This is a genomic window from Fodinibius saliphilus, from assembly GCF_005869845.1.
Lineage (GTDB): Bacteria > Bacteroidota > Rhodothermia > Balneolales > Balneolaceae > Fodinibius > Fodinibius saliphilus.
This window is the reverse complement of record NZ_VAWF01000001.1, coordinates 1-115,343: the sequence shown is the minus strand read 5'-3', so window position 1 is coordinate 115,343 and position 115,343 is coordinate 1. Positions and strand designations below refer to the sequence as shown.

At 40.6% G+C, this 115,343-nt stretch carries 108 protein-coding genes (1 of these 108 running past the window's edge); 70 read left to right on the top strand and 38 right to left on the bottom strand.

The genetic code is table 11. The annotated features are described in order from the left end of the window. The 6 genes from FCN14_RS00525 to FCN14_RS00500 form a co-directional block, all read left to right on the top strand. A protein-coding gene (locus tag FCN14_RS00525; protein ID WP_138429137.1) for an acyl-CoA carboxylase biotin carboxyl carrier protein subunit crosses the window boundary here: on the top strand, window positions 1-72 show its final stretch. 438 nt of this gene lie to the left of the window's left edge; only the last 72 of its 510 coding nucleotides appear in the window; the start codon falls outside the window, past its left edge; its stop codon occupies window positions 70-72. After that, a complete protein-coding gene (gene murA, locus FCN14_RS00520) occupies window positions 65-1,336 on the top strand; it encodes a UDP-N-acetylglucosamine 1-carboxyvinyltransferase (protein ID WP_138429136.1) in 1,272 nt (423 codons plus the stop codon). Before FCN14_RS00525 ends, murA begins: the two co-directional genes overlap by 8 nt. Before the next feature lie 535 nt (window positions 1,337-1,871). Continuing rightward, window positions 1,872-3,605 carry an Rne/Rng family ribonuclease gene (locus tag FCN14_RS00515; RefSeq protein ID WP_138429135.1) on the top strand — a complete coding sequence of 578 codons (1,734 nt, stop codon included), beginning with the start codon at window positions 1,872-1,874 and terminating at the stop codon, window positions 3,603-3,605. A gap of 58 nt (window positions 3,606-3,663) precedes the next feature. Beyond that, window positions 3,664-4,212: an ATP-dependent protease subunit HslV gene (gene hslV / locus FCN14_RS00510; protein WP_138429134.1), complete on the top strand. Its 549-nt coding sequence runs from the start codon at window positions 3,664-3,666 to the stop codon at window positions 4,210-4,212. Beyond that, window positions 4,212-5,642, top strand: a complete 1,431-nt coding sequence (hslU, locus tag FCN14_RS00505) for an ATP-dependent protease ATPase subunit HslU (RefSeq protein ID WP_138429133.1) — start codon at window positions 4,212-4,214, stop codon at window positions 5,640-5,642. Before hslV ends, hslU begins: the two co-directional genes overlap by 1 nt. Window positions 5,643-5,776: 134 nt before the next feature. Continuing rightward, window positions 5,777-7,669: a S41 family peptidase gene (locus FCN14_RS00500; protein WP_138429132.1), complete on the top strand. Its 1,893-nt coding sequence runs from the start codon at window positions 5,777-5,779 to the stop codon at window positions 7,667-7,669. Window positions 7,670-7,723: 54 nt separating this feature from the next. Here FCN14_RS00500 and FCN14_RS00495 read toward each other — a convergent pair whose 3' ends face one another. The 3 genes from FCN14_RS00495 to FCN14_RS00485 are packed head-to-tail and all read right to left on the bottom strand — an operon-like array spanning window position 7,724 to window position 9,860. Then, window positions 7,724-8,416, bottom strand: coding sequence for an RsmE family RNA methyltransferase (locus FCN14_RS00495; RefSeq protein ID WP_138429131.1), 693 nt, complete (start codon window positions 8,414-8,416; stop codon window positions 7,724-7,726). Between the two features lie 11 nt (window positions 8,417-8,427). Then, complete coding sequence (locus FCN14_RS00490; RefSeq protein WP_138429130.1) at window positions 8,428-8,640, bottom strand: hypothetical protein; 213 nt, start codon at window positions 8,638-8,640, stop codon at window positions 8,428-8,430. Between the two features lie 8 nt (window positions 8,641-8,648). Next, window positions 8,649-9,860: a 2'-deoxycytidine 5'-triphosphate deaminase gene (locus tag FCN14_RS00485; protein ID WP_138429129.1), complete on the bottom strand. Its 1,212-nt coding sequence runs from the start codon at window positions 9,858-9,860 to the stop codon at window positions 8,649-8,651. A 299-nt stretch (window positions 9,861-10,159) separates the two neighbouring features. Between FCN14_RS00485 and FCN14_RS00480 the strand changes: the two genes are divergently transcribed. Beyond that, entirely contained in the window at window positions 10,160-10,780 is a 621-nt protein-coding gene (locus FCN14_RS00480) for a Dph6-related ATP pyrophosphatase (protein WP_138429128.1), read from the top strand. Here FCN14_RS00480 and FCN14_RS00475 read toward each other — a convergent pair. Beyond that, on the bottom strand, window positions 10,773-12,848 hold the full coding sequence (locus FCN14_RS00475) for a peptidylprolyl isomerase (RefSeq protein WP_138429127.1): 2,076 nt from the start codon (window positions 12,846-12,848) through the stop codon (window positions 10,773-10,775). The genes FCN14_RS00480 and FCN14_RS00475 overlap by 8 nt on opposite strands. 23 nt (window positions 12,849-12,871) lie before the next feature. Continuing rightward, window positions 12,872-13,078, bottom strand: coding sequence for a hypothetical protein (locus FCN14_RS00470; protein WP_138429126.1), 207 nt, complete (start codon window positions 13,076-13,078; stop codon window positions 12,872-12,874). Window positions 13,079-13,233: 155 nt separating this feature from the next. Here FCN14_RS00470 and rplU point away from each other — a divergent pair, with 155 nt between their 5' ends. From rplU to FCN14_RS00450, 4 genes are all read left to right on the top strand, one after another. After that, a complete protein-coding gene (rplU, locus tag FCN14_RS00465; protein ID WP_138429125.1) occupies window positions 13,234-13,746 on the top strand; it encodes a 50S ribosomal protein L21 in 513 nt (170 codons plus the stop codon). Window positions 13,747-13,766: 20 nt separating this feature from the next. Further along, window positions 13,767-14,024 carry a 50S ribosomal protein L27 gene (rpmA, locus tag FCN14_RS00460; protein WP_138429124.1) on the top strand — a complete coding sequence of 86 codons (258 nt, stop codon included), beginning with the start codon at window positions 13,767-13,769 and terminating at the stop codon, window positions 14,022-14,024. 70 nt (window positions 14,025-14,094) lie between these two features. Beyond that, a complete protein-coding gene (locus FCN14_RS00455; RefSeq protein ID WP_138429123.1) occupies window positions 14,095-14,754 on the top strand; it encodes a fumarylacetoacetate hydrolase family protein in 660 nt (219 codons plus the stop codon). A gap of 3 nt (window positions 14,755-14,757) precedes the next feature. Beyond that, entirely contained in the window at window positions 14,758-16,689 is a 1,932-nt protein-coding gene (locus tag FCN14_RS00450) for a M23 family metallopeptidase (protein WP_138429122.1), read from the top strand. A 54-nt stretch (window positions 16,690-16,743) separates the two neighbouring features. On the opposite strand, the gene FCN14_RS00445 is transcribed toward FCN14_RS00450, so the two are convergent. Both FCN14_RS00445 and FCN14_RS00440 read right to left on the bottom strand, forming a co-directional pair. Next, window positions 16,744-17,121 (bottom strand): RidA family protein, encoded by a 378-nt coding sequence (locus tag FCN14_RS00445; RefSeq protein WP_138429121.1) that lies wholly within the window; start codon window positions 17,119-17,121, stop codon window positions 16,744-16,746. Continuing rightward, the gene (locus tag FCN14_RS00440) at window positions 17,118-17,837 is read right to left on the bottom strand and encodes an alpha/beta fold hydrolase (RefSeq protein WP_281280649.1); all 720 of its coding nucleotides are present in this window, start codon (window positions 17,835-17,837) and stop codon (window positions 17,118-17,120) included. Before FCN14_RS00440 ends, FCN14_RS00445 begins: the two co-directional genes overlap by 4 nt. 222 nt (window positions 17,838-18,059) lie before the next feature. Between FCN14_RS00440 and FCN14_RS00435 the strand changes: the two genes are divergently transcribed. From FCN14_RS00435 to FCN14_RS00375, 13 genes are all read left to right on the top strand, one after another. Then, window positions 18,060-19,409, top strand: a complete 1,350-nt coding sequence (locus FCN14_RS00435; RefSeq protein ID WP_138429119.1) for a tetratricopeptide repeat protein — start codon at window positions 18,060-18,062, stop codon at window positions 19,407-19,409. A 30-nt stretch (window positions 19,410-19,439) separates the two neighbouring features. Next, a complete protein-coding gene (locus FCN14_RS00430) occupies window positions 19,440-20,651 on the top strand; it encodes a tetratricopeptide repeat protein (RefSeq protein WP_138429118.1) in 1,212 nt (403 codons plus the stop codon). Between the two features lie 12 nt (window positions 20,652-20,663). After that, complete coding sequence (locus FCN14_RS00425; RefSeq protein ID WP_138429117.1) at window positions 20,664-21,803, top strand: cystathionine gamma-synthase; 1,140 nt, start codon at window positions 20,664-20,666, stop codon at window positions 21,801-21,803. 44 nt (window positions 21,804-21,847) lie between these two features. Continuing rightward, window positions 21,848-23,029 carry an acetyl-CoA C-acyltransferase gene (locus FCN14_RS00420; protein ID WP_138429116.1) on the top strand — a complete coding sequence of 394 codons (1,182 nt, stop codon included), beginning with the start codon at window positions 21,848-21,850 and terminating at the stop codon, window positions 23,027-23,029. 181 nt (window positions 23,030-23,210) lie between these two features. Further along, window positions 23,211-24,317: a type IX secretion system outer membrane channel protein PorV gene (porV, locus tag FCN14_RS00415; RefSeq protein WP_138429115.1), complete on the top strand. Its 1,107-nt coding sequence runs from the start codon at window positions 23,211-23,213 to the stop codon at window positions 24,315-24,317. A 27-nt stretch (window positions 24,318-24,344) separates the two neighbouring features. Beyond that, a complete protein-coding gene (locus tag FCN14_RS00410) occupies window positions 24,345-27,521 on the top strand; it encodes a T9SS-dependent M6-like inactivated metalloprotease (protein ID WP_138429114.1) in 3,177 nt (1,058 codons plus the stop codon). A gap of 72 nt (window positions 27,522-27,593) precedes the next feature. Continuing rightward, the gene (locus FCN14_RS00405) at window positions 27,594-30,890 is read left to right on the top strand and encodes a hypothetical protein (protein ID WP_246043068.1); all 3,297 of its coding nucleotides are present in this window, start codon (window positions 27,594-27,596) and stop codon (window positions 30,888-30,890) included. Next, window positions 30,871-31,788, top strand: a complete 918-nt coding sequence (locus FCN14_RS00400; protein WP_171032753.1) for a hypothetical protein — start codon at window positions 30,871-30,873, stop codon at window positions 31,786-31,788. Before FCN14_RS00405 ends, FCN14_RS00400 begins: the two co-directional genes overlap by 20 nt. 30 nt (window positions 31,789-31,818) lie before the next feature. Further along, window positions 31,819-32,643: a PASTA domain-containing protein gene (locus tag FCN14_RS00395; RefSeq protein ID WP_246043067.1), complete on the top strand. Its 825-nt coding sequence runs from the start codon at window positions 31,819-31,821 to the stop codon at window positions 32,641-32,643. Between the two features lie 7 nt (window positions 32,644-32,650). Beyond that, complete coding sequence (gene rpe, locus FCN14_RS00390) at window positions 32,651-33,337, top strand: ribulose-phosphate 3-epimerase (protein ID WP_138429111.1); 687 nt, start codon at window positions 32,651-32,653, stop codon at window positions 33,335-33,337. A gap of 163 nt (window positions 33,338-33,500) precedes the next feature. Then, window positions 33,501-34,478, top strand: a complete 978-nt coding sequence (locus tag FCN14_RS00385; protein WP_138429110.1) for a PhoH family protein — start codon at window positions 33,501-33,503, stop codon at window positions 34,476-34,478. A gap of 64 nt (window positions 34,479-34,542) precedes the next feature. Further along, window positions 34,543-35,334 (top strand): MBL fold metallo-hydrolase, encoded by a 792-nt coding sequence (locus tag FCN14_RS00380; RefSeq protein ID WP_138429109.1) that lies wholly within the window; start codon window positions 34,543-34,545, stop codon window positions 35,332-35,334. 2 nt (window positions 35,335-35,336) lie between these two features. After that, the gene (locus tag FCN14_RS00375; RefSeq protein ID WP_138429108.1) at window positions 35,337-36,125 is read left to right on the top strand and encodes a purine-nucleoside phosphorylase; all 789 of its coding nucleotides are present in this window, start codon (window positions 35,337-35,339) and stop codon (window positions 36,123-36,125) included. Window positions 36,126-36,144: 19 nt separating this feature from the next. Here the strand turns inward: FCN14_RS00375 and FCN14_RS00370 are convergent, their stop codons facing one another. Continuing rightward, window positions 36,145-37,635, bottom strand: coding sequence for an FAD-binding domain-containing protein (locus FCN14_RS00370; RefSeq protein ID WP_138429107.1), 1,491 nt, complete (start codon window positions 37,633-37,635; stop codon window positions 36,145-36,147). Between the two features lie 39 nt (window positions 37,636-37,674). Next, window positions 37,675-39,243 (bottom strand): cryptochrome/photolyase family protein, encoded by a 1,569-nt coding sequence (locus FCN14_RS00365; RefSeq protein ID WP_138429106.1) that lies wholly within the window; start codon window positions 39,241-39,243, stop codon window positions 37,675-37,677. A gap of 78 nt (window positions 39,244-39,321) precedes the next feature. On the opposite strand from FCN14_RS00365, the gene FCN14_RS00360 reads away from it, so the two are divergent. The 8 genes from FCN14_RS00360 (at window position 39,322) to FCN14_RS00325 (ending at window position 44,434) form a co-directional block, all read left to right on the top strand. Further along, the gene (locus FCN14_RS00360; RefSeq protein ID WP_138429105.1) at window positions 39,322-39,807 is read left to right on the top strand and encodes a TIGR00725 family protein; all 486 of its coding nucleotides are present in this window, start codon (window positions 39,322-39,324) and stop codon (window positions 39,805-39,807) included. Between the two features lie 72 nt (window positions 39,808-39,879). Next, a complete protein-coding gene (locus FCN14_RS00355) occupies window positions 39,880-40,089 on the top strand; it encodes a hypothetical protein (protein WP_138429104.1) in 210 nt (69 codons plus the stop codon). After that, complete coding sequence (locus tag FCN14_RS00350; RefSeq protein WP_138429103.1) at window positions 40,086-40,373, top strand: hypothetical protein; 288 nt, start codon at window positions 40,086-40,088, stop codon at window positions 40,371-40,373. Before FCN14_RS00355 ends, FCN14_RS00350 begins: the two co-directional genes overlap by 4 nt. Window positions 40,374-40,378: 5 nt before the next feature. Next, the gene (locus FCN14_RS00345) at window positions 40,379-40,762 is read left to right on the top strand and encodes a BlaI/MecI/CopY family transcriptional regulator (protein WP_138429102.1); all 384 of its coding nucleotides are present in this window, start codon (window positions 40,379-40,381) and stop codon (window positions 40,760-40,762) included. Further along, window positions 40,759-42,405, top strand: coding sequence for a M56 family metallopeptidase (locus FCN14_RS00340; RefSeq protein WP_138429101.1), 1,647 nt, complete (start codon window positions 40,759-40,761; stop codon window positions 42,403-42,405). Before FCN14_RS00345 ends, FCN14_RS00340 begins: the two co-directional genes overlap by 4 nt. Before the next feature lie 168 nt (window positions 42,406-42,573). Continuing rightward, a complete protein-coding gene (locus FCN14_RS00335; RefSeq protein ID WP_171032752.1) occupies window positions 42,574-43,260 on the top strand; it encodes a CDP-alcohol phosphatidyltransferase family protein in 687 nt (228 codons plus the stop codon). 52 nt (window positions 43,261-43,312) lie between these two features. Continuing rightward, window positions 43,313-43,495: a PspC domain-containing protein gene (locus FCN14_RS00330; RefSeq protein ID WP_138429099.1), complete on the top strand. Its 183-nt coding sequence runs from the start codon at window positions 43,313-43,315 to the stop codon at window positions 43,493-43,495. A gap of 84 nt (window positions 43,496-43,579) precedes the next feature. Next, complete coding sequence (locus tag FCN14_RS00325; protein WP_138429098.1) at window positions 43,580-44,434, top strand: Gfo/Idh/MocA family oxidoreductase; 855 nt, start codon at window positions 43,580-43,582, stop codon at window positions 44,432-44,434. Here the strand turns inward: FCN14_RS00325 and FCN14_RS00320 are convergent. The 4 genes from FCN14_RS00320 to FCN14_RS00305 are packed head-to-tail and all read right to left on the bottom strand — an operon-like array spanning window position 44,431 to window position 50,807. Further along, entirely contained in the window at window positions 44,431-45,294 is an 864-nt protein-coding gene (locus FCN14_RS00320; protein ID WP_138429097.1) for an SDR family oxidoreductase, read from the bottom strand. The genes FCN14_RS00325 and FCN14_RS00320 overlap by 4 nt on opposite strands. A gap of 51 nt (window positions 45,295-45,345) precedes the next feature. Further along, window positions 45,346-46,527 (bottom strand): acetyl-CoA C-acyltransferase, encoded by a 1,182-nt coding sequence (locus tag FCN14_RS00315; protein WP_138429096.1) that lies wholly within the window; start codon window positions 46,525-46,527, stop codon window positions 45,346-45,348. Between the two features lie 59 nt (window positions 46,528-46,586). Then, window positions 46,587-48,959 (bottom strand): 3-hydroxyacyl-CoA dehydrogenase/enoyl-CoA hydratase family protein, encoded by a 2,373-nt coding sequence (locus tag FCN14_RS00310; RefSeq protein ID WP_138429095.1) that lies wholly within the window; start codon window positions 48,957-48,959, stop codon window positions 46,587-46,589. Between the two features lie 48 nt (window positions 48,960-49,007). Further along, on the bottom strand, window positions 49,008-50,807 hold the full coding sequence (locus FCN14_RS00305) for an AMP-dependent synthetase/ligase (protein WP_138429094.1): 1,800 nt from the start codon (window positions 50,805-50,807) through the stop codon (window positions 49,008-49,010). Between the two features lie 211 nt (window positions 50,808-51,018). Between FCN14_RS00305 and FCN14_RS00300 the strand changes: the two genes are divergently transcribed. Then, complete coding sequence (locus FCN14_RS00300; protein ID WP_434084070.1) at window positions 51,019-51,384, top strand: hotdog fold thioesterase; 366 nt, start codon at window positions 51,019-51,021, stop codon at window positions 51,382-51,384. A gap of 64 nt (window positions 51,385-51,448) precedes the next feature. On the opposite strand, the gene FCN14_RS00295 is transcribed toward FCN14_RS00300, so the two are convergent. Both FCN14_RS00295 and FCN14_RS00290 read right to left on the bottom strand, forming a co-directional pair. Continuing rightward, window positions 51,449-52,165, bottom strand: a complete 717-nt coding sequence (locus FCN14_RS00295) for a hypothetical protein (RefSeq protein WP_138429092.1) — start codon at window positions 52,163-52,165, stop codon at window positions 51,449-51,451. Window positions 52,166-52,297: 132 nt separating this feature from the next. After that, on the bottom strand, window positions 52,298-53,956 hold the full coding sequence (locus FCN14_RS00290) for a class I adenylate-forming enzyme family protein (RefSeq protein ID WP_138429091.1): 1,659 nt from the start codon (window positions 53,954-53,956) through the stop codon (window positions 52,298-52,300). Window positions 53,957-54,100: 144 nt separating this feature from the next. Here FCN14_RS00290 and FCN14_RS00285 point away from each other — a divergent pair, with 144 nt between their 5' ends. The 3 genes from FCN14_RS00285 to FCN14_RS00275 are packed head-to-tail and all read left to right on the top strand — an operon-like array spanning window position 54,101 to window position 57,479. Then, complete coding sequence (locus FCN14_RS00285) at window positions 54,101-54,904, top strand: protein-L-isoaspartate(D-aspartate) O-methyltransferase (protein ID WP_138429090.1); 804 nt, start codon at window positions 54,101-54,103, stop codon at window positions 54,902-54,904. A 49-nt stretch (window positions 54,905-54,953) separates the two neighbouring features. Then, on the top strand, window positions 54,954-55,772 hold the full coding sequence (locus tag FCN14_RS00280) for a hypothetical protein (protein ID WP_138429089.1): 819 nt from the start codon (window positions 54,954-54,956) through the stop codon (window positions 55,770-55,772). Between the two features lie 33 nt (window positions 55,773-55,805). Then, a complete protein-coding gene (locus tag FCN14_RS00275) occupies window positions 55,806-57,479 on the top strand; it encodes a S8 family peptidase (protein ID WP_138429088.1) in 1,674 nt (557 codons plus the stop codon). A 189-nt stretch (window positions 57,480-57,668) separates the two neighbouring features. Here the strand turns inward: FCN14_RS00275 and FCN14_RS00270 are convergent, their stop codons facing one another. The 5 genes from FCN14_RS00270 to hppD all read right to left on the bottom strand — a co-directional run bounded on the left by FCN14_RS00270 (window position 57,669) and on the right by hppD (window position 62,743). Continuing rightward, entirely contained in the window at window positions 57,669-58,487 is an 819-nt protein-coding gene (locus FCN14_RS00270) for a class I SAM-dependent methyltransferase (RefSeq protein ID WP_138429087.1), read from the bottom strand. A gap of 45 nt (window positions 58,488-58,532) precedes the next feature. Beyond that, complete coding sequence (locus FCN14_RS00265; RefSeq protein ID WP_138429086.1) at window positions 58,533-59,231, bottom strand: class I SAM-dependent methyltransferase; 699 nt, start codon at window positions 59,229-59,231, stop codon at window positions 58,533-58,535. Further along, window positions 59,228-59,758 (bottom strand): OsmC family protein, encoded by a 531-nt coding sequence (locus FCN14_RS00260; RefSeq protein WP_138429085.1) that lies wholly within the window; start codon window positions 59,756-59,758, stop codon window positions 59,228-59,230. Before FCN14_RS00260 ends, FCN14_RS00265 begins: the two co-directional genes overlap by 4 nt. A gap of 549 nt (window positions 59,759-60,307) precedes the next feature. Next, a complete protein-coding gene (locus FCN14_RS00255; RefSeq protein WP_138429084.1) occupies window positions 60,308-61,495 on the bottom strand; it encodes a homogentisate 1,2-dioxygenase in 1,188 nt (395 codons plus the stop codon). Window positions 61,496-61,594: 99 nt separating this feature from the next. After that, on the bottom strand, window positions 61,595-62,743 hold the full coding sequence (hppD, locus tag FCN14_RS00250; protein WP_138429083.1) for a 4-hydroxyphenylpyruvate dioxygenase: 1,149 nt from the start codon (window positions 62,741-62,743) through the stop codon (window positions 61,595-61,597). Window positions 62,744-62,945: 202 nt separating this feature from the next. Here hppD and paaA point away from each other — a divergent pair, with 202 nt between their 5' ends. From paaA to FCN14_RS00145, 21 genes are all read left to right on the top strand, one after another. Beyond that, on the top strand, window positions 62,946-63,890 hold the full coding sequence (gene paaA / locus FCN14_RS00245) for a 1,2-phenylacetyl-CoA epoxidase subunit PaaA (protein ID WP_138429082.1): 945 nt from the start codon (window positions 62,946-62,948) through the stop codon (window positions 63,888-63,890). A 98-nt stretch (window positions 63,891-63,988) separates the two neighbouring features. Beyond that, entirely contained in the window at window positions 63,989-64,303 is a 315-nt protein-coding gene (paaB, locus tag FCN14_RS00240; protein WP_138429081.1) for a 1,2-phenylacetyl-CoA epoxidase subunit PaaB, read from the top strand. Continuing rightward, on the top strand, window positions 64,300-65,085 hold the full coding sequence (gene paaC, locus FCN14_RS00235; RefSeq protein ID WP_138429080.1) for a 1,2-phenylacetyl-CoA epoxidase subunit PaaC: 786 nt from the start codon (window positions 64,300-64,302) through the stop codon (window positions 65,083-65,085). The genes paaB and paaC overlap by 4 nt, the downstream gene beginning before the upstream one ends. A gap of 6 nt (window positions 65,086-65,091) precedes the next feature. Further along, window positions 65,092-65,604 (top strand): 1,2-phenylacetyl-CoA epoxidase subunit PaaD, encoded by a 513-nt coding sequence (gene paaD, locus FCN14_RS00230; protein ID WP_138429079.1) that lies wholly within the window; start codon window positions 65,092-65,094, stop codon window positions 65,602-65,604. A gap of 68 nt (window positions 65,605-65,672) precedes the next feature. Further along, complete coding sequence (locus FCN14_RS00225; protein ID WP_138429078.1) at window positions 65,673-66,455, top strand: enoyl-CoA hydratase-related protein; 783 nt, start codon at window positions 65,673-65,675, stop codon at window positions 66,453-66,455. 311 nt (window positions 66,456-66,766) lie between these two features. Further along, window positions 66,767-67,939 carry a 3-hydroxyacyl-CoA dehydrogenase NAD-binding domain-containing protein gene (locus FCN14_RS00220; protein WP_246043065.1) on the top strand — a complete coding sequence of 391 codons (1,173 nt, stop codon included), beginning with the start codon at window positions 66,767-66,769 and terminating at the stop codon, window positions 67,937-67,939. A gap of 74 nt (window positions 67,940-68,013) precedes the next feature. Next, entirely contained in the window at window positions 68,014-68,442 is a 429-nt protein-coding gene (gene paaI, locus FCN14_RS00215) for a hydroxyphenylacetyl-CoA thioesterase PaaI (RefSeq protein ID WP_138429077.1), read from the top strand. A 44-nt stretch (window positions 68,443-68,486) separates the two neighbouring features. Beyond that, the gene (gene pcaF / locus FCN14_RS00210) at window positions 68,487-69,692 is read left to right on the top strand and encodes a 3-oxoadipyl-CoA thiolase (RefSeq protein ID WP_138429076.1); all 1,206 of its coding nucleotides are present in this window, start codon (window positions 68,487-68,489) and stop codon (window positions 69,690-69,692) included. A 52-nt stretch (window positions 69,693-69,744) separates the two neighbouring features. Further along, window positions 69,745-70,185, top strand: coding sequence for a four helix bundle protein (locus FCN14_RS00205; RefSeq protein WP_138429075.1), 441 nt, complete (start codon window positions 69,745-69,747; stop codon window positions 70,183-70,185). 21 nt (window positions 70,186-70,206) lie between these two features. Further along, complete coding sequence (locus FCN14_RS00200; protein WP_138429074.1) at window positions 70,207-70,797, top strand: acyltransferase; 591 nt, start codon at window positions 70,207-70,209, stop codon at window positions 70,795-70,797. A 343-nt stretch (window positions 70,798-71,140) separates the two neighbouring features. Continuing rightward, the gene (locus FCN14_RS00195) at window positions 71,141-71,665 is read left to right on the top strand and encodes a hypothetical protein (protein ID WP_138429073.1); all 525 of its coding nucleotides are present in this window, start codon (window positions 71,141-71,143) and stop codon (window positions 71,663-71,665) included. 48 nt (window positions 71,666-71,713) lie between these two features. Beyond that, a complete protein-coding gene (locus FCN14_RS00190; RefSeq protein WP_138429072.1) occupies window positions 71,714-72,091 on the top strand; it encodes a hypothetical protein in 378 nt (125 codons plus the stop codon). Between the two features lie 169 nt (window positions 72,092-72,260). Beyond that, on the top strand, window positions 72,261-73,130 hold the full coding sequence (locus FCN14_RS00185) for a DUF6615 family protein (protein WP_350354169.1): 870 nt from the start codon (window positions 72,261-72,263) through the stop codon (window positions 73,128-73,130). Between the two features lie 172 nt (window positions 73,131-73,302). Continuing rightward, window positions 73,303-73,971, top strand: coding sequence for a hypothetical protein (locus FCN14_RS00180; RefSeq protein WP_138429070.1), 669 nt, complete (start codon window positions 73,303-73,305; stop codon window positions 73,969-73,971). Window positions 73,972-74,129: 158 nt separating this feature from the next. Next, window positions 74,130-74,930, top strand: a complete 801-nt coding sequence (locus tag FCN14_RS00175; RefSeq protein WP_138429069.1) for a DUF5677 domain-containing protein — start codon at window positions 74,130-74,132, stop codon at window positions 74,928-74,930. Between the two features lie 159 nt (window positions 74,931-75,089). Continuing rightward, entirely contained in the window at window positions 75,090-75,620 is a 531-nt protein-coding gene (locus FCN14_RS00170) for a heavy metal-binding domain-containing protein (RefSeq protein ID WP_212747535.1), read from the top strand. A gap of 179 nt (window positions 75,621-75,799) precedes the next feature. Beyond that, window positions 75,800-76,255 (top strand): YybH family protein, encoded by a 456-nt coding sequence (locus FCN14_RS00165; protein WP_171032751.1) that lies wholly within the window; start codon window positions 75,800-75,802, stop codon window positions 76,253-76,255. A 60-nt stretch (window positions 76,256-76,315) separates the two neighbouring features. After that, on the top strand, window positions 76,316-76,792 hold the full coding sequence (locus tag FCN14_RS00160) for a YybH family protein (protein WP_212747534.1): 477 nt from the start codon (window positions 76,316-76,318) through the stop codon (window positions 76,790-76,792). Window positions 76,793-76,827: 35 nt separating this feature from the next. Beyond that, complete coding sequence (locus FCN14_RS00155; RefSeq protein ID WP_138429066.1) at window positions 76,828-77,409, top strand: Crp/Fnr family transcriptional regulator; 582 nt, start codon at window positions 76,828-76,830, stop codon at window positions 77,407-77,409. A gap of 67 nt (window positions 77,410-77,476) precedes the next feature. Beyond that, window positions 77,477-78,214, top strand: a complete 738-nt coding sequence (locus FCN14_RS00150) for an SDR family oxidoreductase (RefSeq protein WP_138429065.1) — start codon at window positions 77,477-77,479, stop codon at window positions 78,212-78,214. Window positions 78,215-78,218: 4 nt separating this feature from the next. Further along, on the top strand, window positions 78,219-79,373 hold the full coding sequence (locus tag FCN14_RS00145) for a methyltransferase family protein (protein WP_138429064.1): 1,155 nt from the start codon (window positions 78,219-78,221) through the stop codon (window positions 79,371-79,373). A gap of 324 nt (window positions 79,374-79,697) precedes the next feature. On the opposite strand, the gene FCN14_RS00140 is transcribed toward FCN14_RS00145, so the two are convergent. Further along, the gene (locus FCN14_RS00140) at window positions 79,698-80,060 is read right to left on the bottom strand and encodes a hypothetical protein (RefSeq protein ID WP_138429063.1); all 363 of its coding nucleotides are present in this window, start codon (window positions 80,058-80,060) and stop codon (window positions 79,698-79,700) included. Window positions 80,061-80,267: 207 nt separating this feature from the next. Between FCN14_RS00140 and FCN14_RS00135 the strand changes: the two genes are divergently transcribed. Beyond that, on the top strand, window positions 80,268-80,639 hold the full coding sequence (locus FCN14_RS00135; protein WP_138429062.1) for a hypothetical protein: 372 nt from the start codon (window positions 80,268-80,270) through the stop codon (window positions 80,637-80,639). Between the two features lie 138 nt (window positions 80,640-80,777). Here the strand turns inward: FCN14_RS00135 and FCN14_RS00130 are convergent, their stop codons facing one another. After that, the gene (locus tag FCN14_RS00130) at window positions 80,778-81,008 is read right to left on the bottom strand and encodes a hypothetical protein (RefSeq protein WP_138429061.1); all 231 of its coding nucleotides are present in this window, start codon (window positions 81,006-81,008) and stop codon (window positions 80,778-80,780) included. Window positions 81,009-81,202: 194 nt separating this feature from the next. Beyond that, a complete protein-coding gene (locus FCN14_RS00125; RefSeq protein ID WP_138429060.1) occupies window positions 81,203-82,030 on the bottom strand; it encodes a hypothetical protein in 828 nt (275 codons plus the stop codon). Between the two features lie 366 nt (window positions 82,031-82,396). Here FCN14_RS00125 and FCN14_RS00120 point away from each other — a divergent pair, with 366 nt between their 5' ends. The 5 genes from FCN14_RS00120 to FCN14_RS00100 all read left to right on the top strand — a co-directional run bounded on the left by FCN14_RS00120 (window position 82,397) and on the right by FCN14_RS00100 (window position 87,521). Further along, on the top strand, window positions 82,397-83,077 hold the full coding sequence (locus FCN14_RS00120; protein WP_138429059.1) for a hypothetical protein: 681 nt from the start codon (window positions 82,397-82,399) through the stop codon (window positions 83,075-83,077). Between the two features lie 302 nt (window positions 83,078-83,379). Continuing rightward, on the top strand, window positions 83,380-83,724 hold the full coding sequence (locus FCN14_RS00115) for a DUF6122 family protein (RefSeq protein WP_138429058.1): 345 nt from the start codon (window positions 83,380-83,382) through the stop codon (window positions 83,722-83,724). A 119-nt stretch (window positions 83,725-83,843) separates the two neighbouring features. Next, window positions 83,844-85,172, top strand: a complete 1,329-nt coding sequence (locus tag FCN14_RS00110; RefSeq protein WP_138429057.1) for a carbohydrate porin — start codon at window positions 83,844-83,846, stop codon at window positions 85,170-85,172. A gap of 413 nt (window positions 85,173-85,585) precedes the next feature. Continuing rightward, window positions 85,586-86,200: a hypothetical protein gene (locus FCN14_RS00105; RefSeq protein ID WP_138429056.1), complete on the top strand. Its 615-nt coding sequence runs from the start codon at window positions 85,586-85,588 to the stop codon at window positions 86,198-86,200. Window positions 86,201-86,864: 664 nt separating this feature from the next. Next, window positions 86,865-87,521 (top strand): hypothetical protein, encoded by a 657-nt coding sequence (locus tag FCN14_RS00100; RefSeq protein WP_138429055.1) that lies wholly within the window; start codon window positions 86,865-86,867, stop codon window positions 87,519-87,521. A gap of 69 nt (window positions 87,522-87,590) precedes the next feature. On the opposite strand, the gene FCN14_RS00095 is transcribed toward FCN14_RS00100, so the two are convergent. From FCN14_RS00095 to FCN14_RS00090, 3 genes are all read right to left on the bottom strand, one after another. Beyond that, entirely contained in the window at window positions 87,591-87,752 is a 162-nt protein-coding gene (locus FCN14_RS00095) for a DUF1328 domain-containing protein (RefSeq protein WP_138429054.1), read from the bottom strand. A 709-nt stretch (window positions 87,753-88,461) separates the two neighbouring features. Further along, a complete protein-coding gene (locus tag FCN14_RS15640; protein ID WP_171032750.1) occupies window positions 88,462-88,701 on the bottom strand; it encodes a hypothetical protein in 240 nt (79 codons plus the stop codon). Between the two features lie 13 nt (window positions 88,702-88,714). Beyond that, window positions 88,715-89,311 carry an NHL repeat-containing protein gene (locus tag FCN14_RS00090; RefSeq protein WP_138429053.1) on the bottom strand — a complete coding sequence of 199 codons (597 nt, stop codon included), beginning with the start codon at window positions 89,309-89,311 and terminating at the stop codon, window positions 88,715-88,717. A gap of 765 nt (window positions 89,312-90,076) precedes the next feature. Here FCN14_RS00090 and FCN14_RS00085 point away from each other — a divergent pair. After that, window positions 90,077-90,589: an SRPBCC family protein gene (locus FCN14_RS00085; protein ID WP_138429052.1), complete on the top strand. Its 513-nt coding sequence runs from the start codon at window positions 90,077-90,079 to the stop codon at window positions 90,587-90,589. Between the two features lie 895 nt (window positions 90,590-91,484). Beyond that, window positions 91,485-92,033 (top strand): hypothetical protein, encoded by a 549-nt coding sequence (locus FCN14_RS00080; RefSeq protein WP_138429051.1) that lies wholly within the window; start codon window positions 91,485-91,487, stop codon window positions 92,031-92,033. Between the two features lie 484 nt (window positions 92,034-92,517). Here the strand turns inward: FCN14_RS00080 and FCN14_RS15635 are convergent, their stop codons facing one another. The 3 genes from FCN14_RS15635 to FCN14_RS00070 form a co-directional block, all read right to left on the bottom strand. Then, entirely contained in the window at window positions 92,518-92,787 is a 270-nt protein-coding gene (locus FCN14_RS15635) for a hypothetical protein (protein ID WP_171032748.1), read from the bottom strand. 149 nt (window positions 92,788-92,936) lie between these two features. Further along, on the bottom strand, window positions 92,937-93,407 hold the full coding sequence (locus FCN14_RS00075) for an aminoacyl-tRNA deacylase (protein WP_138429050.1): 471 nt from the start codon (window positions 93,405-93,407) through the stop codon (window positions 92,937-92,939). Window positions 93,408-93,551: 144 nt separating this feature from the next. Further along, window positions 93,552-94,583 (bottom strand): VWA domain-containing protein, encoded by a 1,032-nt coding sequence (locus FCN14_RS00070; RefSeq protein WP_171032747.1) that lies wholly within the window; start codon window positions 94,581-94,583, stop codon window positions 93,552-93,554. A gap of 214 nt (window positions 94,584-94,797) precedes the next feature. On the opposite strand from FCN14_RS00070, the gene paaZ reads away from it, so the two are divergent. From paaZ to FCN14_RS00055, 3 genes are all read left to right on the top strand, one after another. Beyond that, the gene (gene paaZ / locus FCN14_RS00065; protein WP_138429048.1) at window positions 94,798-96,849 is read left to right on the top strand and encodes a phenylacetic acid degradation bifunctional protein PaaZ; all 2,052 of its coding nucleotides are present in this window, start codon (window positions 94,798-94,800) and stop codon (window positions 96,847-96,849) included. 178 nt (window positions 96,850-97,027) lie between these two features. Continuing rightward, complete coding sequence (locus tag FCN14_RS00060) at window positions 97,028-97,789, top strand: enoyl-CoA hydratase/isomerase family protein (RefSeq protein WP_138429047.1); 762 nt, start codon at window positions 97,028-97,030, stop codon at window positions 97,787-97,789. A 10-nt stretch (window positions 97,790-97,799) separates the two neighbouring features. Further along, window positions 97,800-98,498 (top strand): DNA alkylation repair protein, encoded by a 699-nt coding sequence (locus FCN14_RS00055; protein WP_138429046.1) that lies wholly within the window; start codon window positions 97,800-97,802, stop codon window positions 98,496-98,498. Between the two features lies 1 nt (window position 98,499). Here the strand turns inward: FCN14_RS00055 and FCN14_RS00050 are convergent, their stop codons facing one another. The 5 genes from FCN14_RS00050 to hisC form a co-directional block, all read right to left on the bottom strand. Then, complete coding sequence (locus tag FCN14_RS00050; RefSeq protein ID WP_171032746.1) at window positions 98,500-101,538, bottom strand: two-component regulator propeller domain-containing protein; 3,039 nt, start codon at window positions 101,536-101,538, stop codon at window positions 98,500-98,502. Between the two features lie 262 nt (window positions 101,539-101,800). Beyond that, window positions 101,801-104,860 (bottom strand): two-component regulator propeller domain-containing protein, encoded by a 3,060-nt coding sequence (locus tag FCN14_RS00045; RefSeq protein ID WP_138429044.1) that lies wholly within the window; start codon window positions 104,858-104,860, stop codon window positions 101,801-101,803. Window positions 104,861-104,938: 78 nt separating this feature from the next. Further along, a complete protein-coding gene (locus FCN14_RS00040; protein ID WP_138429043.1) occupies window positions 104,939-106,780 on the bottom strand; it encodes a histidine kinase dimerization/phosphoacceptor domain -containing protein in 1,842 nt (613 codons plus the stop codon). Between the two features lie 213 nt (window positions 106,781-106,993). Then, window positions 106,994-109,096, bottom strand: a complete 2,103-nt coding sequence (locus FCN14_RS00035; RefSeq protein WP_138429042.1) for an alpha-ketoacid dehydrogenase subunit alpha/beta — start codon at window positions 109,094-109,096, stop codon at window positions 106,994-106,996. 19 nt (window positions 109,097-109,115) lie between these two features. After that, entirely contained in the window at window positions 109,116-110,240 is a 1,125-nt protein-coding gene (gene hisC / locus FCN14_RS00030; protein WP_138429041.1) for a histidinol-phosphate transaminase, read from the bottom strand. 186 nt (window positions 110,241-110,426) lie between these two features. Here hisC and FCN14_RS00025 point away from each other — a divergent pair, with 186 nt between their 5' ends. Further along, complete coding sequence (locus FCN14_RS00025; protein ID WP_138429040.1) at window positions 110,427-111,122, top strand: SDR family NAD(P)-dependent oxidoreductase; 696 nt, start codon at window positions 110,427-110,429, stop codon at window positions 111,120-111,122. A gap of 71 nt (window positions 111,123-111,193) precedes the next feature. Beyond that, window positions 111,194-111,865, top strand: coding sequence for a hypothetical protein (locus FCN14_RS00020; RefSeq protein WP_138429039.1), 672 nt, complete (start codon window positions 111,194-111,196; stop codon window positions 111,863-111,865). A 1-nt stretch (window position 111,866) separates the two neighbouring features. Here FCN14_RS00020 and FCN14_RS00015 read toward each other — a convergent pair whose 3' ends face one another. The 4 genes from FCN14_RS00015 to FCN14_RS15850 all read right to left on the bottom strand — a co-directional run. After that, window positions 111,867-112,832, bottom strand: coding sequence for an SGNH/GDSL hydrolase family protein (locus tag FCN14_RS00015; RefSeq protein WP_138429038.1), 966 nt, complete (start codon window positions 112,830-112,832; stop codon window positions 111,867-111,869). Between the two features lie 29 nt (window positions 112,833-112,861). Next, on the bottom strand, window positions 112,862-113,545 hold the full coding sequence (locus FCN14_RS00010; RefSeq protein ID WP_138429037.1) for an SIR2 family NAD-dependent protein deacylase: 684 nt from the start codon (window positions 113,543-113,545) through the stop codon (window positions 112,862-112,864). A gap of 20 nt (window positions 113,546-113,565) precedes the next feature. Beyond that, window positions 113,566-115,074 (bottom strand): acyl-CoA dehydrogenase family protein, encoded by a 1,509-nt coding sequence (locus tag FCN14_RS00005; protein WP_246043064.1) that lies wholly within the window; start codon window positions 115,072-115,074, stop codon window positions 113,566-113,568. A 69-nt stretch (window positions 115,075-115,143) separates the two neighbouring features. Next, window positions 115,144-115,343, bottom strand: a 200-nt coding sequence (locus tag FCN14_RS15850; protein ID WP_212747533.1) for a hypothetical protein, incomplete at its 5' end; no start/stop codon positions are given.

The following is a 115,343-nucleotide window of genomic DNA, read 5'->3' as shown; positions in this document are numbered from 1 at the left end:
TCTATTGCTGTTGCTAAAGGAGACTCTCTAGAAAAAGACGCTTTAATCTTAGAAATAGAAGCAAGTGGATAAATTTGTTATTGAAGGACCTACCCCTCTCCAGGGAACTATCCCAATCAGCGGATCTAAAAATGCAGCCCTGCCCTTAATGGCGGCAGCAATTCTTGGCGACTCTCCTACTACTATTACTAACATTCCTAAACTTCGCGACATCTATACATTTAATAATGTCATACGAGTTACAGGGTGCAAAGTAGATTTCGATGAGCAGGCCGGCACATTGGTGATCGATCCCAAGCACCTCTCTCACTTGGAAGCCCCCTATGAGCTCGTACGTAAAATGCGGGCCTCCTTTTATATGTTAGGAGCCCTGCTCGGAAAGTTTGGCAAAGCCAAAGTCTCACTACCCGGCGGTTGCGCCTGGGGCCCGCGTCCCGTTGACCTTCACCTGGACGGCATGCGTGAAATGGGCGCTGATATTACACTTGACCAAGGATATGTTATTGCTGAAGCTCCTGAACAGTTGGAGGGCGGCACCTTTACATTAGAACCCAGTAGTGTGGGGGCTACGGTTAACTTGGTACTGGCTTCAGTATTACGTGCCAAGAAATTTACAATCAAGAATGCAGCTCGTGAACCGGATGTGGTTCTGCTTTGTAAGAAACTAACAGAAATGGGTGCTAATATTGAAGGGATAGGTACTAAAACCCTTACTATTCGTGGGGTCGACGCCCTCGAAGGAATCTCTATTCGCAATGCATCCGACCGAATTGAAACAGGCACCTTTATGATCGCTGCGGCCATGCATCCCCAATCAGATATCACCCTTACCAATGTTGATGTCGACGATTTAGGTAATTTTCCTGAGACATTTGCCAAAACGGGAGCGGATATGTCCATTAATGAGAACACCATTCACATTAAAGCTCCGGAAACTATTACCCCTGTTTCGGCAGAAACAGAAGTATACCCAGGTTTTCCTACTGACCTGCAAGCCCAGTGGTCTACTATGATGACTCAAGCGGATGGAACCTCCTCAGTTACCGATACTATTTATTATGATCGTTTTAGTTATGTACCAGAAGTTGTACGCCTTGGCGGTGAAATGGATGTAAAAGAAAATACCGTACATATCGAGGGCAAATCACCACTCAAGGGAGCATCAGTAATGAGTACCGACCTGCGGGCTAGCGTAAGCTTGGTTTTGGCCGCTATGGTGGCCGAAGGCGAAACGGATGTTCTGCGTATATATCACCTTGACCGAGGGTATGAAGATCTGGAAGAAAAGCTCACAAATGTTGGAGCGAATATTGAACGTGTTGCACAAAATCAATAAGACCCGAGAAGGTATTCATATAGAAAACCAACGGTACCTGCATGCCCTCTTCTTCAAAAATAAAAACTACTGTGATAGCTAACCAGAACTATTAATCATCATAATTAGGTTAGCTATTTTTGTGCTTACATAATAGTAAAACTACTTGTATATTATTGTCATATCTGTAAATAGTATTCAGACACATTTTAAAAGTTATTTAGGTTCATTTTTTTGCAGAAATTGACGAAAGCACAAGTATTATTATTGACTTTTTTCGCTTTTTTAAAGCATTTGTACATCTCTTTGAATAGCTCAGCGAACGTTATGACCTCGCTGAACTCTTGTGATCACACCCTGCAAGAGCCACAATCTGAATACTATCGATTTTTACAACAAATTTTTTCTCCTAACAGGAATTTTAATACAGCGGTTGCTGCACCTCCGCTAAGACGAATAGTTTTTAGGATTGCATTATCTACAATGATTTCTTTTGAATCTTTTTTGATAAGGATTAAAAGTCCGGAGGACAGCATCCGCGTGAAGGAACATTTCAATGAAAAACCAAATTATAATTCACGCTTCGGGCAAGCAGACACGAATAGCGTTGCTAGAGAATGGCGAACTTGCCCAGCTTTTTATAGAATCTGATGAAAACCAACGTACTGTAGGCAATATATATGTAGCACGAGTTCACAAGGTAATGAGCGGTATCCGGGCAGCCTTTATTGATATGGGCACTCCCAAAGATGCTTTTTTGCACTTTTCTGATGCAGGTGACCACCTGAAAGATTATGTTCAAATGCTCAATGGACGTGATGCTATCCGCCCTAAAGTGCGCAAGAAGCTTAAGAAGACGAATTTCGACCAAATATCGAATTACGAAAAGCAAAATTGGGCGGGCAAAATATTACAACCCGGCCAAAAGTTAATGGTCCAAATTGTCAAAGAACCGATCGGTTCTAAAGGTCCGCGTATATCTACGGATATCACCGTGGCGGGACGTTTTCTCGTTCTTATTCCTATGGGCGAATATATCGCTGTATCCCGTAAAATAAATAACTATAAGGAGCGTCGACGCCTCAAGAATATTGTGGGGTCAATGGTTCCCGATGGCTTTGGCGTTATCATACGAACTGTTGCCAAAGGTAAAGGCGAAGAAGCTATCGAAGATGATATGCGCGATGTTCTCAAAAAGTGGGAGCGCATTCTTGAACGTCTTGAAACAGCGGATCCCCCTGCCCTGCTCTATAAAGACCTGGACATGACCGAGAGTCTTGTTCGTGACCTGTTTGCCAAACAATATGATCGCGTACTGGTTGATGATCCTGAGATGCATGACAAAATCAAATCGTATGTCAGCCAGGTAGCCCCCCAGATGATTCCTAATGTCGAACTCTACAAAGGGCGCGAACATATTTTTGACTTCATGAAGGTAGCCAAAGATGTAGATTCTATCTTTAGCCCTCGGGTACGCATGCCTTCCGGTGGTTACTTGATATTTGAACAAACCGAAGCCATGTATGTGGTGGATGTCAACTCCGGGCCCTATGCAGCTAAGGAGAAACAGGAAGACAACTCCCTGAAGACAAACCTTGAAGCTGCTCGTGAAGTAGCTAAACAGCTTCGCCTCCGTGATATAGGTGGTATCATTGTCGTTGATTTCATAGATCTGCGTAAGAGTAAAAATCGAAAGAAAATATACGACGAACTTAAAAAAGAATTCAAAAAGGACCCTGCCAAAACAAATGTGATTGGTATGAGTGACTTCGGGCTGGTTCAAATTACGCGCCAGCGTATCCGGCCAAGTGTTGTTAACTCTGTTTCCAAAGTATGCCCTACTTGTGGTGGATCAGGCAATGTTGTTACGAAAAATACAGTTATTGCCGACCTCGACGCATGGCTAAGTAAATTTCGTACTACTACCGACTATCGGGCAGTAGATATTTATATTAACCCGTATCTAAAGGCATACCTTGAAAAGGGCTTCTTAAGTATCCGACGGAAATGGATGTGGCGATATTGGTTAAAAATCACTTTTGTAGGTGATGAAACTGTTTCGCTTAATGAATACAAAGCGACTATTGCAGGCTCAGATATCGATATTACAGATGTGGTAATGCAAGAAAAAGATGTTGAAAGCCTGATCGAAAGTGAAAGCAAAGATGAGGTTTCAGAAGACGATCTCGATATATATGAAAAAGATGAACGCCCCAAGCGTGGTAGTGACAAGCGAAAGCCTCGCCCATCTCGTTCTAAAGATGGATCAAAGTCAAAATATTACAAATAATTCAACATCTTCTTTTTCGTTGACTTATACCATAGAATCTGAAACATCGTTATAAAATATGAGTTTACCTGATTTAAAAGCAACAACAGTACTTGGTATTATCCACAATGGCGAAGCTGCTCTTGGCGGCGATGGTCAGGCCACAATGGAAAATACCGTTATGAAAGCAACAGTAAATAAGGTTCGAAGACTTTATGAAGGTAAAATTGCGGCTGGTTTTGCCGGTTCTACCGCCGATGCCTTTACTCTTTTTGAAAAGTATGAAGAAAAACTGAAGCAGTATAACGGCAACCTAAAACGAGCAGCTGTAGAAATGGCTAAAGAATGGCGAAGTGATAAGTTTCTTCGCAAGCTCGAAGCACTGCTGGTTGTAATGAGCAAAGATCAAGCACTGTTAATCTCCGGTCAGGGTGATGTTATAGAGCCCGATGATCAAATTTTAGCTATCGGAAGTGGCGGATCTTTTGCCCTTGCAGCAGCTCGGGCATTAAAAGAAAGTGCCCCGGATCTATCAGCACGAGAAATTGTACAACAATCACTCGATATTGCTGCTGATATCTGTATCTATACGAATCATAATTTAAGTATTTTAGAACTCGAAGATTGATGAGCACGTTACAAAAAACTGTTACACAAAAGAATTTAACTCCGCGACAAGTTGTTGCGGAACTGAATAAGTACATCGTTGGACAAGATGAAGCTAAGCGTTCTGTTGCAATTGCACTAAGAAACCGCTGGCGAAGAATGAACGCGGATAAAGAAATTCGTGATGAAATTTTACCAAACAATATCTTACTTATCGGTCCTACCGGTGTAGGTAAAACTGAAATAGCTCGACGTTTAGCTAAGCTTGCAGATGCCCCCTTCATTAAAGTGGAAGCCAGTAAGTTTACTGAGGTAGGTTATGTAGGGCGTGATGTAGAATCGATGATACGCGACTTAACTGATATCGCCATCAATATGGTGAAGACAGAAATGCAGGAACGAGTTGAAGAAGAAGCTAAAAAAATTGTCGAAGATCGTATCCTTGATATCCTGATCCCTCCTGTTAAAAAAGGGGAAGACAATGCTACCGGTTTCCATTCCGATGATGACAGTTTTAGTCCTGATAACGCTTCTGACCAAGAACTTAATGAACGAACTCGCGAAAAGTTCAGAGAAAAGCTTCAAAACGGAGAACTGGACGACCGTGAAATAGAAGTGGAAGTTCAAAAGTCCAGTAAATCACCGATGATGCAGGTCTTTGGTCCCCAAGGCGGTATGGAAGAAATGGGAATTAACCTGCAGGATATGCTCGGACAGATGGGCGGGAAACAGAAAACCAAACGAAAGGTTACTATTGAAGAAGCCCGAGAACTTTTATTAGAGGAAGAGTCTGAAAAACTTATTGATCATGAATCTGCCGTACAAGAAGCCATGGAACGCGTGCAGAAACAAGGCATTGTCTTTATTGATGAGATTGACAAAGTAGCCGAATCTTCCGGAGACGGTAATAAAGGAGGAGGCGGACCTGATGTGAGTCGTCAGGGTGTACAACGAGACATGCTGCCTATTGTTGAGGGAAGTAATATCTCAACCAAACATGGTATGGTGAAAACAGATCACATCCTCTTTATCGGTTCGGGGGCATTCCATGTTTCCAAGCCTTCTGACCTTATTCCTGAGCTCCAGGGACGGTTCCCTATTCGCGTAGAACTTAATTCACTTACTGAAGAAGATTTCTTTGACATCTTAACACAACCTAAAAATGCATTAACCAAGCAATACCAGGCGATGCTGAAATCTGAAAATGTTGATGTTGAATTTACCGAAGGGGCTCTTAAAGAAGTCGCTGCTATTGCCGCACAAGTAAATGAACGGGTAGAAAATATTGGTGCACGACGGCTGCATACCATCTTGTCCTCATTGCTTGATGAACTACTGTTTGCAATACCAGATGACATTAGCTCCGGTGATATTACCATCGATAAAGAATATGTGAACAAACAACTCGACGACCTTGTTAAAGATAAAGACTTAAGCCATTATATATTGTAATCTAAGGAAAACTAAATGCTCCTATTACAAATAAACCTGATTGTAACAAGTTCAGATTAAATGTATGATTAAATAATTTATCTACATCATAGTCGTTTTGTAATAAATATAGAAAACCCCAAGCACTGATTATTATGAGCCTAAAAAAATTTCTAGCTCCAAACTTGGCAATTTTAATTGTCTTGTCTTTCTTTTGGTTGGCAGGAGTCGAAAATGTTGTTAAAGGCGACGATGACCACCAGAAAAACCTAAAGAAATACATCCAGACACAACGTCGTATTCTCGACAATTATGTAGACGAAGTTAAGGTCTCAAAACTTTACATAAATAGTATTCAGGGCTTGGTTTCCAACCTTTCCGATTCTGCTGCAACGATTAAAAACACACCCATCGATACTACTTTTGAAGGGACTCCTGTTAATGATTTTGGAGAATCGGTAAAAAAGTTTGAAGAAGCCTACCTATATATGTCCAGTACTTTCCCGGAAGAAGATATGGACGAAAGAACCGAAGATGCCCTCGAAGGTATGTTCAGTGGGCTAGATCCTCATTCGATCTATATTCCACCCAAGATCGGGAAATACCAAGACGAAGAGTTTGCAGGCAAATTTCAAGGAGTGGGTATTCAGTTTCAAGTTATTCAAGATACGATTACAGTCATTACGGCTATTTCTGGTGGGCCAAGTGACCAGCTGGGTATCCGATCCGGTGACCGTATTATAGCAATCAGTGACAGCAGTGCAATCGGCTTTAGCAATGATGACGTTCGCAATGCACTGCGTGGGCCTAAAGGTTCCGAGGTAGATGTTACAATAAAGCGACCCAACGAAAGCGAACCACTGGATTTTACGATCACTCGTGACGATATCCCCCTATACTCTCTTGGGGCTTCCTATATGTTGGACAAAAAAACCGGCTATATTAAGCTTGATAAGTTTGTACAGACAACCCATGAAGAGTTCATGTCTGCGATGGAGAAATTAAAAAATAAGGGAATGGAGCGTATTGTTCTTGACCTAAGAGGAAATCCAGGTGGATACTTGCACCAAGCGATAGCAATTTCAGAAGAATTTTTCCCACGGGGTACCCAAATTGTATCTACTAAAAGTAGACATACTCGTTTTACAAGTTCTTATCATTCCCGGCGCAATGGCGAATTCAAAGATACACCAGTTATAGTATTGGTCAATGAAGGATCAGCATCAGCAAGTGAAATTGTCAGTGGTGCTATTCAAGACCATGACCGAGGATGGGTTGTGGGACAACGCACCTTTGGTAAAGGACTGGTACAACAGCAGTACGAGCTTGTTGATAGTAGCAAGATTCGCGTAACCATATCAAAATATTATACTCCCTCTGGTCGGTTGATTCAAAAACCTTATTCTAAATCTGGAAGTGAAGGGTATGCCTATGAAATTTATCAACGCGAGCAAGATGCTAAAAGTGATGCTGTAGATTTTATTTCTCATGTACCCGATTCGTTGAAATATAAAACTGATGCCGGGCGTACCGTATATGGCGGAGGTGGCATTGTTCCCGATAAAATTGTTCAAGAAGATACCTCGCAGTCTCCTGCTGTATTAAATTATATGCGTCGTAAAAGAATCGGTTTTGAATTTGTACGTAGCTATCTGGATGAAAATGGAAAAGAATTCAGAAGTCAATGGAGCGATAACTATCAAAAGTTTCGTAATGAATTTGAATGGCAACCAGAGCATGTAGAAAAAATATTCTCTATGCTTAAAGACAATAACATGGTCGTTAGCCAAAGTGATACCCTCTCGGAACCCGACTATAAATCTAATACATTATATATCCCAAAAGGTCACTTCGAAAAAGTAGAATGGATGGTTCGTGGTGCTACAAAAGCAGAACTCGGGCGCCAAGAATGGGGGATGAAAAAGTACTATCCCATTATTAATGACGTTTTTGATAACACTATTGAACAGGCCATGACGATGTGGGATGAAGTAGCAAAACTCAAAGATTACGCTGCAACCCACACAAAAGCCACTGATGGTAAATAAATTGCAACTTATAGTATCCCAAAAGCCCAACTTTAAATAGTTGGGCTTTTTTTATTAAATAAGAAATTGGCTTAGAAAAACAGTTACAGCTGTTTCTGTTCGCAACCGATTTTCTCCTAATGATACGGTAGTTGCCCCCTGCTTGACCATCTTATCAATCTCTGATTGCGAAAATCCCCCTTCCGGTCCCACCATAAGTAATAACTTATCACTATTAGTATCGGTAAAGCTTCGGTCTTGTTTCTCAACCTTTTCATGAGCTACCAGGCATTCAGCATCTTTATAAGACGTTAAACATTCATCAAGAGAGTTACACATACGTATTACTGGAAGCCAGGCCTGCAGACTTTGTTTCATAGCAGAAACAGCAATAGATTCCAAGCGATCAATGCGCACATTTTTTTTGATTGTTCGCTCGCTACGAAACAAGCAGACTTCACTTGCTCCCAGCTCAATTGCCTTTTCAACAGCAAACTCCAGGCGATCACGTTTTTTAATAATTCCCATCCCCAAGACCAGTTGAGGCCGAGGCCGAGGCACTTCTTCAGCCTTATCAATTTTTACCTGTACAGAGTCATTCGTTATCACACGAATACGCCCCTGAAAACGACCTCCCTGCCCATCCACAATGGTAAGGGGATCACCTTCACGTGCACGCATCACTTTTGATACATGTTTAGCCTCTTGATCTAAAAGTTCGACAAAACCATTATTGATTTGAGATGGCGAGGCATAATATATATTCATTTCTAAACTAATTATCTACGGTAAGGTTCGCCGGGAGTAAATTGGGTTTGATCAGTTTCCAACATCATTTCAATATAGGGTGCACAAAGTCCACAACTAGTGCTACAAATGTCATGTTCTCGTAACTCTTGTACGGTACAAAGTTCATGCTTTTCAGCATAGTCTTTCACCTCTTCAAAAGAACAATCATGACAAATGCATTCCGTGACTAAATTTTGAGCCATAGTATATTTTAGCTCTGTTTAAAATGTTTACCTAATCGAAGTTCCTGGCCTTGATAATTACTTTTAATGTCATCCCCATATACGAACTTTGGCACCTCAGTATTGGGTTCAAACTTCATACTACAAAAAGTTTGCCCATCTTCAATCAAAAAAGGTACATCATGAGAACGAACTTCAAGTACGGCCCGAGCTCCTTTATCTTCTACTCGCCCCCCGAAACCACTGTCAAAGAAACCAGCATAATGGGTACGAAGTTCTCCAGAACCGGTATCATAAGCAATCATTTCTGCAGCCAAATACTCGGGAATTCGACAGCGTTCTTTCGAAGCGAAAATATAGAATGCTTCAGGCTCTAAAATCAAGTGATCATCATGCTGCGAATAAATAGGCTCCCAAAATTCCGGCACATCATAGTAGTTGATATTGTCGAGATCGATATAATCACGATGCTTTTTGGCTTTGTAACCCACAATTTGCCCTTCTTCCCCATGTAAGTTAACACTCAAAAAAAGTCCGCTATTAACTTTTAAATCATCCACCGGAACGGGCTCTCCACCTTCGGTAAATAACATGGGGTCGGAGCTGTGTGTGCGAAGGATATCCTGATCAGAAAGAACAGTATATCCATGGCGAATTCGCAATTGGTTAAGACGATGCCCGGTTTGTACTTTAATAGGAAAAGACTTGGGTACTACCTCTAGGTATAACCGGCCTTTATATCCCGATTGGATCTCTTCAAACCGGTGAGAATAGTCGGTAATAACGCGGGTAAATACATCTAACCGACCGGTAGTACTCTTTGGATTAGCTTTAGCAGACAGGTGTTCGCCGGATACAATCTGGTAATCAACACCATCACTTGTACCGTTAAACAATGTTTTCTGTGGTGAAATATGAGACGGTAAATGTAACTCTTCAAGTAGCGGAATAATATACACACAGTTGGGCTCCAGTATTGCCCCTTCAGTAATAGAAAAATCGTACTGACGAAGCTTATCAAGCTTTTGATCTACCGACTCATCCTCAGGTAGAAAACTACTTCTAACGCGTATCGCTTTCTCTCCCAGCCGCAAATCGATAGAATTAGGTTGAAACTGATCATCCTGCAACGGATAGCCCTCAGCATGTGATATGATCCCGGCATCTGCCAACAAACGTAGCTTTTGTACCGGTAATATTCCTTTCGTTCGAAGATGTACCTTTTTGATATCACTGCTCATTAGATCGAATAACTAAATTTTGTTGAATAACTTTGTTGAGAGCAAACACCTTAAGCTTAGTGCGATAACTCACGATTGATGGTAAACCTTACTACCTGCTTCTTATCCACTAAACGTGCGCTAAAGCAATTAAACCAGAAGTTCCTATTGCCTCTAGGTATTTATATCTTTAATTATTGTGTATACTCAATCGCCTCACAATATAGGAATTCAAACTTCAGAATACAGAATGGATCTGGCATAAATTCGAATCATTGTTATTGCCTTATTCTGTATTCTATGAACTACTATCTGCTGCTATGAATATTCTTTTTTGGAGTGGGGGCAAAGATGCCTACCTGGCTCTGCATTTCTATCAAAAAGAGCATCCTGATAAAAAAGTTATGCTTCTCACAACATTTAACCAATTGAATAACAAAGTACCACATCAAAACATAGATATTCACTTTATAGAGACCCAGGCTAGGCAACTTGGTTTAGATCTCACAACAGTACCGCTACCTCCCGACTGTTCTAATGAACAATATCTACAAACACTTCAAGAAACCTTTGACAATCTTGAAGAACCAGCCGAAACTCTTATCTTCGGTGATTGGTACCTGGTAGATATTCGCCACTGGAGAGAAGAAGTTTTTAAAGAAATGGGGTATCAATGTTGTTTTCCAATTTGGAAGAAAGATATCCACGAACTTCTTAATGTTCTTCTATTAAAGCCGGTTAAGGTTGAAATCAGCGCAGTAAAAGAAGAGTACCAATCTCTGATTAAAGTGGGTGAACCTTTTAACCAAGTATTTGTCAACCAAATAGATCGACTCTCCGATGAGATCGATCCATTTGGTGAGCAAGGCGAATTTCATACAAAAGTTACAATTCAAGAACTAAAAACTCCCAAAGAGCACATCCCAAAACACCTTAGTTAACCATCTCCCAACTGGTAGTATTTACTTTATCTCCCACTACAATTCTATCTATATATCTAAAACCATCAATAACTTTACCAAATTTGGTATAGCCACCATTCAAATGTGGTTTCCACTGGTGCATAATAAAATATTGACTTCCTTCAGTATCTGTTCCTGCACTGGCAATACCTGCAGCACCCCGTACAAAACCATGCTCCGAAGCTTCCGTGGGAATCACAAATTCAGTTCCTCCAAATCCGCCGCCATGCTCAATATCTCCACCTTGTATTACAAAATTCGGAACAACACGGTGAAATGGTACGCCGTCATAGGCTCCTACCCGGCTTAAGCTATCAATCATTGAAACAGTGGCAGGAGCACTTAACGTATTCAATCTTATAGATATTGGACCCTTTTCTGTTTTCAAGGTCCATACTGGCTTGGCACCCAACTCCCACAATCGATCCCAATTGGGAAATCGAAATTCAGTACTTGCCTTCTCCGGAAGCTCAATGTCCCATCCGGCACTGGCCAAAGAACGACTTAGCGGTTCAATATTCAATGTAGCCAAAGAATCGATAGTCTCACCTGCCTGATTCTCAAAACGGTCCTTATATAACGAGCCAAAGGCTTGGTAAAGCTCCATATTATCCGATATTGAAAACGCAAGCAGAGCCTGATTGATACGAGAAAAGTCATCTTCATTAAATAGTTTCTCATTTCGAATCAAAGGCTGTGTCATTACAGCTATACCTTCGTCTTGAAGTGCTAAAGCCTGAAAAACAATACTACGAATTTTCTGTATATGCTCTTCTGTCTGCTTCTCGACAGATAAATTATCCCAAAAATGGTTGAGAGCCTGCACAGCATGCATCACAGCCAACGTATCTTTGCCATTCACTATTTGTTTAGTCCGATCCAAATATGCATTGGGCGCTTCTGCTCTCTGATAAACAGCTAACACTTGTGGCCATAAATAAGGATTCTCTTGAACTACCTTTTGCAAACGACTTTGATGATCTTGCGCAATTTCCGGTCTGATTTCCGTTGAAACTTTAAGTGCTTGCAGCCAAGCAATATCCGCCAATTGTTGATCTGGCAACATCGACTCACTGATATATCGAAAGAGTTCTCCATCTGGAGACAACTTCCTTTTCAAACTTTTTATCGTTTGTACCTGTACATGTGGGCTTTTATTAGTCAGTAATATCTTTGCGGCAAGGGAATTTTTATCCGTCATTTTTAGAGTATCCACAGACTTAGCCAATTCAACAGCTAGCTGGTTCTCGCTATTGAGCTCTCGCTTACCATTGTATGTGATGGTGAGTTGGGCTGTTGTACGTTCAGGAAGAATTTTATTTATATACTGATCGATATCAGCATTACCGCTACCCAATGCTTGCCAATATGAATAAAGGGTATCTCTTGCAGCTGTTGTTAATCGGGAACTATCTCCCCTATACCAGCCGTAAAAATATGCCCTTTGGGTAAGTGGATCATTTGCAGAAAATGCCGTTTCAATAACTTTCAGCTGCTGTTTTGCTGATATATTATTCCGGTTAATCAAACGTCCGACAGCCAATGCGGTATGGTATTCATTAACTATCTGGGGCTTATTTAATCTATTAAGCAAGAACTGTAGGCTTTTCTCATCTCCTTGTCTACCCAATACGCGACTAATTCCCGGGCGACTTTCCGAATTCTTTTCCCATCGTATTTCTAAAGAACGTATCTGCGACTCTTCAATTTTATGGTTACTGATAGCAAACCATGCCACACCCGAACTTTGGGAATCGGCTAAAGCAATAAGGGGAGATAGTGAATCAACCGGTGTATTTGCGACAGCGCGCCATGCTTGTGCCCTAACTGCAGGACTCTTGTGTGAAAGGAACGGTTCTAAGTCGTTAATATCACGTTTTGCTATTGCCTTATAGAGATTCGGATATGCCTTAGTTATTAAAGAATCGGTAATAGGCTTTTGGCTTTTATAGATACCAGATCCATTCCCAGAGTAGTTGAGTATTAATATGACACCCAATAGAACGAGCACCAGAATCGCCCAAGTTCGAAGTTTTGTATATCGCATGAATAGATTATTGAGGATGCCTTTTATAAAGAAGGATTATGGTCTTCAGCTTCTTCAATGCGATCACTATTTTTTTTCTTATGCACAGTATTCAGCTTGCCATTACCATCTTTACGGGCTTCATAGAGCTGTGAGTCTTTGATCCAAGCTCTCCCCCCATCACGTTGGAAACGTTTTGTATTTTTAAACATTAATGCCTGCTCGTGCAGATCCGGTAATTTATCATCCATAGTAATGATTTCTTGTTGGAATTTTGTTCACTGTTATAATACAATTTTGAGAACTATAATTCATCAGATTTTTAGCTTTGCTTTCAGCAGTTAAAAGGTTATATTTGGCATTCTGTAGCGAAACGATTTTTTATAACATTAAATATCTTAATTAGATGTACGCAGTAGTAGAAATAGGTGGACATCAGTATCGCGTTTCAGAAGGCGATGTCCTGTTTGTTGATAAACAAAGTGATGAGACTGATCAAAAGCTAACCTTCGATCGAGTATTCTTGACGAATGATGAAGGTGATGTAACTGTAGGTAAGCCCGTTGTTGAAGGCGTTACAGTTGAAGCTACTTTACTCGACAATGTCAAGTCGGATAAAGTCATTGTATTCAAGAAGAAACGACGTAAAGGATACCAGGTTAAGCGTGGTCATCGTCAACCGATGTCTCAAATAGAGATTAACAAGATTTCCACATCTGGCTCTAGCAGTACCAAGGCGAAGAAAGAAACAAAATCTTCGGAATCTGAAGAAGCTGATCAACTTTCTACTGATATGACAGCAAAAGAAGCGATCAAGCATATCAGGAATACTGATCTCGATAACCTCGAAGGATTTGTTCCCGAAGATGAGAGCCGGGTAACGGTCTTAGATGCATGGGAAAGTAAGCAAGAAGGATAACTTAGAAATTTTATATTGTTATGGCACATAAGAAAGGTCAAGGTTCTACAAAGAACGGTCGCGATTCGATATCGAAGCGACTAGGTGTTAAAGAATACGGTGGAGAAACAGTTAAAGCCGGACATATTATTGTTCGCCAACGTGGTACTAAGTTCCACCCCGGCGAAAATGTTGGTCGCGGTAAAGATGATACGCTCTTTGCTAAGGCTGCAGGAAAAGTTAAATTCCGTAAGCGCTCAGGCGGACGTAAGTTTGTAAGTGTCGAGCCTGTCGCATAACGCTTTTTTACTATTCTTTTTTAAGCCTTGATTTCTCACGAGATCAAGGCTTTTCTTATATTATATACTTATGTCAAAGTTATCACTCCCCGGATTACCGGACGATTTACATATAGGAAACATCTATTGCATCGGGCGTAATTACGTAGAACACGTTCATGAGTTGAAAAATGAAGTGCCTGGTCAGCCATTGGTGTTCTTAAAACCTAGCAGTAGTATAATAAAAGATGGGCAAGCAATTATCCTGCCCCCTCAAAGTAATAATGTGCACCATGAGGTGGAGATGGTTGCAGTGATTGGGAAAAGCGGTAAAAATATCCCGCAGAAAAATGCGTTGAAATATATAGCCGGATATGCTATTGGTATTGATGTAACCGCTCGTGATATTCAACAGAAAGCTAAAGAGAATTCACATCCCTGGTCGGTAGCCAAAGGCTTTGATACCTTTGCTCCCTTGGGGGATGTTATTCCGGCTGTTAAATTAGATGACCCGCAAAATATTGAGCTGCAACTAGCAGTAAATAACAAGGTCCGTCAATCTGATAATACAAAGCTAATGATCTTTCCTGTTGCAGAGTTGGTTCACTATTTGTCTACAATATTTACCCTACAACCGGGAGATCTGATCTTCACAGGAACCCCCAAAGGCGTATCTCCGTTACAGAGTGGGGACAATATCAAAGCTACATTGGGAGACGGTCTTTCTCAGCTCAATATTACAGTCCAATAATTGATGAAAGCACAATATCTCTTCCTATTTATAATTTGGTCTCTTGTGCTGGCCCACCCTACTCTGGCACAGCCACAATCCTATCAAAATGAAATCTTTTCTGCCGATTACCTTTGGCCTACCGAAGCTAGTCCATACCTTACATCTACCTTTGCCGAAACCCGGTCACAACATTTTCATGCTGCCCTTGACATCAAAACCTGGGGACGTCGTGGTTATGAAGTCTATGCTACCCGTGATGGTGTTATTGAACGTGTCGCAATTGGTCCACGGGGATATGGTAAAGTAATTTATCTAAGACACAATGATGGCTCTTATTCTTTATATGCACATCTGCTTTCTTTTAATGATCAGCTACAGCAACTGGCAGACTCGGTACGAATTGCCGAAGGCTACAAATTTGAGATTGATCGATCTTGGGGCTGGCGTGGTATTAAGGTGCAACAGGGTGATGTAATTGGGTACAGCGGAGCATCAGGGATAGGTCCTCCTCATCTCCATTTTGAATTACGCACTCCCTCACACAAGCCTTTCAATCCCCTTCTAACAAACTTAAAAGTTAATGACACTATTGCCCCCCAAATTCAGGCTATTGCGGTAGAACCATTAACTCCTCTTTCTTCTGTTGAAGATGAAAATCGTATCTATACAAAACAAACGTGGTCTGGAAATAATACCTATGAAGCCGGAACCATCAAAGTCACCGGTCCTGTAGGATTGGCTGTGGATGTCTTTGATCAATCGAACCACGTAAATAACGCCTACGCTGCCTATGAGCTCTCTCTTACTGTAAATGGTGAGCAATATTTTAGATCTCGTGTTGACAGCTTTTCTTACCGGGAAACGGATCAGATGTTTTTGGACCGAGTCTATCCCTTTTTACAACAAGATAAAGGCGGATATCAGCGATTATTTATTGCCGATGGAAATACCTTACCCTTTTATAAGACGAATAAATCTAAAGGAAAAATCGATCTCCCCCCCGGCAAACATGAAGTCACAATTAAAGCCACTGATTTTTTTGGGAACTCCAGTTATGCTACCATAACTCTTGATGTTCAAAAATCTAAACGCAACAGAAAAGAATTGTCCCTTAAAGAGGGAAAAATAACATCCCATAATATCTCTTCGATATATCAGTGGGATTGGTTTAATGATTGGCTGAGCATACATAGAGATACTTTTTCACACCTAACAGTGGCTGCTGATTCAAACCATTTTATTACTCACAGTAGTACCATTACAATTCCACTCGAAGATTCCGGTTCTCTTTTTATAAACACACCCAATCTTGGCCCGCTCACTTTTTACCGGGTAATATCTAATGAAGAAAAAGTGTTACCGGCTACAAATCAGCAAGGATTTGCTCTTTTCCCAAAAGATACATTTTATGATACCGTTTCTATAGGGATGAGGGTAAAAAAATATCGTTCTGACTCCTTGACCGTTGATATTGTCCCCGAAACCTACCCGCTTAGAGAATCATACAAAGTCTATATAGATAGAGATTCGATGCTTACAGATACCACTAATTTATCGTTATATAAATATGATAGGTTCGGCAAACAAGATTGGGAACTCATCCCTACAAAGTTCACTAAAGAGTTTATCATTGGCCAAGCATCTTCTACCGGCACATTTAATTTACAAAGAGATACTACTGCACCACGACTAAGCACCCCTCACCTACGCCAACGGCCCGATAAAAAATGGGTGATTATAATTAAAGCCAAAGATAATTTATCAGGAATAGATTATACCAAAACCCACATTTCAGTTAATGGCGTCCCCGGCATTGCTGAATATGAACCCGAAGATGATCGCTTTGTGTACTATCATCCAGATTTTGAACCCTCCGAGATCATGAACATTCAAGGCACCGTCTTCGACAAGATGGGAAACAAAAAATCATTTAGCCTCGAACTTCAACAATAAAAAAAGCCCGACGATCTACCCATCGGGCTAAATAATAGTTTTTGCAGAAACGTACTAAATGTATGCCGTACAGCCGATTTCCACTTTACAGTTTTTCGGCAAGGTTTTAACAGCTACTGTTTCTCTCGCCGGCGGATCGCTTTTAAAATAACTTCCATATATTTCATTGACGGTTTCAAAGTTACTCATATCATCCAAGTAAATACCACACTTAATAACTTTGCCAAAACCTGAGCCTGCTTCCAACAGTACAGCTTCCAGATTTTTCATTACTTGTTCAGCTTGTGAAGCTACATCATCACCGACAAACTCCATCGTTTCGGGATCTAATCCAATTTGGCCAGAACAATAGACAATATCGTTATGGACAACAGCTTGACTGTAAGGACCGATAGCTTCTGGAGCTTCAGAAGTATGAATTATTTTTTTCATAAACTATAAGAATTATTTTTAGTTTGGATTATTTCAGGGAGTTCAATTAAGAATTCATTCAATAACAATGCAAATCTCTTTGGATGTTCCATCATCGGTGCATGCCCACACTTATCGATCCAGCGTAATTGGGCATTAGGTAATTTCTCAAAAAAAGTTTGCCCCACTTCAGGTGGTGTTATCTCATCATGTCTGCCCCATACCAGTAAGGTCGGATGTATAATATCAGGTAAAAACCGCTCCATATTATACTCATGTGTGTCACGAGCTATTGCTAACATGTTTAATAGTTTTGAGGGAGATGTAACAACATCCATTATCTCATCCATAATCACATCATCAATCAGATCCTCATAAAAAGTGAGAGCTGCTTGCTTGCGTATATACTCGCGATCTTTACGCCGTGGAAAGCTAGAACCGAAATCCTTTTCTTGGATACCGGAACTTCCGGTTAATACCAAGGCCGAAACTATATCAGGATATTGCACAGCATAATCCAAAGCCAGATGCCCTCCCATGGAATTACCGAGCAATATTGGATTTTCTATATTTAATTCTTTTATGAACCCGTGCAACCAACTACTTAACTTTTGAATAGAAAGTTTGCGTGCACTGAAATCATACAAGGGTATAGAAGGCACTATTATATTACAATTCCTGGTGTAGTCAATTATAGGATCGTAATTACTTAAGCCACCGAACATCCCATGTAACATTATCAGATTATGTGCACGCTCATCATGTGCCGATATATATAAATACTCAAAACTGTTTTTTTTATGGATTTTGTACCTACTAGCTCCAAACATTCTCGTCCTTTAATACGTTACCCTATTATGATTCCTTTTATTAGACTAATATAATAATTTTTAAGCGATGATATTGCAGAAAGGGCTATATATAGTTACTTTCCCCTTCACTAAACGGATATTCTAACATTGAATCCTACAGGAATCTACACCATGTTGATGAAAAAATTACATTATATCGTTGTTACGCTACTCGTTGGCATTTTGATCGGCTGCGGAAGTACCAACCCACTTGTCGATGAAGCAAAGTCTTATATCGAAGATCAAAACCCACAGGCAGCACTAGAATCTGCTGAAAAAGCTATTGAACAATACCCTCAAGAATCTTTGGGATATTATTACAAAGGAGTTGCTTTAGGTGACCTTGCTGGAAAAAAGGAAGATCCAGAAGTACGGCGTGATTTTTATGTTCGTATGAATGAGGCATTTGAACAAGCTAAAGAGGTTGCAGCCAAGACTGAAGACCCCCCCAGTGAAATTGACCGTATCTCATCTATTAAGAATGTAATATGGCAGACAGAGCATAATAGAGGGGTTAAGATGGCTCGTAACGACAGTCTCATGAATACTGTCAACGAACCCTTAAAGTATTCTCTTGGACATTTTAAAAATGCTACACTTATTCAACCAGACAGTGCACTATCTTGGAACACTCTGGCATCTGTGGCAAGTATGAATAAGGATTTTGAAGAAGCTGTAAATGCTAAAACAAAATATATTGAGATAGTTCCAGACACTACGGTCAAACCTAGCGACTACAGACAGTTAGCCAGCTTCTATTACAACCTTGACAATCAACAAAAAGTACTTGAAACCCTTGAGAAGGGCCAAGAACAATTTCCCCAGAACCAGAAAATTGTAACAAGTCTGGCAGATACTTACGATCGTGTTGGGAAGTCAGATAAAGCTATAGCTACTGTTCGAAAACTTGTCCAAAGAAATCCGGAAAATCCGCGCTTTCACTTAGTTTTGGGTACTCAGATTTACCAAAAAGCCCTCAGACTCACAGATTCTACTTCTGTTATTTCAGATGAAATATTGAAATACCAACAAGAATTAAACAATAGTAGCGGAGAAGAAGCTAAAGAAGTAGAGAAGCAGATTTCTACACTGGAAGAGAAAAATGAAAAGTTACTCTCAGAAATTGAGAACTTAACAAAACAGGCAGAAGATGAACTCAATAAAGCAATTGAGTATGACCCTGATAACGACTCAGCTTACAATACATTAGGTATTGTATACCAAAATAGAGCCAAAGCGTTATTTGAAAAACGCAATCGTACTAGAGACAATGAAAAGGCCAATAAAATCGATGCTCAAGGTAAAAAATTGTTGAGAAAAGCAATGGGATACTACGAAAAAGCAGCTGAGTTAAATCCTGAAAAAAAAGAATACTGGAGAAGCTTATTCAGCATTTATACTGCTCTTGGTATGGATAAAAAAGCCAAGGATGCGATGCAAAAAGCAGGTATGCAGTAAACTTCTATAGTAGTAAAAACCTTCTTATTCATGATTCATTCATTTACCCGAATTGCAAGCCTTGTGCTTGCATTCGGGTTATTTATTAGTTGTACTACACTACATTCCAGCTCAAACTCAGGCAATAATAGTGATTTAACTACAACCGAGTTAAAACAAAATATTGCTTCAATTGATGATAAGCTGTCAGCAGATAGTTCTTCCAGTCTATTATTCCAGAAGGGTCAGTACCAAATAAAACTGGCCGAACATCAAAAAGACCCCTTAAAGCGTGCTTCATATTACAACGATGCTCAAAGAAATATAGAACTGGCCACGACTCAAAATGCTAGCGTTCTAAAAGAACAAGCAGATAGTTTGCTGACTATTAGCTGGAGTAATGAGCACAATCAAGGGATTCAGCTCATACAATCTGACAGTACCCTTGATAGTGCCTCTTACCAAAAGGCAGCAGCACACTTTACAAATGCCACAATACTTATCCCGGATAGTACTGTATCCTATAATATGGGTGCTCGAGCTTACTATAAGGCCCAAAAACCAGTCAAGGCTATTGAAATACTGGAAGACGCAAGAAGCAATATCTCCGAGCTACCCGTTATGTTGCTCGATCAATTGACCTTTCTATATCTAAACCAAGACCAACCTCAGAAGGCCATTCGGTTATATGAAGAAGGTGGCTCACCTTCAACTTTAAGCTTAAATCTTCTTCATGGTTTATCCAACGCCTATATCAGTGCAGGAGAACATCGGAAAGCTGTTAGTTTACTTAATGATTTAGCTGATAAGAAACCTAATAATATCATCTATAAGCAAAGTCTTGCTACTGAATTATACTACCTTGCTGCGGTACACCTCAACTCATTAAAAAAGAGTTTGCGTTCTGATACTACAGGTACTATCTCATTCTCTCCCGCTGATTCTCTGCTTAACCGAGCTGAGACTCAGTTAAAAAGTTTGACAACCCAGAATCCATCCAATTTAGAATTAAAAGAACGGTTGGCTCATTTTTACCATAACAGTGCTTCAAAATATCAACAGATTTTACCTCTAATTGCAGATAAAGAATCAAATGCAGAAGTTGAAGAACAAATCAAAGTTTACTTAACTTCTTCACTACCACTTTTAGAACAGCTTGTTGAAGAAAAACCTAAGAAAAAAATGCTTTGGCAAAATCTATACCAAGCATACTCTTACCTTGGGATGCACGAAAAAGCTCGCAAAGCAAAATCCAATTTTTAAAAATTTCTTGCAATGAAATTTAACACTAAAACGATACATGCCGGCCAAAAACCGGAAGAAACATCGGGTGCTGTAATGCCTCCGATTTTCCAGACATCCACCTATAAACAGGAAGCACCAAACGTTAACAAAGGGTATGACTATGCCCGTGTAGGTAATCCAACGCGTACTGCTTTGGAAAAACTCATCGCTGGCCTTGAAGGAGCTGATGAATGTGCCTGCTTTGCAAGTGGTTGTGCTGCTATGGATGCAGTACTTAAAATGCTCCGTCCTGGCGATCAAGTTATTGCATCTAATGACTTATACGGTGGGTCATATCGTCTTTTCACTGAAGTTTTTGCTCCCTATGGTATCGAGTTTTCATTTGTTGACATGACCGATATTGAAGAAGTCAAAGAGGCCGCAACCGATAGCACAAAACTTCTGTGGATAGAAACTCCCACAAACCCATTACTACGAGTTGTCGATATTGAAGAATTGACTTCTTTTGCCGCTGAAAACAAGATTCTTTCTCTGGTTGATAACACTTTTGCTTCCCCTTATTTACAACAACCATTGGAACTGGGGGCCGATGCAGTACTACATTCTACAACTAAATATCTCGGGGGACATTCCGATATTATTGGTGGCGCTGTTGCGACTTCAAATACAGACATAATGGAACAACTACGGTTCCAGGTCAAAACAACAGGAGCTGTTCCGGGACCCATGGATTGTTATCTAACACTGCGCGGCATTAAAACATTGTCTGTTCGTGTTCAACAGTCAGTAGACAATGCAAAAGAAGTAGCATCTTTTCTTGATAACCATAAAGCTGTTGATAAAGTTATATATCCGGGACTTGAAAGTCACAATCAGCATGAGATTGCTAAAAAACAGATGAGTGACTTTGGAGCGATGGTCTCTTTTTCTCTCAAAGATGACTCTATTGATAAAGCACAAGAGTTTATGAGCAGAACGTCCATTTTTACACTTGCTGAAAGTCTTGGTGGTGTTGAATCTTTAATTAGTCATCCTGCTTCTATGACTCATGGATCGATACCCAAAGAAGTACGTGAAAAAGCTGGACTAAAAGATTCTCTCATCCGTCTCTCAGTAGGAATTGAAGACGCCGAAGATCTTAAAGATGATCTTGACCAAGCCTTTGAATAAAGCCATTTTTTGAACAAAAATTCAGAATATAATCTTTTAATACTATGAGAAATGTAGTTATTGTTGAAGCCAAACGAACCCCGGTCGGATCTTTCGGGGGTAGCCTGTCTTCCTACTCCGCACCTGAACTCGGTGCCACTACTATCACAGAAATCATCCGGAATACCGGTATTGATCCAGAAGAAATACAGGAAGTCGTTTTTGGTAATGTTTTAACTGCCGGTATTGGTCAAGCCCCCGCCCGGCAAGCTGCTTTAAAAGCAGGTTTATCAGAAAGAACCCCTTCAACCACTGTTAATAAGGTATGTGCTTCTGGAATGAAGGCCATAATGATTGCCGCAAACCAAATCAAACTTAACGAAGCAGATGTTATCGTTGCCGGTGGTATGGAGAGCATGAGTAACGTGCCCTATTATCTTGACAAACATCGTTTTGGCTCAAAACTGGGACATGCAGAAGCTAAAGATGGCATCATCGAAGATGGACTGTGGGATGTGTATAACGATTTCCATATGGGTAATGCTGCTGAAATATGTGCTGATGAATGTAGTATTAGTCGAGAACAACAAGATAAGTTTGCCATCGATTCGTACAAACGTGCTATTAAGGCACACGAAGAAGGCTTTTTTGATGATGAAATCATCGAAATGAAAATTAAGGACCGCAAAGGTAATGTCAGCAAAGTAAAAATGGATGATGAACTTGAGCGGGTTAATTTTGATAAAATTCCAAACCTTCGCCCTGTTTTCGATAAAGAAGGAACCGTAACTGCAGCCAATGCCAGCAGCATTAATGATGGAGCAGCAGCAGTACTATTAATGACTGAAGAAAAGGCTGAAGAATTAGGATTAAATCCCATTGCCCGCATCATGAGTCAATCCAGTGCGGCTAAACAACCTGAATGGTTTACTACCGCCCCCGCTGATGCCATGCCTATCGCCATCGAACGGGCTGGTTTAGCAAAAGATGATATCGATCTTTTTGAAGTGAATGAAGCTTTTTCAGTAGTCACATTGGCTAACAACCAAATCCTGGAATTAGACCCGGAGAAAGTTAATATCCACGGAGGAGCTGTTAGCATTGGACATCCAATAGGATGTTCAGGAACACGTATTATGGTGACTTTGATGCATGCCCTTAAACGTACTGGAGGCACATACGGTTGTGCCGGTATCTGTAATGGAGGAGGAGGCGCTTCGGCAATGGTGATTGAAATGCTTACTTAATACTTCCAGTAGGCCTATTTTTATGGCGGGACAACTTCAGTTGTCCCGTCTTTTTTATTTCAAAATATTATGATACATTTATAATTGTGCGATAATTGGTAATCAAGAGTGAAATTTACGAAGTTCTAGTGTTTCGTGATTGTTGTTTATACTCATAAATGATTTATAATTGCCTGACCTTATGATTAAGAAAGTACTTTCAGTTTTATCATTCCTTTTACTCTCAGTCAGCATTTCTTATGCTCAAGTAGGTATAACTTCAGTACCATTTCTACAAATTGAACCCGACTCACGAGCAGCCGGTATGGGGAATACGGGGGTCGCCATTGCTGATAATGCTTCAGCTGTATTCTGGAATCCTGCTGGTCTTGCCTTTCAAAAGGGTAACCAAGTAAGTATTACCCACAGTGAATGGCTACCTCAATTTAATGCCGATCTTTTTTATGATTACCTCGTAGGCAAGTATCATATGGAAGATATTGGTACTTTTGGAGCTCACGTCACTTATCTTAATCTGGGGGAACAGTTACGAACAAGTGCCGAAGGTAATGAAATCAATCGATTTAACAGTTATGAACTAGCTGCAGGTTTATCATATGGACTAAAACTTAATGAAAATTGGTCATTGGGCTCAGGGTTTCGATTTATCTACAGTAGTTTAGCTGACGGCGATGTACAAGGCCAAAAAATCAATCCCGGTTCCAGCATTGGTGTTGATATTGCAACTATGTACCAATCAAATACATTTACTTTTCTGCAGCAGGATGCCTCATTTGATGCCGGTTTAAACATTTCGAATATAGGCCCCAATATGACTTATACCGATAATGGTCAAAAAGATCCCTTGCCAACAGTATTACGAGTAGGTTGGGCTTTTACTACAAACCTTGACAAAGAAGGCATAAATACTATTACTATTGCCAATGATATATCAAAAATAATGGCCCGTTTAGATTCCGATGGCAAACCTTTAGGCCCTATTGGCTCGTTATTTAAATCATGGGATAGTTTTGAAAGAAAAACAGGTGGTGGTAATACCGCAACATTATCTTTAGCAGAACAGCTGATGGTTGCAACCGGCCTTGAATACTGGTATAACGATTTATTTGCAGTCAGAACGGGCTATTATTATGAAGATCCCAATAATGGTGATCGTCAGTTTATGACGCTGGGAGCAGGCTTGCGCTATAAATTTGTGGGTATCGACTTTAGCTATATCTCTACTTTGGGAGATGAAAACCATCCCTTAGCAAATACAACACGATTTGGCTTAGTCCTGAATTTTTAATTAATAACTCAGGATTAGATCTGATTAATGAAGAACGATCTGGAATTAAAGATTTTCAAAAGCATACTCTCTGTGAGTATGCTTTTACTTTTTTCTACCTATTCTATCTCTGCACAACAACACCAGCTGGTTAGGAGTCACTCAATATCTACCCATTCATCACTTCATACGAATGTCCCTGACTCTTTAACTATCATTGCAGTCCGTGTTCAATTTCAACCCGACGAAAATCGTCTAACGACCGGTAAAGGGATTTTTGGAAACGATAACCTTTCCTATCTTGATACCCCTGATATAACCATCGATCCTCTCCCCCATAACCGTACATATTTTGAACACCATCTGAAATTTGCAAAAAACTACTTTGAAACTGTATCGGGGCAAAAGATTCATATTTCTTATCAAGTTTTAGATAAGATATACCAACTTCCCCAAAAGATGGCAACCTATTCACCAACAGGCGAAACATTTACAAATGAAAAACTTGCTCAACTTGTATCAGACACCTGGAAAGCTGTTCGCCAGAAAGGGGGGCTGGCAACTGATACATTAGACTCTCAAAAAACAGCTTTTGTGATTTTTCATGCTGGAGTGGGCCGAGATATCGAATTAGTAGGCACAAGTTTAGATAAGACTCCACAAGATATTCCGTCTCTATATCTCAATAAAGAATCTCTTGGTTCACTGCTCAACCTTCCTTCTTTTGATGGATTTTCAGTTAATAACAGTTCTTTTCGAGTTACCAACTCATTGGTGCTTCCCCGCACCCTTTCACGCCCCGGCGAAGACATAACCGGCCAACCATTTGTTTTACAACTCTCCCTGAACGGACTGTTGACCGCCTCAATAGGTAGCCACCTGGGCTTACCCGACCTTTTTAATACAGAGACCGGAGCATCCGGAATTGGGCGATTTGGATTGATGGATGGAGAAAGCTTCTTTTCTTATCAAGGCCTATTTCCACCCGAACCCTCGGCATGGGAAAAAGTTTTCCTGGGTTGGGAAAAGCCCTTTTCAATTGATAAATATACCAATGGAGAAATCTCCCTCCCGGCCTCTGGGTTACATCAAAACAACAGTATTGCAAAGTACAACTTATCCGAAAGTGAATACTTCCTAATTGAAAACCGACATCGCGATCCAAATACAGAGGGTGTAACACTTACTATTGAAACAGCTGATGGAGATGTGAAAAATCAGACTTTTGAAAATGATAATCTGACATTTGTCAATCAAACAAATGGATTCACCGCTCTTTTGGAAAAAGGAGTTGTAACCGATGTTAGTACCTTTGACTGGAGTCTGCCCGGCGGTATGACAGTGGGAGATGACGGAGAGGAAAATACAGGCGATGATCGTCTTCTCAATGGAGGTATCCTTCTCTGGCATATTGATGAAGCACTCATAAATGAATCCCTATATTCCCAAGGGATTAATATCGACCCCCAACGACGCGGGGTCGACCTAGAAGAAGCCGATGGAGCCCAAGATATTGGCCGGCCTGCTAACAGTAATTTAAGTACGCAAGCCCGGGGCACCGCCTTTGATTTTTGGTGGAATAATAATGATGCCTCTGTGGTTACCCTTTCCGGCGATACGCTCACATTATATGATAACCGTTTTGGTCCAGACACTCATCCTTCAAATCATAGCAACTCAGGGGCCCGTAGTTTTTTCGAGTTTTATGATTTTTCGGATAACCAGAAAGTAGCTACATTCAAAGTACGCCCTTTAACAACTAAAAACATTCATCCTGCATCTCTTCCCCATAAGACGATCCAGGACCAAAAAACCTATGTTAAGCAAACGGAGGCCTACAGTCGATCTTATCCAATGGAGCTTTCGGTATATCAAAGCACCGCCGATTCTTTTTTAATTATCCCCAGCCAACAATCAACCTATGCCGTTCAATTATCTGATACCAGCACTCCCCCTTTCGATTTTCAATCAGGCACACCACAACAACCATATCGAGGAAACTCGCTTATTTTAGCGGAAGAACCCACCTCTAATACTATCAATTTAATGTCATGGCGGTGGGATGGTACCCAATGGGTTAATAAATGGAATACCCAAGCCAACGCTAACAGTGGATTCCTGAGTTCACTAAATGATCAAACATTACTGCTTGATTTCACTGCACAACGTATTGATATCTCCGACGGTTCTTTCTTAAACCCATTACCCGCTAATAGCCAACGATCTGGTGCAATCAATGGCAAATATGCTCAAATTGTTAATAATGAGCTCCAAATTACTGCTGATAATAGATCATACGATATCCCTACTTCCTCTGCCCGACTTTATACCGGGGCAGTTCAACTTTCAAAAGACGATTCAGGCTTTTTTCTCCTGACCGATAACAGTCTTTTACTTTTTGATTCTCGAAGTTCGTCTCCCCTCCATATTGTTAAAGACACTGCTATTGGCTGGCCGGCAATGGCAGATATCAACGGTGATAACAACCTGGATTTCTTATTTATCAATAAAAAAACGGGAGCGCTTGAAGCCCGAAATATCAACGGGGCAATGCTCTCTTATTTTCCTGTAGAACCACCCCCGGGAAATACTTTTGTGGGCACCCCACTTATCGCTGATATTAAACAAACAGATCAGCATCACCTCTATATTCCAACACAAGATAGCCTAGGTATGAATATCCAAGCGTATAACAGTCGCAGTGAAGATGTTGATGGCTTCCCACTTTATGTAGGCGGAATATCAAAACGTAAGAACCTCCCTATACATCCTTTTATTAATAATAATACATTATATGCAATTAGCCACCATGGTGAGTTAAAAGCATGGCAACTTACTTCTATTAAAGAGGTGTTATGGAAAAGCCGCTATGGAAATGAACCCTACAACAAAATAACCGGTTCTCTCAACAATCCATCTCTCCCTTCTACCGAGGGAGAATCACAAGTATTGGTTAAAAAGGAAACCTATAATTGGCCAAATCCGGCAAAAGATTATACAAATATACGATTCCAAACTTCGTCTGCAGGAGAAGTGGATTTAAAGATAATTACGGCTGGAGGTTCAGTTATCCTTGATAAACGAATTGTAGCTACTGGTGAAGCCCCAGAGGAACATCGCATTGATACTCAGAACTGGAGTAGCGGATTATACTTTGCTATGGTTACTGCAACGGTAGACGGGGAAAAAGCCCAAAAAATGATAAAAATAGTGGTAGTACATTAAATGAGAAGTAAATATCTATATATCGTTCTTCTCGTTTTCGGGATTGGGTTTGCAAGCCTTTCACATTCTGCAATGGCACAGCTTTCCCCCAGGCAATATAACTATCCCCAAAACCATCTTCCTTGGTTCACTGTTAATAGCGAACACTTCCAGGTTCATTTCCAACAAGGAAACAGTCGATCTGCTCAGGTAGCTTCTCGAATAGCCGAAGAAGTTTATCCGTCCATTACCTCCTTATACCAGTATGAACCAGACACCAAGATAGATATCGTCCTCAATGATCGTGAAGATTACTCCAACGGTGCTGCCTACTTTTTTGATAACCAGATCGAAATATGGGTACCTTCCTTAAATAGTCCATTACGTGGTTCGCAAGATTGGCTTTGGGATGTTATCAGCCACGAGTTCACGCATATTGTACAGCTGCAAGTTGCTATGAAAAAGGGACGTCGCCTACCGGCTATATACCTTCAATGGCTTTCATACTCCGATGTACGCAGGCCCGATGTACTCTATGGATATCCCAAAGGTATCCTCACCTATCCTTTTGCCAGTATTAATGTACCAGCATGGTTTGCCGAAGGCGTAGCCCAATATCAACGGAGTAATTTTTACCACGACTTTTGGGATTCACACCGCGACATGCTCTTCCGTACTGCCCTACTTAATGAGAGTCCTATCTCTTTTGATGGAATGACATTTTTTACCTCTAAAAATGCCCTGCAACGAGAACGTATTTATAACCAGGGCTTTGCCTTTACTACCTATTTGGCCAATCGCTTTGGGGAGTCCATCATTCCTAAGATATCTGAGGCTTTAGCTTATGACGGAACTTTTACCATCGATGAAGCACTAAAAGCAGCAACCGGAATAGAAGCACATATATTATTCCAGGATTTCATTGACCATTCTACTGAAAACTATACTGATGCCACTTCAGAACAAGTATTTACTAGTACCGAAACCGTACAGGATAGCGGTTTTTTCAACTTCTACCCCAACCTGTCACCGGATAGAAAAAATATTGCATACCTTTCGAATAGAAATTTTCAATCTTCCGACACACAACTTTTTATAGAACCTTTGACAGATGGTAAAAAAAATAGTCATGCGATAAATATAGGGATTCCCCCTAACTCTTATCCCAAACAGACGAAAAAGCATTCCGGCGAACCAGTACTCAAGCATATTCAATCTTCTTTTTCGTACTCCCCCGATGGCCAATCATTAATCTTTAGTAAACAGAAGCTAAACCGTTTCGGAGAACGCTATAATGATCTCTTTATTTACAACATAGATTCAGCTTCTAAACAGAGGCTCACCCACAGCAAACGACTTACATCTCCGGCCTGGCATCCAGAGAAACAGAAGGCGGTTGCTGTTCAACAAACTGGGGGAAGCAGTAACCTATCCGAGATAGATTTAAAAACCGGAACCATTACCCCCCTGACAACTTTTACGAAAGGTCAACAAGTTTATACGCCGACCTGGCATCCCAAGGGCAATAGTATCTACTTTTCAACAGCCGATTCCTATTCCAGGAATATATATTACCTCGATATCGAAAGCGGTGAAACCAGGCCGGTACTCAACGATACGCTTACTAATTATCGTGATCCCTTCGTAGGTAGCTCCGGAAACTATCTCTATTATTCAGCTGATCCGGATGGTATTTATAATATCTATCGCATTCCATTGAATAATAAAGACCCTAAAGCACAAAAGCTGACAAATGTGTTGGGAGGCTCTTTTATGCCACACCAATCTGGAAACAAGCTCTATTTTGCCGAATTTAAAGCCGAAGGTTACGTTATTTCAGGGATAGATCTATCTACCAAAACTAATCAACTAAACAAAGGCAGTTACCAACAATCGAACCTTTCCCTTAAAACGCTGGATAAAATTCCAATACGACCTGACCTTACCCATATTGAAGCATTGCCTCATGCCAAGTTGCAGCAATTGACTCAAAAAGATACGCTACAGCTTAATATGAATGGTCGTGGGCACCTTAATTCTCCTGTTCTAACGACTTACGAAAATAACTATACAAGTTTCAGTTTTTACCCAGTCCTGCGATTCGATAATTATTCAAAAAAATATGGGAATAATGGTCGATTACTTACCGCCGGACGATTTGGGGATTTGGGTAAAAACCTACTCCGAGACCTTAAAATAGGCACCTATTTCAGCTCACGCGAAGTCACTGATAAACTAAATATTTTTGGCGGCGCTCTTTTTGGAATAGCTTCTGAACCCAGTAATAGCATTGGTAACTTCGTTTCTCCTTCCCGGTTAACCGATCTAGATCGAGACCTTTTTACCATCATAGAATACGAGGGATTACCATTTATTGAAAAGAAGTGGTCTCCTACTGTCTCTGTTGAGCTATACAATATGCGACGCAATGTGGCCAACGGCTTATCAATTGAAGAGTTCTCCTGTACTTCTTGCCTGCCCGATACCACCTCTGCTGATATTGCATATAATATCTGGGAGGCTAATCTTTATCTGCGAAGTAAAATTGATGCCCACAACGTAGTTGAAGTTGGGGCCCGATACAGTCCTTATAAGGTTCAAACAGACGGTTTCTATTCCCGAGAGATCCAGCAGTTCATTCCTTCATCCTCCTCTGAATACTATAAAGGGACCACCTTCACAGCAGCCTATGTATATGAAAACCTGCTACGATATCCCCATAATGACGTTGCTCCTATTGGGCTCCGAAGCTTGATTCGTTATTCTTATGAGCCCAGCAAATTACTGGATGACTACGAGATTGAAGACAATACTCTATCTCCCGTTTATAAATCTGTCAATAATCATTCACTGGAAGCAACCATTCGGTTTGGTTACCCACTCTCAAATAGTTCTGCAATATCAATTTACGGCCGTGGATTCAGCTACTTCAATCAGCCCAATGATGCTTTTTATCTTGATTATATAGGCGGTTTTACCGGCATGCGCAGCTATCCCTATTTTGCTATCGGTGGCAATAGTACGGCGATAGCACAGATTTCATATAACTTCCCAATTATTCGTAATATTAACCAACAATTAGGTCGTCATAGTTTAGATAAATTATACCTGAGATTATTTGGCGAAGCCGGTAATGGGTGGGGTGGACCACTTGATATTAATGAAACTATTAAAAGTGGAGTCGGAGCAGAACTACGATTTGCCTTCAATAGTTATTATCTATTTCCTTTGAAACTTTTTGTAAGTGGTGCATATGGTTTCAACAATTTTGATATTAACTTACCCGATGAATTTATTACGAAAACATCAAGTGGCACTGTAAATTATGGAAATGACCTAATATTCCACTTTGGATTAACTTTTGATTTTGATGTTCTCAACAATGACTAAAAAAGGAATCAGTATATTATTTTTACTCTTGGGCCTACTCACAGCAGTTCGAGCACAACCTAACAACTCATCCTCGAATGCAAGCAATATCACTATTCAAGAACTACAACCCAAGATAAACTATACTGCTTCAACCCCTTTCTTTCAGCCAATCCGTAAAAAAGCAGGCTTAGCCCTTTTAAGCTCTGCAATCGTTCCCGGAAGCGGACAAGCAGCCAATGGCAAGTGGATACGGGCAGGAGCATATTTTCTTGCAGAGATCATTTTCGTAGGGATGCATATTAAAAACCTTCGTGATGCCAGGGCCGAAGAACGGCAATACAAAAGATTCGCCAACAATAACTGGAGCGTGGTTAATTATGCCAAATGGTTGGTAGAATACCATGATCAAAACCAACAAATTAATAACCCTTATATCAATGAACTGGCAAACGAAATTTCTGGGGTAACAGCTAACTATGATCCTGACAAGGATTGGAACAAAGTTGACCTTGAGTTGCTTAGAAATGTTGAACGTAATACTCCATTTGTCTTTTCGGATGATGGAATTGGAAATAAGTTTTCTCATGTGATGCCAGACTATGGCTCACAGCAATACTATGAACTGATCAGCAAATATTATCAATTTGGACCAGGCTGGAGTGACTTCACTTCAAAATATCAACTATCGTGGGATGGTTCAGATATGTCTAGGTACTTTTTCCGAGGTGCAGATCTTGCCGAACAGTTCAATGACAGCTATCGCTTAGCCGGGAACATGGTATCACTCCTTATACTAAATCATATTGTATCTGCGTTTGATTCATTCCTGACGGTCAAGATTAAAAATAACCGATTAGAAACGCATACCAATTTTTTAAATCCATATAAAAGCTTTTCACTTAAATATCATTTTTAAGTAATCCTCAAAGAACCGTATTTTTCGCCCATGATGTCGAAACTTAAAAAGATCTTTACCAGCAAAACTTTTTATATCATCGGCGCCTCTACCATAGCACTGGGGGCCTTGCTTCTTATATTAGCTGATACCATCATTATGCCGGCCTATACAAATTATGATGAAGGTTTAACGGTACCTGATGTATCTCAAATATCTCTTGACGAAGCACAAGAACAATTAGAAACATACGGACTGCGTTCCGAAGTAGCCGAACGCCGATCGAATACCGCATATCCCGCTGATTATGTTATAGACCAAACGCCCTCTCCCGCTGAAATTGTCAAACCGAATCGTAAGATCTACCTTACTGTTAATACCGAATCTAACCCAACTGTAAAGGTTCCGGATGTTGTGAATCTCTCTTACCGAAATGCTCGGTTACAACTACAGAACTATGGGCTCGACATCGGAACCGTAAGTTATGAGTCATCCCGGTTTAAAAACAGAGTGCTCCGTCAATCAATAGATCCCGAAACAGTAGTACCAAAAGGAACTCTTATAGACCTTGCTGTTAGTGATGGGCTAGGCGAAAAAATGGTGACTATTCCTAATATTAGGGGATTAAGACTTTCAGAAGCACAACAGAAATTACAGAAAGTTGGCCTCCGCGTAGGCGAAATTCGATTTAAATCAAGCAAAGAAGTAGATCCGAATGTAATACTGGATTACCAACCTAAAAAAAAGCAAGTAGTTATTGGAAAAACGCTCAAGTTGGTTGTCTCGGAACGTCATAATTTAAAAGAAGAAAGTGAATCCGGGGCTATTATCGATACCACACAAAACATAGCAGTTCCCGATACAACAAAGAATTAACCTTACCATGGATTTTGAACTTCCTATTTTAGCACCTTCAATTTTAGCAGCTGATTTCAGTAGACTCGGTAAAGAGATTGAACAATGTAATAAAGCTGACATCCGGTGGCTGCACTGTGATGTTATGGATGGTCATTTTGTTCCAAATATCAGCTACGGTCCCGGAATTGTAGAAGCTGCCAACCGATCTACAGATGCTTTTCTGGATGTACACCTTATGATAGAAAACCCAGATAAATATATACAAGCTTTCGTTACGGCAGGTGCTAACCATATTACCGTTCACCAAGAAACTTGCCCCCACCTGCACCGAACAGTTCAAAATATCCACTCACAAAACATCACTGCCGGTGTAGCTGTCAATCCGGGCACTTCACTTGAGGCGATAAAGCCTATTTTAGGAGAAATCGAAATGGTCCTGCTTATGAGTGTCAATCCCGGCTTTGGCGGTCAATCTTTTATTCCCTCTACCTATCAACGATTACAACAACTGGTACAGATGCGAGAACAAACCGGTACCGATTTTGTCATTGAAGTTGACGGTGGAGTAAAACCGCATAACATCCAAAAAATAGCCCAGGCTGGTGCAGAAGTTCTTGTAGCCGGCAGTGCGGTATTTAAAGCCGATGATATGCAAGAAAGTATTTCCACCCTTAAAAAAAGAGCTCAAATAGGTAAAGAGACTATAGTATAATTTAGCAACTACAAGATATCCAGATTCAACTAATGGTATTATTTGTACTCTAAGCTTTTTTGAGATTAAGAAAATTGCCTCTACAAAATTTTCATACAATTTCCTTATTTTAAGAGTTCAGTTTTAACTAAACCAACAGTTTCCTATCGCAGACCAATCAACAATTAGTAGCGAAACATACACTATTGAAGATGTAGAACCAGTTATTATCCTGGGTTTTCATGATGAACATCTTAAAAAACTGGATGAGGCTTATCCCGATACTAAGCTCACTGCAAGGGGGGGGAGTATCAAGATAAGCGGTCCGGAAGAAGATCGTGAAGAGCTTATTTCTATTTTTGATGAGCTCATTAATATGGCTAAAGGCAATGACGATCTCACCGAAGATGATCTTGATACTGTTTTGGCTCTTAAGAACAGCAATCGCAAATCAAAAAAGCCGAATCCCCTTCGTGACACCCGAATTTCGGGAGATTTTATCACTAACACTCATGATGGTGAAGCTATAACAGCAAAAACACCCGGACAAAAGAAGATTGTTGAGGCTTCGGCAACCAATGATATCGTGTTTACTATTGGACCTGCAGGCACAGGAAAGACCTATACCTCAGTAGCTCTTGCCGTTCGGGCCCTCAAACAACAGAAAGTAAAAAAAATTATACTGGCACGACCGGCAGTAGAAGCCGGTGAAACCCTTGGCTTCTTACCCGGAGATTTACGAGAAAAGATCGATCCCTACCTGCGCCCCCTTTATGATGCACTTGAGGATATGATCGAATATGATCGCCTGGAACTATATCTGGCAAAAAATATCATTGAGATTGCTCCACTCGCCTATATGCGAGGACGCACACTTAATAATGCATTTGTAATTTTAGATGAGGCACAAAATGCAACTAACATGCAGATGAAGATGTTTTTAACACGTATCGGCTTTAACAGCCGGGCTATTATTACCGGAGATATTACCCAAACCGACCTCCCACGGAAAAAACAGTCTGGCCTCATATCTATTCAGAGAATCCTGAAAGATATTGAAGGAATATCTTTTGTTTACCTTAATGAAGAAGATGTTGTTCGCCACAAGCTAGTACGTGAAATTATCGAAGCCTATGACAAGCACGAAAATAAGAATCAATAATTTATAATAAGTTCACCGGCAACTCCTCTCCCGGCATTAACTTTTCACTTCTTTGTAGAGCAATATGAACACAAAAACGATATCCGCACATGCCCTGTATGAAGGCACCTTTAGTGTTGGACTTGATAAAAAGTTTAATCGTATTGACCGCAATGATTCCCCCGCCAAAGGAGCATTGAAAATTTCCCTTAATCCTTTTCTAATTCAATCAGGCAACAAAAACATTCTGTTTGATGTAGGTATCGGTGATTTTGGAGAAGGTACAAGCACCGAAACAATTAAGGAAAATCTTGCGGAATACGGACTTACAGAATATGAGATCACCGACATCTTTGCCAGCCACCTGCACTATGATCATATTGGTGGGTTAGCCGGTCGGTCTTCCGGTTTCTGGGAACTTACTTTTCCGGATGCCAAACTATGGGTCTCTAAAAAAGGCTGGAAAAAAACCATAGAAAAAGAAGAATATTACGACGAAGAAAAAACGCAGTTTATCCATTTTCTGGATGCTAAAGCAGATCTGCACTTAATGGATGATGAGGACCAACCCTATCCGGAAATTACTGTACAAAAAATTGGCGGGCATACTGAATTTTCACAGGTACTCCTCTTAGATGACGGTTCTCAAAAGTATATGATGGCTGGAGATGTACTGGCAACACGCGGTGAGGTCAACCGGAAATTTGCTGCCAAATATGATTTTGATGCCAACCAGAGTATGCTTGCTCGTAAACAGCTGCTAAAAAGGGCTTACGAAGAACAATTTATGTTGATGGGGTATCACGACTCGCACCACCCGCTCTTTATGCTCACCGATTATGACGAACAACAGGGATATAAAATTGAAGCCATATAATTATGTCATTACCCGACTTTACTACGTCTATTATTAACTACTTGGAAGAAAAAGGGGGCAAAAAGCTTGAAGCAGCTGTCATTTTAGGATCCGGGCTAGGCAGCTTTGCTGATGCTATCCAGAGACCCAACAAAATACCGTACAGTGATATTCCTGGGATGCCTCATTCTTCGGTAGAGGGACATGCCGGTGAACTGATTTTTGGAGAAATAAATGGAAAGCAGATGATAGCCTTTTCGGGACGTTTCCATCACTACGAAGGTTTTTCGTTTGAAGAAACTGCCACCCCTGTTTATATCGCCGATGCACTTGGGGCTAAAAAGCTTATCATTTCAAATGCAGCAGGTGCTATTAATACCTCATTTTCAGTAGGTGACTTGATGGTAATTGAAGGCGTTATTCGTAATAATCTGTCTATCTCTCCACGCGGCTATTCTAAACACCGTTACCTGCACCACCAATGGGTGGATAAAGTACGCAGCTTGGCAGCTGACTTAAAGCTAGTTACCCAGCAGGGCACTTACATGTATGTAACGGGGCCCAACTATGAAACCAAGGCCGAAATACGCTCATTTCGTAAAATGGGTGCTGATGCTGTGGGTATGTCAACGGCCCCCGAACTTTTTGAAGCAGCACGACTGGAATTGAAATCAGTTGCCATTTCGCTCATCAGTAACATGGCCTCCGGAGTTACCAAGGGTAAATTAGACCATAACGAGGTTAATGCAGCAGCTGACTCTCGTAAAGAAGATTTTGCTAAACTAGTTAGCAAGTTAATTGAAGAGTTCTAACCTTTACACCTTCTTTACTTCATAGCTCCAATGCCTGCTGACTGCCCCGGCTTCCATATTTCTGCAGATATTCATCAAGCTTAACTTTCTTTCTTGTGCTATCACTGGTCATATAGCGAGTTTTCCCATAGATCGGGCGTTCTTGCCATGCACGGTCGAACCTCCCAAATATCCAGAAAATACCCGAATAGCTATTGGGATCACGTCCATCAATTGCATACCGATTATTGAGTTCAATCAAATATGCCAAAGCGGTCTCAGGATTGGGCGTCCACTCAAGCACCTTTTTGCCCCACAGCATTCGCAGATAATTATGGATAATCCCCTCCTCTCGCAACTGTGTCTGTGCTGCATTCCAGATCTCATCGTGGGTTTGTGACTGGGCAAACTCTTCCAACTCATAAATATACTCGCGCGGATCATTTTTATGTTTTTCAAGAGTCTTCAACGCCCAGTCGGGCAGAGAATCATACGTATCATAGTCCGGCTCATGATGGGCAAAATGGAAGCCAACTTCCCGCCAAGTAATCACTTCATCCAAGAATCCATCCACATTGGGATCACCGTTAAAGAAACCGCCAGTTGATCCCTTGTTAAAAGTAATATCCTCAAGGTCCCACCCTTTCGGCTGGTGCTTTAAAACAGCATCTACAATCTCGTACTCCGATATTTTACCAAAATGCAGCCAAGGACTTAACCGACTTGTTTTTTCCTCATCCGGATCATTACGTTTGTCATCATATTCCTTTAGTCCGTTTTGAATAAATTGATCTAATCGAGTTAATGCAGCCTCTCGGCTACCATCCAACTCAATTTTATCGACCTCATGGTTGATATCTAACGAACTGATAAAAGAATCAGGCTCATCAAGATGTGAATTAGCACGAGGATACTTATTTAAAAACTTTGAAGGTAAAGTAACCGTACTTCTGTTTTCTAATTCTTTTAACGGATTTTTCTTTGGCCCATTTTTATAGCAGCTTAAAAAGTTTCGCTGCATTATTTTACGAAAGAAATAAGCATTATATGGAGCCTTTTCCGTAATCCCTAATGGAATAAGGCCATTGGAATCTACCGTTGTATATGGGATATCAAGTTTAGGACCGACCTTCTCATTATGTTCACGGATTATGAAAACGGGATATTCATCTGAAACAACAGCACAAGCGTCATTTGCCAATGCATATAGCAAACCATCACCTGCTCCCGGTTCATCCTCAAGATAGGAGTAATAATTAAGATCATTTCTTTGAGCATAAGCCCGGTTTTCTGCCATTCCTTCCATTAGGAAATAATGAAAACGATCTGCTGCCCAAGGATAATCACAGCTAAGCCCCTCGTAAATTAGCAGAGGCTTATTTAGATGGTTTGCCAACTTAACGGCATATTCCAACGCAAAATTATACTGAAAACGCCTGTTTATCTGCATCCAGTAAAGAACATAATCACCTTCCCCGTTTGGCTTTTCATCATTTCGTTTAAAAACGCGCTTATTATTAATTCCTTCCATAAATATTTATCAGTACTAAAATATTAATTTTTAAATAAATTACGACCTTTCCAGTTCTGCTAAGAACTGTTCTGTCGAATGTTTAATTGCCTTTTTATCATCAGCAGATTTCTTGTCATACATACTGACCATAAAACTATTACGTCCACTTTTCTCAAAACCCTCGCGCTGTTTATTTACAAAATTCCAATAGAGATAATTAAATGGGCATGCCCCCTTACCGGTCTTTTTACTGATACTATAATCACAATGCTTACAATAATTGCTCATTTTGTTAATATAATTTCCACTACTTACATACGGCTTTGAAGCCAACACACCACCATCTGCAAAGGTAGACATCCCCAACACATTCGGAAGAACTACCCATTCATAGGCATCAATATATGCTAGCCAAAACCATTTGTTGAGCTCTCTGGGATCTGTTTCTGTAAGGTTACTGAAATTACTCAAGACCATTAATCGCTGTATATGATGAGAATAACCGCTCTCAATAACTGGGGCTATACTTTCCTGCAAGCAGTGCATCTTTGTTTCGTCTCCCCAAAAAAGTTCAGGTAGTGCATTCGAAAAGTCGAAAAAGTTTGTCTCTCGTATTTTTGGCATCATAGCTTCATAATAGATACGTACAAATTCACGCCAGCCCAATATTTGTCGTATTAACCCCTCTACAGAATTTATAGGTGCTTTATCAGCCTTATAAGCTTTGATTGCACTCTCGCAGATTTCCCAAGGTGTCAGTAATCCATTATTAAGATAGAGTGAGAATGAAGAATGAAATAAAGTAGCCTCTCCAGAGACCATCGCATCTTCATAGGGACCAAAATCTGCCAATCGTTCGTCAATAAATTCTTCTAATAATTGAGTTGCCTGTTTTCGATTAACCGCATATTCAAATCCAGAAATACTCCCAAAATGGTCATCATATTGTTTTTTCACTATTCCAATTACTTCTTCGGTAATTTTATCAGGTGAAAACGTAGTGATATTGGGAATAACATAATCCTCCGGAACCGTTTCGCGGTTTTTTTCATCATAGTTCCATACTCCTCCCATTGGCTCTCCTTTGTTCATTAGGTAGCCCGTCTCTCTGCGCATCTCCCTATAAAAGTACTCCATTCGATAACCCGGCTCAATCTTGTGAACCCAATTTTGAAGATCCGCAAAAAAGAATGAATTTGATAGCTGTTCCACCTGATCAGCATACTCTTCCCTTAATTTGTCTAGCCGCTTACGACTTTCCCACTCCGAAGGCTTCATATAGTACAGCTGCATCTCATTACTTTGATTCAAAATACTTTTTAAGCCCTCATCATACCATCCTTGAATAGTATCATAGTAAACCGGAAATCCCTGCTCCGAACAATGAATAGCAAAATGACGCATACTGCTCCATTTATAAACCAATTTCTTTTTATGAAATGGTAATACCCGACTTTTGGCCTCTGATTCAAGAAATATTAGTAAAGGTTTTTCATCTTGAATCCAGTCCGGCCACACAGAGAGGTTTAACTGATCATGCAGAATAAAGACAGTCTTTTTACTTTCCGCGATATCAGATTGAGTGCTCGTTTGCTGTAGTTTTTTTGAAAAATGCGTCTTCGTCATTATTGCTGTTTCAAAGTGTGTTGATTATTTACCAGTGTAATACGTTTCATTTTTTCTTAGTTCCAAAAATCAACGATTATGGCAAATACTATTATTGGAGTAATGGGTCCGGGAGAAGGTGCCACTCAACAAGACATTAGAAATGCAATACAGTTAGGAAAATTAATTGCCGAAAAGGAATGGACCCTACTTACAGGAGGACGCAATATTGGGGTCATGGATGCTGCCTCGAAAGGGGCCCAGCAGGCTAGTGGCCTTGTAATCGGTATTCTGCCAACCGAAGACCGGGAGGGCTGCTCTCCATATATCGATATTCCAATATCTACCGGAATGAGCAGTGCCAGAAATAATATCAACGTACTTTCTTCCGATGGGATTATTGCCTTAGGCATGGGAGCCGGAACCACCTCAGAAATAATGCTTGCTTTAAAAGCACAAAAACCTTTGGTACTGTTAAACACCGAACAAACCCTCCTTGAATATATCGATACCTTACCCTACCCTAAACCCGAATATTCCAGCTCGCCAGTTCAGGCCATCTCTTTAATCGAATCCATTTTATAACCGAGTGTTTGACAAAAATCTTATTACTATTATATTAGTATTATAAGATACTAACCTAATAGTAATAAGGTTATGAGAACTTTTATCTTCTGTATATTAGTACTCGTTTTTAACTACTCTGCTTTAGCCCAACCGGTAACTACAACCTTTGAACAATCTAAAGAACAAGGTATTTCTTTTGTAAAACTGGATAGTTTATATCATGGTGCAACCCATGCAAACCCCCAAAAGAACGTATTTAAAGAGCATCAAACAAAGTTTTTGAAAAGTATCGGGCTATGATGCAAGAGCTGGGACAGTTTCTTATGGAGAATGGTTTTGAGTGGAAAAAACGAACCTCTTTTTTTCAACGTATCTATTTTGCCAAGCAAGGGACCATAAACTTTTATTTGGTCAATCTGGATCAGACTCATTTTTCTGAAAAGAAAAAGGAACGCTTTATAGAGCTATTGCATGTATTTAGTGAGCAGTACCAGTTTCCTATGCAGGCAAATTCGAATTTTGCACAATGTGCCCCCATTACATTTACTGATTCGCAAGACAGTCAACAGCAAACCAATAAGTAAATACAATGAAAAAATCACTTACTCCTTTAGGAGAAACAGAAATGGAAGTACTTCATCACGTTTGGGACCTCGGTGAGGCAACGGTTAAACAGGTTCGGAAAAGAATCCTAGAAAATCGTGAAGTAGCATATACTACGATTATGACTGTCATGAAGAATTTGGCAGAAAAAGGATATCTCAAATACCGTAAGGATGGGGTTACCTATGTCTATAGCCCTGCCCAAAAACCAGAATCTGTGCAATCAAGTCTTATTAAAGATCTGATGAAAAAAGTATTTAAAGGGTCACCCAAGCAACTTATTCAAACATTGGTCAAAAGTGACGATATGACAACGGATGACCTCAATGAAATAAAACAAATGATTGACGATATGGAGGATGAACAATGACCGATATCCATAGCTTTCTATATTCCTTTGGAGACCAGATGTTAGAATATATTTGGTTTCCCCTTTTTACATGGACCGTAATTGCTCTTCCTATAACTGTGCTTTTAAAGTGGACTGACAAGATCTCCCCAGTCTACCAGTACCATTTTCGTATAGGGTTACAACTTACTTTACCCCTAGGTATCGTGGGAGCAGCTCTCGCCCCTTTATTTAACAGCGGAACAGCAGCGACATCATCTTCTGCTTTCTTGGTTATTACCAACCCATTGCCTGCTATTTCAGCCTCTCCATCTACTGTAACTACTTTTGATCTTTTTGATCCCATGATATGGATGGGGATAATAAGCATAATCCTAGTAGGTGGTGCACTATTTTATGTTACCAAATTACTGGTATACTGTTTACAGCTTAAAAAGCTGGAACAAAACCATCACTTTCAGCCTCTTTGCCAATGTTCTGAGTTAGTAAGCAATCTTCCACGAATTGATAGCAAAGCCGCCAATTCTCTTATTGCATACTCTAAAAAAGAAACTATTCCTTTCACATACGGGTGGTATAAAACAAAAATTATAATACCGGAAGATCTCAAATCTGATCCGGAGTCCCTATCCATGGCCGTACAACACGAACTCACGCATATTAAGCATAACGATTTTCTGATAAATGGGATTAATATTCTTATTAAATCATTGTTCTGGTTTCATCCATTACTGCATTACTTATACAACTCCAGTAAAGATTACCGAGAAATAACGTGTGATAACGAAGTATTAGCCTATAATACTTTCTCAAAAAAGAAGTATGCATCTTTGCTTTTTGAACTGGCTAAAAGAGAACATCGCACTAATATCGCTTTGAGTATGGCAGTAAACCCATCTTCACTGAAAAAACGTATCCAAATTATGTCCGGTGAAACGACCTTTACTTCAAAGTTAAAAACTAGCTCTTTAATATCATTAACCTCAGTCCTTTTAATCGTACTCACCATCTCTTGTACAGATTTGACTGATGGAAGCATTACGAAGTCTAAAGTCGAACAAAAACAGGGTGAGATGCAGAGACCTGCTGAGAACACTTCTCCTCTTTATGTAATAAATGGAGAACAATGGTCTGATTCCAAAGTAGTTAAAAACAAATTGGCCAGGCTAAAGACAAAGTACATCAAATCGATAGATATTTTAAAAAGAGAAAAAGGTACTGATAAATATGGCGAGGCAGGAAAATTTGGGGCTATTGAAATCCAGGTTAATAATCCGGATCAAGCATTTGAGGATTTAAAAACCGATGAAGAGATACGCACGGGTCTTAAGAAACAAAACAACCAAGAAGATTACTTTATAGCTGTTGAAAAAATGCCCAAGCTTATAGGCGGACTAGCCAGTTTGCAGAAGAAAATAACCTATCCAGAATTGGCCCGTAAGGCCGGGATAGAAGGTCGTGTTATTATTCAATTTATTGTGAATAAACAAGGACAAGTTGAAGACCCAGAAATTATTCGAGGCATTGGCGGTGGAGCCGATGAAGAAGCTTTACGGGTTGTCAAACAAGCAAAATTTAAGCCTGGAATTCAGCAAGGAAAAAATGTCAGGGTGCAATACTCAATGCCTATTACATTCAAATTGGCTACAAACAAAGCTCGATAATTAATTTCAACATTAATAATGTATTGAATAATCAATCTATTACGCAATAAGTTGTAAAGATTGGCATATTTTCAAAACTAATTGAGAGCGGGACTTCATAGGTTCCGCTTTTTTTATTTTATTACGAAAGAAATTAGCGGCAGAAATTTACACTTGGACATAATAGGCGTGAAAAAAACAGCAGCAGCATACGGGGTCCATGTTCTAACTGCTTTAGGTGCAGCTCTCGGTTTATGGGCTATAATTCTTACTTATGATGGCTTTTATCAAGAAGCCATCTGGGTACTAGCAATATCTGCGATAGTAGATTCAATTGATGGAGCTCTTGCACGTCTTACACAAACGAAAGAAAATGCACCCAGAATTGATGGTGCTTTGATGGACAACATCATTGACTTTCTAACCTGGACTATTGCCCCCCTACTTTGGATTTATGCCACCATGGATCTGCCGGTTTGGGTACTGGTGATCTGTGCTACGGCCAGCATATTTGGATTTTCAAATACCAAAGCTAAAACTGATGATCATTTTTTCCTGGGCTTTCCCTCTTACTGGAATATCGTAGTATTTTATACATACCTACTTGAACTGCCTGTAGAGTTTGCTTCCGCTACTCTGCTCATTTTTGCCCTCGTCACCTTTTTACCCGTAAAGTTTTTATATCCAACACGCACAAAGTTCCTGCGTCCGTTAACGATAGTACTGGGTATTTTTTTCCTGCTTCAGCTTATTGCCCTAATGTATTATTTTGATGAATCATCGGTTTTCTTAATTCATAGCTCATTTATTTTTCCATTTTACTACTTTGGACTCTCTTTTTATTTAAATCTAAAAAGACCTGTAACATCTGACTAATTCTTGCGTAACGAAACAAAGCAAAACAAGATCAATCTAAGAATTATCCTATATGGGAGCTCGATTAAAAAAATCACGGACCGATCGAATGATTACAGGGGTTTGCGGAGGGATTGCTGAATACCTCGGATGGGATCCCACCATCATTAGAATTATTTTTGTAATCTGTACTTTTCTAGGCTGGGGTAGTCCAATATTACTATATTTTATTTTGGCTTTGGTAATGCCGGACTAAATCCACATACCTATATTCCATTTTGAAAGTTGTTCCCTATTTCATAAATATTTGCATAGCGAAAATGCACCGAATTATCAGATTATGAAAATTGGGATTATAGGCCCTGCAGATAGGGCAATGGCATGGGAAAGTCATCTTCGGCCTCATAGGTCTGTCTCTGAAGTTATCATCACATCCAGGCTCAAAGATATCGGAGATGTTGATGCCTGTCTGCTTCTCGATGATAGTGAAGAGCGTTTGGCCCGTTTGTTAAAAGCAGTTAAACAAGGTTATCACTGTTTTTTAGTTTCCGAACTGCCAACCAATCGTGATCAAGTTGAAAAGGTATACCATGCTGCCGAAGAATCTAACGTACTTTTACAGTTTTCACACTGGCCAACATTAGCTCCTGCCTCTAAATGGATGAGTAAAAAAGTGGTAAAACCTTCTTTAGTACAGGTTATACGAGAGATCAACCATACTGAATACTATGATTCAGATCACAATTTCGACTATTATTGGATTGACGAGCTTGCCTTTTGCCTGCGCTGGATAAACGGTGCAGTACATCATATTGATCTAAAAACTGTTTCATTTAAGGGCGAACATCTGTATATGCTGCATCTTTTTCTGCGTTTCGACAGCGGTGCAACAGCAAATATCTATATCAATGCAGCATCAGCAGAATCTAACCATCATAGAGTGGCTGCAGATAATAACTATATGCTTGATTGTAACGTCAGGGAACAATCAGTACGGCTTGCAGAACAGAAGAATTATCAGAAGCGCCTGTATATTAACAAACAAACATTTGATGCTTCAAAGTCGGCTGAATTAGCCAGTTTAGAATTCTTAAAATCCATACAGCTTAACCGACCTACCATTTACAATGGATACCATTTGGTAGAACTCACAAAAACGATTGAAAAAGTTAAAAAGAGGTTATCACGAGCTTAACCTTTTTTCTCTTTCATCATCTTAAAAAAGCCTTTTAACTTCTCCCGTGGTGCCATTTTATCGAGGAAGTTAAACTGTCCTGCGGCCAAACGTTCTCCTCCATCAATGACAACACACTCACCCGTCATATAAGAGGCCATATCACTCATAAGAAAGGCCGCTAAGTTAGCAAGCTCCTCTTTATCGCCATACCGATTAGCCGGAATCTTTGATAAAAACTTCTCCTCAAAATCCTCATCCGGAACCAAACGTGACCAAGCTCCTTTAGTAGGAAACGGACCAGGGGCAATAGCGTTAAGGCGAATACCATAAGTTGCCCATTCGTAACCTAAAGAACGAGTCATTGCCAGTACCCCCGCCTTCCCACAAGCAGAAGGTAATACAAAAGCAGAACCCGTAGACTCCGAATATGTTGTTACCATATTCAGAATATTTCCCTTTTGCTCCTGTTTGATCAAATAGTTGCCAAAAACATGCGTACAGTTAAACGATCCGTGCAGAACAATATCAACCACGGCCTTAAATCCGCCGGGCGTAAGATCCTCAGAAGCCGATAGAAAATTGCCGGCGGCATTATTTACGAGCCCGGTCATCGTACCGAAATCAGAAACAATTTCACTAATCATCTCCTTAATACGATCATAATCACGCACGTCCGCAACATAATATTCCGCTTTTTCAGATGCATCCGCCGATCGGGATATCTCCTCTACGGCATTTTGCAATTTATCTTCTGTACGACCACATATCGCAATATTACTTCCCAGGGAAGCAAATTTTTTAGCCATGGCCAATCCTAATCCACTACCACCGCCGGTTATCAAAATTGTTTGTCCCTCTAGCGTATCATCAGTAAACATAAAAAAGTGTTTTTAGTAGGTAAGGCCGCATTGTGTTGCGTCCCTTTCCAATTAACTTATATTTTCAAAAATGCCTGCTGCACCCATTCCTCCACCTACACACATGGTAACCATACCAAACTGTTTATCAAGGCGCATAAGATCGTGCAGTATCTGTGTAGTAAGCTTTGCTCCGGTACATCCCAGCGGATGTCCCATCGCAATAGCTCCACCGTTAATATTGACGATATCTTCATTGAGTTCCAGTTCTCTTATGACAGCAACAGATTGAGCTGCAAAGGCTTCATTAAGTTCTATCAAATCAATATCGTCTACATTCATTCCCGTTTGCTTAAGCACTTTAGGTACTGCCTCAACAGGACCGATCCCCATAATTTCGGGAGGCACTCCGGCAACAGAGAATCCATGATATTTGGCAATAGGGGCTAGTCCCAGCTCATCAGCTTTTTCTCGGCTCATCACCATCACCGCTGCGGCTGCATCGTTCATTTGAGATGAATTCCCGGCTGTAACAGTTCCACCTTGTTTAAAAGCGGGGTTAAGTTTGGCTAAAACTTCTTCTGAAGTATCACTTCGGGGACCTTCATCCTGCTCAAATAAAAATTCATTTTCCACCACTTCACCGTTAGCAGCGACTTTCTTTTCTTTTACTGCAATAGGCGTAATTTGTTCATCAAAATATCCTTGTTTCCATGCCTCAATAGCCCGCTGGTGACTGCGATACGCAAAAGCATCCTGGGCTTCGCGACTAACACCATATTTATCAGCAACATTCTCAGCCGTTAACCCCATATTTATGTAGATCTCCGGGTAGTTGTCTACCAGCTCTGGGTTTGGTTCCACAACAAACCCTCCCATGGGTACCAAAGACATCGACTCTACTCCTCCCGCTATAATAACATCGGCAGCGCCGGTCATAATACGCTCAGCTGCCTGAGCGATAGTTTGCAAACCAGAAGAACAAAACCGATTCATCGTGGCGGCAGGTACCGAAGGCGGTAGCCCTCCCAATGCAGCACATTGTCGGGCAATATTTAATCCTTGGGCTGCCTCCGGAAAAGCACACCCCATAATTACATCATCTACCCCATCGGGTTGAAGGTTGGGGGCCTTTTCCAATAATGATTTTATGACTTCCCCACCAAGGGTATCAGGGGGCGTAAATCGAAGTGACCCTTTATTTGCTTTTCCTGTGGGGGTTCGGCTCGCAGCTACAATTACAGCTTCTTTCATAATAAATTTGATATCAGGTTAATAGTTTTTTGTAGTATGCACTAACAAACAACAGAAAACTAATTTCTCAGCGGTTTCCCTTTTTTTAACATATGTTCAATACGGGCTTGAGTTCGCTCATCTTCGAGTAACTTTAAAAAAGCTTCCCTCTCAAGACGCAACAGATATTCTTCAGGCACCTTTTGGGGTTCACTCAGATCCCCACCACTCATAATATAGGCCACATCATCTGCAACTACTTTATCATAATCAGTGATAAATTTGGCCTCGTGCATGATATACAGCATTAATCGTAATGAGCTTAATGCTCGTTTACCAAGTACTTTCAATTTTGGCTTTTCCGGCGGATGATAACCCGAATCAGCCATTCTGCAGGCTTCTGCCTTAGCATTGGCAATTAAAAGATCCCGGTTCATGACGATAGTATCAGTATCACGCAGATACTTTAATGATTTTGCCTTGGGAGCCCCATCAGAAACTTCAGCCATCCCAATAGTTTTAAAGACCTCTTTGATATTTGGCATAGGATCAACTTGCTCATCTGTAATAACCTGTTCCATGGCACGGGCTAACATTTCCGTTGTTCCCCCACCTGCCGGTAGCAGTCCCACACCGACTTCTACCAATCCTGCGTACAGTTCATGATGGGCAACAACCTTATCCGAATACAATATAAACTCGACCCCTCCGCCGAGACATCGTCCAAAGGGGGCAGAAACAACCGGGAACGGGCGATAACGCAGTCCTACTGCTACATCCTGGAAGTTCTTTACGGCCTTTCTTACCTTATCCTTATCGCCTTTCTGCCAAGCACCCATCGCTTCCATAAGGTTAGCGCCATAAGTAAAGTTTTCACCGTCATGGCTAATTATCATTGCATCAAACTGTTCTTCCACGATATCGCAGGCTTTATCAAGTGACTGTACCAACTCCATGCCCAAGGTGAATTTGTGAGTTCGAAACTCAAAAAGAGCTATGCCATCCCCAAGATCATATAAGCCGGCACTATTGTTACCCATTACTTCTTTGCCATCAGCTTGAAGTGAAGATATCGTAATCGCTCCTTTTGCTGGCGGACTAAGGAGTTCCACTTCTCCTGTAGTCAAGTTATACACTGTGCCTTCATCTTGGTCATAAAACTGTTCGCGGCCACTATCTAGCATCTGCAATACCGATTCCGGCACTTCCAAACCTTCATCCTGCATACGTTCTACCGATTCTTCTACTCCAATAGCATCCCAACGCTCAAATGGCCCCAACTCCCAGTTGAATCCCCATTTCATTGCACGGTCAATGGCTTCAATAGAATTGGTTATCTCAGGAACACGATTTGCAGCATACAATAACAGGTCACAATGAATCTTCCATAAAAACTGTCCTGCTTTATCATCTTGCGAGACCAGAAATTTCAAGCGTTCTTCAGAGCTGCTATACCTTTCCTTGGCTTCAGAAGCACTCTCAAACTCCGGTGATATCTGTGATTCATACTCTCCGGTTTCAGGGTTTATAACTTTATATTCCTTCCCGGAATCAGTGCGGACCTTTTTGTAAAATCCCTCTCCTGCCTTATTACCATATTTACCTTCTTCCACCATCTGTTTAAATCCATCGGGCAAGTCAAAAACCTCGCGCCGATCATCATCCGGAATAGTCGGATATAAATTGGTAGCTACGTGGTGAATCACATCCAATCCCGACATATCGGCGGTACGGAAAGTTGCTGCTTTTGAATATCCGGTAAGAGTACCGAGCAGATAATCTATTTCTTCAGCTCTAAAAGCTCCACCAAAAAAGTGAGGCATAATACTGGCCATCGAAAAGATACCGATGCGATTTGCAATAAAGTTGGGAGTATCTTTACACTGCACTACTCCTTTGCCCAGCTCTTTCTCACAAAATCGACTCATATATTCAACCACTTCATCTGATGTAGCATCAGTAGGAATTACTTCCAAAAGCTTCATATAACGGGGCGGGTTGAAAAAGTGAGTACCTAAAAAGTGGCTCCGAAATTCTTCAGACACATCTTCACTAATCTTGCCGATCGGTAGCCCCGAGGTGTTAGAACTCACAACAGTACCAGGGGTTCGCACCTCCTCAATATCACTCAAAAGATTCTTCTTGATATCCATCTTTTCAATAATGGCTTCACAAATCCAGTCAACCTCCTCTAAAACATCAAGGTCATCGCTAAAATTGCCCACCTTTATTTGATCCGCATACTCAGGCTTTCCAAGGGGTGAGGGATTCATCTCCTTCAGCTTCTTCACATTATCGATCACCTGTTGATTCGGATTATCACTCTCCTCATCCTTAAGATCGAGCAGCCAAACCTGTAGGCCTGCATTTACGCAATGCGCGGCAATTTGACTTCCCATCGTGCCAGAACCCAATACCGCAACTTTTTGAATAGCATATTTAGATGTAGCCATATCTTCTGTATTAAATTTTATTGATGCTAAAAATATATTGTAATAGCGTCAGCTTTGAGATTCTTTCCCTTCTTCATACATAGATTCTATCTCTTCAGAATAATGTTCTTTCACCACTGGGCGTTTCACCTTTTGAGTGGGGGTAAGCTCATCCGTTTCTATAGAGAAAGGGGTATCCAACAGGATAAATCTCTTAACCGTTTCCCAGGGCGAAAGTTCCTTATTCACCTTGTCTACTTCTCGTTGTATAATTTTCCTTACTTCGGGATCATTACTTTTATCTTCAGACATCGACTTCCCTTTGTCTTTGAGCCGCTGCTCAACATTATCATAACTTGGTACAATTAACGCTGAACAAAATTTCCGTTTATAACCGATAACTACGGCCTGATCAATAAAACCACTTTCACTAAGCTTATTTTCAATTACCTGGGGTGCAATATATTTCCCCGTTGAAAGCTTAAAAACTGATTTCTTACGATCTGTAATAAACAGATAATTGTCTTCCAGCTTACCAACATCGCCCGTCATAAACCAACCATCATCAGTAAAAACTTCATCGGTCTTTTCGGGATTGTTATAATACCCCTCCATAATGTTTGGACCTTTAGCAAGGATCTCTCCATCTTCTGCAATCTTTATATCTACATTTGATAGAGGGAAACCAGAACTGCCTACCCGCAAGTGATCTTTGTCTTGAACCGAAAGTACTGGGGATGTTTCAGTAAGCCCATATCCCTGCAGACAGATAAAACCAATAGCATTCATAAACCGAAAGAGATTAGGTGAAAGAGCCGCCCCTCCGCTTACTACCCCCAATAAATTAGGACCAAAAAGCTCCCTTATTTTCGAATAAACGAGTTTATCGGCAATTTTATGTTTTACAGCTTCTAGGCCCGTTGGGGGATTTTCAGGATCGTACTCTTCGGCTCTGTTTAGGGCCCAGTAATATAACTGCTTTTTAAGCCCGCTCAGTTCTTGCCCCTTAACTTTAACACCGGTATGAATTTTTTCTAATAGTCGGGGCACCGTGGCAAAATAGTAGGGTTGAACGTATTCGAAATCATCTCGTATCTCTTCTACTTCTTCAATGTAATAGATCGGATAGCCCAAGCACAAGTACATATATGTTATCATGCGTTCAAAAACATGTGATAACGGCAAGTATGAAAGCATTCGCTCATTATCTCTCACCTGATCATCAAAGGGTACCCGTTTCAATGATGCCCGTATATTGGAAGCAATGTTATTGTGGGTCAACATAACCCCTTTGGGATCGCCGGTTGTGCCAGAAGTATAAATTAACGTTGCGAGCTCATCGGGCTTTACCTTTGATTTAAGTTCTTCGAAAAGCTCCGGATTTTCCTTATGCTTTTCAGCTCCCATCTCCATGATGGCATCAAAAGGCTTTACTTCATCATACTGTGAACCCAATATAGATATCACAGCCTCAACATTTGCGATATCATCCATCAAGGGCCGAGTATCTTTATACAGTTCATCTGTTGAAACGATATGCACCTTAGAACCAGAGTTTTCAAGAATATACTTTATCTGGTCACCGGGTTGGGTGGTATAAATGGGAACATTAGCTGCTCCAATTGAAAGTATTGCCTGATCACAAATAAGCCACTCTGCACTATTTTCGGAATGTACACTTACCTTATCACCTTTACGAACACCCAGTTCGTAAAGTCCCAATGCCAGGTTTCTTGCTTTGGTTTGAAACTCATCTCTACCTGTTTCAACCCAACTACCATTTCGTTTAGTGGCTATAAGGACGTCCCTTTCGTGCTTCTTTAAGCCGGTATCAATCTCAGAAATGATCGTACTCTTTTCGTTGCCCATAAATAAGTCTCCTTTTACTGTGATAATGGCATTTATAGTATACTACTAATTTAAAAGTTTGTAGGTTATTTAAAAGTCCCTTTTTATTCCTTATTCACCTGTAATGATTATATTTAATATCTACTAATGAATTGTAAGAGAATAGTTTATGTATATCCAACCTAATTTAAAAGAGCGCGTTGAATACTTTTTAGACCTTCCCCACCTGCATATGGGAGACGCCCTGAATATTACTTTTACTTCTTTCAAGATTGATGAAGTTAAAGCGACTATGCCCGTTGATAAAAATACGGTGCAGCCATTTGGGTTCTTGCACGGAGGGGCATCGGTAGTATTAGCAGAAACTCTGGCTTCAGTAGGTGCTTGGCTCAACATTGAGGATGAGGATAAATCAGCAGTGGGTATAGAAATAAACGCTAACCACATGCGGGCAGTTAAAAAAGGGAAAATCATAAAAGGAGTTGCTCAGCCGGTCCATCGGGGACGCCAGACCCAAGTTTGGGAAACGAATATATTTACTACTAATAAAAAGCTTGTATGTACTTCGCGATGTACTTTAGCGGTCGTTAGAAGATAAAGTAAGAGATATAGGATGATAAGACCTACTGTGCCTCCACATCTTCAACATTCACCGTTTAGATTCATTCAAATAACCGACGCAACAGTTTACGCTTGGTCACCGGGAAAATGGTCTCATTAAAAGGAAGATTCAAATCAGTATTAAAAGCATAGGTTGCCGGGTTGGGTAGCTTTTTATTATTACTGATTAATTCTAGCTTAATAGCATTTGGGGATAATTGGGCCTTCCCCTGTTGAACTGCTTTCATAAAAGCTGTTTTCAGAGATCTGTATTTATCTTGGGCACTTTCAAAAACCGTTACTTCATACTCAAAAAGCAATAATTTCGATTCTTCATTATCGGGGACAAAGAAGTATCCTTCATCCGTATAATTAGGTACAATACCCACTTCTTCCACCTCGATCTCATCGTTAACAAATTCATATATCGTTCGCCCCTCTTCAATTTTAGCTTTAATATAAGGTAATGCCCATTCAATAAGCTCTTCTACTTTGGCCAGGTCTGAACCCTGTACAAAAACTACTTCATGTTCAATCTCTTGATTTACAAAATCAATCTTTTTAATCCGCTTGGGAAATTCATCACGAAGATCCTGAAGTCGCTTAAGAATATCATCTAGCTTGGTATAAAGATCGACCAAATGACTTAAATGAGGATAGATTTTATTTTTCTGGAAATCTTCAGATATCTCCTTTAGCCCAGCTAAAACTTTATATTGGGCCGTTTCAAAATCTGTTTGGACATGTGTAAAAAAGTCGAGATTCAATGAATTACTCATAGAAACCTCCATAAATTTAGTTAGCCGAAATGTAGATAATCGCTTTGAAATACATTTTCCAAATAACGAATGTACTTATCCCTATAATACTTATCGGTACTAAAAACGAAATCTAAAGCTTACTATTATCCACTATTTCTTACGGAACTGTACTTCTTTCCACTCTTCAAAATGATGGGTTACTTTACGCCGTTGATATTTACCTGTAGAAGTAACCGGAATATCATCACCGAAGACCACAACTTTCGGAGCTTTATTAAAGGGTAATTTCTTTCTACAAAATTCCAAAATGGCTTCTTCATCTCCTTCAGTACCCTCTTCCAATTGTATATAGGCCCCCACTTCTTCGCCATACCAATCATTTTCAAAACCTACAGCAATACCCGCCTTAACACCTGGAGCCTTATTGATAACCTCATCAATCTCCAATGGAGCCAAATTTACTCCCCCCCGAATAATAAGCTCTTTAAGCCGACCCGTTATAAAAAAGTATGGGCGACCGTCATCATCATTGACATAAAAACCTTCATCACCACTGCGAAACCAACCATTTTTAAACGTCTTTTCATTGGCCTCTTTATTATTGTAGTATTTTAACATTACATTTACCCCGCGTACCACAATCTCTCCCCTTTCATTTTCCTTCAGCTCATTTCCATCCTCATCATGAATTGCCATTTCATTTGCAGAAACAGGTACTCCAATACTGGGATATCCATACTCTCTCATCCACTTTTTGTGCTCATCACTGTCGATATCAGTGGGAACAAAACAGGAATAGCACGTGGTTTCGGAGAGGCCATAGCCGTGAATAATAGGAATCCCGATCTGTTCCTCAAAATTTTCAGCCACCTTTATAGTCAATGGCCCTGCCCCACAGATAACATGCCGGAGCGTTGGAGTTTCCGGGCGTTCTTTCTCCTCATAGTAGCTGTTAAGGTACTGCAAAAGTGTTGGCACCATACTCACAATATGCACCTTTTCTTCAGCAATGGTTTCGAAAAATTTGGATGTTCTAAACCGCTGATTCAATACGGTAGATCCACCGGAATAAAAAGGGGTAATAAGCGTAACTACAGTACCATTCACATGATGAATAGGGAGTACACACATCATGCGCGTATCTTTTTCAATATCATGCCACTGGGCAATACTACGGGCATCCTCCAACAAGTTTCGTTGACTCAGCATTACTGCTTTGGGGGCTCCGGTAGTACCTGAAGTAAATACAATCAGGGCTTCAGAATCTGTCAGCGGGTCTTCCGGCAAATTTAAGGCCCCATCTTCTTTTGTAAAGTTATCTACCTGGCCTTCGCAAACAATCCACTCAATATTTTTAAGTTTATCTTTATAGATATCAAGAATTTTGCGAAAACGCTCTCGGTACTCTGTTCTTATAAAGGCTAACTCTACATTGCCATTCTCAAGGATATAAGCGATGCGCTCATCATCCTCACCCAAATTAATGGGCACAACCACTAATCCCAACAACCAAGAAGCAAAATAATGAACAGTAGTATGCCAGTGATTATGAGAAATAGTAGCAATACGATCTCCCTGGCTAAGTCCCTGTCCCTGTAAAAAACGGGCACAATTCCAGACTTGCTCACAAAACTCAGCATAACTTACTTCTGTTCGATTGTCATCCTCATCAATGTAGGTGATATAACTTCGATCATCCTCCGCGCGCTCCTTTAGTAATTCACCAATATCTTTATACGGAAGCGGTGGCGGTGAATCTGTGAGGGTTCGTGCATGACCAATCTTTTGCTGAAGCTCTTTAAAATCCATTAGGCAGTATTATTTTTCCCCATTAACTTGTGTCCAATTTTAGTTTATGGATAGCGAAAAGGCAAATGCAGATCCTATTTGAACTAAGAATTATATTAAATTTGTTTAAATAGCCTAGACAAGTGAATTAAATAGGTACATTTTATGAAAAAAATTAACATCATCCTTTTTATAGTCATTATTATAAGCGGACTATATTTTTGGAGTCCAGACACAAAACCATTACCGGTAAAAACTCTTCCCATTCCTTCTATTGCTGATACCGTTACGCATGACTCTCTTAACTGGAACCGACCTCGTTTTAGTGAACGAGAAAATGAGCGTCATGATCTGATAAAAGACGGCATAAAGAAACAAGGGGTAACTGACTCACTAGTACTAGCTGCTATGCGTCATGTTCCCCGACACCTTTTTGTGCCAAAACAATATCAACAATATGCCTATCAAAACCGTCCCCTGCCTATAGGGCACGATCAGACTATTTCACAGCCCTATATTGTAGCCTATATGACCCAACTTTTAGATGTTAGTGCTGGTGATAAAGTACTGGAAATAGGCACCGGCAGTGGTTATCAAGCTGCTGTTTTATCAGAGATTACACCCCACATATATACAATCGAAATTGTAGAACCACTGGCAAAACAAGCTGTCACGCGTTTTCAGAAATTGGGCTATACCACTATCAAGACTAAAATCGGCGATGGTTATAAGGGATGGCCCGAATATGCACCTTTCAACAAAATCATATTGACCGCAGCTCCGACAAAAATACCAGAACCATTAATCAATCAGCTTGCAAAGGAAGGAACGCTTATTGCTCCTGTTGGGAAAAGTGGAAAAACACAATTTCTCACAAAGATAACGAAATCACAAGATGGCACCCTCAAACGACAAAAAAAGTTGCCTGTTCGCTTTGTGCCAATGACGGGAAAAGTCCAAAAAAATTAATTACTTTAGTATCATCCGGAAACAATGCTACTACTAATAAAACTTCATCATGCTATTGTTCTATCGCGCCTTACTACTTTGGGGATTAATCCTACTGCCTTATACCCTCTTCGCTCAAAACGCTACCCCAGAGCAAAACTCTGCAAAAGTTGATACAATTTTTGAATCTATCCATCTGGACAGACAGCTATTCGAAACATCTACAGAAATGCAAAGTTTTATTTCTCAAAACCCCTTTGGTCTGTCTGCTGCACAGAATAAGAAGATGCTCGAACTATATAAAAAAGCATTTACCAAGCAGTTTCTCCTTTCTGATGCTCATGATAAGTTCCATAAAAATATCAACTCTCAATATGCTGACTCTACCCTCCAATGGTTAGACCAGGAACATACTCAAATTGTTCTTAGTGCCGAAGAAAATTATTATACCTTACAAGGAATTCGCAAACGTGTTGTACACCGATATGAGATCGAAAAAGATCCCCCTTCTCAACATCGTACCTTCCTCATCAAATCGCTGGGACAAAAGATGGAAGTAAAAGACATACAGCTTGAGTCAAAAACAATTCTATTTCGTGCTCTGGTAAAAGCATTCAATGAGCTTAACCAACAACGTTCATTTAGCGATGCCCAACTAGAAGGCATTGTAACCAATTATCAAAGCCAAATTAAAGCAAATATGGAGCAAGAAGTCCAAACCCAGCTTTTGCTTACCTATTATGAAATCGATGACCATAACCTTCGCACATTTGCCTCTTTTTATGATACAGAATCGGGTAGCTGGCTCAACGCTACAAAATCAGCCTCTATTTATTATGCATACCAAAAAGCAGCTGATCGATTTTTAGAATCTGTTCGTAGTTTATAAGTTCTATTTATAAGATCTTTACCTGATATACCTATGACAAAACGGATCCCGGTACTCCTTGTAATTTTCGCCCTGTTTTATGGTTGTTCAACAACGCAAAAAACTACCATTTCTGAACAGCAACCGAGCGAACCTGCCATTGATTTTTCTACGCTTGAAAAGCCTCCAAAGGACTGGCATCACCTTGACGAATCCCAAACTCAATACCGTGGCATAAGCAGTAAACGGGCTTTTAATAGCTTCCTCAATAGTAAAACGCCCCAAAGGGAAGTAGTTGTTGCTGTTATTGATGGGGGAGTTGACACAAAGCACGAAGACTTACAAAAGAATCTCTGGATTAATGATGATGAGATCCCCAATAATCAGAAAGACGATGACAATAATGGGTATGTTGATGATATTCATGGGTGGAATTTTATAGGTGGCCCTAATGGTAAAAATATTAATCATGACACTTTTGAACTGACGCGAATCTATAGACGCCTTAACAAACAGTTCCACAATACAGATACAACCACCCTTTCAGAGAAAGAGAAGCAGCAGTATAATTACTATCGTAACATTCGATCGGATTATAAAGCAGAGGTAGAAAAGCTTTATCGGCAATACAGCAATATTACCTCTTTGGAAAAAAATAAAAAACGCGCCAATGATATACTGGTTGCCCATTTTGGTTCTCTGGACTATAGCTACGAAGAAGTTCAAAATTTACAACCCAATAACCGCCAGCTCAATTTTGCTAAAAATGTAATGAGCTATGTGCTAGAAAACGATATCGATTCTACGCTCATTGCAGATCAAAAGAAACAGATCTATGAGTTTGCCAAATATGGGTATAACCCAAACTTCAATCCGCGGCATATTGTAGGTGATGACTATGATGACAAAACTGAGCGTTATTACGGAAATAACGACGTGGCCGGTCCCGATCCCAGCCATGGGACCCATGTAGCAGGTATAATAGGTGCAATGCGAGATAATGGTATAGGAATTGATGGTATTGCTATCAAGACCCGAATTATGGCTGTTCGTGCCGTACCTAATGGAGATGAACGTGACAAAGATGTAGCAAATGCCATTCGTTATGCTGTTAATAATGGGGCTGATATTATTAACATGAGCTTTGGCAAAAGCTATTCGCCTTATAAAACGGTAGTTGACGAAGCGATAAAGTATGCTGATAAAAAGGGCGTTCTCATGGTGCATGGAGCCGGAAATGAAAGCCAAAACATTGATAAAAAGCCCAAATATCCTACTGATGTATATGGATCATCCGTTATTGGCGACTCAGCTGCTACTCAATGGTTAAGTGTTGGGGCCACTTCCTGGAAACCCAACGAAAATTTCATTGCCAATTTCAGTAATTTTGGAAATCAAAAAGTAGATCTTTTTGCACCTGGTGTTGATATTTATTCGACCATACCCAATAACAAGTACAAAAGGCAAGATGGTACTAGCATGGCCTCTCCTGTGGTCGCAGGGGCTGCAGCACTCATAATGGCCTATTATCCTGAACTGACGGCTCAACAGATCAAACAGATTCTAATGGGAAGTGTTGTAAAGTATCCACAACAAAAAGTGATTGTACCCAAAGAAAACCCTTCAGAAGAGGCACAACAAAAGCTGTTTTCTACACTATCAGCCTCTGGTGGCCTTATCAATATATACAAGGCATTGCAGGCTGCAGAGAAACTTAGTACGAAATAGTTTATTAAAAAATCTTTTGTAAACCTTGCAGACAACAGCTGTCGAGTATAATCTCCTAGGGTATACTACTCCCGCTACTAAGATGAAACGCCTCTGAAAGCACCACCCTCAGACGTAACTTAAGGATTTACATGGTTCCCTAAATTTCATCTTTCCAAGTTTGGAAATTACGAAAGGATAAAGGTATGATTATATCCTATTCCCGGATACGATTACAAATTCGCCCGGTATCTCATAAACCTTTCCATCCCAGTAGGGTTGTATGGATTCAAGATATTCTTGGTGGGCTTTCTTTTTTTCATCTTCTTCAAACTTTCGGTAAGCCATGGCAACAGCACCTCCTAAAAACGCACTGATAATCGCCTCTTCATTTGTCGAGTAGGGCAACGTCATACTGAATCGTTGTAGCTCAACCTGATTGAAGCCTGCCTTTATAAAATGATCCTGCAGGGTATCTCCAGTTCCCAGACTAAAGAACAATGGACATACATCCGTGTTAACACGTTTATCCACAATAGGAAAAATCTCTGCCCACCCGCATTTACTCCGTCTTCCCCACACCAAGGCAGCAGCTCTTCCTCCGACCCCGGTTACCCTGTACATCTCTGTTATAGCTTTTTCAGGGTTGGGATAATACATCATCCCCAACGAATTAATAGTTACATCAAAGCGAGCATCATCCAATGCTAACTCTTCGGCGTCCATTTGTTCAAATGATACATTCGTAATGTTCATCTCATCGGCTTTCTCAGCAGCTTTTTCGATCATTTTCTCAGAAAGGTCAATACCGGTGACCCTGCCTTCCTCACCTACTTGTTTGGCTATGGGGAAAGTCACGAGTCCTGTACCACAAGAAATATCCAATACACTATCTCCCGGGGTTAGCTCGGCTTGTTTCAACAATCGCCGTTGAGCCGGCCAAAGCTGCTTATCCCATCCTTTTTCGTAATACGGGGATGAATAATCCCACCCATATCGCTGTACTCTTCGCTGAAGTTCCGGTTTCATAATAGGACATGTAAGAATTCGTATTAAAGATCTATAACAAGCACTTTACTTATCTTTCCCAGCTGCTATGCAACAGGAAATAAGCTGAATTTTCATATCGTCAATTTCTAAAGGAGCGTCTTGCTGCCTTCGTGACTCTAACAACGAAAAACCATTTTTAACTAAGATATTTTCCCATTGCTCTACCCTGAACAGATTAAAACCATGCTCTACAAAAGGAAACGTAAGCATACTTTCATACTCTCTCATTCCAGTATAAAACGCTCCCCCCGGCTTTAATATGCGATAAATCTCTGCAAGGTGCTCTTTGGGGTGGTCCCAAAAATATATCACCATATTACAGAATACTTTATCGAACGAACTATCATCAAAAGGAAGTGAGTCACTTTCTGCTTTTCGAAGGTCCAGCTTATCCGAGCTTAGAAGATCAGGATTATTTTGTTTCGCCAGCTTAACCATCTCCTCAGAATAATCGATACCACTGATATCTATATTCTCTTCGATCGAGAACATCTTTTCCAAAAACTTTCCCGTCCCGAATCCTATTTCAAGGATACGATCGTTTTCATTCGGATTTAGTACCTCAAGTGTTAAGTCAAAAAGTGGTTTATTCACTATATCCATTTTTTGCCCAACCTCCTTGGCAAAATCCCCTGAAGGTTTTCTAAGCTGTTGAGCGATAAATCTGGGATCAGGTTGCGACCGCAATATTACAGGTATTTGCTTTAATAAATTTATATTCATGACATTTCTCTCTTAGTGTTTTCTATTTTCACTTCCCTTTCTACGGGGATCCCCCTTTTAAAGTCATCCAACACCGGGCTATGCTTGTCTGTTTCCTCAATCACACGCATAATCTCCTCTTCTGAAGCCGGACTCTTGATATGAACTCTATAGCGCAGAGCCTCAAATCCGGGTGGGTGTTCATCATCAAGATGTAACATGGGACGTGCATCAAAGTCCGACTCCACCTCCACTTCAATACCTTCGATAGGAATACCTAGCACCGCCGCTCGCTGTGAATAGCCAATTGCAAGACAACTGCCCAAGGCACCTCGTTCCAAGATACCCGGACCCGGCCCGGCATTATTACCGCCTTCAGCCTCTCCAATATCCACTTTAAATTTCCAGTGCTTATGCTCCACTTCACAGGTAGTTCCGTCAAACAAATGCACTTTTGTAGTAGCCGTACTTTTTGCCAGCGACGGTCGTTTCTCAATCGCTTTTTGATTTCTTTCAAAAGCTTCTTTGATCTTCTTTGGATCTGCCATATTCTCTCCTCTTTTTTTGTAATCTCCCTCCTACTTTAACCAATCTACAAAAAGTTTATTAAAATATTAGGTCTTTATAAGATGCAAGCTGACTGTAATGTAACATCAGCGAACTACAACCTTTTATTAACTTTCTTCTTTACCTTTTCTGCTTTCACTATTTTTCCTTGTGCAATTAAACTCTGCCACAACCCATAAAGTGACCAGCTATTATCTGGATAATTTTACCAAATCCTACAGAACTAAAAGAAGAAACTCCCACAGTGCCCGTATGATCTGACACTGCATAACCGACCTGCATATCCCCCCTATTAACGCTACATAGGAAGCAGCATAAAATTCCCTTAACATTCATCCAGTTGTTATACTGTGCACTGGGGACCTATACCGGAGCACTACCTGATAACGATATTGCACTTCCAACTGCGAACAACATCAAAAAAAGCAACAGCCGTGTCATAACTCTGGATTACGTTTTATACCTTAAAATAAAAAAGCCGAAACAAGTCTCCCCATTTCGGCTTTTATGAATTTTATTTAAAACAGAAACTACTCCTCTGCCTCAATTTTTCCTTTCGTCTCACCTTCGATCCAAGAATACGGATAGCTTTCATCATCCAGTTTTTTAGCTTCCATAGTAAGATGCAGCGGATGAAAGGTATCGATCATCACCGCGTACTCATCAGTCCCTTCCTTACCGATACTTCCTTCGTATTTTCCGGGATGGGGTCCGTGTGGTATACCGCCCGGATGCTGGGTAATACTGGCTGTTTCTACGCCCTTCCGGCTCATAAAGTCTCCCTCTACGTAATAGAGCACCTCATCAGAATCTACATTAGAGTGTGCATAAGGGGCCGGAATCGATTCCGGATGGTAGTCATACTTACGGGGACAGAACGAGCAAACCACGTAATTGGGAGCTGCAAACGTCTGATGTACCGGTGGCGGCTGATGCACACGTCCGGTAATAGGCTCAAAATCCTTGATGTTGAAGATCCAGGGATACAGGTATCCGTCCCAACCGACGATATCAAAAGGATGGTGCTCGTACCAATAGGAGGTATACCGACCCTGTTTTTTGATACGGACCTCAAACTCTCCCTCGCGGTTCACGAATACCGGACCTTCGGGACGACGAATATCCCGTTCACAAAACGGACTGTGTTCGGCGAACTGCCCTTTTTCGGTAAGGTACCGGTTGGGCACATCGATGGGCCCGGTAGAATCTACCGTTAGCATTCGGTTCTTCTCCGTTTCAAAAACGATCTGGTAGATGGTTCCCCGTGGAATAAAGATATAGTCGCCATATCCGAAATCGAGTTTCCCGAACATACTCTGCACATATCCTTCGCCCTCATGAATAAAAAGCAGCTCATCATGCTCTCCATTTTTATAAAAATAGTCCATCTTTTCAGTAGGACGAACTGCTCCTATTTGTACATCATTATTAAAGAGTAGCACTTTTCGTCCCATTACCGGGTCACCGCCCTCTTCAATATTGGCGGTTCGCAAGTGGTGGTGACGAAGCACCCCTTCATCCCACTTCTCAATATTAATTTCATTCCCCTTCTCTACCTTAAAGGTTCGGGTAGGCGGGTTATGGTGATATAGCAATGATGAACTACCGTGAAAGCCTTCGGCTCCGAATAACTGCTCCTGATACAATTCGCCATCCGGTCGACGAAATTGCGTATGCCGCTTGTGCGGTATCTTTCCAAGTTGATGATAAATCATAATTAATTCCTCGTTTTAATTAAAATGACCACAGGATAGGCCGATGTTACTGTCTATATCAATCTATGAATCTTGGCCTGCCAATATAGCTTGCTACTCCTATTATAAGTTTCCTCGTTTTTCCTGCTCGCGTTCAATAGCTTCAAAAAGAGCTTTAAAATTCCCTTTTCCGAAACCTCGGGCTCCTTTTCGCTGAATAATTTCAAAAAAGAAGGTCGGTCGATCTACTACCGGCTTCGAGAAAATTTGCAGTAGATATCCCTCATCATCACGATCAACAAGAATACCCAACTCTTCGAGCTTATCGATGGGTTCATCAATCGTTCCCACCCGTTCTTCAAGTTCTTCGTAATAGGTCGTAGGCACATGCAAGAATTCGAGTCCACGCCCTTTCAATTCATTTACTGTTTTAATAATATCGCCGGTAAGCAGGGCAATATGCTGTACACCCGGCCCTTCATAGAAATCCAGGTACTCTTCAATCTGTGACTTTTTCTTGCCGTCAGCTGGCTCATTAATGGGGAATTTAATCATTCCACGCCCCCCCGCCATCACTTTTGACATCAATGCTGAATATTCTGTAGAAATATCATCATCATCAAAATGTATATACTGGGTAAAGCCCATCACATCACGGTAGAAATCTACCCACGTATTCATTTTTCCTTTTTCAACATTCCCCACACAGTGATCCACAAACTGTATACCTACCGGCTCTACATTTTTAATAGGTGATTCGGCTGCTTGATAACCGGGCATAAACAGCCCATCATACCCTGATCGATCAATAAAGGTATGGATAGTATCTCCATATGTTGCAATTGCGGCTTTTCGGATGGTACCGTGCTCATCTTCTAAATTATGCGGTTCTTCCACACTTTTCGCCCCTCGCTTCACTGTTTCTTTGTAAGCCCGATCTACATCTTCAACGTGCATAGCGATATCATGAATACCATCGCCATGTTTAGCAACATGCCTGGCAATGGGAGAATCACTATTCAGTGGCGCCGTCAAAAGAAATCGAATATTCCCCTGTTCTAATAAATAGGATACCCTGTCACGATTTCCTGTTTCCAGTCCGCTAAAAGCTTTCAATTTAAATCCAAAAACCGTTTGATAAAAATGACTGGCTTGCTTGGCATTACTTACATAATGCTCCACATAGTCTACATCCTGAAGCCCCAGGTGATCATCGAACTCTTGCTCTACCGGTCGGTCAAGTGTAGCAGCTTGGTCAGCTCCTGCTCCCATAGTTTTACCTCAATCTTTTCATTATTATTTGCATAAAGTTAATATACCGTGCTGGCACTTATGTCTCAAATTATTTGGCTATAACACAATAAAAGATATAAAATTAAGGTTGAACAAACCTAAAGCCGATGAATGTATTTGTTAATTTTAATGTTCCTACATATGTTCTGAGTGCAAAAAGTTTTCACAAAATTTTAACAGCATGAGCAAAGTTTCTAAAGCGCAAGAGTTCCAGGAGCGTATCGACAACGGGGAAACCATTGAACCCAAAGATTGGATGCCTGAACGGTACCAAAAGCAACTGATTCGAATGATGTCGCAACACGCGCATTCTGAAGTTGTGGGCATGCTGCCCGAAGGAAACTGGATTACCCGGGCCCCCTCTTTGCGCCGCAAAATGATCTTGTTATCGAAAGTTCAGGATGAAGCCGGACATGGACTTTATCTCTATAGTGCTACTGAAACACTAGGCGCCAGCCGACAAGAAGTAATTGACGATCTTTTAAACGGACGTGCCAAATATTCCAGTATTTTCAACTACCCTACACTTTCTTGGGCGGATGTTGCTGTTATAGGATGGTTGGTTGATGGAGCAGCAATCATCAACCAAACGATGTTAGCCCGTAGCTCATATGGCCCTTACTCTCGTGCTATGGTTCGGATCTGCAAAGAAGAAAGCTTTCACAAAAAGCAGGGGTATGAGATGGTGGCCCAGATGGCCGATGGCACTCCCGAACAGCAGGAGATGATTCAGGATGCTGTTGACAGATGGTGGTGGCCTACTTTGATGATGTTTGGACCGCATGACGAGGATTCTCCAAACAGTGCTGAACTCATTAAATGGGGCGTAAAATCGAAAACTAACGATGAGCTACGCCAAAGCTTTGTGGATCGACATGTCCAGGAAGCCCATACCGTGGGACTTGAGATCCCCGACCCTGAGCTGGAATATAATGAAGATACCGGGCACTGGGAATTCGGAGAAATTGACTGGGATGAGTTCTGGAATGTGGTTAGAGGCAATGGACCAATGAATAAGGAACGTATGAAAGCCCGTCGAGAAGCCCACGAAAACGGGAAGTGGGTCCGAGAAGCCGCCGAAGAATATGCACGCAAAAAGAAATTGAGTAAAGAAAAAGCATCTTAGTCTTTAGTTAATGGTTATTTGTTATGGAAGTACCCCATTAACCAGTAACCACTACTATCCTTTTAACAAGAACTCATATTTTTTGAAAATTTATATCAATGAGCGAAGACAAGAACACAAATAACGAAGATACACAATGGCCGCTTTGGGAGGTCTTTACCCAGCCACGGGATGGCAAGCCTCATGAACATGCAGGAAGTGTACATGCCCCTGATGCCGAAATGGCCCTGGAAAATGCACGGGATGTATACGCTCGACGTAAAGAAGCCGTTAATATATGGGTAGTGCCCAGCGATCAAATTGTGGCTTCCAAAGGGGAAGACGCCGGACCATTTTTCGACCCGGCCGATGATAAGCCCTACCGCCACCCACAGTTTTACAGTGTACCACGAGCTACAAAAAGACGAAAATGAGTACCCAAACAAAGACATTGACAAAAAAAGAAGCCCTGTTTGAATACCTGATTCGACTGGCCGACGATCGCCTTATTTTGGGGCACCGCCTTTCGGAGTGGTGTGGACACGGGCCTATCCTGGAAGAAGATATTGCGCTGGCCAATGTATCGCTTGACTATATTGGTCATGCGGCATCACTTTATGAATATGCGGTAGAGATAGAAGGCGAAGATCGTCATCGCGATGATCTGGTCTACTTCCGTAATGATGTAGAGTTTAAAAATCTGAAACTTACTGAGCTACCTAAAGGCGATTTTGGATTCACCATTGCCCGACAGTTCCTTTTCGCTTCTTTTAGCTACTTTCTCTATAAAGAGCTTTCTGAAGTTGATGACGAGCAATTTGCCGGTATGATAAAGAAACATCTTAAAGAGGTTAAGTACCATCTGCGACACAGCCGTGAGTGGGTATTACGACTGGGCGATGGTACCGAGGAGAGTCATGAACGTATTCAGAACTCCTTTGATGACATTTGGACTTATGTAGGCGAACTCTTCTATCAAGACGAAGTGGATGAATTTTTACAAGAACACAAGCTGGCCCCCGATACCGCATCCTTCAAGGATGAATGGAAAGAACTGGTTGAGGGTAGCCTCAAAGAAGCAACTCTTGAGGTCCCCGACTGGGATCAATATATGGTAACAGGTAGTCGTGATGGCCTGCATACCGAGCACTTGGGACACCTGCTGGCCGAAATGCAGCATTTGCGCCGCTCATACCCCGATGGAAACTGGCAATAAAAAATTATGACAGCTACAAAATCTACATATAACAAAGAAGATATCTGGGAGCTGATATCCGAGGTTACCGACCCGGAGATCCCGGTATTGACGATTGTAGATTTGGGGATCGCCCGGGATGTTAAGTACGAAGATAGTACCTTCGTTATTCGTATCACCCCTACCTATTCGGGCTGTCCCGCCATGCAGGCCATTGAAAAAGAGATTGAGAAGAAGCTTCGGCTCAACGGCATCGACAACTTCGAGATCAAAACAGATTTCTCGGAAACCTGGACCACCGACTGGATGACGGAAGATGCCAAGAAGCGCCTCAAAGAGTATGGCATTGCTCCACCGGGCAAAACCGAAAAGGTGGATGATTTTCTAAAATCACTTGATAGCTCGGGAGATCATATTCCCTGCCCCTATTGCGATTCCAGTAACACTGAGCTTCAAAGCGAGTTTGGCTCCACAGCTTGTAAAGCACAATACTACTGTAACGATTGCGATGAACCTTTTGAGCATTTTAAGTGCATATAGGCCATGGATTTACACAGATTATAACGGGATAATAATTGCCCAGGCAAAATTATAACATTGCTATTCATATGGATACATATATAACGACCGATTTAGAGAACGGAATTTTAACGGTAACCCTTGACCGTCCCGATAAACTTAACAGTTTTGTAGAGCCAATGGCCAAGCAGTTACAAGATGCACTGACCGATGCCAAAGAAAATGACGACATCAGGTGTGTACTGTTAACGGCCAACGGTAAGGCATTTTGCGCAGGGCAAGATTTACCCGAAGTCGTGGACAAAGGCGACGACTACGAGCTGGGTCAGACCGTTCGCAAAAGTTACAATCCCATCATCAAAGCCATACGTCATCTTGAAAAACCGGTGGTTTGTGTAGTTAACGGAACAGCGGCAGGTGCCGGTGCCAACCTGGCTCTGGCCTGTGATATCGTACTGGCCGATGAAGATGCTGTATTTGTACAATCCTTCAGTAAAATCGGTTTAATTCCCGACAGCGGGGGCACTTTTTTCTTACCCCGCCTGGTCGGCCTGCAACGAGCCAACGCCATGTACCTGCTGGATGAAAAGATTTCCGCTCAAAAGGCAGAAGAGATCGGACTGATATACAAGTCGGTGGAAAATGGCATGCTGATGGCAGAAGCAAATGCCATTACTGATAAGCTGGCAAAAATGCCTACCAAGGGATTTGGGCTCTACAAACGGGCCATCAACCAGTCGCTCAGCAACAACCTGGATGAGCACCTGGAGCTGGAGGCCGACCTGCAGACCGAAGCCGGCAACACTCACGATTACCACGAAGGCGTACAATCATTTTTAGAAAAGCGGAAGCCAGACTTCAAAGGGAAATAGGTTAGTAAATAACTAGCTCAATATTTTCTTCAAAAGGAGAACCTACCGTACCGTTAACCAATCAATTATCAGCGGTGTAAAAATAGCATTATAGCTAATGGCTGCGACCTTTTTCTTCAGTTTCTCCAGCACCTCTTCGTTGATAATTCCATCTTTAGACATAACACCTTTCCTTTTATTTCAAGACTATCATTTTGCTAACACTTTTCGGGATGAGTTGCAAACCGGGGCAAGGAAACCTAAAGAGTTGGTTTTAATTCTTAAATCGTTATTTTCAAAAAGCATAATTTTAAACCAAGAATCTTACATCAATGAGCATGGATCAAGATACCGTTATCGGCGTGGTAGGTGCCGGCACTATGGGACAAGGCATTGCCCAGATTGCATCAACTAATAAACACAAGGTATACCTTTATGATGCCTACCCTGATCAGCTGGGTAACGCCAAGCATGCCCTCCGCAAAATTCTGCAGCGACAGGTCGAGAAAGAGCGGATGAGCCAGGAGGAGGTCAACGATATCATGGATCGAATCCACTTTGTAGAAGATCTCACCGATTTCAAAGAATGCTCCTGCGTCATCGAAGCGGTTGTTGAAGACCTGGATATCAAGCAGGATGTCTTTCAGCGGCTAGAAGGTATTGTTCCGCGCGACTGTATTCTGGCCACGAACACCTCTTCCCTCTCTATTGCATCTATCTCATCAGCATTAAAAAAGCCCAAGCGATTTCTGGGAATTCACTTCTTTAACCCGGCGCCCATTATGCCGCTGGTGGAGATTGTCCCCGGTATCCCCACAACAGAAGATACTACTGAAGCTGCACGTGCTCTTATCGACGGATGGGGCAAAACCACGGTGCTGGCCAAAGATACGCCCGGCTTTATTGTGAACCGCGTAGCACGACCCTTTTATAGCGAGGCCATTCGTCAGCTTGAAGAAGGCGTAGCCGATGTCCCCACCATTGACTGGGCGATGAAAGAGATCGGAGACTTCCGCATGGGCCCCTTTGAACTCATGGATTTCATTGGCCATGACATAAATTACAAGGTAACAGAAACGGTATTTAAAGAGTTTTTCTACGATCCCCGGTTCAAGCCCTCCTTTACCCAGAAGCGACTGGTAGAAGCCGGGTGGCTGGGCAAGAAATCGGGTAAGGGCTTTTATGACTATGGGGATGAAGCCGACAATCCCGCCCCCACCAAAGATGAAGCACTGGCCCAAGGAATTGTGGATCGTATTGTGGCCATGCTGATTAATGAGGCGGCCGATGCGGTATTTATGAATGTAGCCACCGTCGAAGATGTTGATTTAGCGATGACCAAAGGGGTGAATTATCCCAAAGGATTACTGAAATGGGCTGATGAACTGGGACTGGACACCGTACTTACACGCATGGAAAAGTTGCAGGACGAGTACGGCGAAGATCGTTACCGGCCCAATCCTCTGCTAAAACGCAAAGTTCGCAACAACGAAACATTTTATTGATGCGTATTTCGTGAGATGTGATGCGTTATATAGCATCATGAATCATACACCCTGAATCTTATAACTTGCAAAACATGAATAAACAGACACTTGCGGTCAAGGTTGTTGAAAAAATGATGGCCGATGATGCCTTCAGTCAGTGGCTGGGCATTGAGGTGGTCGATATTAAGCCTGGCTTTGCAAAACTTGAGATGAAGGTCCGTCCCGAGATGGTTAACGGCTTCAATGTCTCGCACGGCGGCATCGCTTTTTCCCTGGCCGACAGCGCCCTGGCCTTTGCTTCCAACAGTTACGGACGTGTGGCGCTGGCCCTGGAAAACAATATCTCGTTTACCAAAAAGGTAATGGCCGGTGATGAATTGACAGCGATCACGGAAGAGCTAAGCCTGGGGCGACGCATCGCGGTCTACAATATTACAGTCCGAAACCAAGACGATGAAAAAGTGGCCCTGTTTCGGGGCACAGTCTTTCGTACCAAGGAACAACATTTTGACGATAGCTAAACGAAATTACTTAACACTTACGACTTTAAACTTTCTTCTATATTATGTCTGAAGCTTATATTATTGACGCTATTCGAACTCCTATCGGCAAATACCGCGGATCGCTCTCTCCCATCCGCGCCGATGATTTGGCCGCCCTGCCAATTAAGGAGCTGATGAACCGTAATGCTGATATCGATCCTGAACGCATTGAAGATGTTATTTTGGGTTGTGCCAACCAGGCGGGCGAAGACAACCGAAATGTGGCCCGAATGGCTTCCCTGCTGGCGGGACTTCCTACCTCGGTTCCGGGAGAAACCGTAAATCGCCTCTGTGCATCAGGCATGAGCAGTGCCGTAATGGCTTACAAGTCGATTCAGGTGGGCGAAGGGGATCTCTTTATTACCGGGGGCATGGAACATATGACCCGCGGACCTATGGTACTGGGTAAAGGTTCGGCCCCCTATTCCGGTACTAATGAAATGCATGATACTACCTTTGGCTGGCGCTTTGTAAATCCCAAGATGGATGAAGAGTACGGCAGCGAAGCGATGGGTGAAACGGCTGAAAATATCGTAGAAAAGTTTGGCGTAAGCCGTGAAAACCAGGACCAGTTTGCCGCATGGTCGCAGCAGAAAGCGGCCCAATCTACCGAGAGCGGGCGACTGGCTAAAGAGATTATGCCGGTGGAGATCCCCCAAAGAAAAAGTGATCCCAAAATTTTTGAAAAGGATGAGTTTATTCGACCCGATACTACGGTGGAGATCCTCAGCAAGCTGCCTGCGGTGTTCCGTGATGGCGGCTCGGTGACCCCCGGCAATGCCAGCGGTATTAACGACGGGGCCTGTGCTATGCTGGTAGCCGGCGATTCGGCGATCAAAGATTTTGACCTTGAGCCGATGGCACGTATTGTAGCTTCGGCCGTGGTGGGCGTGGAGCCTCGTATTATGGGGATGGGACCGGTAGACGCTACCCGCAAAGTGCTCGGCCGCACAGATCTGTCGCTCGACGATATGGGTATCATAGAATTGAATGAAGCGTTTGCGGCCCAAAGTCTTGCCGTTCTTAGAGAGCTGGGTATTGCTGATGATGACCCGCGTGTAAATCCCCATGGCGGCGCTATTGCACTTGGACATCCCCTAGGCATGTCAGGTGCCCGACTGCTGCAAACAGCAGCTATTGAACTCCATGAACAGGATGAGCGCTATGCACTCTGTACGCTCTGTGTGGGCGTTGGCCAAGGTATGGCCGTCATTTTAGAAAAAGTGTGATTTGTTATTGGTTATTGGTTAAAAGTTCGTTGTTATTAGGTAATGGAGGAATATGGGTTCATCCCAAAAGGAGATACAATCATTTAAAGATCTCAAAGTTTGGCAACATTGTCATGAGGTTAGAAAAGAAACTTCTATCCTCGCGAACAAGTTGCCGGATGAAGAAAAGTACCGACTTAAAGATCAACTACTCCGTGCATCAAGATCAGTAACGGCTAATATTGTAGAGGGATATGGCAGATTCCATTACCAGGAAAATATTCAATTCTGTCGCCAAGCCAGGGGGGGGGCACTATATGAACTTTTGGATCATATAAGTTGTATTATTGACGAAAAATATTTGTCTCCTGATAAAACAGCAAAAATCAGTACCCAAATAACAACTTGTATTAAATTATTAAATGGATACATTGCTTACTTAAAGAAAGCCAAGCAAAATCATATTACCAAGGAGCCTTCAATTGAATATGGTTCGGAGCCTAATAACCAATAACCCTTAAACTAATACCAAACTGTGATATACGAATTTGACGGATACAAACCGGTGGTTGATGAAAGTGCCTACGTGCACCCGCAAGCTGCGGTAACAGGCAACGTGGTTATTGGCAAAGATGTCTATATCGCGCCGGGAGCCGCCATTCGCGGGGACTGGGGCAAAATTGTGATTAACGACGGCTGCAACGTGCAGGAGAACTGCACCATCCATATGTTCCCGGGCGTGACGGTGGTGCTCGAAGAGGGGGCGCATATCGGTCACGGGGCTATAATTCACGGGGGACATATCGGCCGCAACTGCCTGGTGGGGATGAATGCGGTGGTGATGGATCGCGTAGAACTCGGCGACGAATGTATTGTAGGTGCCCTCTCTTTTGTGAAAGAGGGGATGGAAGTACCCAACCGAAAGCTGCTGGTCGGTAATCCTGCCAAGGTCGTCAAAGATGTCAGCGATGAGATGATCAAATGGAAGACCGAAGGCACCAAGCTCTACCAACAGCTGCCCGGACAACTCCACGACAGCCTTAACGAGTGCGAACCGCTGCGTGAAGAACCCGAAGATCGTCCCTCCCAGTCGGTCAACTACGAAACCTGGGGCAAGCGGAAGTGATTTTGTTACTGATGGATTGGTTATTAGTGAATGGTTATTTGTTATTCGTTAATGGTGCGGTGGCTTTTTGCCAGTCCTGGGCTAGCTGAACGTATCAGTGTTCCTTTTTAAGATTTACCTACTGTTAGTGCCTCTCTTTTTGTACACATAATATGATATTATGCATAGACATTATGTGTACTCGTATGAAGAAATTAAAACACATAATGTGAATTAAAACAAACTTTAAGCCAAACTAGTGGCATTTTTGGATATTATGTATACGATAAGTAGTATAGAGTTCGTACAGATAAGACTAGGTTAGCTGTATTTAAGAATTCATCTGGAATCAATTTACGATCATATGTTCAAGAAAATCATATTTCTATCTACAATATTTTGTATCATTTCAATTTTCAATGCCAATGAAGCTTTAGCCCAAAATTTTGGTATGAGTGCTGGTTTTGGTACGTCTTCCTCGCTTTACGGTGATTTCTTTTATTTAAATGATAACAGCTCATTTCATTTTGGTGGAAGCTATCAATTTTCAGACGCTTTAGGTGAAAAAGTTGAAGAACGTGAACCAAATTATGGGCGAACTGTGATAGGAAATGGAAGTTACTTTTGGTCTATAGATTTTGGATACAATTATCACTTCGAAAATAAAATAATTGTCGGAGGAGAACTTTCATTGGGTAGTCAAAATGAATACACGAATTATGAAGATAACAGATTTAGCGAAGGTGGTTACCACATGGCTGAATCTGAATTAACAGGTGGAATTGGTGTAAATGCAGGCTACGAATTTTCAGACAGCACTTTCGGATTTATAGGTTACAATACACTCAGAGAAATTACTTTCGGTATTCGATTTGCCTTCCTTCAATAAAAAATTGAAAAACTTTTTCTAAAATCTTAACTAAATATTCTAACCATTATGAAGACTTTGATTGGGACGCTCATTTTTATAACAGCGATTTCTACAGGAAACTTATTCGGTCAATCTCCTGCAGAATACATCTGTAATAATTTTAACGGTGAACTTTCTACTGTTATTGAGGGAAGAAGCTTTGTTGGTGAAACTTACAGGTGTGACGTTAAAGAACAGTGGGATATGGCAATACAAAGTGAAATCAACCTAATGGCAACAGAAGATAAATACGTTGGTAAATTAGAAGATGAATGGAAAAAAACTGCTGTTGATTCTGAAAATTATTATCGAGGAAGTTTCCCCTTCGAATCAGATGAATATTATATCGTAAATCTTTACGTGCCTTATCAACAGAAAACAGATCATTTTTTCATAGCGCAGTAAGATAAAATACAGCTAACCCGCGCATTAACGCGGACAGGCCTCGCCATCTACTTGCCTCCCTTTCATTTATTAGTTAATCTTTCGTTTTGTAATAAATTCAACATCCTGGCGCCTGCCGGTTATGCGCCATATCGTTAGGCTGCTTTAAACTCAACCTTAAAAAATTTGCATGAATTATTTATGTAACACCTTTAGGAGTTTGGCTTTTCGAACTTGGGATGTCTTACAGAAAGGACGTGGTGTAGATTATCAAATTGGAGAAGAAACGATAACAGATTTTAACGTTCTAGAATTAAAAACAAGGCATTCTGGAAAGATATTTACTAAGACATTCACTAAGGCCAAAGAAGGAAAAACTGGGGCTGATTGGGAATGGTGGTTTAGAGATAAAAATGGTTTGTGGCTTGGGTTTCGAGTACAAGCTAAAATTATTGAATTAGAATCCTCAAAGTTTGCACATTTACATTATTACACCAAGAAAAAAGGTGCAAATGGTAACTCTTTTCGAGTTTATCAATCCGATAAACTTGTAGAAAGAGCTTTGAATAATAGTCCTAAAAGAATCCCGCTTTACTGTTTATATGCCCAATGGCCAAATAATTCAGTACGTATAAATTGGAGATGTGGAACCTTTGGTCCTACGCCTGAAAGTTTTGGCTGTTCCATTTTATCAGCATTCAAAGTCATCAATTTTAGAAACCAAAATGAAACAAATAAATTATCGGAAATAATTAATGATCTTTCTCCTTGGCATTGTTTAGTCTGTTGTCAAGGATACAGCTACAACAATGATGGGTTAGTTACCAAAATTTATAACTACTGGAGAAATGTGATCCTTGAGAGAGACAAAGATGAAGTATTTTCAAATCAAATTGACAAAGAATCGGAAGGAGACGGAATATCTTCTGAGCTAATCGAAGCCTACAATAATATTGAGCCTACTAGAAATCCACCTAGTTATGTAATTGGACTATTAAATAATGAATTAGAAGAACCACCAACAGATTTAAATAGAGTCACAATCTTTAGTGAAGAATAATTCGCAGCAGCCTAACCCGCGCATTAAGCGGACACGCCTCGCCTGGGCTTGCCATTTTCTGGCTTTTTAGCTCTCCGTTCGTTATTTAATAAATCAACATTCATTCGCGTGCAGCTTATGCGCAATGTCGTTATAGAGCAAATCTTAATTGCAACTAACTACAAATCAAGTTATGTCTGAACAAACCTTAATTGATCTATTTGGCCAATATATTCAGGCAAGTGGCATTTTCATAGCATTGGTTAGTGTTTATGCCTTTTTTAGATTGGAAAAAATAAAGGACTTATTGATTGGCCAAGGAAAAGCAGTATTTAAATCTCAAACTGAGATTAAAAACGGGAAAATCGAAAGTCCTCAGTTACCTGAATTACCAGAGATACCCGAATTATGTGATAAATACTATAGAAGACTGAGAGGTTCAATTGACCGAAATAATATTTATGGAGTTGAAGAAGGTTTAATAAGGATTGCAATCAAGGAAACTAAGACAAATAACAAAACAATCCATGGTTATTGTAAGCATATTTTGCCAAAGTTTATTGAGACTAAAAATTATAAAAAAGGTATAAAGTGTTTGTCCATGTGGGTTATTTCACTCTTTGCCCTCACAATTATACTTTGTTTTTTCTCAATTAGAGCAACTGAATATGGTTATCATTATTACGATATAGACGCAATAACTTTGTTCTATATAGTTAGTTCTTTTTTTGTAGTGTCTTTATTTATGACTGCTTATTTAATTTTTAAATCCAACTTTCAACTTGTCGGTTTTGAAAATGTAACGAAAGAAGAGTGCTGCAAGTTGAAAAATGAAAATCCTGAAATTAAGGAACTTTATTAGACTTGCTCTATAACCAGCGCATTAAGCGGACAGGCCTCGCCAATCCTTGCCCGCCTCCCATTTATTAGTTAACCTTTCATTTTGTAATTAATTCGACACTCTGGCGCCTGCAGCTTATGCGCAATGTCGTTAGTGTGCTTTTGTAAAATCCATTTCAAATGCAATCAAAAATTCCTGAAAAAGAAATAATTGAGTGCTCTAAAAATATTGTTGCCTTAGCTCCAATGTTGATATTTGATTTAGCTGAGAAAGCAGACAAATCAAAGGATTTTTATTTGCGAAATTGTATTGCTAAAGCCAGTTCTTTGCTTGATTCGATATTATCTCTTTACCAAAAAGAGTATTATGATAACGCTTTAATCTTATACCGTTCATTACTTGATAGATTAGTTCACGTTTACTACTTAAGTAAGAATGATTTATTTCAGGAATTTAAATTCGAAACGCTTATTGCAAACTTTGAACATGTTAACAATGCAAGAAGTGACCAATCACTTGAAGGAATATTAGAAGATCCGTTGTTCCAGATTTCAAAAGAGGAAAGAAAAAAGTACCGAAAATATAAACAGAATTCAGAGGGTTGGAATAAACCTGATCCTAAAACAGTCTTAAAAGAAAATGACTTAGGATTCCTGTATAAATTTGGGTACGACTATGCATCAAGACGAGTTCATCCAACTTATTTTGATGGATATTCTGAATTTCACACTCTTACAAAGTTAGAACCCAATCCTTATGACAAATTTGAGGACCAGACCATTATCAATAATTCAGTGTTAATTACAAGTGTTTTAATACCTGAATGTTTAACCAATTCGAACTTTGGCTTTAGACGTGTTGTATTCGATTATTTTAAATCCATCCATAACTTATTGCATGGCAAAGGTGATAAGGACTATAGAAAAAGATTTGCAAAAATTGCCAAACTATTTAAACAAGAAGTCTCTTTAAGCAAATAATACAGCACACTAACCAGCGCTTCAAGGGGACGCGCCTCGCCAGATCTTGCCACTTTTTGGCTTTTTACCTTACCGTTCATTATTTAACAGATCAACGTTAATCCGCGCGCACCTTAAGCGCCAGGTCGTTAGGCTTACTAAATCAAAATTCAGCTATTTATGGAATGTGACAATTGTGGAGAAAAAATTTCAGTTTGGAGTACCAGCTATTCAATTGGTGATATGTCTATTTGCTCTGATTGTCACGAAAAACATTATGATGAGCTTAAAGCTAAATCTTTAGCCGAAGATCCCAACTTTGAACCTGAACCATCAATAGATCCAGATGATCTTGAAAAGATTATTTTAACTACAGAAACAAATACAAAAGACTTAGCAATTGAAGAACGCTTGGGAGTAATTAGTTCTGAATCAGCTCTGGGTATGAATATGTTTCGTGATATTTTTACGAATGTCAGAGATTTAGTTGGTGGGCAAAGTGTTTCTACTCAAAAGATTCTTAAAGATTTGAAGTCAACTGCTTTTCAAGATATTCGAGAGCAAGCCTATAAACTTGGAGCTGATGCAGTAGTCGCTATCGATTTAGATTATAGTGAATTTTCAGGTTCAGGAAGATCAATGTTATTCTTAGTTGCTACCGGTACGGCAGTCAAACTTAAAGAAGAAACTGTAAGTCAAGATCAAACGTAAGCCTAACCCGCGCATTAAGCGGACACGCCTCGCCAATTCTTTACCCCTCTTGGTTTTAAGTCTCTTCTTTCGTTAGTTGCTAATTCAACATTTATTCGCGTGCAGCTTATGCGCAATGTCGTTATGTGGCATTAACAAATATGAAAAGCATTATGGGATATAATAGAATTTTAGTTTTAATGCTAACTTGCACATTGCTTGCCTGCAACCAAGTTTCTGAAAATAAAATCAAGAGCGATGAAGCCATGATAGCAGATCAGATGGATACCATTGAAGAATTGGTAAGTGCAGGGGTTTCAACAGATTCCATACTCACCCAATATCTAGAACTATTTATTGATGACCCGGTACTGATTCCTCCAGGCAGGAGTGTTATTCAAGGTCGTGATTCGGCCTTAGGATTTTACAAAAATGCCTTCAGCAATATCGAAATACTCGATGTTGTATATGAGGAACCAGTAATCCTAATTGATGGAGATATGGCTGCACGTCGATTTACTGGAACAACTAAAATCCAGATTAAAGGACAAGTAGATACCTTACTGTCGACAAGCCGGTACGTTGATGTATTACAAAAACAGCCAGACGGAAAGTGGCGTATAGCATGGCACGCATGGGAACAGGTAGATTGGTGAATAAATAACGCTGACTGACAACTACTTTTCAGTAAAATGAAAAATTATTATGGAGGATTTATGAAAGTATTTATACTGATCACATTGACATTTTTTTTTGGTTCATGTACTCAGAAAGATTACAACAAGAGCCAATACGAAGAAGACATTGTCTTAATAGATGAGCTGCGAGAAACAGAATTAGAGGCTGCACGAGCAGGTAATGTGGATTCACTTATGGCAATCAGAACCGATGATTTTGTTGCAATGCTCCCGGATATGCCAGCTATCGAAGGAAAAGAAGATGTCCGGGAAGCTCTTATTGCTATGTTCGGGAAAATGGAAGAATTTGAGCATAACACACGATCTGAAGAAATTATAGTCTCTGGGGATTGGGCCATTCAACGGGGGACTTTTACCGATAGAGTAACCTTAAAATCCAGTGGAGAAACCATGGCTTACGAGGGGAAATTTCTCTGGATACTTGAACGACAAGATGATGGATCATGGAAATATTCTATTCAAATGTCGAATAGAAATGAATCTATTTCAGACTAAACTGTAATAAGAATTAAGTCATAATAGACTATCTAATGAATAAGCAAAGCGGATTTATAGCGCTAATTAAAACGATTACGGATTTACCACCCGAACAGGAAGAAAAATTCATTGCTCTTCTTTCTATAAAACATATAAACAGTGGAGAATTCTTTGTGAAGGCTGGCCGGATTTCCCGAAATATTGCCTTTGTAAACCAAGGCCTATTTAGGTATTTCTACACGACTGAAGAAGGCGTAGAATTCACCAAAGGTTTTTTTGACAGTCGTTCGGTACTAAGTGCTTATGATGCTCTCCTTGAAAATAGTCCGGCTCACTATTCCATTGAGGCACTGGAGGATGCAGTAATCGAAATGGTAGATTACGATAAATTTAGACAGCTGTTTTCTGAAGATCCCTGCTGGAATGAATTCTTGGTGGCACTTCTCCAGAAAGGATACGTGGCCAAAGTACGCAGAGAGCGGGAGTTTCTATTGATGGATGCCGAGCAGCGGTACCTCACATTTCTGAGACGATATCCTGATCTCGAAAAAAGGATCAAACAGCATATTATCGCTTCTTATATAGGCATTGCACCCGAATCGCTCAGCCGGATAAGAAAAAAACAGACCTCTTAACATAGATCAATGTCTGCCCGCCTTGGGGTCTGTAGATTGTACCATAATCAAAACGAATACAACGATCATGGTACTTGAAAACAATACTATCCTTATAACCGGCGGAAGTTCCGGCATCGGCCTGGAGTTGGCCCAAAGACTCATCGAACGTAATAATAAGGTGCTAATTTGCGGACGAACGGCAGATAAGCTGAAACTGGCTAAGAAGAAATTGCCGCAAATCAAATACCTGCAATGTGATATTTCAAAGCCGTCGGATTGTGAACGACTGCGCAACTGGGTGTTGGAGAAACATCCCGATTGCAATATATTGATCAATAATGCCGCTATCGTCCACATCGAAAATTTTTTTCGAGATGACGATATTCTTGATAAAGCCGATGCCGAAATTCAGACCAATCTGATGGCTCCCATTCGGCTCTCCAAACTATTCGCCCCTATCCTTAGGAATAATAAAAATCCGTCGATTATAACCATTACTACCGGACTGGTTTATGTACCGCGTACTATTTATCCATTCTATAATGCTACCAAATCAGCCTTGCATTCATTTGTGCAGGTGCTGAGGTCACAATCCTCTGATTCCTTAATTAATATCATTGAAGTCCAATTTCCGGCAGTGGATACGCCCTGGCATCAAGGTAATCCGCCAGATATAGCAATTACTGTTGAAGAAGCCGTTGAAAAAATGATTAAAGGATTAGAGAAGGGAGATAAGGAAATACAAGTAGGAAAAGTGAAGATGCTATATCTGTTATCACGTCTTGCTCCAAAGCTTGCCTTCCGTAAACTAAATAGCTTATAAACCGATGGAACAAGAGAAAAACAATTCAACGAAGAACGTCACACGTGGTGCCTTTTGGGCCAGTATCATATTTTATGGACTGATCGCATTTGAATTCTTTTATATGTTCAGTCCCTTTGCTGCGTATATTTACAGCATCTATGGACCGGGCCTTGACACGCTGAATCTTACAGGTTCTACCAGCTGGCTTATCAGCTTTTTTATGCCCCACATTGCTCGTGAAACGCAATCGGTATTCATAACTTGGCATGAAATGATTGGCATGACGTTGTTTCTGGGAGGATTTGCGGCTTTCCTAATAGGCGCTGCTCAAATCTACTGGAGTAAACTGAAAAATAGTGGTGCCGTTTTCGGTGGCATCTATAACCACATCCGGCACCCGCAATACCTTGCACTTATGATATCCAGCTTTGGAATGGTGCTGGTCTGGCCCCGTTATCTTGTGTTGCTTGGATTTGTAACGGTATGCTTTGCATACTTCTTCCTCGCCCGAATAGAAGAAGGCTCATGCAAGCAAAGGTTTGACGGCTATGGCGATTATTGCTCCCAAACCGGGATGTTTTTTTTACCTGTCATTGAACAGCTTTTTTATAAGTTGCCATGGCCTCATAAAAGATGGAGCCGTATCATAGCATCACTTGGACTTTATCTATGTGTTTTAATGATGGCTTTTTCCGCAGCAAGGGCTATTCATCTTTATTCAGTAAACAATCTCTATACCTATACAACAGAGAAAGAAGTATATCTTTCATTAGGCCAAATTGATGCTGATGAGATCTCAGAAATGGTCCATATAGTAAAATCCGATTCTTCTGTGGCGGCCTCTTTGGTTGAATTTCAAGATCCGGATCAACGGTTTATTAATTATGTGATGCCGGCTTCACTATTTGTGTCTGAAGTGCCAATGTATATACCGGAGGGTCAAGTGCCTACCCATGAATGGCCCAGTAATAAAGACCAAAGCCGCTACAAAATTATTTTCTCCCTGGCTCATTTTAGTCCCGAGAGCCAGGCTAAAGATCTGGACATCTTGCTTCGGGCTATAAATAAAACTCCGGTTCTGGAAGTCTGGATTGATCGTTCCTCCCAAACGATTGAAAAGATACTGAACTCAACACCTGATCAGTATTATGAGGGAATGCCTGTTCCGGTTTTCTAATTGAGAAGCATACATAATACACAGTCTAATATCTTGATATAAATCCTACAGCCACCTAACCCCTTTAAAAAGGAAAATGTCAAGCAGACAGTCCTCACCTAGGTGTTCGTTTAATTTTACTCAATAAATCCTATAACCATAACCTGTAACTGGCAACCGGTTTCGTTTGATCACGTTCGGATTACCTGCCGGCATCCAAACCCCTTTTCGGGCTTATCTTCCGCCAATGGGCAGAAGCTGCAGCTCTGTGGGAGCTACTATCCCAGATCTCCGGCCGGCCAGCCAGCCTATTCCCCAATCCCGCGCACGGGCTCGGTGTCCCTCTTAGGCGTTCGGGTTTATAGGCTGGGGCCAGCAGGTTTGTGAGGCCGCCCGTACAGGCTGCCCCTTACATCCGTTATACTCTTCGTTTCTTGTTAACATATACCACACGCCTTTGGCCAGCTCCTTCCCGACCACGGCTCGCGCTACCGGGCGACCGCTGCGGCGTTTAATCTTGCGATAGAATTTCTTCACAACCTTGTAATGGGTATAGGCCGAGACGGCGGCTTTCACAGGCCCGTCAAAGGTGCCAAAGAAATCCTCCAGTGATCGCCGGGAGGTGGCCTCCCGGACCACTTCCCCGTTGCCGTTAATCGCTACATTTACCATATTATTAGAGTGAAGATCTATTCCTACATAGGTCATGGGGTCCTCCTTGGATTAGTTACAGTTGATACTTCTAATCTAAGTGAGGACTTCCTTTTTGGAAAGATCCCGCGCATTAAGCGGACGTGCCTCGCCCTACCCTGCTGGCTTTTTAGCTTTTCGTTCATTATTTATCAACTAAACATTATTTCGTGCGCCCCTTATGCGCAATGCCGTTAGCTGTACTAAAACAAACGAGAGGTTTTTATGAAAAAAGTAAACTTTGTTCTCATTGCAATTTTCCTGCTTGCTTCTTCATTCGGTTGCCAAAACTCCACCGATCCAAATATTGAAGAAGAAATAAAAAATGTATCGGTCAGTAGTTCTGAAGTTTTTGAATTCAAAACTGGTGTTTCAGGAGACGAAGAAGTAGTCACAATTGAAGAACAACCCAAAAATTATGAAGTAAGTACAATAGTTCGAGATTCAACTACAAATTGGGAAGCAGTCTATCAATACCAATCTGAAAGTGGGTTTCAAGGTAGCGATTATGCTGAGATCAAGATAGGAACAGGATCAGATGGAGCAAGTCCAAATGAAAATATTACGCTGATCAAGCTTAATATTACCGTAAACTAAAGAATAGTACAGCTAACCCCTTTAAGAAGGAAAATGTCAAGCAGACAGTCCTCACCTAGGTATTCGTTTAATTTTACTCAATAAATCCTATAACCATAACCTGTAACTGGCAACCGGTTTCGTTTGATCACGTTCGGATTACCTGCCGGCATCCAACCCCCTTTTCGGGCTTATCCTCCGCCAATGGGCAGAAGCTGCAGCTCTGTGGGAGCTACTATCCCAGATCTTTAACCGGCCAGCCAACCGATGTCCCAATCCCGCGCACGGGCTTTGAGTCCCTCTTAGGCGTTCGGGCTTATCGGTTGGGGCCAGCAGGTTTGCGAGGCTACCCCGCGCATTAAGGGGACGTGCCTCGCCAGAGCTTGCCACCCTCTGGCTTTTTAGCTTTTCGCTGATTATTTAACAACTCAACATTCATTCGCGTGCCCCTTATACGCAAGGTCGTTAGCTGTACTTGAAGTATCCTAATAACCGTAAGTAGAATTAATACATACAAAAGTAAGAAAAGCCCGGAGCAAAGCCCCGGGCTTTTCTTAATTCTCCTGTCGTCTCATGATGCGTGATTACTCGTCACTGTCATCATCTTCATCCTGGACTTCGATCTCCTCTACACCGTTTTCGAATTCTGCTTCAAACTCAAGCAATTGCTGGTGCTGATCCCAGTCGTACTGGCTAAGATCAAGGACGGATCCGTCTGATTGTTCAAACCATCTTACCGGATTAATACGGACGGAAACCACTTGTTGAATATTATCCTCGGTAACCTCAAGTGGTGGATTGAACTCCCGCTCGATTTCAATTTCAGCTTCAGCAAAAACTGTAAAAGATTGTGAATCACCATCAGTAGGCGTAAAAGTACCTACTACCATCATGCTTGCTTCATTTGGCCAATCCGCAAAATCAGAGCGGATGGAATCGATCAAAGCCTGATGCTGTTCCTCTTCTCCCTCTTCCTCATCAAAGTCTAAATCTTCAACTTCGAACTCCAGTTCTTCATACAGGCCGGCCGTAATCTGATTATTTGCCAAGCTCAACGTCTCTTCCCCGAGTGGCAGATCAACGAAGAACGGATCGGATTCAAATTCTTCAAGCTCAGTGGAGTCATCATCAGCCTCGGAAGGATCCATCTCAAACTCTGCTACGATAAATCGGATATCATCGATTTGCAGCGTGCCGTTCGAGCCCTCGATAAGCAATGAATCATGGGAGGATGAAGTGTTGTTGGGGGGAAAAACAGTTTTTGAAGAAGTATTACTAGAAACTGTTTTAAATTGAAGTTCAACATTTCCGTCTCCCAGTTCAGTGTTGGTATTGGTTGTATCACAACTGGTAAGAAAACCAATCAGCAACGCAATCAGCGTAGCGAAAGATAGTAGCTTTGTTAGTTTCATGACTGTAGAGTTAATTTATGATATACTTTTTTATAAATGTGTAACGATTAAATTGAGAAATGGTCATCGTCTTTTTAATAGGATATATGCACTGTTATCTAACTGACTGAGCGTTATAATGTTTCACTATTCTGGTATTCTTTTTAAAGCGGTTTTGTAACGCCGCTCTAAAAAGGAAAATATCAAGTACCGCTATCCCGCGCATTAAGCGGGACGTGCCTCGCCAATTCTTTGCCTCTCTTGGTTTTAAGTTTTTTCTTTCGTTAGTTGCTTATTCAACAAAAATCCGTGCGCCGCTTATGCGCCGGGTCGTTAAGTGTCCATTTTTCTATTTATTTCCTAACTCTATTAATCAAAATAAGTTCAATGAGAAAAATCAAAAAGTCCATAAGCCATATACCGAAACATTTTAAAAGCAATACGTTATTCGCAATTTTTTTTACAGTCCTCATTGTTGGCTTTACAGGCTGTCAAAATAATACCTCTCCAAATCACGAAGAAAAGCAACAATCAGAGCAAGAGTTAAAAGGCTATGGCAATTGGACTCCGGAAAGTTATTCTAATTACTATTGGAGTGGTATAAATTCCAAAAATAGTAAGATAATGAAGATGAGATCTCTTCATACAGATACTACTGATTCTGCAGGTTGGGATATTATAAAGTTCTCAGAACCTGATTCAACTTGGTTAGAAATCCAATCTGATGGACAAAATAATGAATTTATTGTTCAATATATCGACAGTACTCTTAACCTTGATACATTTGGGCAGATGTTAGTGGACAATGGGGGCTTTCAAATAAAAACCCCTTTTACAGATGATAGCGTTTATGCTTCTATATGGAAACCACGCGAATATCGATCCATTTTTAATGTAAGAAATCGCATGATCTGCGATTCCACCTATTCTTTTAGCAACGAAAGGGTAGATGTTATATTTGAGATCAGAAAAGATTTCAGTCCGGATAGTTCTTATCACTTAAAGCGAATTTATCGCTTTGATGCAGAAGGAATGCATGCTGCGGCATCAGCTATGATGTGTGATTAATCAGTATATCACTGCCAAGATTTCAACAATAAATATCCGGCCACCCTTCCCTTACAAAGGAAATGTGAACCTGTCGGCTGGGTAATCACCTAAGGTTCTTCTTTTTTCTTCAATCCATAAATCCTACTTCTTACAAACTATTGTTAGCAACCGGTGTCGCTGATCACGGTCGAATTGCCTGCCAACTTTGTCCCCTTTGTTTTTCTAGGTACCCTATCAAAGGTACACTACTACAACAATCAGACAGCTACCGAATACATATTATTGCGACCGACTCTTATCCACCATCACAACTTACTGGTATGATTCATATCGCTCTACACTTTATTGTACCCCTGCTGGTCGCTTTCATATTTTATGCCGAGCGATGGTACAGTGCAGCTCTCATTATGATTATCACCATGCTCGTGGATGCCGATCATCTGTTAGCTGATCCTATCTATGACCCCGCCCGCTGTTCTATTGGTTATCATCCACTACACACCATACCGGCTATCATAATCTATGCCATACTGTTTGTTGTTCCACTTATAGCGCTTCGACATTCCGACAGTAATCTCTTTCCCCCTACGGCCCGCATACTGCATCTAATTGGACTGGGGCTTCTAATCCACATGGCGCTAGACGGAATCGACTGCCTGTTTTGATTTCATCCGAAAGACCTGCACCAATGTGTCCGGCAAAACGCATTGCCCCCAACGATTTGATCAAATTTTGCATTTAATATTCTCTAAAGACTTTTTTTAACAGAAGGTATTTTTGGTTGATGCACAAATATATTTTTCTGCCTTTATTTCTGTACGCTTTGGCCTGTTGCAGTACTCCTGCCCTTGCCCAGTCCGGTGACGAGGCTCCTTCAATCTGGACACGAGAAAATGCTACCGGCAGCTGGAACGGTCTGCGCCTGAAGTTGGAGGATCACGGTCTCGGTGTTGATGTGAACCTCATAACCGAGGTAATGGGAAACATTGCCGGCGGCATTAAACAAGAGGCTGTATTCATAGAAAACCTCGACTTCAAGGTACTCATGGATACAGAAAAGCTGATCGGCTGGAGCGGATCTAACATACTACTCTCCACTCTACAAAATAATGGACAGAGCATCAGTGCCCATGCCGGTGATGTACAGGGTATCAGTAATATTGAAGCCGTAAAAACGATCCGGCTCTTTGAGGCATGGATCCAGCAAAACCTGTTTAAAAACAAACTGTCCATTTTGGGCGGTCTCTACGATATCAATTCTGAATTCGACTTTATGGAGTCGGCCTCCCTCTTTATTCAGAGCTCTCAGGGTCTGGGCGGTGACTTTGCCGGCAGCGGGCTGATCGGGCCACCCACCTTTCCTATAGCCGGACTGGGAGGACGCATAAAATATGTGCCCAACCGTAAAATTTACCTGCAGGCGGGCATCTTCGACGGTGTGCCCGGGGCCCCGGGCGAAATTGACCATGCCGATTTTAGCTGGAATAAAAGGGGAGGATCGTTGGTCATGGCCGAACTTGGACTGCTCTCTTTCGGGGATAACACCTTTAAACCACAACAGGGACTCACTACCCGTCAGCAACGAAGTCATGTCGGCAGAGAGGTCTCCAGCGACTACCAAAGCAAAATTGCCTTCGGTGCGTGGAACTACAGCCGGAACTATGTTTCGGAACGGTATGGGCTTTCTCGCCCCGGTATTACTGATAACCAGAACGACCAAGGAATCTATATCCTGGCCGATTGGAAATGGAATCCCAATCCACAAAAACCCTATCAGCAGCTCTCCATTTTTGGCCGTATTGGCTTTGCGGAAAATGAAGTCAGCCGTTTTAAATCGTATGGAGGCGGGGGTATCACCTTTAAAGGTATCCTCCCCGGTGACCCCAACGGACTAATGGGACTTTCCATTGCTTCGGTACAAGACAGCAAACTTTTTCAACGTATCAACCCGGGAATCGACGATTTTGAAACCGCAATAGAATGGACATACTTATCAAAAGTAGTACCCTGGCTCAACGTTCAGCCGGATTTACAATATATCATTAGCCCGGGTACAGCCCCCAACCGTGAAAATGTCTGGATCCTGGGATTGCGCACTGACATTATACTGTAGTCATAGTCTTAAAGGAGCAGTATATCCAATAGTTTAACGATGAATATTTGTACTGTACTCTTTATCTCTATCCAAAAAATATTCAACTAAATAATAAAAGATTGCCGAAACCACCCCAACAACTTTCACTGCATGTATACGACCAAGAGAATAAATGTCATATATCATTACTGGAATTACCATCAGCCGACTGCTTATAAACTGAAATAAGATAATCACGTTAAAAATCGAGATCCTGAACTAAATTCAGGATGACACGCAGACTTTGAAGGTCCTGTTTTATGATATGAAGAGATATAAACCTCAGCCTTTTACCTACTGCAAAAGCTCATAACAGCAAGAAGATGAAGCCCTAATTTTTTACCCGCAAACTTTGTTTTACAAAGTACTTTCAATATATAAAGGTGATACCTATGGAAACATATTCAAAACTTTTTAAATCTATTGGCAAGTTGGCACTTGCCACTGTAATCCTATTGCTTCTACCCTTATTGGCGATGCAGTATACCAACGAAGTTATGTGGACTCTAAGCGATTTCATTGTCGGCGGTATTCTTATATTCAGCACGGGCGTTACCTACCTACTGGTTACCCAGAAACTGGCACCTAAGATCGGTAATAAAAGCATCTATAAAATCGCCGTCGGTTTTACACTTTTTTCGGGCCTCTTTCTCATCTGGGCCAATCTTGCCGTTGGCATCATTGGAGCGGAAAATAATCCCTTCAATCTGATCTATTTCGGAGTAATTGCAATCGGAATCATTGGCAGTCTTATTACCCGATTTAAACCTAAAGAAATGTCTCACCTCATGTTTGCAACAGCAATATGCTTGGTTGGTATCACCATAAATGCGTTGACATCTGGAATGCAAAACAATCCTGACAGTTCTGTATTCGAAATATTGGGGATCAATGGTCTTTTCATATCTCTATTTCTTGTATCAGCTTTGCTCTTCCGATATACCACAGGAAAAATAACAAACACAGACCCAAACTCTTCTAACGGGCCCAAAATACAGCAAAACTAACTTCCAAAAATCATGATATGATAGATTAAAAAATACTCCCCTTATTTCCCTTACACTCCATTTATTGATACAAGATTTGTTATTGGAGCGATAGAGTTACAGAGATGCTATAATCGAATCTATTAACCAATAGCGGAAGAATCCTGGTATGAGCTATGTTTTGTAATAGGATCTTTTGCCTACCACTCTTTTTATAGTTACACTTTTATTTCATGCTAAAATAGTACATCGGTAATTTACTAGTAGAGCTGTGTATATATTTTTAAGCGCATCATTTACTTGTAAAAACTATTATTCTTTTATTCGTTTCTGATCTCATGTAGCAGCTCCAAATCAAACAATAAATACAGCAGCTGGGAAAAATGATATTTTCAACGGAAAAATCATCTATAAATACCAGTTCAAGGATCGTCAAACCGGCATGATATCACTCCTTAGATGAGTCAACGCTTTGAAAAAGGACAATATTACTTTATCAACGCTCTTAATTATAAAGCATCCGATGAAAATGGTAATCTTAAACATCTTTATAACAGTAAAACAAACAACTAATATTACATAAATCCTCCTTTTAGGCAGTATTATCCCACATTCAGCCAACTTTATTATTTCTTTGCATCATTCTACAACAGCCAATAGAATTAATGATTCAAAACTGTAACCTATGACAACTAGCATCCTTTTAGGCCTACTCTCATTTCTCCTATTGGTTGGAATGGCCTTTTTCCTACAAAAAAAGCATTTCCATAATAGCTATCTGGAATTCTTCTCCGGATATATCGTTTTGTTCCTGTTCACATTGTTAGTAGTCTTCGTAGAAGAACTCTGGAAACCGATAATGGGAAAGGGCTACGACCGCCTTCTCTTTTTAGTTGCAATAACAGTTGGCAGCTTGCTCAATACTATTGTTGTGTGGATTATGGTATACTACAAAAGAATGAAAAAAAGTCTCTTGGCCTTATCCATTACCATCATTTTTTTAGCTCCTCTCTTTGCCTATGGTTCACTCTCTGCCTTTCAATGGTATCACCTCGATCGCCATAAAACCACCTATTGTATTGAAAGCGGAGGCGAAACCTACACCCTACGATTAAATAGTGAAAAATCGATCGCCACCATTGGCAAAAAAACCGGGCCTCACGCCTCCTCCCCCTATTTTGTCGGCGATTATAATCAGCAAGGCAATACTAGAATTATCAAAGGTAAACGCTTCATCTCTAAAGATTCTATCCAAAAGAGGCAATATTTGCTAACAAACCAAAAAATTATCGACTTTCCTGAAAAGCGGGACACTACTGCGCTTATAACGTGTATTAAATAACTGTTGCCAAAAGGTTAACTTTACTCTCTGCAGTACTCAGAGCTAATAATCATGCAAGAACATATTAAACTAGACCTTTCTGGGTCCAAAAATCAATGAAATCACAAAAAGAACCAGAAATACATAAAATAATATTTCAGCAATGCCTGCCGCTGTTCCTGCAATTCCTCCAAATCCCAGGATTGCTGCTCTTATTGCAATAATCAAAAAGGTAATACTCCAGCGTAACATAACCTTCTCCTCTTTTTCTGCTCTTATAATTGCCTTCACAACTTTAAAGAAGGTAGTCCCTTTTTTGTTCCCCTTTTTGACTAACGATAGAAATTGCCCGACTGATGTCCAACAGCTATCAAGTTACAAAACAGCGTTAACCATCTTGGCTAATAAGCAGCAATTAACGATGCACAGCACATTTTTATAACAATTTCAAAAAATGTACCACGACTAAAATGGAATACTACTTGAGTCTCGGTTCATGAGGAAGAATTTCACAACAATACCCTTCTGAACATTCATTTTGGCAGAAAAACCCGGGGTAATCTGACACTACCAAAGCTTGTAATCGATTATCTAAATACCCAACGCATTTATTATAATCTGACAAATTATCTGACCTAGTGATTTCTGAAACTGATGAAATATTAGTACTTATCCCCCTTTTCTACCCAGAATTGGTGTGGACTCGTAAATATAACAGACCATATTAGAAATATGGAACTTAAAAATACTTTTAACATAGTAGAGGTATTTTGTGTTAGAGAGTTTATATATGGTTAGTACAACGTGATACTAACTTTATTCAAACTATAATTTTCTGTCCCTATTTCACTTTCAAAAAATAGATACGGTGAATCAAATGCCTTTAACTTTGGAGTATCAAAAATCTTCAAAAATTTCATTCTCCGTTAAGTTGATAATGGCTAAATTATTTTTTTCTCCATTATATTTGGGTATTCAAAATCTGTAAACCAAAAATATCTTCAATCATAGAAAAGGTTATTGCGTATTTATTTAATTCCCTCGGTGAAAGCTGCCTATTTTCTTTCTTTATATTTTTAAAATTCTTAATGGGGAGATCGATAGATTGCAATAACCTTCCATCAAAATCAAAGCTGTATAACTTTTTAAAAGGAGCAATAGCTACTGCAATTTTATCATCTTTAACAGCTGCAGTTGGCAAGCTAGCAAAAGAGCTAAAAATCTCCCCCGTAGTCTCCAATAGAAAAAGGAAGATCCAGAAAACTTTTCATTATAACACCTCCTTTAAGATCAAAGAGATGTAGTAACTTAACCTGGTCTTCAAACATTTTTCGTCCTACTATTAAAATTTTGTCTTCAGAAATTTGGTGCACCTCTGAAAATGGTAAAACTTTTATATTAAAAATCTTCATGAGGGAATCACCTCTGGAATTAAAAAGTGAAAGTTTCCCTGCAAGTTCAGCTGTTAAGAGCCGACCCGAAGATAGCCTGATAGTCGTGATCGGTTGGAGAAAATCACCAGGGCCTTTGCCTATACTCCCATATTCGAAAAGCATTTGGCCTCCTGAGTTAAAAACACACACTTTTTTCGATTTAGCATTCGTAACTATAAAATTTTCAGACTCATCCAAACTAACAGAAACTCTCTGACTGTATATATTTTCAAGCGATATGTTTTCTAAAGTTATGAACTCATCAAACCCTTCTTGAGCATAGATTACTTTAGAATTGAAAAATACAGATAGTAATAAAATGAATATTGCCTTCTCTGATAGGAGATATTTTAAAAAACGGTGTTTATCTTCGATCATAACTTGTGATTTCATACTCGTGTTATAAATAAAAAGCTTACAATTTGTTATTATTCTATCCTTGGATCTTTGGGAGAAATCAAACAACAATATCCTTGTACACACGCACCATCACAATAAGCACCCAAATCAGGAAAAACGATAGCTTGAAACTCTGGACCAATTGAACTCGAACATGGTTGAAACTGAATAGAATTAATATCTGATGTTACTTTAAAATAAGCCCCCAAGTATTCTAAATTTGCACTTTCAGCAGTATTTGATTCAGTAAATGTGACTAGAGTTAAAAGAAGATAAAACTCAATACTATTTTGGACATAGTGCCTCCTAAAATTGATTATTGTTTGTTAACCATTTAATTCAATTTGAATAATGGCTATATCACAGAGGTATATCAATACGCACAAGCTGCGTAAAATAGTAGGCAAACTATAAGTACTAGCATTCCTAACTTTATTGGTCAATCATGTGTATCATACACCAGTTAAATAGTGCTCTATATCCTCTAATACCAATTTTTTCACATATATTCTGTTGCTTTTTTTGACATATGTGATTCCCTCACTCTTGTGTATTTTTTAAAACGTTCTCTATTCACAAGAGCAAATGCATGCAACCTTGTTACAAAAGCTACTGTTAGAAGTTTTTAAATGAACTCAAATCCTATCACCTGGAATTTTTTTAATTACAGTATTATTCACTCCTGTTTCAATTAATGAAATATTGTATTTTGCAATAATCAGAAATTTTATTCCAGCACGAATCATGAAATATTTTCTAACCATATTAGGCATTCTGGCAAGCATTCCACTTATCGTCTACGGCATTGGCTCTTTTATGCCCCAGTCGCATACGGTAAGTCAACAACAAACCTTTGATGTACCCCAACAAGAGCTTTGGCAACTTATTAGCGATATTAAATCGTATCCCGACTGGCGCCCCTATGTTGACTCGGTAAAAGTACTTTCTGATTCAACCGAAGCGCTGCGCTGGCGAGAATATTATCGTGAGGCCGACTCATTGCCTTTTGAGGTTGTCTCTTCTAATGACAGCAGTAAATTTATAACTAAAATTGCAGATGCGGACCTTCCATTCGGTGGAACATGGACCTATGCTATTGATAGCACTGCGGCAGGCACCCAACTGTCCATAACTGAAAACGGAGAAGTTTATAGTCCTATATATCGATTTATTTCATCTGTTTTTGTTGGCTACGATACTACGATCAAACAATATTTTAATGATTTAGAACGCCGCATAAATTACCTTAACAAATAGCATAGCGGTCTAAACCAGATGTTCAAATATCCTTCAACTGTTAGATAGCCTGTTGGCCAAATATTCAGATACTCACATTTTTGGATCACTTTAAGCGTTATATTTCCTAATTATCAATTACTGAGTTAGGAATAATCCGAAACCCATTCAAACGAATCATCTATTTGGTCTTTTAAACGCTAAGAAATGTCAACAGTTCCATTTTAAAACACACTAAGCATCATTTTTCTGTCTGATGTAATAATATGTCTGTAAATATAATTTTATAACCTGTCTGGAAATTCTCTGAACGATCCACAAATTTTAAGTAATTATTTTATTGACTCTGGTATCACTTCTTATTAAAATAACTATTGGGTACATATACAGGGATCACATCTCAGGCATTACTTCATTTGGACATATATGAATAACAAATGGAGGGCCAAAAAATGAAGGATTGTAATAAAAAAGGGGCAACAGTAGGCACATTTCTAACGCTTGATATGCTTATCACTTTTGGATGTAAAACACAAACTCAGAACCCAAGAGAAGGCAATTCAATCAAGTCAAGATGCATAATAAAATCCAAAAGGAACTCATTTAGGAGTATGTGTTTTTAAATAGGTTTTTATTCCTTTCTCAGTATTTCCCATTTAAGAAAATAATGGAATGTGCGCTATGAAAAAGAAATACGGTCTGCCAGGTGACTTAAACTGTATATTAATCTACTACTCTTGGCAAATAGAAATATAGAACAAGCTTTTGAATAAATAACGAATTAGAGATACCGCAAATAAATGGAGGGATAAACCAATTATCGTATTTACAAAACACTCAAGAGGAACCTAATAATACATCACGTGACTCTTTTCCCCATTTGTATAAATGCAAACATCAAATGGAGGAATAAACCATGAAAACACATAAAAGAAAGCGTTCAACATTTAGCATCTTTTCAGCATTAATTCTTATGGTAGCTCTTATCGCTATAGGATGTGAATCTGAAGTAAGTAGTCCGGATATTAATGACACTGTCACAACCCCGGATATGGTAATGACCGCGAAAGGAGGTCCAATTGCAAAAGCAACTGGTAGTGGTCATTTTGATATAGCAGATGAACTACGCAATTTTGCCTTTACTGCTAAAGCATATGATGGTGGTGCGAAAGGACAATGGCAACTTACAAATCGCTTTTTGGATGTAACAACCCATGGAGTTGTAAAATGTCTAAGCGTAGTAGGTAACACAGCCTGGGTCGGTGGTATGATAACCTCATCCTCGAATGGTATTTTCGAAGGATTAGAAACAGGTTTCAGAGTTGTTGACAACGGAAATGGCGGATCTGGCACACCAGACCAAATTTCTCTTGTCTTCATTGGAATCGATGCTGAAGCATTTTGTAATAATATGCCTGCAGTTGGTTTGAATACTGTTGAAAACGGAAATGTAAACGTTCACTAACTTATCCAATAACATGAGGGCTTCCGCCCATGGGCGGGAGTCCTTTTTCAACTTCCGCACCATATGAACTACTAAGAGTATATAGTCTTACTCAGACCTAAAAAAGGTATAAATTGATTACCCCCCTTCTCAAAAAAATCTACGACACTTATGTTCAATACTCTCTTTTTTATTTTTATATCTATAGTACTAGTTACTTAATAATCAATAATATACTCTTGGGGATTATGAACAAAGACCAGAAACTGACTTTCTACTAGTAGTTATCCTATGTATCCATTGTCAGAAGGAGCTGCTCAAATTGCTGAAATGAACCCTGAACTCACAGCTTAATATACCAAACAGGTATGGGATATATTGGGAACTGCGGTAGCCAATTTACCTATCGGGGCTCTAAATGAATCTTACTACATAGATTTTATCTTGGATGAATACAACGGGAAAAATATGATCCATTCACAGCATTTTCTGAATAATGAATCCGTTACCGAATTAAAAGATCAGCCCATAAATCAGATTCTTTGGAAGTATTTAAGGACAAGGCGAATAAGGTATCATGGAGCAAAAAGATAGAGTTGAATCCGACAGAAGAGTATACCTGGAAAACATTTCTTGATACCGATATTGAACCTGGCACAAAAATACCCGTATTACGTTCTTCACCGTTTGGGATCAAGAAATTGGAAATAATATCGTTCGGCGGGCCTGTTTCCCTCGCTTGCCTGCTAATAAGTTGGGGGAAATCCTTTCGCATTACTGTGTATTTTCTATAAAGCTAGTATCACAGTTGGAATAGTAACCCAATCATAACCTGATCCTAAAAAAGAGGAGACAACAGATGTGGTTTCCTCTTTAATTCATGCTAACAATGATATTAGGTCCTGTATTAAAGCTTAGAAGCAGCTACGCATATCGTTTAGCCAGGGCTATAACCGTAGGCTCTACAAGCTCTTCAAAATCATCGTATCGCATCTTCACCAACTCGCGGTGATTACCGGCGTTAAAAGCGATTTCCTCATCTTCTGCCAATGCCTCTGCTACATAGGTATCCATATTAAAGAGGTTTCCAAACGGCGGCATTGCCCCCAACTCACAACCGGGAAACAGATCTTTAAACTCCTCTTCTGAAGCCAAGTCGGCCTCAGTAATCCCTAACGCATCTTTAACCCGATCAAAGTCAACGATATGCGTAGATGGCGTTACAATCATACTCATTTTACCATCGATATTTGCCATCACCGTCTTTGCCATCTCTCTGCCGGGGATATGGGCACTTGCAGCTACTTCTTGGGCGGTATAAGCATTGGAATGCTTGATAACCATGTACTTTTTATCGTGAGAATCCAGATATTCAGTTAATTTCGATAGTGGCATACCATACTCCCTTCTTTTATTGCGATTTAGCTACCCTATATATAGTTAAAACCTTTTGCCACTAATAACATTCCTCAGACCCACAAAAAAGGGGGATGAAGTAAAAAACCATGTACTAAATTGAAACCGGTTTTTTTGATCCCATTACTCCACTGAGCATCCCCCAGAAAACCCTTCGGCAGAAAACTGCGTCTGGAAGCTGCCAAACTTATCTTCGTAAACGGCACGTAGTTCAAGGCTATGGGTACCCGAACGCTTGGGAGAACAATATTCCAGCACGTAAAATGAGTTTGTTTCGGCCTCAAGGCGATCTGCTATTTTTAGAAAGCTATCGTTCAGCTCTAGAGAATCCTCAGCCAGTTCGAAACCGTTCTTCCCAAACTTCTTCAATATTTCTTTATCTATTTCTCCACCCAATCCTATAGTAAAAAGTCCGTGCTCATCTGCAGCACTGCTAACCGAATCCAAGGCTACATCCGTTTTTATATAACCCGCCTGATCCGTACCATCGGTAAAAAGTACCATCGAACCGGCCGTGGCAATATCAGCATCCCCTTTCACGTCACGAAGCCGGGCATCCATTGAAGAGAGTCCCTGTATTACCGCCCCATTTAGGTTGGTGGATACATCATTACTTATCTCTTCATCAATAGATTCAATTCCACTGATCAAGGTATCTCTGTCAGAGGTATAGGATATCAACGGGTGGATGTTTTCCTCCCCATCAAACCAAAAGAGGGCCATCTCTCGAGTGCCATGCAGACTCTCTCCCTTCTTGGGCATTGTCTTTTTAATAAAGGAAGTTGCCGCTTCTTTTAGCTTGGGCAGATCGGCATTATTGAGAATACTACCACTAAGGTCCAACATCAACACAGAAGAATACAGAAAGTCACCGGGCTCTTGCTGAATCTGGGCCTGGGCTTCGAGTGATGATATTTGAGAACCGTTTTCATAGATCTCAAAATTCGACGGTTCCAGAGTCGTAAATTGATGATCTTTTCCCAGATCAACTTTATAAAACAATTGTATTTTTGAGGGCAATTCCGTTTTCGATTCGATAAGCTCTACATCAATCTCCTCATTATTATTGGCTTTTTTTACACAACCGGTCAATAAAATCATTACGTAAAGGCAAAGGATAACAACAGCAAGGAGGGTATTTTTTGAGTCCTTCATATAGGATGTAGTGCTTTTTTTAACATTCATTGCTTTAAAAGGGGATCCCCTCTTTTTGTTCCCTTTCTATAGAGATTTATTGCTTTAATCGATCAATCTTTTTTTAATCAGTTCAGTAACTGTATATAGTGATAAGAGAATATTTTATTTTTGCATACGGGGTTTGTATATACCCTACGATAAGGCAAATAAATTAACAGAATATCCTATTTCTATGAACGTACGAAGTTATATTAAAGGCGAGTGGATTGAACAAGGTGAAGAAAAAGAACTTATCAGCGCAGTAACGGGCAATACCGTTGCAACCATGCTGGAAGCCGACCTGGATTATAAAGGGACTTGTGAATATGCACGTCAACAGGCGGGCCCGATTCTCCGAAAACTCTCTATCCATGAACGTGCTTTTAAGATTAAGTTTCTGGGCCAGTACTTGATGGAACGCAAGGAAGACTATTATAAACTTTCTACCCATACCGGCGCTACGCGACAAGATTCATGGATCGATATTGAAGGCGGTATTGGCAGCATGTTTACCTTATCAAGCAAATCTCGGATTGAACTCTCCGATCTGCCCTACCATGTTGAAGGCGACCACGAACGACTCTCACGCAAAGGTACATTTGTAGGACAACATATCTGCGTGCCCCGTCATGGTGTGGCCGTACATATCAATGCCTTTAATTTTCCTGTTTGGGGGATGCTGGAAAAGCTTGCGCCGGCCATTATCTCGGGAATGCCGGCAATCATAAAGCCCTCACCGACGGGCTCATATCTGGCCTATAAAGTTTTTAAGGATATGATCGCCTCTGAAATATTACCAGAAGGATCTATTCAATTTATAGCCGCTGACAAGCCCGGCGATCTGCTTGATCACCTAACCAGCCAAGACAGCGTTGCCTTTACCGGCTCGGCCAGTACGGGACAAAAGCTCAAGGCACATCCCAATATTGTAGCCAATAATGTACGTTTTAATCTGGAAGCCGATTCCCTGAACTGCTCGATCCTCGGCAGCGACGTTACCCCTGATATGGAAGAGTTTGATCTCTTTATCAAAGAGGTAGCTAATGAGATGACGGTAAAAACAGGACAAAAATGTACCGCTATTCGCCGAACCATCGTCCCCGAAGAACGCGTGGATGATGTAGTTGAAGCCTTGAAAACACGCCTCAAAAAAACAACTATTGGCGATCCTGCTAAAAAAGAAACACGCATGGGTCCGCTGGCCAGTTCTCTGCAGGCCGACCGGTTTGAAGAACAAGTTTCGGACCTGATGGAAATGACTGAATCAGTCTATAGCAATGGGCAAGGCTTGGAGGGCGCCTTTACCGATCCAAAGGTACTGCTTTGCCGCCAACCTTTTGAAGTGGATGAAGTTCACAAGGTTGAGGCCTTTGGACCTATGACTACCGTAATGCCCTACACATCCAATCAGGAAGCGATCGACTTGGCCAATAAGGCCGACGGCTCGCTGGTAGGCTCACTGTTTACGGCTGATGATGATATTGCCGGGGAAATTACGCTTGGCTGCGCTCCGTATCATGGACGCTTCATGGTTGTCAACCGAGATTGTGCCGATGAGTCAACAGGTCACGGCTCACCCATGCCCCATATGGTGCACGGCGGTCCCGGACATGCCGGCGGGGGTGAAGAGCTAGGCGGGGCACGAGCTGTGATACATAATATGCAACGGGTTGCTTTACAAGGATCTCCCACCACCTTAACAGCCATTACAAACCAATATATCAAAGGAGCTAAAACCAAGGAAACTGAGCCCCATCCCTTTCAACAATTCTTCGAAGATTTAGAAGTGGGAGAGGCACGAACTACCGATACCCACACAGTAACCGAAGAGGATATTGAACGGTTTGCCGATCTTTCCGGAGATGAATTCTATGCTCACACCGACCCGGATGCTGCTGAGCGTTCTTTATTCGGTGAGATTGTTGCCCATGGTTATTTTGTTCTTTCGCGGGCAGCGGGTTTGTTTGTACACCCGGATGAAGGTCCTGTAATGCTTAACTACGGCCTGGAAAACCTGCGTTTTACTCAACCTGTGGCGCCCGGTGATACCATCCAAGCTAAATTAATCGTCAAGCGAAAAACCGTACGGCAAAAGAAAGCCAAAGATAAATTCCCGTTTGGCATTGTTTACTGGGATGTAGAGGTGACAAACCAAGATGACGAGATCGTTGCCGAATATACCATCCTTACACTTATCAAACGCCGGGAAGTTCTGGATATGGATATTTTTGAGGAGAAAGAGTAAAGTTGATGCTTCTCACTATGTAGGCAGTAAGACTTAAATCGATTATACTTATATGAATTTAGGAACTAGAATTCTGAATTCTTAGTTCTGAAGCCTATACTCCATATATTATTATTATTCAACATGAAATAGCTCACTGAAAATTTTAAACTGAAATTCACCTTCTAAATAAACTGTTATGGCCGAAAACGGAGAAATTAAAACCCATATCGACAACAACATCGGTACCATTGAATTTTACCATCCTAAAGGCAATTCACTCCCCGGACAGATGCTTCGCGAACTTGCCTCTACCATCACCGAGATGGGTGAAAAGGAGTATGTACACGTGCTGATACTCAAGAGTCGGGGTGATGGTGCTTTCTGTGCAGGTGCTTCGTTTGATGAACTTATAGCTATAGAAAACTATGAGGAAGGAAAACACTTTTTCATGGGGTTTGCCTTGGTTCTTAACGCCATGCGACACTGCCCAAAGCTTACTATCGTCCGCGTACAGGGCAAAACCGTGGGTGGAGGCGTAGGCATTGCCTCTGCTGGAGATTACACCATAGCACACAAATCTGCATCGATAAAGCTGAGTGAACTCGCACTCGGCATCGGTCCTTTTGTAGTAGGGCCTGCTGTGAAACGAAAAGTTGGCACTTCTGCATTCAGTACCCTTTCTATCGATGCAGCTAGTTGGAATGATGCAGAATGGGCTCGTCAACAGGGACTTTTTTCCAAAGTTTGCGGCAGTCATAAAAAGCTTGACCAAGAAGTAGCTGCTCTTGCGGAACAACTTTCAGATTACAGCCCCGATGCGATGGCTGAACTTAAAAACGTTTTTTGGGAGGATACAGAAAACTGGGATGAGCTGCTGGAAAAACGAGCTGAAATAAGCGGACGCCTGGTGCTATCTGACTTTACCAAGAATTTTATCAACGAGTTTAAAAATTCCTAACAGAGTTGTTATGAATCATATGGAGGTGCAGCAGGCCCTTCGAGAAAATGAGAATCCTGAACGTGCTGAACGTTCCCAAAAGTTCTTCAAAACAGGGCCCGGGGAGTATGGCGAGGGGGATCGATTTTTGGGGATCCCCATGCCACAGATCCGTGCTATTGCCAAAAACTATGACGAGCTCTCATTGCCAGAAACTGAGAAACTCCTGCAATCTAAATGGCATGAAGAACGCCTTTGTGCTTTAGTTATAATGGTACAACAAACCCAAAAAGCTGATGATCAATCCCGTAAAGAGCTGTTTAATCTCTATAAACGGAACACCAAGTACGTCAACAACTGGGATCTTGTAGACAGTTCTGCTCACAATATTGCCGGTCGCTATCTTGTGGATCATAATCGGGCAATACTGTATAGCTGGGCTAAATCGAATAACCTGTGGGAACGACGCATTGCCATTATAAGTACCTTATATTTTATCCGTCAAGAAGAGTATAAAGATACACTAGCCCTCGCGAAGATACTACTGCGTGATAACCATCATCTTATTCACAAGGCCGTTGGATGGATGTTGCGAGAAGTAGGAAATCGTGATCGTATACGTGAAGAGAATTTTTTAGAACAACATGCTACTGAAATGCCTCGAACGATGCTACGATATGCTATAGAAAAGTTCCCTGAAGATAAACGCCAACATTATTTAGCGTTATAGTTTAGTTCTCTGTCGGTACTTTTAAAGGAGCTTGCTTCTTTTCAAACACCAGCTCAAATTCTGCTCCGTTTCCAGTATTACGGAATTCAAAATCACCTTTCAGCTGCATGGAAAGGGTATCTATGAGGGACAGTCCCAAGCTATCACTTTTGCTAATATCAAAGTCTTCGGGTAATCCCTGCCCGTTATCAGCTATGATAAGCTTAATATTGTGTTCTTCATCTTCCTCCATCTTTATTTGAATACGTCCCGTATCCTGATTTTTAAACGCATGTTCGTAAGCATTGCTCACAAGCTCATTTAATATCAGCCCGCAAGGTATTCCTTGATCTACCCCCAGCTTAAAATCACCTACATCAACATCTACAGTAATATCTTTTTCTGTATAATTAAATGAGTATGCTACAATATCAATAAATTCCTTGACGTATTTTTTAAAATTAATCTCGGCAAGCCGTTCACTTTGGTACAACTTTTCATGGATCATAGAAATCGACTGTACCCGCCGCTGGCTTTCAGAAAGAACCCTTCTTGAAAACCCATCCTCTGAATATCCCTGTTGTAGCTCCAAAAGCCCTGATATTACGGCAAGGTTATTTTTAACACGATGGTGAATCTCTTTAATTAATACTTCCTTTTCACCTAGTGCTTCTTGCAGATCTTTTGTCCGTTCATCTACAAGTTCTTGTAACCTGTTTTTTTCAAGCATTCCCAAACGAACTCGAATATATCCATATATAAGCCCAATTAAACTCACAGAAACCAGAGCATAGAACCAATAGGTTTGCCAGAAGGGGTATGCAACTGAAAACTGGTATGTTGTAATCTTGGACTCCCTTTTCGGGGAACCGCCCACCGCCTGAATCATCAAAGTATAATCACCAGGTTCTAAGTTTGTATAAGTAGCAGTGCTACTTGAGGAAAGTGGAGACCATCCATCTTCAAACCCCTTCATTTTGTACCGGTACTCCATATTCTCAGGCTTACGATAATTCAATCCCGAAAAAGAAAAAGTATAGGTATGTTCACCATGAGGAAAGGTAACAGATGGAAAGAGCAACCTTCCAGTTTCGTAGTTAACATCAGTATCGTAATTCTCCCATTTAACTGTTTTAGCATTTCTCCTGATACCGGTAATATAAACGTTTAAAGGAGTAGATTTACTGCTGTTATTAAGTTTTGAAATATCTAACTTCATAACACCTTCCATGCTCCCGAACCAAGCACTGCCAGCTGATTCTTCGGCCACTGCTTTGAAATTAAATTCGGCTCCTAAGCCTTCTTCAAATAACTTGTGGTGCACCAACCTCATTTCTCGGGTCTCCCAAAATCTAGGTACATTGAGACGATTTAGCCCCCCATTTGTACCCTGCCATAAGTGCCCCTCCTTATCAAACCAGACAAAGTGCGTGTCTAGCAAATGCATACCTTCATCTTTCCCAAAATTGGTAATATCATATTTTTCGCCTGATTGGCGAGGCTCCAATACAGAGACCCCAGACGCAGTTCCCAGCCAGATATTACCCTTTTCATCTTCTGTAATATAGTTGATCCTGTTATGCCCCAAACCATCTTTGATGGTCACTTTTTGCCAATTTTCTCCATCATAAATACCTAAACCGGCCGTAGTCGCAATATACAGTTTTCCTTGATGATTTTCGTAGATATGATGCACAATATTACCCACCAAACCATCTTCAATGGTAAAGTGTTCAATGTTACCATCGTTTAAGCGAATAATACCATAGTCTGTCGCTAACCAAAATATGTCTTGAGAATCAATAAAAACATCATAAATGAACCATTGTTTTAAACCATGCTCTTTAGTAAAATTTTGATATCTATTTCCATCATACTCCAGCAGCGTATTATCAGGCATCAACAATAACAAATTACCATTAGGTAACTCCTCAATCTCCCAAACATAACTCTCGGCATACTTTTCTGGTAGTGGATGGTGGGTTATCTTCTCTCCGTCAAATGAATCTATTCCTTTTTCGGTACCTAACCATATTACATCTTTACTGTCGACAGTAACACTGAGAATACCATCAGAGGAAACTCCAAAATTTTCACCATAGAATTTGAATGCATCACCACGATAAAGATTTACCCCATTCTCGTCCGTTGCAATCCACATGTTATTCTCAGCATCTTCAAAAAATGTGTATATATAATTACTGCTGAGACCATTTTCTCGCGTAAAATGCCTGTAAGTAGAGCCATCAAAAACAAAGACCCCTTTACTTTCTGTACCTATCCAGACATCTCCATCGGTAGCTGTTTTAACATCAAAGACATATCCTAAATCTACACCGTTAATTTTTTTAACCGACCGAAACTCTTCCCCATCCCATATAGAGATACCATCGCTTGTTGCGAACCACTTATTACCTTCCTGATCTTCAGTAATTTGATATACTTTGCTACCACTCAACCCATCTTCAACAGTATAATTTGTGATCTCACCTTCCCTCAATACTGAAACCCCATGCTGAGTAGCAACCCAAATAGTACTGTCGTTAAATTGTTTGAAGTCCCATATCGAATTGCTTACTAAGCCATCTTTCTTCTGAATCCGTTGGAACTCTCCACCTTCCTCTTTCAATATGAAAATTCCACCGGCATAAGTTCCGAACCAAACTTCATTATTAAATTCATTAATTTGCCATACTTCGTACTGGGTCAGGGAGTCTTGAGGAAAAGGATTTACTAGACTATCTTTTTCAAATGTTACTACCCCACCCGGATAATTAGCTACCCAAAGTCTTCCCTTAGAATCTTCATATATATTTTGTACAGCGTTGTTACGTAACCCGTCTTCGGTAGTATAAGTTTTGAACGTATTCCCGTCGAATCGACTTAACCCACCTCCATTTGTAGCCATCCAGATAAAACCATCACTGGTTTGAACCATATCATGAACTTGTGCCTGAGGGAGGCCATTATTCACAGAATAGATTTTAAAATCGAAGTGTTGGGTCAACCCAACAGCAGGTATCCCAAACAATAATAAGAAAATATAAAATGTCTTATACATGTTTGAACATATGTGTCTCATTAGTATGCCTTAAAACTTAATTTAACCATCCCCACTAATATTGCGCCACTCCAATTTTATTCTTTTAAGAAGGTAACAGCAATTCACTTTATACCCTAACCGTAACTACTATTCTGATCTTAAAAGAAATCAATACTTTAGGTATAGTTTCCTATCCATCAGCGATGAAGATAAAAGAATCTATACTCAGAAAAAATTACAATCTTTAATTAAAAGGCTGTTAATAACCATCTGTTAGCTGTTACGACACAGGTACACGTAAAGAAGCTTCTTCTTTCTTAAAATGAAGAACAAACCGTGTGCCATCTCCCGTATTTTCTAATTTCCAATTTCCATTGAGTTGTTCACACAATGTTTCTACTAGCGTTAGGCCTAATGATTGATTATGTCCCTCTTTATAATTCTCGTCAACACCACAACCATTATCACTTACAGAGAATGTAATGTTCCGATTGCTGTCTTCTTGTATTTTTATTTGAATTATACCTTGGTCGCTGTTTTTGAACGCATGTTCATAAGCATTACTAACAAGTTCATTCAATATTAAACCACAAGGTATCCCTTGGTCAACTCCCAGTTTGAACTCATCGATTTCAGTTTTAACCTCAATACTCTTCTCAGGATTATTAAAAGAGTATGATATATAGCTGATAAGCTCTTTTACATATTTTTCAACCTTAATTTCTGCCAACCGTTCACTTTGATATAATTTCTCATGAATCATTGAGATAGACTGTACACGTCGTTGGCTTTCAGATAATATACGACTACTAAATTCATCCTCGGTATGCCCCACTTGAAGTTCCAGCAGACCAGATATTACCGCAAGATTATTTTTAACACGGTGATGAATTTCTTTGATCAGAACTTCCTTTTCTTCTAAGGCTTCTGTTAGATCTTTTGTTTGCTCATCAACAAGTTCTTTAAGTCGATCTTTCTCAATCTTATGTACTCTAAACTGAATATACGTATATACTAATCCTACAAAAGCCAAAAAAACTACAGCATAAAACCAATAGGTTTGCCAAAAAGGATTTTCAACTACAAACCGAACTGATGCTTCATTAACTACCTGACTGCTGTTTCCAATAATTGCTTGTACTTGAAAAGTGTAATCACCGGGTGCCAGGCTTGTAAACGTCGCCTGAGTCATTTCAGACGGTTGAGACCATTTGTTCTCAAAACCCTTTAATTTATGTCTGTATGTTATATCTGTGTCAGAACCAAAACTTGGGCTCAGATAGTTGAACGTATAGGTATGTTGTCCATATGGAAACTCCAAGTTCTGAAAAACCGGCCTCCCAAATTGATATTCTAAGATATCAGCAAAATCACTACCCTTAATTGATGTCGCATTACGTTCAATATCTGTTATATAAACTGGAATCTCCCCCTTCTTGCTATGCATCTTTTGTGTATCCAGTTCTAAAATGCCATTCATCGTCCCGACCCATACTTTATGTGGACTGATCTTTTGAATCGCCTTGTGGTTAGTCTCAACGCCGATCCCGACATCTGAGAGACGATAGTGTTCTATTTCTACATTTCCGGATCTCTGAAATTCAGCAACATTTATTTTATGTAATCCACCATTAGTGCCCTGCCATAAGTGCCCCTCCTCATCAAACCATAACAGCTGTGTCTTTGTTAGCTTTAGACCATCTGATTTTTTTATATTCTCTATGGAACTAATAGTACCGTTCTCACCCACTGTTAAGAAACTAACACCACCGCTGGTTCCAACCCATAAGTTTTCGTCATCATCAGAGGTAATAAAACGCACTTCTTGGTGGTGAAGACCGTCTTTGTTGGTATAGTTTTTAAAATTTTCTCCATCAAAACGACTTATCCCCCCTTGTGTAGCTATCCATTTATATCTGTTGTGTTCAAATACTTGATAAACAACATTACTTGGTAACCCCGTATCAGTAGTATACTGTTCTACACCTTTTCCAGTGATATGGAAAACCCCCTTATTAGACCCAATCCACACGGTATTATTCTTATCTACATATAATTCATAAGGAATTAGACTGGGCAGATTGTGTCGTTCGCTGTAATTTTGGTATGTATTACCATCATATTCATAAATCATATAATTCGGCATAGAAAAGAGTAAATTCCCATTTTCCAGCTCTGCGATCTCCCATACCTCTCCACGATTTTCAATATTTTGTGGTAGTGATAGTGATTTAAATATATCACCATCTTGCATAGAAAGCCCCTCAAAAGTACCAACCCACTTCCTGTTGTTTTTATCAAAATAGATGCTCGTAACTTTTTGAGAGCTTAATCCCATTTCTCTACCATAAAATTTGGCAAAATGGCCCTGGTAAATATCTATTCCGTTGTTATAAGTACCTATCCAGATATTATTGTACCTATCTTCATAAAGCTCATAAATGGAATTCTCACTTAACCCATTTCTGGTAGAAATTTGAGAAAACGTACCATCTTTATATTTAAATATCCCGTCTTTATCAGTAGCAATCCAGATGCTACCATCAGAACTGGCTAACAGATCAAAAACAAAGCCTAACCTGGTTCCGTTAATCTTTTCGATTGTTGAAAAACCTTGTCCATCCCAAATACTAATCCCACTATCAGTAGCGATCCACAATCTTCCATCTTCTGCTTGCATAAATTCGAAGGTCCTAGTACCGCTAAGGCCATCTTCTGTTGTAACATTATCAAACGTTTTCCCGTCAAATCTTGAAATCCCACGTTGCGTAGCCAGCCAGATAATTCCATCTGATGATTCCCAAAAATCCCAAACAGTATTATCTATTAAGCCATTATCCGTTGTTAACTTTTTAAGATTATTACCGTCATATATAAAAACTCCGGCATCTATTGTACCGAACCATACCTCTCCATTCTCTTGGGGTTCACTAATTTTTAAAACAGTAGTAGTATCAATTGCTAAACCATCAAAAACGGAAACTATAGAATCTGCTTCCAACTTCATTGGACCATGGCCATGTGTGCCAATCCATAAATTTTTCTTACTGTCTTCATATATTACTTCAGTAACATTCGTTTTTAGGCCCTCTTGTGTTGAGTAATTTTGAAAGTTTTTTCCGTCAAACTTGGTTATCCCACCTCCATATGTTCCAATCCAAACAAACCCATCCGTTGTTTGGGTAATATCTGAAACCTGGCTATGGGGTAATCCTTTATTTACAGAAAAACTCTCAAGATTGTATTGCTGACTATAACTAATAGAAGGGAAAAGCCCTATAACTAACCCTATTAGAAAATACTTTCGTAAAACCCTAGATACCCTGCAAGTCTTTCCCACCTATCTCTATATTTCATTATAAAAAGCACCATTGCCCGCAGCTTTTAATATACTAAACAGACCAATTTAGTCTAAATATTATCCGAAACTCAGGTTGCCATCGGCCTGGGGATCAGTTTCTTCAGGAGAGAAACAGATTGTAATCTTAATTCCATTTTCTTTTTCAATATTTAAGCGAGCATTCAATTGATTTGCCAATACCTCAAGTAACGAAATACGCAGTGAGCCAGAATCAAAACTCTCTTCTTTAATTCCAGTGCCATTGTCTGTTATTGTAAAGTGGATTTCTTCTTCCTCTCTTTTCATTTCTAAAGTAATAGCAGCTTCTTTACCATCCTTAAAAGCATTAAAAATCAATTCATTAATAATTAATGAACAAGGAATAGCCTGACTTACTGTTAGAACAATATCCGCGATATCAGTATTGATTATGACACCATCTTCTAAATATGAATCTTTAATAGAAGCAACAAGATCTTCAGTGAAGGTATCAAACTCTATATGTGATAGGCTTTCTGACTGATATAAATTTTCATGGACAAGGGCTATACTTCGTACCCGAAGCTGGCTCTGTTGTAAAGCAGAAATAGCAAACTCATTTTCTGTATCCCACATCTGCATCTGTAACAATCCCGAAATAACAGCCAAATTATTTTTTACGCGATGATGAATTTCAGCTAACAGTACTTCTTTTTCCCTTAAAGAACGACTGATCTTTTGTTGGGCTTCTTTTTCAGCACTTATATCACTTGCAACAATAACATATCCCTTTATTGCATTATTACCACTTCTGATAACACCTTTAGAAACACTAACAGGAATAGAAACATCACACTCTTCATTACCTATTAACATAGCATCATGTCCCTTACTACTACTTTCACCATTCTCTGCCAAAAATTCTTCCATTGGGCCTTCAAATATTGTATGAACGGGCTTTTGTAGCAGTTGCTTTTCCTTAGATTCTAACATATCTATACCCGCAGAGTTAACACGAGTTATATTAAAGTCGGCATCTGTTACGACAAGTAGATCAGCCATAGCCTCTATAATACTATCTACATAATCTCTGGAAACGGTAGTTTTACTCAGGCTTTCGGCCATATGATCAAACGTTTCACTGAGTTCCCCTAACTCATCTTTTGAATTATAATCGATACGTTTATCAAGGTTACCCTCTCCAATACTTTTTGCTGCAGCAGCAATCTTTTTAATTGGATTGGCAATAGAACGGTACAGAAAGAATGTTAATATAACCGCAATAACAATCGAGACGATTGTTGCTATCAGCAGCATATAGCCAATACGGTCTAACTGGCTATTTAAAGATGCAATCTCGCGCTGATGATTATTTTGAATCTTCTCGCGTCCTTTTTCAATAAGAGGTAGTAAATTAGTTCGAAAATACGGCTCAATTGTAACCGTGAAAAACTCTTTCTGATCTTTATAATTATCTGGACTGATATTCTGTAGCTGTTCGATCAGTGAACTATAGATACTAAATTTTTTTTCCAGCTTATTAAGCACCTCCACTCCATCTTTGGGTGGTTCTCTATTTTCAAAAATATTGGCTGGCTCTTTTTTAATACGTTCTCTTGTTTTCTTGATGGTTTGACGAAATTGGTTAAGTGATTCATTAATATTCTCAACCAATGCTTCTCGGGTTTTATTACCCCTGCTAAAACTCATCGACAAACTTTTGCGATACTGGTCTTCTAGTAAATATTGGGTTCTCGTCAAGCTTTGATACAGTTGTAAACCCAACTCACCGGCGAGTTCAATCTCGTCAATGGCTTGTTCGCTCTCAGCGGTAACCTGATCTTTTACAGCCTCACTAATGTATGACGAAGTTATACCTATACCTCCGACGAGAACGATTACAACAGAGAAACTTATAAATAATTTTGTGCTTAATTTCATTCTATACAAACAGTTTATACTCTAACATCGCACACCAAGACCAACATTGGGAAGTAATTTTGCCCATAATTAATTGGTCTTTAAATGTCCCTTTTTTTATAAAATTAAAGTTTATTGCCAAATCGAAATGCCAAATAGGAGTACCCATGCTTTCTTAATCCCATGGTAATACCAAGTAGATAGTAAAAATAAACGAATTTTATTAACAGACGATTAGAAGCTTACCAATGTATTCAACTTCGTAGTTATTTTTTCCACATTTGGCAAGACAGCATCCATAAGGTTCACATTATGAGGTACAGGAATATCAGGCATCGTTAGCCGTTCAATAGGAGCATCTAAATATTTAAATGCTTCTTTTGAAAGAACTGCACTTATCTCAGCACCAAAACCAGCTGTTTTTGTATCTTCATGGACAATAAGACAGCGATTAGTCTTTTGAACCGACTCAATTACGGCTTTCTTATCCCAAGGCATAATTGAACGAAGATCTAATATTTCAGCGTCTATATCTGTTTGCTCTGCAGCTTTTTCACATTGTTCACACATGGCTCCCCATGTAACAATGGTAACTTCTTTACCGTCACGCAACTTATTTGCTTTACCAAGAGGAACAATATATTTATCACCGGGATATGGCCGTCGTGCATATTTAGCGTCTAATAGATTTCGATGTTCAAAAAATATAGTAGGATTATTACTACGCATCGCTGAACGGAGTAACCCAACAGCATCTTGGGCGTTACTGGGCATCACCAACTGCCACCCAACAGCATGGGCAAAAAACACCTCATTACAGAGACTGTGCCAGGGATCTCCGCACTTTGCAAAACCGCCAGGCATGCGTACCACAATAGGCGCTGCAAATTTGTTAGCTGTACGCCATCGAATAGTACCGCAATTGTTTAACTGTTCTGTAGCTGGATCAGCATACTTGCGAAATTGTATTTCTGCTACTGGCATAAGGCCAGAGTAAGCCAAGCCTACCGAACGGCCTATAATACCTTCTTCTGAAAGGCTTGTATCAAAAACACGAGATTCTCCATGAGCCGTCTGAAGTCCCATCGTTGCAGCATGGACACCTCCTTTTGCCCCTACATCCTCACCAAAAACCATAACTTTGGGATTGGTTTCCAGCTCATAATCCAAAGTCTTACGAATAGCTTCAACAATGTTGATACGCTGTTTACCCGGGTTCGGAGTTTGGGAGCTCTCGGGGAAAGTATGCCCAGAAGTAGCCAAACCACCTATAAGCTGGAGGTCTGCAGTTCCATCTTCATTTTCTTCTTCAAATGCGTAACGTGTTGTCTCTTCAGGATCGGGCTCTGAACGCGACAATGCAGCGTCGGCAGCTTCTTCAATATTTTGTTTGGCCTTTACTTCTACAGTACTCCAATCCTCTTCTGTAAAGTACTCAGGAACCAAGAATGATTTCACATTATCAAGTGGATCAGCCTCACGTTCTTTCTCTATAAGTTCTTCTGATTTATAGGCTTGATTGTCTTGATAAGAATGACCGTTGAGTCGGGGCATTGTTAAGTGAATCAGGGCCGGTCCTTTGCGGTCTCTCACATAATTTACTGACTGATTAAGCAAATCGGCAGCCTCAACCGGATCTGTACCATCACCGTCAAAGATGCGGATATTTTTAAATGAATACAGGTTCTTCGCAATGTTCCCTCCGGGTGTTTGAAACTCACCGGGTACAGATATTCCGTATCCATTATCTTCAATATAAAAAAGGATGGGTAAATCTTGGGTAGTAGCAATTGTTAATGCCGACCAAAAGCCGTTGGTAGCCACCGATCCTTCGCCACCCAACACTACTGAAATAGCACGATCATACTCCTCCTGTTCTAGCGTCTGTCTATGATATTGAATACCTTGGGCCCAGCCGATAGCAGGTGTATATTGTGAGCCTACATCTCCTGCCATTGGCAATACCGTAGGTCCGTCAAGTCCCGGTTTATTACAGACTACACCTATATCACGGCCATCGCTGTATCCACCAGATTTTGCCATCGGAGCAGCCATCGCATTTTCCAGCCCCAGCCCTAGTGATAACATCAATGGACGAGAACGATAGTAAGCACTGGCAGCATCATGTTTATGACTAAGTTGTGACCCCAGCAATATCTGTCCCAATTCATGTCCCCGTGCAGAAAACTGATAAAGGACATCCTTATTAGGAACAAGCTCATTTTCTTCTTTATCGTCCATTGCACGAGAGGTGAGCATAAGCTCAGCTACACGTTTCCAATCAACTGAATCAACAACGGCCGGTAGTTCTTTTTCTGCTTCTTTATTCGTTGGCATAAACCTTATATTCAAATACTTATCTTAAAATTCTTGTGTCTGCAACTTTTTCGAAACTTCTCTCGAAATGTTTCATCTCATGCTCTCGTCCTATGGTAATTCGCACACAGCTGGGTAATCCAAAAGCATTGATACGACGTAAAATCACCCCTTCCTCTAACATTGCCTGGGTAAAAGCAACGGCTTGTTCTTCATCAGCTAAAACCATCATTACTGAGTTTGAAATTGAAGGCACATAATCAACATTATGTTTTTCAAAAAATTTGTATAATCGCTTCTTTCCTTCTATAACTACATCCCTACTCTTTTTTAAAAACGCTGTATCACCTAAAGCCGCCAGTGCTGCTGCCTGGGCGGGTGTTGTGGGTTCAAAGGTGAGTTTAGTCTTGCTCATTTCACTAACTAAATGTTCAGGACCAATGCCATACCCAATACGAAATCCTGCCAATCCATACGCTTTTGAAAAAGTGCGCAATGTAATCACGTTATCAAATTCATAATCCAGGCTATGAGGATAATCGGATACGTCGCGAGCAAACTCAAAATAAGCTTCATCCATAACAACAATTGCATCTTTGGGCACTTTCCGCATAAAACGCTCAAACTCAGACTTGGTAACATAGGTGCCCGTAGGATTATTGGGATTGGCAATGTATACCATTTTTGTTCGCTCTGATATCGCTTCTGCAATAGCATCTAAATCATAACGATAATCATTGGTAACCGGTACTTTCTTTAAAGAGATACCGCGTATATTCGCTTGTACAAAAAAACCAACGAATGTTGCGTTGGCCGTTATTGCTTCTTCATTGTTCAAAAAAAATGTACGACATAAGTTAGCAATAAGGCTTTCTGAACCTGCCCCTACAATTATATTTTCTGGAGACACATTATTTTGTTCAGCTAATACTTCTCGCAGTTGACGGGAAACAGGATCTGGATAATCCTGAATTTCTTGCATCGCTTTAATAACCTGCGCTTGAACATGGGAACTGCAACCTAACCTATTTTCATTCGACGCCAATTTTGAGATCTGAGGCGGATCATATTCGGCCTCAACTTCTGCTATTGTTTTTCCAGCTACATAGGGAGAAAGATCCCGAATATTATGAGGTACCAGACTGCGGTCATCCATATTTGCCATAGAAATTGGTCGCTTGGGATACTAACAATTAAAAAGCTTATTTCTACAAAAGATTTTAAAAACAAGGATTCTAATATGCCTAAATTAACCCATTTTTACAATGGATTTGCGTTAAAACTTTTTGCTTGATTCATTATTGTTTGACGCCGAACCACTTGTTACCTTCAAACAAAAAATGATATTTCTATGAAGAAAACTGCTATAATAACAGGAGCGAGTCGTGGTATAGGAATGCAAACAGCTAAAACTCTGGCGGAAAAAGAAGTTCAGATAATAGCAATTGCGCGCTCCAAAAAGCCATTACGAAATCTTGAACAAATAAATCCCGATTTAATTACTGCTGTACCAACAGATCTGACTGATGAAGAATCAGTTAATGATCTCGTCTTGCTGCTAGAACAAAATTATGATGGGATAGATATCCTTATCAACAATGCTGGAGCACTTATTAACAAACCTTTTGAGGACCTTACCCTGGATGATTGGCGTTCCCAAATTGAAAGTAATCTTATTACTGCAGTACATATTACTCAGCGTCTTCTTAACTCATTCAACAAGAACTCACATGTTGTGAATATAAGTAGTATGGGAGGATATCAGGGTAGTGCTAAATTTCCGGGTCTTGCTGCCTATAGTGCATCTAAAGGAGCGTTGAGTATTCTCAGTGAGTGCCTTGCGACAGAACTCTCTAACCACTCGATTAGTGTAAATGCGCTGTGTCTGGGAGCCGTGCAAACAGGTATGTTGGAAGAAGCTTTTCCGGGATTCGAGGCACCGGTATCAGCCTCAGAAATGGGAACCTATATTTCAGAGTTTGCACTTACTGGTCATTCGTTTTACAATGGTAAAATACTACCAGTTTCCTTGACAGATCCCGAGTAAATATCTCAGTGGGAATCTTATCCTATATTTTCTACATTACTGCGTAATTTTTAACAGATCATACGAGAGCCGTGAAAAGATATTTAGCCCTTACTTTTATTGTTATTGTATTTTCTCTTGCAACAATTTCAAATGTAGAAGCACAAAGGCTTGAGTTGCTGGGAGGAAACACCCTTAATGGAGCTATGAATGGTGTCGTACTCGGTGGTGCTACCATGGCTCTAAAAAATAGTGACGACTTCAAACCTGTCAAAATAGGACTAGGCGCAGGTACCCTTTATGGTATCGGAGTAGGAATATATGATATATCTCAAATCAATGCCGGACAGCAATTCTATATTTCGGGCACTTTCAATGATGGGGTAAACTCTTCTATTATCGTGTTACTTGATACCTTTTATGGGGCCGCAGCCGGTGCTATTATATCCTCTTCTGTTTCTTTGATTATTCAAGAACCCATCGTTGATGCTTTGCAATACGGTTCTGGCATTGGTGCATGGGCAGGTTTCGGATTTGGTGTTTTTGATGCTTTTGTATTGTCGGAAGGACCCAACTATTCTCAGCAGGCCAATCAATCACAAACTAAAGTGGACGGATTACTTACCTATAGTAATGCTTCAAAGTCGGTTAACATTGGCATGTTCAATCCAACATTGATTAAACAAAAGAAAATCACAAAAAAAGCGGTGCAGCTCGATTACCGCACCGCTGTAGATTTGATCCAGCTTAAAATAGGATTTTAACTTATTCCTCTAAATCTGCATTCTGTCCTTCATAATCATCGGGTGTTTCTAGACTTGACCCTTCTTCTGGATCTTTAGATAATGCCAGAAAACGGATAAGCTCTTTAACCGTATTCGTATGGCCGGAGAGAGAAGGATGCAAACCATCACTCAAGTAATTCCACGGAGCCGGACCACTTTCTTCGTCTTGGTCTTCCTCCTCTTGCTGTTGTTCATCTTCATCATGCATTCTCTCTCCAAGCGGATCAACAATGTATCCCTTTTTACCCGTTAAAATTTCGCGGATACTGTTCAAATCGTCTTCAAAAAGATCGAAGTGGAACAATCTGATCTGCTGCAACATCTCTGTAATTACCGGAGGGGGCGTAACCCATATTAGGGGATTATCAGTGATTTCTGAAACAGTAGATTCAATCGTATTTAAGTTCTCCCAATAATCAGCAAGAGAAACAAGCGGTCGATCTGGTGCTACATGCAAACGCTGAGCATCAAATGTCCCAAGAGCTACAATCACCCAGTCCGGTTCATGGTCCAGAACATCACGATTCAAACGCTTTAGCGCATCGCTGGAAGTATTGTAGGAAACCCCACTATTTATAAAAGTGAAATCAGGACCTTCTAACCCAATTTTCAACACGTGCTCAAAAATATTAAACCAACCCTGCAGATCATCTGTGATTGAATCACCCAGAGCTACGATCGTATCACCCTCTTCAAACGGTAACTCTTCAATCCAGTCAGCGACTTCGGGATCTTCAAGGAGCTCCACAGCAGCCTGTTTGGCATTTGCAGCAAAACGGTCACGCAATTTTCGTAGTTCCTCCGTTTCTAATCCCATTAACCCCGCAATAGCTTCCTCATTTTCAATACCAGGAAGTAAGGGAAATCGCTTTTCAAGGTTTAAAAATTGTAATAAATACTTTTCAAGTACTTCTTTTTCTTCTTCAGTAGCTATATGATCAGCCATAAGATTCTATAGTTTCAAAATATTTCTAATTAATTAAGCAATTCAGAGGCCAACTTCGGTGCGCCCTCTTCTGCAGTTTTTTTGATATGCGTCCACTTACTATTATTTACTAATTCCGGTGTTTCGGGATCAACAACGTATTTTGGTATTCCGGGTGGAGCTAAATCAATTAACCCCGCCGCCGGATATACTACCAGTGATGTTCCAATAACAATTAGTATATCGGCATTGGGTACAATAGTTGATGCTTTTCTCATATTAGGAACCGGTTCTCCAAACCAAACAACATGAGGACGCAGCTGAGCACCATCTTCAGCAGTATCACCTAGCTCAATGGAATCTCCACCAATGTCATATACTAAAGATCGATCCTCCTCACTGCGTACTTTGGAGAGTTCCCCATGCAAATGTAAAACATCTGATGAACCGGCTCGCTCATGCAAACTATCAACATTCTGAGTTATAACAGTAACATCATACTGATCTTCCAATTTAGCAATGGCATGATGACCTTCATTAGGATCAACAGAATGAGCTTGTTTTCTGCGTTCATTATAGAAATCGAGTACTAATTCTTTATCATTATGCCATGCTTGGGGAGTAGCAACGTCACGAATATCATGACCTTCCCATAAGCCATCAGAACCGCGGAATGTTTTTAGTCCGCTGTCGGCGCTCATACCAGCACCGGTTAGTACCACAATCTCTTCCATATCCTAAACTGAATGGCAAGTTAACGATGCGCGTATTCTGGTGTTATTGCTTCTAACCAGGAACTAGATTCTTCATAGTTTTCTACTACATCAGGATTATTGTAATGGGTAAATGTAGAAACCATCCGTTCTACATCATCTCTCAATATTCTAATAGCGTTATTAATTAATCCTTTATTAAAACCTTTTTCATCTAATCTAAGAGTGAATTCTAAAGAGATCACACGGCTTAATATACGTCCGAGTTCAACAAGTCTATCTTGTCCCAACTGATAATCAATCTTGAAGTCCAATATATCAGTAAAATAATCAGCAGAACGTTGTGTTAGTTTGAATTCACTTAAAAACTTATACAGATTTTTAGATTTTAATTTTCTCATTTGTTTAATTACTGACTCTGATATCTGTTGGTATAAAATATCATTGGACCCTTCAAAAATCTGGAATGGTCGACTATCAACCAGAGACCGCCCGGCTATATGATCAAGCCTATACCCTTTTGCTCCCATAAGCTGAAGTAAGGATTGAGACGCTTGTTGCATTAAATCTGTCGTATATGTCTTGATAGCATTAGCCGTTAAATCCATATTAGACACATTCTTGGTAATAGGAACATTCTCACTCGTAAAAGCACACATCGCAGAACATACTGTAAAAGAGGATTGTAGCCTGTTAAGACGCTTTTTAACCTGTTCATAATTAAATAGGCTCTGCCCTCCCACATAGCGTTCTTTGCAATGATTCACCGCCTCATCTAACATACGCTTGAGGAAACCAAGTCCCATACCTGGGAACTGCAAACGGCTTCGGTGGAGAACATCTAACATCATCTTAATTCCGATTGAGGTAGGCTGTAACTTGTATTCTTCAGGAACGGTAATATTTATTTTATTACGTCCATAGGGTAACATGTAGAGCCCTAAGTTTTTGTAATACTCCTCTACTTCTATACCCCCGCGTCGGCTGTCATGAATGAAAAAACCAATATCACGACCTAAACCACTTCCATTTTCTTTTCGAGCTGTTATTAACCAAAAATCAGCTGCTCCAGTTAGACCGGCCCAATGTTTAGTGCCTGATACCTGAAAACAAGTGTCAGTATCATTTTTAACCTTCCTGAAAGAGGTTTCCATATGCAAAGCATCAGAGCCAAAATCAGGTTCTGTAATCATTAAACCGCCCATATTATTTTCCTTTAAAAAACGGTCAAAAATAGGTTGTTTAACTTCATTAGAGCCATAATTAACAACAGGTTGTAAAAAAAGAGCCCCATTAATTCCCATCATTAAAGATAAGGGAAGCGATTCGTATGAGCTTGCCTGTAACATTGAAAGTGCTTCATGTGTTTCGGCACCGCGCCCACCATACTCTTCGGGAATGAAAACACTTAAAGGTTTGCAGTCCATTACCTTGTCAAATATGTCTTGGGGCAAACCACGGTTAAGACTCAGCTTATCAATATTCTTCTCAACATTGAACAGCTTGTGGAGTCGTTTCTTATAATGGTCGATAAATTCAGAAAAGTCCATATCCATTAGTCAGATTCAAAAAGTTAAGCCTACCTGAAACTTGTTGTCCTTATTACAAATATTACCTGATTAAACGGTAATATACCGAATAAAATTCCTTGCTAAAAACGTATTCAATACCTGAAATTCTTTTAACATCCTAAAACAAGAAAGCCCTTCATGCGGGGCATGAAGGGCCGTAGTCAAAAAAAAGAGAGCAGTCGGGGACCTACGCTTCCGCCCGGAGGGCAGTACCATCGGCGCTGCAGGGCTTAACGGCCGTGTTCGGG

Excerpts from the sequence above, each read along its gene's own strand:
- FCN14_RS00515 (WP_138429135.1), top strand. The coding sequence starts at position 1,872 with ATGAAAAACCAAATTATAATTCACGCTTCGGGCAAGCAGACACGAATA.
- hslV (WP_138429134.1), top strand. The coding sequence starts at position 3,664 with ATGAGTTTACCTGATTTAAAAGCAACAACAGTACTTGGTATTATCCAC.
- hslU (WP_138429133.1), top strand. The coding sequence starts at position 4,212 with ATGAGCACGTTACAAAAAACTGTTACACAAAAGAATTTAACTCCGCGA.
- FCN14_RS00500 (WP_138429132.1), top strand. The coding sequence starts at position 5,777 with ATGAGCCTAAAAAAATTTCTAGCTCCAAACTTGGCAATTTTAATTGTC.
- FCN14_RS00495 (WP_138429131.1), bottom strand. The coding sequence starts at position 8,416 with ATGAATATATATTATGCCTCGCCATCTCAAATCAATAATGGTTTTGTC.
- FCN14_RS00490 (WP_138429130.1), bottom strand. The coding sequence starts at position 8,640 with ATGGCTCAAAATTTAGTCACGGAATGCATTTGTCATGATTGTTCTTTT.
- FCN14_RS00485 (WP_138429129.1), bottom strand. The coding sequence starts at position 9,860 with ATGAGCAGTGATATCAAAAAGGTACATCTTCGAACGAAAGGAATATTA.
- FCN14_RS00480 (WP_138429128.1), top strand. The coding sequence starts at position 10,160 with ATGAATATTCTTTTTTGGAGTGGGGGCAAAGATGCCTACCTGGCTCTG.
- FCN14_RS00475 (WP_138429127.1), bottom strand. The coding sequence starts at position 12,848 with ATGCGATATACAAAACTTCGAACTTGGGCGATTCTGGTGCTCGTTCTA.
- FCN14_RS00470 (WP_138429126.1), bottom strand. The coding sequence starts at position 13,078 with ATGGATGATAAATTACCGGATCTGCACGAGCAGGCATTAATGTTTAAA.
- rplU (WP_138429125.1), top strand. The coding sequence starts at position 13,234 with ATGTACGCAGTAGTAGAAATAGGTGGACATCAGTATCGCGTTTCAGAA.
- rpmA (WP_138429124.1), top strand. The coding sequence starts at position 13,767 with ATGGCACATAAGAAAGGTCAAGGTTCTACAAAGAACGGTCGCGATTCG.
- FCN14_RS00455 (WP_138429123.1), top strand. The coding sequence starts at position 14,095 with ATGTCAAAGTTATCACTCCCCGGATTACCGGACGATTTACATATAGGA.
- FCN14_RS00450 (WP_138429122.1), top strand. The coding sequence starts at position 14,758 with ATGAAAGCACAATATCTCTTCCTATTTATAATTTGGTCTCTTGTGCTG.
- FCN14_RS00445 (WP_138429121.1), bottom strand. The coding sequence starts at position 17,121 with ATGAAAAAAATAATTCATACTTCTGAAGCTCCAGAAGCTATCGGTCCT.
- FCN14_RS00440 (WP_281280649.1), bottom strand. The coding sequence starts at position 17,837 with ATGTTACATGGGATGTTCGGTGGCTTAAGTAATTACGATCCTATAATT.
- FCN14_RS00430 (WP_138429118.1), top strand. The coding sequence starts at position 19,440 with ATGATTCATTCATTTACCCGAATTGCAAGCCTTGTGCTTGCATTCGGG.
- FCN14_RS00425 (WP_138429117.1), top strand. The coding sequence starts at position 20,664 with ATGAAATTTAACACTAAAACGATACATGCCGGCCAAAAACCGGAAGAA.
- FCN14_RS00420 (WP_138429116.1), top strand. The coding sequence starts at position 21,848 with ATGAGAAATGTAGTTATTGTTGAAGCCAAACGAACCCCGGTCGGATCT.
- porV (WP_138429115.1), top strand. The coding sequence starts at position 23,211 with ATGATTAAGAAAGTACTTTCAGTTTTATCATTCCTTTTACTCTCAGTC.
- FCN14_RS00410 (WP_138429114.1), top strand. The coding sequence starts at position 24,345 with ATGAAGAACGATCTGGAATTAAAGATTTTCAAAAGCATACTCTCTGTG.
- FCN14_RS00405 (WP_246043068.1), top strand. The coding sequence starts at position 27,594 with ATGGCACAGCTTTCCCCCAGGCAATATAACTATCCCCAAAACCATCTT.
- FCN14_RS00400 (WP_171032753.1), top strand. The coding sequence starts at position 30,871 with ATGTTCTCAACAATGACTAAAAAAGGAATCAGTATATTATTTTTACTC.
- FCN14_RS00395 (WP_246043067.1), top strand. The coding sequence starts at position 31,819 with ATGATGTCGAAACTTAAAAAGATCTTTACCAGCAAAACTTTTTATATC.
- rpe (WP_138429111.1), top strand. The coding sequence starts at position 32,651 with ATGGATTTTGAACTTCCTATTTTAGCACCTTCAATTTTAGCAGCTGAT.
- FCN14_RS00380 (WP_138429109.1), top strand. The coding sequence starts at position 34,543 with ATGAACACAAAAACGATATCCGCACATGCCCTGTATGAAGGCACCTTT.
- FCN14_RS00375 (WP_138429108.1), top strand. The coding sequence starts at position 35,337 with ATGTCATTACCCGACTTTACTACGTCTATTATTAACTACTTGGAAGAA.
- FCN14_RS00370 (WP_138429107.1), bottom strand. The coding sequence starts at position 37,635 with ATGGAAGGAATTAATAATAAGCGCGTTTTTAAACGAAATGATGAAAAG.
- FCN14_RS00365 (WP_138429106.1), bottom strand. The coding sequence starts at position 39,243 with ATGACGAAGACGCATTTTTCAAAAAAACTACAGCAAACGAGCACTCAA.
- FCN14_RS00360 (WP_138429105.1), top strand. The coding sequence starts at position 39,322 with ATGGCAAATACTATTATTGGAGTAATGGGTCCGGGAGAAGGTGCCACT.
- FCN14_RS00355 (WP_138429104.1), top strand. The coding sequence starts at position 39,880 with ATGAGAACTTTTATCTTCTGTATATTAGTACTCGTTTTTAACTACTCT.
- FCN14_RS00350 (WP_138429103.1), top strand. The coding sequence starts at position 40,086 with ATGATGCAAGAGCTGGGACAGTTTCTTATGGAGAATGGTTTTGAGTGG.
- FCN14_RS00345 (WP_138429102.1), top strand. The coding sequence starts at position 40,379 with ATGAAAAAATCACTTACTCCTTTAGGAGAAACAGAAATGGAAGTACTT.
- FCN14_RS00340 (WP_138429101.1), top strand. The coding sequence starts at position 40,759 with ATGACCGATATCCATAGCTTTCTATATTCCTTTGGAGACCAGATGTTA.
- FCN14_RS00330 (WP_138429099.1), top strand. The coding sequence starts at position 43,313 with ATGGGAGCTCGATTAAAAAAATCACGGACCGATCGAATGATTACAGGG.
- FCN14_RS00325 (WP_138429098.1), top strand. The coding sequence starts at position 43,580 with ATGAAAATTGGGATTATAGGCCCTGCAGATAGGGCAATGGCATGGGAA.
- FCN14_RS00320 (WP_138429097.1), bottom strand. The coding sequence starts at position 45,294 with ATGTTTACTGATGATACGCTAGAGGGACAAACAATTTTGATAACCGGC.
- FCN14_RS00315 (WP_138429096.1), bottom strand. The coding sequence starts at position 46,527 with ATGAAAGAAGCTGTAATTGTAGCTGCGAGCCGAACCCCCACAGGAAAA.
- FCN14_RS00310 (WP_138429095.1), bottom strand. The coding sequence starts at position 48,959 with ATGGCTACATCTAAATATGCTATTCAAAAAGTTGCGGTATTGGGTTCT.
- FCN14_RS00305 (WP_138429094.1), bottom strand. The coding sequence starts at position 50,807 with ATGGGCAACGAAAAGAGTACGATCATTTCTGAGATTGATACCGGCTTA.
- FCN14_RS00300 (WP_434084070.1), top strand. The coding sequence starts at position 51,019 with ATGGGAGACGCCCTGAATATTACTTTTACTTCTTTCAAGATTGATGAA.
- FCN14_RS00295 (WP_138429092.1), bottom strand. The coding sequence starts at position 52,165 with ATGAGTAATTCATTGAATCTCGACTTTTTTACACATGTCCAAACAGAT.
- FCN14_RS00290 (WP_138429091.1), bottom strand. The coding sequence starts at position 53,956 with ATGGATTTTAAAGAGCTTCAGCAAAAGATTGGTCATGCACGAACCCTC.
- FCN14_RS00285 (WP_138429090.1), top strand. The coding sequence starts at position 54,101 with ATGAAAAAAATTAACATCATCCTTTTTATAGTCATTATTATAAGCGGA.
- FCN14_RS00280 (WP_138429089.1), top strand. The coding sequence starts at position 54,954 with ATGCTATTGTTCTATCGCGCCTTACTACTTTGGGGATTAATCCTACTG.
- FCN14_RS00275 (WP_138429088.1), top strand. The coding sequence starts at position 55,806 with ATGACAAAACGGATCCCGGTACTCCTTGTAATTTTCGCCCTGTTTTAT.
- FCN14_RS00270 (WP_138429087.1), bottom strand. The coding sequence starts at position 58,487 with ATGAAACCGGAACTTCAGCGAAGAGTACAGCGATATGGGTGGGATTAT.
- FCN14_RS00265 (WP_138429086.1), bottom strand. The coding sequence starts at position 59,231 with ATGAATATAAATTTATTAAAGCAAATACCTGTAATATTGCGGTCGCAA.
- FCN14_RS00260 (WP_138429085.1), bottom strand. The coding sequence starts at position 59,758 with ATGGCAGATCCAAAGAAGATCAAAGAAGCTTTTGAAAGAAATCAAAAA.
- hppD (WP_138429083.1), bottom strand. The coding sequence starts at position 62,743 with ATGGGAGCAGGAGCTGACCAAGCTGCTACACTTGACCGACCGGTAGAG.
- paaA (WP_138429082.1), top strand. The coding sequence starts at position 62,946 with ATGAGCAAAGTTTCTAAAGCGCAAGAGTTCCAGGAGCGTATCGACAAC.
- paaB (WP_138429081.1), top strand. The coding sequence starts at position 63,989 with ATGAGCGAAGACAAGAACACAAATAACGAAGATACACAATGGCCGCTT.
- paaC (WP_138429080.1), top strand. The coding sequence starts at position 64,300 with ATGAGTACCCAAACAAAGACATTGACAAAAAAAGAAGCCCTGTTTGAA.
- paaD (WP_138429079.1), top strand. The coding sequence starts at position 65,092 with ATGACAGCTACAAAATCTACATATAACAAAGAAGATATCTGGGAGCTG.
- FCN14_RS00225 (WP_138429078.1), top strand. The coding sequence starts at position 65,673 with ATGGATACATATATAACGACCGATTTAGAGAACGGAATTTTAACGGTA.
- FCN14_RS00220 (WP_246043065.1), top strand. The coding sequence starts at position 66,767 with ATGAGCATGGATCAAGATACCGTTATCGGCGTGGTAGGTGCCGGCACT.
- paaI (WP_138429077.1), top strand. The coding sequence starts at position 68,014 with ATGAATAAACAGACACTTGCGGTCAAGGTTGTTGAAAAAATGATGGCC.
- pcaF (WP_138429076.1), top strand. The coding sequence starts at position 68,487 with ATGTCTGAAGCTTATATTATTGACGCTATTCGAACTCCTATCGGCAAA.
- FCN14_RS00205 (WP_138429075.1), top strand. The coding sequence starts at position 69,745 with ATGGGTTCATCCCAAAAGGAGATACAATCATTTAAAGATCTCAAAGTT.
- FCN14_RS00195 (WP_138429073.1), top strand. The coding sequence starts at position 71,141 with ATGTTCAAGAAAATCATATTTCTATCTACAATATTTTGTATCATTTCA.
- FCN14_RS00190 (WP_138429072.1), top strand. The coding sequence starts at position 71,714 with ATGAAGACTTTGATTGGGACGCTCATTTTTATAACAGCGATTTCTACA.
- FCN14_RS00185 (WP_350354169.1), top strand. The coding sequence starts at position 72,261 with ATGAATTATTTATGTAACACCTTTAGGAGTTTGGCTTTTCGAACTTGG.
- FCN14_RS00180 (WP_138429070.1), top strand. The coding sequence starts at position 73,303 with ATGTCTGAACAAACCTTAATTGATCTATTTGGCCAATATATTCAGGCA.
- FCN14_RS00175 (WP_138429069.1), top strand. The coding sequence starts at position 74,130 with ATGCAATCAAAAATTCCTGAAAAAGAAATAATTGAGTGCTCTAAAAAT.
- FCN14_RS00170 (WP_212747535.1), top strand. The coding sequence starts at position 75,090 with ATGGAATGTGACAATTGTGGAGAAAAAATTTCAGTTTGGAGTACCAGC.
- FCN14_RS00165 (WP_171032751.1), top strand. The coding sequence starts at position 75,800 with ATGCTAACTTGCACATTGCTTGCCTGCAACCAAGTTTCTGAAAATAAA.
- FCN14_RS00160 (WP_212747534.1), top strand. The coding sequence starts at position 76,316 with ATGAAAGTATTTATACTGATCACATTGACATTTTTTTTTGGTTCATGT.
- FCN14_RS00155 (WP_138429066.1), top strand. The coding sequence starts at position 76,828 with ATGAATAAGCAAAGCGGATTTATAGCGCTAATTAAAACGATTACGGAT.
- FCN14_RS00150 (WP_138429065.1), top strand. The coding sequence starts at position 77,477 with ATGGTACTTGAAAACAATACTATCCTTATAACCGGCGGAAGTTCCGGC.
- FCN14_RS00145 (WP_138429064.1), top strand. The coding sequence starts at position 78,219 with ATGGAACAAGAGAAAAACAATTCAACGAAGAACGTCACACGTGGTGCC.
- FCN14_RS00140 (WP_138429063.1), bottom strand. The coding sequence starts at position 80,060 with ATGACCTATGTAGGAATAGATCTTCACTCTAATAATATGGTAAATGTA.
- FCN14_RS00135 (WP_138429062.1), top strand. The coding sequence starts at position 80,268 with ATGAAAAAAGTAAACTTTGTTCTCATTGCAATTTTCCTGCTTGCTTCT.
- FCN14_RS00125 (WP_138429060.1), bottom strand. The coding sequence starts at position 82,030 with ATGAAACTAACAAAGCTACTATCTTTCGCTACGCTGATTGCGTTGCTG.
- FCN14_RS00120 (WP_138429059.1), top strand. The coding sequence starts at position 82,397 with ATGAGAAAAATCAAAAAGTCCATAAGCCATATACCGAAACATTTTAAA.
- FCN14_RS00115 (WP_138429058.1), top strand. The coding sequence starts at position 83,380 with ATGATTCATATCGCTCTACACTTTATTGTACCCCTGCTGGTCGCTTTC.
- FCN14_RS00110 (WP_138429057.1), top strand. The coding sequence starts at position 83,844 with ATGCACAAATATATTTTTCTGCCTTTATTTCTGTACGCTTTGGCCTGT.
- FCN14_RS00105 (WP_138429056.1), top strand. The coding sequence starts at position 85,586 with ATGGAAACATATTCAAAACTTTTTAAATCTATTGGCAAGTTGGCACTT.
- FCN14_RS00100 (WP_138429055.1), top strand. The coding sequence starts at position 86,865 with ATGACAACTAGCATCCTTTTAGGCCTACTCTCATTTCTCCTATTGGTT.
- FCN14_RS00095 (WP_138429054.1), bottom strand. The coding sequence starts at position 87,752 with ATGTTACGCTGGAGTATTACCTTTTTGATTATTGCAATAAGAGCAGCA.
- FCN14_RS00090 (WP_138429053.1), bottom strand. The coding sequence starts at position 89,311 with ATGATCGAAGATAAACACCGTTTTTTAAAATATCTCCTATCAGAGAAG.
- FCN14_RS00085 (WP_138429052.1), top strand. The coding sequence starts at position 90,077 with ATGAAATATTTTCTAACCATATTAGGCATTCTGGCAAGCATTCCACTT.
- FCN14_RS00080 (WP_138429051.1), top strand. The coding sequence starts at position 91,485 with ATGAAAACACATAAAAGAAAGCGTTCAACATTTAGCATCTTTTCAGCA.
- FCN14_RS15635 (WP_171032748.1), bottom strand. The coding sequence starts at position 92,787 with ATGCGAAAGGATTTCCCCCAACTTATTAGCAGGCAAGCGAGGGAAACA.
- FCN14_RS00075 (WP_138429050.1), bottom strand. The coding sequence starts at position 93,407 with ATGCCACTATCGAAATTAACTGAATATCTGGATTCTCACGATAAAAAG.
- FCN14_RS00070 (WP_171032747.1), bottom strand. The coding sequence starts at position 94,583 with ATGAAGGACTCAAAAAATACCCTCCTTGCTGTTGTTATCCTTTGCCTT.
- paaZ (WP_138429048.1), top strand. The coding sequence starts at position 94,798 with ATGAACGTACGAAGTTATATTAAAGGCGAGTGGATTGAACAAGGTGAA.
- FCN14_RS00060 (WP_138429047.1), top strand. The coding sequence starts at position 97,028 with ATGGCCGAAAACGGAGAAATTAAAACCCATATCGACAACAACATCGGT.
- FCN14_RS00055 (WP_138429046.1), top strand. The coding sequence starts at position 97,800 with ATGAATCATATGGAGGTGCAGCAGGCCCTTCGAGAAAATGAGAATCCT.
- FCN14_RS00050 (WP_171032746.1), bottom strand. The coding sequence starts at position 101,538 with ATGTATAAGACATTTTATATTTTCTTATTATTGTTTGGGATACCTGCT.
- FCN14_RS00040 (WP_138429043.1), bottom strand. The coding sequence starts at position 106,780 with ATGAAATTAAGCACAAAATTATTTATAAGTTTCTCTGTTGTAATCGTT.
- FCN14_RS00035 (WP_138429042.1), bottom strand. The coding sequence starts at position 109,096 with ATGCCAACGAATAAAGAAGCAGAAAAAGAACTACCGGCCGTTGTTGAT.
- hisC (WP_138429041.1), bottom strand. The coding sequence starts at position 110,240 with ATGGCAAATATGGATGACCGCAGTCTGGTACCTCATAATATTCGGGAT.
- FCN14_RS00025 (WP_138429040.1), top strand. The coding sequence starts at position 110,427 with ATGAAGAAAACTGCTATAATAACAGGAGCGAGTCGTGGTATAGGAATG.
- FCN14_RS00015 (WP_138429038.1), bottom strand. The coding sequence starts at position 112,832 with ATGGCTGATCATATAGCTACTGAAGAAGAAAAAGAAGTACTTGAAAAG.
- FCN14_RS00010 (WP_138429037.1), bottom strand. The coding sequence starts at position 113,545 with ATGGAAGAGATTGTGGTACTAACCGGTGCTGGTATGAGCGCCGACAGC.
- FCN14_RS00005 (WP_246043064.1), bottom strand. The coding sequence starts at position 115,074 with ATGGACTTTTCTGAATTTATCGACCATTATAAGAAACGACTCCACAAG.